Here is a 95,940-nt window from a genome sequence, read left to right as displayed (position 1 = left end):
TTAACACAAGATTCCTTCTTCTATAGAACTTTTTGGCGAATAACAATGAAAAAAGATTTTCATAGCTCCCCGAATAGTGATGTTGAAGAAAATTGATTAAAATCAAATACTTCGGAGGACTTATTTGCTACTGGGATACCGGAAGAAAAGTCGACACTATCAAAGCCGGAAGTTATCAAAACTTTCGATCCCGAAACTAAATTGGTTGTATGGAAGGATCTCTTCGATTGCATTTGTCCAGATCCCACAACTGCCATGTTTCCTGTATCATATAACTCGCAGGAAGACAAAATGGGCGTGCCTTTAAGAATTTGATGACCGCCACATAATAAAACTCTATTCGAAGCTGTAGTGATAGCGGTATGCCCCACCCTAAACTCACTAGTATACCCGACCGTTGAGAATGTATTCAATCCTGAATCATACAGTTCTACTACCTTAGTATTTGAGGCGAATGGTGGAGTAGTTACTTTATAACCTCCGGTTACCAATACATTTCCATTGGCAAGAAGATTCGCCGCATGGAGAGTTCGAGAAACGCTTAAATTCCCTGATCCGGAAAATGTCAATGTACCTGGATCGAAGAGCTCGGAAGTCGCGATTGTTACTTGGCTATCGTCCAATCCCCCGATAATTAATATTTTACCATTGTTTAATTTGGTAGAAGTATGGAGACAACGATTGAAATTTAAATTTCCTACTGGAACGATTGAAAGGTTATTTGGATCGAAGAGCTCAGCACTTTTTAAAATAGAACTGGCTTTTCCGCCTGAAATTAACACTCTTCCATCGTTTAATAAGTCCATACTAAAATCTGATCGGCCTTGTATTAAATTTGGTCCACTTATTATATTATTTGTTAAAGGATCGTAAATTTCAGTTTGGATTAAGGGAGGATCTGCATTCGAAGCCGCGCTTAATGGACTAGGATTTCCGCCGACTATGAAAACTCTTCCATCTAATAGGCGGATAGATTTAAAATTTGAACGGGCAAACTTCATGCTATTTACTTGAATAAATGAATTTTGAATAGGATCAAATTGGAAAATATCATTCAATACATTGTAACCATTTTGACCTCCTAATATCAAAATATTATTCCCGATCGGTACAGAAACGTGGCCGTATCTTCCGTTCTTTTGTTTGCTAATTAATAAAAGAGAAATCAGGCCTAACTCATTATTATCACTATTTCCAGATGGATTACATTGCAGAAAAAGATAGATCCCGATTAAAAGATAAACAAATTTTATAAACATGAACTTATATAATACAAATTTAACACTTACAAGGCTCGACTCAATGCTTAATTACCAAATTCGATATTTATTTGACCGAACACTTTTATAATGAATTATACATCCGTCTACGCCCGTAAATTTTTGTATGCAACTATCTTTGCAACTCCCCCATTTCGAATAACGTATACTCATGTCTGGATATTCTTTTTTACACTTATTAATACATAAATCCAATTTAATATTGCATGCTTTAATTTCTTCCATTTCAGCCCTCGAATTGGATTCATTTGAGTTCCGATATGTTTTCAGATCAGGAGAATGTTTCGTTTCCGAAACGGAGCAAAAATAAAAACTTACAGCTAAGATGATTAAAATGAATATTTTCATCCGCAATTATTCACTGCGAACAATTTCAATTTATGTAATCAATCTTTGCATGATTGTTTTCCTAATAAAATCAACAAGCATGAATCTAATGCCAATTGACTCGCCTCTACCGAATTCTGCGAAGAAGAAATTAAACCAGGGGCACAAACACCTTCAATTAAAACATCCTTCTGCTCTTTGCATGAAGTGAAATCAATTTCTAATTTTTGGCAATTCATACTGAATAAAATTGCCAAAACCAATATTAGACTTTTTTTAGGTTTTATTTTTAATCTCCGAACTCTATTCAAAATGTCACTCTACCCCAGGTGAAAAAACGAAGGGACTCATACAACCAATCTTCTAATAATTACTAAGATATTGTCCTAATATCATTTGATTTTATCAGAATGGTTGAAAACTATTTTAAGAGGTTTAACTATTATTGGACAAGATCTTAGTAATATTTTCAATTCAAGTATCCCAAGTGGCCAATTTTACAATTAATAGTAAATGGTTGGCCGCTATTCACTCCGACCAAAGTAGTCGTGGTCGCACTTTCAATACAATTATCCACATCACTTTCATAATAGTATTCATTATCCTTTAATCCTGAAACCACGACTACCAAAGAAATTATAAAACTATTTGGATTCTTAATATTTACAGCAAGCGGGAGCGTTGCTGACAAAATTTTTCTTTTCGCTTCAGATCCAGTGACACCTTTATATCCTGCAAATGAACAACTTGATAGAACTAAAATAATTAAAACAAAACTAACCTTTTTCATTTTCCTTTCTATTATTGAATTCTCACATATGACACCAATCCTAAAATAGAAACCTTGGATTGATGTGAGCATAACCGACGATCCAGACATTATATGGATATTCTAGAAAATGTATCCCGCACCGAAATACCATAATTGCAGCGAGTCCGTCTTTTCCTGTGTATATTCGTGCTTTTTAATTTCAGAAGATAAGGCTGTCTGGATATCGACCGAACTATTTAACTCATTATATTGTCTGTATTTAGATCTTGATACTATCAATTCGTATCCTAAAAACAATCGGAGCCTATCAAAAAATAAATAGGAAATTTCTGAATTAAAATCAAATCCATGAAATTGGATCACATTATTTCCTTTGGAAATATAAATGTAATTTATATTGATTGTTTCAAAATTGTATTTAGCTTGGCCTTGCGTATAAAAATAATCTAAATTTAATCGAAAGAATAACGAAGAAATTAAATGTAACTCAGATCGAAAGCTAACTTGAGGACCATAAGTATTTATTATATTTGAATAATTTGAAACAGACGCTACATATCTAATATATTCTGGAATGAAATCTGGATATTGTCGCTCCCGTATTATGGATAATTTTCTTATACCCCCTCCAATTCCAAATGTTAATCGACCGTTATTGAATACCTCCTTTGTGATCGCGAATTTATTCTCGACTCTGTACGGATGTATATCGTAAATAAATGCTGTGCCCACTTCGGATTGCTCTGAACCTCGTGGACCAAGCACTCCAGCATATTTGAAGTTTATCTTAAAATACTGGGAATAAACTAAATAATTATAATCGAAGGTGAGTTTACGAGAGTGATTCTTATATATAAATCCTAAACTAGTATATCCAGGATTCTCAAATTTTCTATCTCGGCTCGGCTTATCATAACTGCTTAAATAACCATTGCTTGCAGAGTTTCCTAATGAAGAGTTTGAATCCGATTCTCTCTGCAGTGATTCAGAAGACCAGGTTCCTGAGTTCAATCGAAAATAAGGCTCGAAAGAATGCTTTTTTTGATTTTTGAGATCAGAAGTATCGGCATTCGAATTCTCTAATTTTTGTGAATACGTTCGTGTCGAGAATAGCAGAAAGAATACTATCAAATACATTGAATTATTTTTCATTTTAATTTCCTATTGTTGTTAGTTACGAAAATCTCTTCCCATCTTAAGATCCGCCACCTTGCTGTAATGAACAAGCAAATATCCACAACGATATGAATTGCGCCTGCTTTGTCGCTTCTGCTGAGCTACCTGGGGACGTTGTTTGCGAGCCTGCGCTTCCTGAGGTACCTGTATTATCACCTGAAGTTGTTCCTCCACCATTATTTGAATTTGCAGCATTTTGAACATTCGGATTAAACAAAAATATCGCAGCTGACTGAGATGCCCCACAAGAAGCACCGGCGTCTACATTTTCATCAGGTGAAGGAAACGCTCTTTGGGAAAATTTTTCAAAATTCCAATTTTGTCGACTTTTTGGAATGTACGTCGCTCTTTGAATACCTTTTCCTACTCCACCTACTGTTTTTTCAAGATCCGATTTCTTGTTATCTCGATGAATTTTATTTCCAATACCATAACCTAACATAAAGCCTTGCTCTGGGGTTAGACCGAATTGCGGAGCCGTGATGGCTCCCATAAGACCCCAAGCAAGTGGCGTTGATATACTATTCCCACTAACATCCCTAAAGTTCACAGGATTCCCGTCCACATACATGTATCGATTCATTCCGTTAGGCGAATCCGGCATCACTTGGCTGTCTGCTTGCAAAAATCTTCCGAGAGTTGGTTCGTAATACCTAGCTTTGTAAAAGTAAAGACCGGATTCCTTGTCTTCAACCTGGCCCGTGTATTTGTAACGGAAAATATCGGGACCATAGGAATCGTTTCTGTTGATGGAACCATAAGGTTCGTAAGAAACGTAACTCACTCCAGGTTCTGGTCCAGAAGCTGGGTTTCCGTATCCGTCAGTAATCATATTCACAGAACCCAAATGATCCGGGTGATAGAAAAACATTCCGTTCACAGGAGCTCCCCCGTTAATTCCGCCACCGGATGCACCGGAGTTTCCGTTCTGAATACTCGGAACAGTCGGGTTCACGTTAGCTCCCATCGCCAAAACCCAAGGTGGATCGCCTTGACCACTTCCTCCCGGCAAGATCCCACAACCGGGAAGAGAAGTAATCACAAACATAGCCAAGAGTAATGCTGGAGTAGCCGTTCCTTTCCATGAAAGTTCTTGCAGGAGCGTGTTTCCTCTTAGGAAGTAAGGATACGCGAGATAAAGAACTCCGAGTAAAATCAGAAAGTAAAGTGCGTTGTAGAGTTTTGTGGGAACTCCCTCTTGAAAGTAAGAAGAATATCCGATGAACGAATAGATCTCTTTTCCAAACCGATTCTTCCAGTAGTCTCCACAATCGATGGAAACGTCCTTGCAAAACCGTTTTGTCAGAGTTCCTACAATCAAGGTTGCAACTTGATTCTTCTCGTCTGTCGCTGATTCACTGAGTTGTAGTGTCGCATCTTCTCTCGTCCACTGCGCCACGATCTCTCCTTCTATTCCTTTGACATACACAGTGTGTTTTTCCGGTAATCCAGAAGCTCTTACGATCTCGTAACTGTCTCCGAAAGAATATGTCGTTGTCAAGGCCGCATCCGACACTGCCTTGATTCGATTTCCAGAATAGTCGTAGTTGTAATTGATAGAAGCCGTTCCGCCATTCGGAGTGATCTCGATCAACTTTCCAAAGCTGTCATATCGAAGAACATCACCGTTTCTCGAAATCATGTTCCCGCTTGCATCATACGCATAATTCATTGTTCCCGTGCTTGCGCTTGTCGCCGTCGTCACTGCGTTCGCATGGTTTCCGTCTGAATAGTTCAGTGTGAGATTCCCTTTTTGAAGTAAGTTACCGTTTGCGGAGTAAGAATAATTCTGGGTTCCGTATTTTCCAATCGCAGTTGTGACTCGATCTAAGTTGTCCAACGTGAAATTTTGGGTCCGGTTCGGATTTACTTTGTCTTCAATCTTGGTGATGTTTCTCTTTCCGTCGTAGGTGTATTCCGTATTTCCGATCACACTTCCGTCCGGCTTTTTCGTTACGATTGCGATGGGTTTTCTTTCGATCGGTTCGTAAGCAATTTCCATTGTCACACCGTTTCCCGTTACTCTTCGGATCGATGGATTTCCGTTCGTATCCATATATGGTCCTTGATAACTTACGACACTGTGGCCAATGCTCGTTCCGTCTGCCGAATCCATCGTGATATTTCCAATCGTTCCATTGATCGTATATTGATTGTGAGTTTTCGTTCCATCGGGATATGTTTGAGTCAGTGGTCTACTCAAGGAATCGTAATCCGTTTTGAAAATCGCGATGATGTCATCGACGAACTTTTTCTTTTGAGTGACTTCTCCCCTTTGACTGTAAGAGAATTCTGTTTTCCCCGTTCCGTCGGTAACTTGTGTTACACGTCCTCTGGAAAAGGGAACGCTTCCGTCATCATACACAAACTGAATCGGAGCCTCGGGCCCATTTGTGCTTTGGGTAAGAATTCTTCCCAATCCGTCATATGTAAAACTGATCGTCTTTCCTCTTGCGTCGGTTTGACTCGCGATTCTCCAATTCGAATCATAGGTAAGAGAAATCGTTCCAGAATTTGGATCTTGCGTAGAAACTTTTCTCCCCAGAGAATCGTATCCAAACGTTGTCACGAGTCCTCCCGGATCGGTAATACTCGCAATTCCACCAAACGGAGAATACGAATACTGAGTCGTTCTTCCTTGATTGACTCGGCTTACAACCTGCCCCAGTTCATTTTTTGTCTCGCTCACAGTAGAAGAAAGGCCGTCGGGATACGAAGTCGATTTTGTTTCCATAAAACCGGAACGGGTCACATTGGTTTGAATCGTTCCGTTAGCGCTCGGTTCCAAGATCGTAGTCAAATTCCCATCGGGATCATTGTATTGATATCTTGTCTGTTGCGGAGTCTGAATACTCAAGTACGAATTCGATTGTTGAATCAACTTCCCTTGTGCATAATCAAAGACGCTATCCTGAATCTGATTCACACCGGAAAGAGAAGTATTGCTTACCGAACGAATCGTATTCCCCAACGGATCTTCAAAGGTTTGAGTCGTGCTTGTATTTCCACTGACGGAATCGATGATATTTTTTGTTACCGACTCGTTGTTTGACAAATTGTTTAGATCAAAAAGACCGGTGTTCGAATAAGAAAACGTTTCATTCGGACTGGAGTTTCCAGGATACGTAACACTCAAAATTCTTCCATATGCGTCATACGACATCGAAGTTGTCGCGCCGTTCGGATCGGTTTTGGAAAGTTCCAAACCAAGCTCGGGATCATAGACACAAGTTGAACTGTGACCCAGAGCGTTCGTCTTTGTGATAGGAAAAAGATTCAAGGAAGAATCATAAACGATCGTACTCACTCCGCCGCTCGCGTCCGTAACCGAAGTCACATTCCCAAACGAATCATAACCAAAAGTCGAAGGCAAAGGAGATGCACTCGAAGGAAATTGAGTTTGAGTAAGAATCTTGTCTCCCGAATAAATCAGTTGTGTGTCACTCACCCAGGTTCCGTCTACATTCTTTCTTGATCTTAATACTCTTCCGATTCTCCAAGCCGCCGTATCATGCACATACTGAGTCGTATTTGTAACCGTATGAGAACCTAAAGAATCAGTCTCGCTCGTAACAAATCCGAAGGAATCATAGGTGATCGATTTGGAAGAGGTGGTGACTAAGTTTCCATTTTGATAAACATTCGAGGTAACGGCACCCGCAACCGCAATCTCTGTCCCAAATGGATTTGGAAAACTAAAGGAAGAATTGTTCGAAGAACTCAAGAGATTGTTGAGCGCGTTGTAACTTCTCGTGCTTTGTGGAACCCCAGCCAAACGAAAGTCGTTCTGAAAATAATCCGTAATCGAGTAAAACCCCGTATCCACATCGGTTTCTTTCACGTAAGCAAAACCCAAACCTCTTGCAACTCCTCTTGTGCCGAGAAACATTCGATTGTTTGAATATTGATAATTTGTTCTTTTGACAATCCCTGCGGAAAGCTCCTGGGTCGTTTGAACCGCTAGATAACTGGGAGAAGTGTTGGGAAGATTTGGATAATTCCCGGAACCTGCAACCACAGCTCCCGTATGGAGGTTTGCAAGACCGTATTGAATCAAAGACCTTTGACCACCGGAGTTGTTCGAAACGATTTGGAGCATATCTTCTCCTGAGTTTCGAGCCGCATTGTAACGATAGGTGATTTGTCCGGCTGTTTTGTCCGCCGAAATGTAGGCAACACTGAGATCGGAAATCCCGTCGTTATTCATATCTTGAAGCCAGATTTGATACGAGTCGGAACGTTTGATTCCGGAAGCGTCGTTGAATTCATTAAAGGAAAAACTTCCAAAAGAATACGAAGAATTCAGCGCAAAACTTCCATCCCCTCTGGAAAGATAGGTTTCGTATTGGTTGTTGCTCAAATTCATCAAAACCAAATCCGGAAAACCGTCTCCGTTCACTTCCCCAAAATTAAACTGAATCAATTTAGTAGGATCTCCAGAGTTCAAAGAAGTAGAGATCGGACCGGTGAATCCGTTTCCAGTAAAAAGAGAAACAAAAGCTTGGGTTCCGGAAAAAGTTATCAAGTCCAAATTTCCGTCTCCGTTTGCATCCACAAGAGTACTTTTGTGCGGATCAACCGGACCACTGATCGGAAAGTTTCTCACCTGAGATGTTCCGTTGCTTACATTAAAAGATCGGATTTGAATCGAGTAAGTTGCATTCCCCCCGGTTCCTGCGGCAAGGATCGCGCCGATCTGCGTACTAATCGTCTGACTCTGTTGAGCCAAGGGTCCAATTTCTGCCGCTACGATATTTTGAAGGTCACCCGTAAGACTTGTGGCATTTGCCGGAGTCAAAGTGGTTCCTCCACTCGAACCTTGCAAAGCAAGAACGATCTGAAAACAACCCAAACCGCAATGAGTATCAAAGTAGTCGATCAAATACTGAAACTCGGTCGGGTTGATCGAGGCCGCATTTCCAGACCCAATCAAATTCACGACGTCCTGCGCTCTTTGATTTTGTTGTTGGAGAGTATTCATCTGACCATTCAGTGCATCTCTTTGTCCATTGAGACCAATCAAAACCGAATTGTCATACGACTGAACCAACTGAATGTGATCCGCTTTACCATCCCCCGTCATGTCAATCATCGCATTGATAAAAAAGTCGGAAGAACCTGAGACAGATATCGGATTATCAAAAAAAGTTTTCCGGTTGATATAGATTTGATAAGAACCTCCGGAGAAGTGAACAAAATCAACGAGATCGTCTCCGTTCAAATCTGCAAAATAATCTTTTAACGCTCTGTCATTCGTAACCGGGGTCGGGTTCTGAGGAGAATATTGAAATTGATATTCGTAAGGACTAAAAATCGTCATGTTCCGATTGGCTCCGTCCATACTTACGTTCCCAAATGGAGTCGGAGAAGAAAAAGAATTCCCATTCGAATACACTACCCAAAGGTTTCCGTTGTATTCATAAGCAAAATCCGTTTTGCCGTCTCCGTTCAGATCAACTGCTTGATAGAATGTGTTGTAATAAATGGGAAGACTTGCACTATTCGCAAACGCAGCAGAAGACCCATTGGCTAAAATCAAATTCCCGGAAAGATGAATGTTTCCGCTATTCTGATCGCCGTTTAACGTCGCAAAGTCGCTAACTCCGTCACCGTTTACGTCCATCGACACCCACGCGACGAGTGCAGTATCAATTCCGTTTAGACATCCATTCACACCACCCCAACCTTGGAAGGCCGCGCAGTTTGTCGCCACGTAGTTAAAGAATGCGGGATTGCCGCCCGTACACATAGGAATAATCGCACACAAACAAGAAGCAAGACCTGCGTTACAAGCGTTCCTGTCGGGGACAGGCATCTTCACGATGAATTGCATAGCAAGATTCACGTTGGAATCCAAAAAAGTTGGGTGATACGGTAACTCTTGGTTGAAAAATACGTTGGCGATATCCAATAGAAAGTCCGGAACAAACACAGGAACCGTACCAAGATTCGATCGATTTGTGGTATTGACTCCAACGATAGAAAACTCACCCGCGTGATCGGAATAAGAAAATGTAAGATCATCAAAATTTTCGGCGCCGAAGTTGTTGCTCCCGGAACGTTTGAGAATTTGCAAAATCGAACGACCCGTAACCGGACCGGTTGTATAGTCCAGGTCGTATTTTCTAAAAGAACTTCCTGCAATAAAGACTTCGATCGTATCGAGTCTCCTCTGAGTTCTTACAATCGAACCTTGGGTATAATTAGGAAACTTGTCGTTTCGATTTTCATAAGTGAAAGCGATCGTGCGATCATTGTACGAAATCTGAGAAGGATAATAATCTCCGTTTGAATTGTCCATCGGAGTATAAGTGACGTTGTAACCGTTTCCAAAAGAATCTTCTTCCCGGTTTAATGCCCATTCCCGAATGGAACCGGCAGTTCTTCCAATGGAGCCTATTCTTGAATCCGGAGTTCCACCAAAGGTAAATTTTCTTCCGTCTTTGTCGGTTGCCACCCAAGAACAAGGACCGTCTCCACAGTTTCCTTGAGGAACAAATAAAATCCAGGATTCTTTCCTGGAATGAAAAGCCGAACGATTTCCGCTAACATCGATTAGCTCCCCTGCTAAAGAGGACGAGTAAGAATCGGTTCCGTTATACGAAATTCCAAAAGATGGATTTCTTGATATTGTATGAATGCCTGAAAGATCCCAGCCGACACCCACGACTCCATTTCCACCCCTTGAATTGTAAGCGAGAGCCAGAGAAGGAACCACACCTTTCGTTCCCTGGGGAACTTCAATCGGAATCGATGTGGAGGCAGAACCATCGTGATTTGCTTCGATGACGGGAAGTTTTTGAGGAATCCCCGTTGTAACGGCCGCCGCCATCGTGCTAAAAAAGTTTTGAACCGAACGAATGAGAGAAAAGTTAAGAACAAAAAGGATAACAAAGCTTAAAGTAAAAATGCGAAGTCCGCGTGATTTCATCCAAAAACTCCAGTTCTATTTGTATCAAAGTAACTATTTCACCCAGAATTTCTAAAAACAGAAACGCCTAGATAATGATACTATTTTGACACTTTTAAAAACTTACGACGAACTAGGAAATATTTTTTGAAATTTATACATCCTTAGAAGTTTTTGAATTATAATAAACGTTGTACTAAGGAATAAACAACAATCCTTAGTACAATAAATCTTCTCTGTGATTTATTGTACTAAGAACTTCTGAACTGAAACAAAATCTTAATTTCATTTACAAAAATGATACACTTCCGACTTGCTTAATCGAAGGAAAATTTGGCAAAGGTACAGTGAAAATTAGCAAATACGTTATTGTCTCTTTAATAGTGTTAGCAACTCCCCTTCTCTCTTCCGAGCTTCTTCTCAAATCAGGCGACGCATTCCTCATCGAAGAGATCAACGAAAGCGCGGACAACGTTAGTCTCCGTTGGAAAGGAAGATTGTATAGAATCCCGAAGTCTGAAATCCAAAGAATCGATTACTCAAGGAAAGGCCCCGAGCCTTCGTATCAATATTCGGAATTTCAACTTACCGATGGAAGCTCCGTTCGCGGGATCATCGTAGAAAGGAAAAAAGACAAAATTACTTTTAAAACTGAACTCGGCTTTGTTGAAATCGAGAAAGTTAAAATTCAGAATTCCAATTCTAAGTCTTTAGAAAACGATAACGAAAGTCCGGATTTGCCTGATAAATATCTTTCGGGTCGGGCGGGCGAGAATCAACTCTTTGTGGGCGGTAGTTTTTTTGCTCAGGCAAACCACGGAGCTTGGTTTCATACGAATCCTGCCACCGCAGGAGCGGGACTCTTTTTAGAAAAAGGATTTTTAAACCGACCTCTTTGGTTTTTTGGATTTCTTTCAGAATATGCAATGGCTCCTTCGACGACACAAGGCTCTATCAACCTTTGGAATCAATCCTTCTATCTCGGAAAACAATTCGGATCCTCTGCCCCCTACTTTTTGTTTGGTGGAGGAGTTACCGCAATACAATGGAAAAGTGATTCTAAATCCGTAAATGGAACCGATCCGGAATTGTTAGGCGAAGTTGGATGGGCCTGGGATTTAAACAATGGATCCCGGCTTAGGCTCGGAGTTCGTTCACAGTGCACGATTGAATCCGGTGATTCTCTTTGCAGAACCGGTCTTAGAATCTCTTGGGGTCTTCTTTTATGAACTATTCTTTCAAAATTACTTTTTTCTTTCTCTTTTCCCTTTTCCTGAATTGCCATAATTCTCCTCTTTCCAATATTCACGACTCCGAAACGACAAAGGTTACACTTGCACTCGTGACTCAGCTAGGACCAAAATCGGCAACGATTAGTTGGGAATGTTCGTCTTCTCAACCTGGTTCCGTCGTGTATGGAAGAGGTGGAATTGAATCCGCAAGTATCAGTTTAGAAAATGCAAAGATTCACTCCATGACTCTTCAAAATTTAGAATCGAACACCGATTATATAGCTTCGGTTTTTTGTTCTTCGGATATAAACAATCTGAAAGGGGTTCCGATTGCATTCAAAACTTGGGTAAGTGATTTTCCAAATAGAACCCGAGGACTTTGGGTTGTGGGAGGAATCGGTGCCGATGCTAATCCTGTTTCGCAAATTGATTTTTTTGATCCGGTGACTTCCACTTGGTTTCCAGCGGCGACTTCGATTCCAACTCCTCGCGCGTTTGCAAACGTCGTTTCGCACAAAGAAAAGATCTACGTGATTGGTGGTTTGGAAAAACAAGCCGGGATCTATGTTGCTTCTCGAAAAACAGAAGTTTATGACCCCTATTTAGACCAGTGGAAGACGTTAGCCGACATGCCTACAGCTAACCAAGGAGGAGTCATTGCGTCCGTAGGTGAGGAAATTTTTATCATAGCTGGAACCACAACAACGGACATGACGACTGGAACGGTTTTAAATACAGTTTCCAGATTCTTCCCCGGAATCGGACCAACCGGCGTTTGGCAAAGTTATGTGTCACTCACTGCGATCTTCGCAAGAATCGATATGGCAGGTTGTGGACTCAACGGTTCGATCCTCTTCACCGGCGGAAGATTCAACGCAGACGGTTCGGCACAAGTCACAGCAGACGGATATGTTCCTTCCGTAAATTCAACCACAAGCGCGGGTGAGCCATCGATCAACTTAGCAAGACACGGATCCGGTTCCGCTTGCGTAAAACCCCTAAATTCTGATTCGTTTCCAACGGATCCAGAATGGTTTGCGGTAATCGGTGGTTCCACCGGAACAAGCACCTTGCAACCGGTCGGCTCAATCACGCCTTCCAACAGAACGGACTTTTCTCAAATCGGAACGGGTCTTTTCACCATCGGTCCCATTCTTCCGGTTTCCGTTTATTATCCAGGAACCCAAGCCTCGTATGAAACAAGAAAGTTATTCGTCCTTGGCGGAGCTTCCGCTCTAAACATTCCCACCGATACCGTTTATTCCATCGGTCTTCAAAATCCCATCGCGAGTACATGGACTCTGGATTCTCAGAAAATGCCAAGAGCGCGTTATGCTCACAAAGTCATTCGAATCGACAGGTAAGAAACAATGAAATCGATCTTTCAAATACTTCTCTATTCCCTTCTGTTTCTCATTTTTTCGTTTGGCCTCTTTTCCGAAGAAAATGTTATGGCAGGAAGCCATGAAGACGGTGAACGCCTCCTTGAAGAAAGCCAATACTCAAAAGCTGAAAGTCTCGCAATCTCGCTTCTCACAAACAATCCTTCCGATCCAAAAGCGGAGTTTATCCTAACAAGAGCCTGGATCGGTATCGCAAGTGAAGAAAAGAAACGGGGAAATTACGACCGTGCCAAACAGTTTTTTCAGAAAGCATATCTAAAATGGCCTCTGAATCAAGAGCTGAAATCGGAAATTGAGAATCTCCGAAAAATGCCGAGACAGAGAGACTTTGGACAGACTTCTTTTGGAAAAGGTACTGGATCGAATACTGTAATTCTTTTGGACTCGGAGATTTATCGTTCTGTTCAGGATATCAAAGAAGAATTGAATTCGATTCTTTTGCAAACAAAGGCAACTAACGTAAGTAGCGAAAAAACATTTTCAAATGAGAGAATTTATCAAATTGCATTGATTTTAATCGGGGGCATTTCTCTCTTGAATCTAATCATGAATTTTTTGATTTGGAGAAAGAAATGAATTGGAGAAATTTTCAAAGTGAAATTCCAACGATTAAGCCCGGAGATCAAATATTACTTCGTAGCGTTTCTGGAGAGTTTTTTGTTGGAGAAGTCACTTCTGAAGGCATTTTAAAAAGATCTGGAACAGGTTACAGATATAGCCTCAGGGATTCTACTCTTTCTCATTGGTGCGAAATAGTGGACCCTGGTTTATCGGGCTTCTCTCAAAATCTAAATTAATTCTGCTTCTATACTCAACTGTCTGGCTATTTCGCCAATTTCTCTCTGTAATCGGCGCAATCTGCAAGTGAAAGTTCTTTCGTCATTTCCTTCAATCGAGAATATACGCGCCCTTCTGCTTGATTTTTAAATGTTGATAAGGGAAGATTTGAGGTAAGTATCGTTAATCTTCCTTGTTCGTAACGCGCATCGATCAAGTCATACAATTTTGAATTTGTCCAATCTGTCTCTTTTTGTACGCCAAAATCATCAAGCACCAAAATCGGAATATTTGCAAATTCATCTTCTATTGTTTTTTCTTTTCCATGTATTTCGGATCTCTTTTGGTAGGAGTCTCGAATTATATCAAAGAAATCTCTATTTATTTTGGCATATTTACAATTCTCTTGATATCGAAAGATCATTTCGTTCAATATACTGCAAGCGAGCAATGTCTTTCCAGTCCCTGGATTTCCCCAGAGATATAGACCCTCATTCGGTAATTTGTCATCTTTCCAATTTTTCACCAATTCACATCCCCAATCATGAGCGATCGTAAATTGAATGCCAATACTCGAATCGTGATCCATTTGGTCGAAAGTTCTAAATTTGTATTTAGACGGAATTCCCGACTTATGGAACAAAGTCTCCATTTTTCCGAACTCCATTCGCGCCGTACGACAAACGCATGGAATCATTTTGCTCTGCGAAGAATCAAATACCATCGAAGGTTGTTTCCCGCCACATGGACAATTTTCAGAAATACATCTGCATAGAGTTAAAACACTCGATACCTGCCCGCCCGTTTTTTCTGTTAAGTAAAACCCAACTCCGCCACACTCTAAACAATTGGCGTCGCCCTCTCTTATGGTAACGATTTTCTTCAAAACCATATTCCCCTACCTAAAATATCCCTTTTATCCTGCGAGTTTCATTTTCTTTTGCATATCTTGCTCGAAGTTATCCGACTGCGATAAAAAGACGCCAATAGGTTTATGAATATTTAATATTCTAATTTAGAATACGCTAAGCCGCCGAGTGAAAATGAATTTTGTTATCCATAAAAATAGTCGCTATTACAGACTTTGTTTTATAGAAAAAGTATGTTCGAATATGGTTTTTAAGTTTCTCGGGAATCGGGTCAAAAAACGTAATCTTTTTAAAATCATATTGGATTCGCACGCTTCTAAGAATTTCCAATTCTGGACGATTCAGTTTTAAAGAGGAGTAGTCCAGAAATCCACGAATAGACTCGTCTCTAAAGCTTATATTGTGAAAATACTCGTATTGAATTTCCGGTTCTGACTTTGTTATTTTACCGACTAAATTTTTAACTATTTCTTGTTTCCCTTCTGACTGAGTATGCTCAATATCAGAACGTACGTTTGGCATTTTTATTTCAGGGGTTAAATTCTCCGTTTGATCCTTGCTATCCCCGATTTTCTGGATTTGGACAATCAGTGGAAGTTTTCTTTTTTCTACAAAGTATTTTGTAATCACATTTAAAAGAGATTCTGATACTTCGCTAAAGAGGCTCAAAGTTTTCCCGTTTGAGTTTACTTTTAGCTTGTGTAGAGTTTCCCTACTGCTTTTTGTAAGAACCTCATCTGCATACTTTAAGAATCTTTCCCATTCAACTCCAGTTTCATCAAAAATAGCAGGTACAAAAGTGGGTATAGAAGTCTCTAGGGAAGTACGACTAGGAGGCGGATTGTTGTACGGGGCTGTCCCGTACCCTTGTACGGAGCTTGAGTTCCCATTCGTACTATGCTTATCACCTTGCCTAGCATTATTGTCCTGGGCTTTTCTTTGATTTGCTAACTCCTTATTCCATTCTTTCTCGTTCGTGATTTCATCGTACAATTCATCTGAGATTCTTAGAATTCTATAGTTACCGCGAAAAGCAGTTTGGACTAAGTGTCCGTCTCTTCTTAGTTCGCGAATATACTTAGAAACTGTGGTCTCGGCTAACCGCACGTATTCGCCGAGTTCTTTGTTTTTTGTTATACAGCCGCCATAATTCTTTCTTCCGTTCATATCCAATTGGGCTATCTTCGAAAGAAGGTCTAACTTGCTTCTTGCATACGGCATTTCGTCGATGACTCCAGGGCGAAATTTTCCCTGTTTCCGTTTTTTATTCTCGTCCATTTCCATACTCGATTTTACCGATGCGGACATACTTCGGGCGCGCATGGTAAGTGTATTACCCTACTCTACAGTAAGAAACGGGGACATGGTTTAGGCGTGGAGCCTTTTGGATGGTCCTCGATTCGTTTTCAGACGGCAAAATGTGAGATAAGCCGCGCTTTAGTTATGTCTCCTAAAGCTATTTCAAATTCGGACTAGAATATGGTACTAAACAGTAGTCAAGCAAAATTATGTCACTTAAACTAAAAAAAAGGAAGGAATGCCTGCGAAGTATCTCACCCCTTCGCAGGCTTTTTCTGAAAACGAATCTCGGAAGGAGATTACACAGCGAATATAAACCATGTATTCTTTTTGGGTACTCTTTTTTGAGGCGGTATTGAAAATATTTTACCGGAAATTAAATACAAAGTATTGCGACTCAAATGGGAATGAACATTCCCATTTTCATTAAAAGAGTTTTAAATCATTTTCAAGGTTGGAAATGATTTCATTATGCTTATTGTTTTCTTTTTCAATTTCCTCGACGATAAATCTTTTAATGTAATCTGCTACTGGTTTCTTTAAACCTTTTTTTCCTTTGCCATTCTTTTTGAATAGAAGATATAACTTCTTTGCTTTTGTGTAATTATAATCGAGAGGATTTATTTCTTTTTCAAGTCTGTTCTCAGATTCTGGCTCAGACAGTTCTTTAGTAGCCGCTCTAATATCACTAATTGCTTCCTGGATGGTTTTCGCGTCCTTACCGATAAACTGCTGATATTGATAAATTCTCAAATAATTACTCGCGGCCCGTCTATCGAAGCCTAAATATGCTTTATTTTTTTCGATATAATCAATAAAACCCCCATGTCCAATGGAAACTTTGGCTACATGCAATTGTTCGCCAAATTCTATTGATGCTGAAATTGTCCTTCTGTGGGCATTAAGAAGTGATTTAAAGAAGTCCCTAAGATTTTGGAGTTGTGGATCAATTGACTTAACATCGTTCTTGTCTAAAGAGGTTGTCGGTTGTTCTGACTCCTTATTTTTCTTTAAAGACGCCTTAACTAACTCTTTTCTGCTTAATTTATTTTTTTCTGCCATTGGATACCTCATTGGCTAAAACTAAAAAGCGATCAAACGCAGAATGTTTTTTCGGATTTAAAAATTCACCTAAGTTCGAAGCCGTGTGGACAGTATTATCATTAATATTTGCAAATTTACTTACATTTAATCCATTATGTTCGCAAACTTCAATAAGCTCTTCTATTTTATTCTTAGAGATTCTTGAAGGGACTACTGTGAATTTAATTTTTTTCTTTAAGGCCGCTTCAGTTTCTTTGAAAACTTTAAGCATGTCATCTGTCCCATCAAAGCTCCATGCTCCATATTCTAATGGTGAAATAACGTGATCGGCACAATGGAGCGCCGCCAATAGGACTACATTCACGACGTTGTGAAGATCTAGTAATATGAAATCGTAATCCAATTCTCTGAGTAATTTCTCGAATCTAAACTTTAATCGAGGGTCGTCATAAAATTCTAAATCCACTTTTTTAAGCCTTTCGACAGCAGGGATGAAATCAATTCCTTGCCCTGTTTTGAAAATATAATTTTCAAAACTTTCAGTGTCTGTAAGCATATTAAATGAATTTTTAGAAGCGGCTTCATTTTCGTTTATATTGAAGTGAGAAAACATGAATTTGCTAAGGCTTCTATTGAAATCAAAGTCGATGGCTAAAACTTTGTTTCCGAGATGCGACAAGGTTTGCGCTAAATAAATAGTATTTGTGGTTTTGCCCACACCACCTTTCCCGGAACAAATTGGTATAATTTTCATCAATTAGAAAGAGTAAAAATCGGGTAAAATTGAGAAAGCGCAAAAACAAAAAAATGGAAAAAATTGTGATTATCTGCCATTTTCAAATGGGAACGCGCATTCCCATTTGAAAATATTGAAAGAGCCATAACTAAGAAAAAAAATGGAAATTTTAGGTTTCCGATAAGGGGTGATTATCGAGAAATTCAAGAAGAAGCTAAAATTCAAATTGATTTCCGTTCACATTAAATCTTAAAAAGTGACCTTGAGTAGAATTCGGGAAAGGCTTCAATCCGAGCTTTTACTAGAATAGTAAATTAATATTTAAAGGGTGAAAAAGCTCATTCTGAAGAATAGGTAGATAGTAAATTAAGGGACATAATAAGAAAAACCATTATCATCCAAATCCTCTATTTTCCGATATTTTTCCCTGTGCTACCTACAGGAGGACGATAGGGAGGGGGAATTCCACTTTTTCAAGTTTAGTTTGTCTAATTGAAAATTTTGAATCAAAACAATTGACTAAAAAATAATAACCACTGAATTCTTTTTCAGAACTGCGATATAGATTGAACCTCTAAAATCCTAAAACTTAGGTTTAAATAAATTCGCATTAACGTGTCTGATCCTGGAAACCAAAAGAATAGAATAAAGGTCGAATCGGGTGGGGAATGAAATTTGAGATTGCAAATTTCGACTAGTCCTTAAGAAAATTTGGTTTAGTAAGCCATAAGGAAAATGCTGAATTGACTCTGAAAGCCGATAGAATTTAAGACGGTAAATAAGGTTACTTTGTGAACGACGAAAATTTGAAAAATGAGCTCGTTTTAGTATTACGAAAGATGGTTGGAGCAATCAATAGAGGGGAGCCGTCCGATACAGTTGCCCAAAATACTGCAAAAGAATTATTAACTACTTTTCATCGTCAGAAAGGCGAGTTAGGAAGAAGCGAAGAAATTCTTGAAGAGTCGTCTTCTTCGATTTCGGAAGGTTCGCGGGTAAGGACTCAAGATAAGTCAAAATACCAAAGGACTCTAGCTTCTTAACTAACTTAATTTTTTTGTCTAACTCACTAAATTCATCGGTGATATATTTCTCACCTTCTCCTTCTTTAACCCACTCCCGCCGAACATTAAATTTAGATTCGATCTTGTCCAGTCGGTAGGCCGGAATTATTTGCTCTTCTCTCTTGTAAGCATAAAGTTGCGCCCTTGAAGTTCCAATTTCTTTAGCAAACTGGTCGTGAGTGAGGTCGTTTTCATTTTCGATACTTTCGAGGCGTTCTTTCAGGGTCATAATAAAAAGTATGAATTCCGTATGTTTTTGAGTTTACAGAGTATGGAAACCATACAAAGATAGACAAGTCCTTTAGTCCCGATTGATCGGATAAAGGAAGAAAATTTTTGGAGTCACTCCATGACACCGGGACAAGCAGTCACTTTTCAGACATACCGAGACGCGGCTTGCGCGGACAGCCGAATCATTTCTTGTGCCTTGGGAATAGATCATTCAAAAATTCTCAACGTACTACGCTCCCGCCCTGAATTTAAAAACGTTTGGTTCGAGGGAGAAAGACGGAAAGTTTCCGAATCCAATGCGAGTAACTTGGAATATTGTGAGATGTATGCGATGCTTACGATAAGGCAAGCATATATTTTAGCGGAACAAATTCCTTTGAGTAACAGGACTTTTGATGCAGTAAACAGTTTCCTTGAAGTTCTTAGATTGGAATTAGAAAAACAAGAGAACATAAATCGAAAGCCTGAATATAATCTGGAAAGTAATTTTAATCCCGCCTTTCGGACGGAAATAAAACCAAACAATAAAGAATATGAAAGGTTACTGAAATCGGAAGGAGAGCTCACTCTCCAAGAGGCGTCTGCTATTTTGGCGATTCCGAAGCTCGGAAGAAATAACCTTACAAGGCTCCTTCGGGAACGAGGGATATTTGGAAAAAACAATATTCCAGGAAGATATCATGTGGAAAGGGGAAGATTTCGAATCGTCCAGGTTCCGTATGAAACCACTCTCCACGGTAAACCCGTAAACCGTTATTACAAAGAGACAGTTGTGACTCAGAAAGGGATTAAGTTCCTCTTAAAAGAGCTCGCTCAGAGTAATTTTGAAACTGACGACCAAAGTCAAAATACGCAATACCTTGAGGCCGATCGAGCAGTATAGATTTCGTGAAGTCGAGAGCGAAGAAAATGGAATTATCTACTTTGAAGTATATGATCGATATACCGATGAAGTCGTATTTCAAGACGAGTCATTTGCTTGGTGCGTCGATTGGATCATGGAAAAAGACGTTGGATATGAAAGAGGACTCGAATCCAAGATTCTCAAAAATTAATAAAAAACCTAATTTCTTGAATTTTCATCCAAATCGAAATGCAGGCCAAAATCAAAAAGTATTCGAGTGGGGGAGGTCCGGAAAATGGGAACGGCCATAATTGTAGTTTGTGGGTTTCTTTTGTTTGCGGGAGTAGGGGCGTTAGTAATGCAATTTCTACCCCGGAAGCGAACAGACGAAGCCATTTTGCGAAGCTTAAATAAGATTTATTTCAAAAAATAGAATCTCTCACAAGGAATCAACACTTGGAAAATTTGCTTTCTCTTCCTTCTTCCGCATTGAGTGAAAACATAAGCGCGGATTCTTCCCCTTTAGAAAATCTCCTGACTGAATATCGTTTTTTAAAAAGCCCCCTTTCTCCATCGGTCTACAAATGTTCTTTTGTTCCGGGGCTTATTGTGGAAGTAGGGGAGGCCGTTTTTTTCAAAGAGTGGGACTTACTTTTTTACTTCACGGACTCGCTTGAGATGGTCGGGAAAGTTTTAGCGACTCTCGTGAGGGCTTGGGAGAGGCGGCCTGAATTCAATATACAAAGCCCATTTTCTTGCTTTGAAGTAGTCTCGGAAATGTTTAAAAACGAAAAGGAATTGGAAGTATGATTCTATTTTCCAAAGAACAAAGGATTTTTCACGCCGAACGAACCGAACGAGATTATACAAGAGTAACCAATGTTTGGATAAGGGATTCGAGACTTAGTTGGAAGGCGCGCGGAATTTTGATATTTCTTTTACATCTTCCACCAGATTGGGCGGTAAATAGTGAAGAACTGCAAACTCACGCTTCCGACAAAAAAGACAGCACCATTGCTGGGCTTCGGGAACTCGTACATTTCGGATATGCTGAGCTTGTTCGAGTGAGAGATCCAGAAACGGGAAGAATCAAACAGGTTTGGAACTTTTTTGAGACCTCGAGAAAACCTTTTGTCATGGCGGCTAAGGAAAGTAATAAAAAAACTAAATCTCAAGAAAACGATCAGCCAACCCTTTTTGATTCAATTTCTGGTGGAGTAGAGAATTCACCAGGACTGGATTTTCCGGTCCCGGTGAAACCAGCCCCGGAATCCCCGGAGCTGGAAAGCCCGGCTCCGGTAAAAATGCCTCTACTAAGTACTAAAGACAAAGTACTAATGGACCAATTCCTAAAAAACCAAATACTAAATACTTCTAGAGAGAAGGAAGCACCTGAACGAACGCCGAAAGAAAACCGGAACCGGGAAAACCAAAATCAAAGTTGGAACTTTCCGGTTCTTTGGCTTGAGTCCTTCCAAAAAGTGTATAACGAAGAACACGGCATAGCAATGGGTAAACCGCTTTCAGAACTGAAAAGTCTAGAATGGATATACGATACGACAAACGGAGATTGGAGCCAGGTTCATTTTAAATTACAAATTTTAATGCAACTGAGAAATGAGGATTCTAAATTTTGGGGAAAACAGGCGGTAAGTCCTGAAACTCTCTCTAAATTTTGGTCGCGCCTTTTTCCACAAGGACATACGAGGCGTATCCCAAAAGAGAAAAATCAAAATAAAGAAAAGGTTAGAAAAGAGAGTTTTAAAAAAGGAAATCAAATTTCTAAACCTCAAACCCCTGCTTTTAATACGAATCGCGCACTTCCTAAAAACAGACATGAATGTTTCCTACTTTGGGCTAAAGAGAAAAATCTCCATAGCACATCTATCAAGTTCTATCAAGAGAACTTGGACCCCCAAACCTATACGGGTAACAAAAAGATACTTTATGAAAAATTCTTTAAAGAAATCGCTCCAACTCTATTTAAAGATTTTGAAGATAGGGTGGAGGAGGATGAAAAGAAAGAAGGATCTCATTCCGGGGTGGAAAGTAAAACGACACATGACGTTTTAGTCACCCATTACGAAGCAAAAAACGAAGAATTTCCTTTTCAGGATCAACCTTTCTCTAAAAGCAAAATAGAAAACAGACTCGTTTTAGTGAAATAACAAGGAGGTGTATCATGAACGGAGTTTTGAAAGAAGAGTTTCATATTTACAAGCACTTGCCGCCGACTACTCAAACACCAAGGCTTTGGGGTGCAATCGGGAAGTGGTTTGATGGCCCGGAAGGAGCTAAGATTGCAATATCGACGGCGGCTTTACTGCAAACGTCAGCTCCGGAAGGGGTCGAGTATTCGGTTCAAAGATACGAATACGGAATCCACCGAAAAAATAGACCGAGTAAAACGATGATCTGGCGTAACGGAAGATTGATCGATGCGTAAGTTTCGAGTCAAAATAGAAAGTAGATTATGAAAGAAGGGCTTCGAATCGTTTTTTTGGATCTCGAGACAACGGGTCTGGACGTTTTCCGGGACCGAATTGTTGAAATTGGAATGATAGTCCTTTTTTGGGACGGATGGAACTTTAGAATTTCAAAGATCTTTACTTCACTCGTAAATCCAGAAATGCCGATTCCGCAATCGGCTACAAAAATTCATGGAATTACCAACGCAATGGTCGAAAACGTACCAAGGCTCTCAGATATTCAGGACAAAATAAAAAATACAGTTTCGGACTTACCTTTGAGCGGATATAATATAATCAATTACGATATTCCACTTTTGAAAAACGAATTTGCAAGAATCGGAGATTTGTGTCCATTCCCGTCCTCTGAAATCATAGATCCGTATCGAATTTTTAAAAGGCGAGAACCGGGAAAACACGATTTAAAATCGGCGTTCCGGTTTTATGCGAGTATTGAATCTAGGATAGCCCATCGCGCAATATACGATTGTATTGGAGCGATCCGAGTATTCAAAGGTCAATTCCTTCTATACGATGAATTTAATATAGCCGAAGATCCGTTTCAGGCAATGGTAGAGGCATCATGGGACGTCGCTTAATCATTTCAAGACCTTGGAGGGTCGAAAAACGTGGTAGACCTCGGTTACCGCGAGAATCAAAAGAAAAATTTGCAAGAGGCAACACAAGTGAATTCGATACTCTTGTATGTAAAATAATCGAGCAATTCAGATTATCTCACGTTTCACAAAAATTTCCAAAGGCTCACTGGGAAGAATACGGAATAATAAAAGAAGAACTTCCGAACTTGCAGTTAAGACGTTTGTGGAAGAGATTAGAAACCGAATTCTACTTTGAAGACTTGCTTAAATTTGAAATTCAGTGGAAAAAATATAAAACCTTAAATTCTTAATTTTCCACCTATTCTCCGATACGATAATGATCGGTACATTCTGGTTTTGCGTGAATTCGCAAATCCAAAGAATGGAAGAAAATCTAAGAAACAAGATTTTTGTCGGGGATGCTTTAGAACGTCTTCGAACCCTCCCCTCCGATTATTTCCATACTGTAATTAGCTCCCCACCGTATTTTCGTCTTAGGGATTACGGTCATCCCGGCCAGATCGGACTTGAGGATGCTCCAAAGGAATATATAAAACGAATCGTTGAGGTTTTCCGGGAAGTAAGAAGAGTATTACACCCGGAAGGGACGGCATGGGTAAACCTCGGTGATTCATATAATACAGGTGAAAGAAAGGAAAAGGAAACAAAGAGGGAAGTTTCAAATAGTAAATCCTTACTTCAAACTGCGACTCGTGTTTGTGGTCTGAAAAAGAAAGATCTCATCGGTATTCCTTGGAGAGTAGCCTTTGCTTTACAAGAAGATGGATGGATTTTACGACAAGACATCATTTGGAGTAAGCCAAATCCAATGCCTTCGGCGGTAAAAGACCGATGCACGACTTCCCACGAATATATTTTCCTCTTAACTAAAAGTCCAAAATACTATTACGATACGGATGCAATTTCAGAACCGGCTGTTAGCCTTATTCCAGGGCATCCAAGTTTTCGGCCTCATTTGCTTGAAAACGAAAATCAAAGACGGACCGTTTCCGAGAGTAAGAGAGGTAAAACTTTCCAAGTCATAAAAGAACGAAGAAACAAAAGATCAGTCTGGACTGTTCCGACAGCACCGTCAAAAACTTCGCATACGGCGACTTTCCCACGCGAATTAATCTCAAATTGTATAAAGGCTGGAACCAGTAAAATAGGGGCTTGTCGAGTTTGCGGTAAACAATACAGACAAAAAATGATCTCAGAATGTGATCATCCTTTTGATCCGGTTCCGCCTAGGGTTTTTGATCCGTTTTTTGGATCAGGGACTACAGGCGTTGTCTCTTTAGATTTAGGTTGTGAATACACGGGAATCGAAATCGTTTCGAAGTTTGCAGAAGAGGCGGAGCGTCGAATCGGACTCAGGCTTTTTTAAGGGTCAAAAAACTCTCTTAAAAATTGCTTTACTAAACCTAATAGATTACAAGAAATTTAGTTCGCATGAAAGTATCCTATTCCACCGCTTTTGAAATAAATCAAACCGACATTATCAAACATCCGAACTTGGAATCCAGGGTTGTCCTTGACGAAGAAAAAAATAGTCTCAATGAGTCTATAAAGGAAATAGGAGTCACGGAACCCGTCATTGTAGTAAAGCATCCGACAAAAAACGGGAAATACTGGCTTTTAAACGGAGACCGTCGGTTTTCTGGAAATAAGGAAGCAAAACATCAGACGATCCTTGCTAAAATGGTTACTTCAGACTTAACGGAAGACGTGCGCCGGTATGTGATGTATGCAGTAAACAATACCGGTGTTCCGATGAGTGAGGAATCCACGATTCGAGCAATCATCAAAGAATTTGGTAAAGGACGGATTTTAAAAGAATTCCGAGGGAATATTTCTCCGGAAACAAGAAAAATGCTCGGTCCTCCTTTATCAGAAATCATTTCTAAAACTTTTGGAAGATCGCAAAGACATTGCCAACGATATCTAAAAGAAGCAAAAACTATCCTTTTAGGCGAGGAGACAGCTGAAATTCGACTCAAAGATCTTGATAAGAAGAAACTTACCACCATTCACAAGATCGTAAAACAAGTCCAGAATATAGATACTCAAACAAAAAAGCTGTTAATTGAAAAAAATAAATTAGCAAAACAGTTAAAACCGTTTGGAGGATTAAAACGCGCAATCGAGCTTGATTTAGAAAATCAAAAAAAGAAAAAGAAATTAAACATAAAAAAGTAGACAGTCCTTAATTTTTTCTAAGAATTTTCCTTTCCTGAATGGACTCTTTCAGGGTGTAAAAGTTACGCATAGGGTGTGAAAAGCCCTGCCAATCCTAACTTAAATTTAAACGTGGGACATGAAGATTCACCCATAGTCTCACAAATTCCCTTGGATAGAATTCAGTTTCATCCAAGAAACTCAGAACTTTTTAAAACAAAGTCTGAAGCATACATAAAAAATCTCTCTAAAGACATTGCAAGGTTTGGTTTACACGAACCGATATCAGTGCGCTTTATCGAGGATGAAAACGTTTATCTTTGTTTGTCTGGAGAAAACAGAGTAAAAGCAGTTAAACTTCTTGGTTGGACGTCAGTCTCCGGTTACGTTGTTTCTCCAAAGAACGAACTCTCCTATATGATTTCTCGAAATGTAAGAAGACGACATTTCGGTCATCAAGATAGAATTCTGATTTTGCAAGTGTATTGCCCAGACTTTTTTACAGGTTCTAAAATTACAATTCGAAGACTCGAAACAATTTCAGATGAAACGGGAATTCCAACGTCCACCCTGAAAGCTGATCTAAAAAAGATACGAACTGGAAGCAGTAAAGAGGTAACACTGGAAGAATTAAGGAGTCTATGGGAGAAAAAAAAGATACGCGGACTTAGAGTCAGTATCTCAGACCTTTCGGACGGAAATTTTCTTCTTCAGGTTAATGGAAAGAATCTCAATTATGAATGGAAGGGTAAATTTAAAGACGTGATTCGGGATTCCGCCGACGCGGCTCGGTCAAAGTCTTTTAACAAGAATTTTAAATTTGAGAATTCAGAACTTGCCTCACGAATTCGGGAATTGCGTAAGGATGCACGAATGACTCAGTTTGAACTCGCGCAAGTTTTAGGATATTCACAATCCTATATCGCAGAACTAGAGGGCGGTAAGTGGGAATGTTCGATTTCCTTATTCGAAGAGATTGCAATACTTTGTGAGGAAAGAATGAAATGAATTACAAAGTATCCATTGGAGCTTCCGACCGAATTCTAAAAGGTACGTTTTCAAAAGATGAACATGAAAACAGTATCGATTGTATCGTAACTTCCCCACCGTATTTTCAGAAAAGAATCTATCTTCCAGAAGGTCATCCGTATTCGAAATTAGAAATTGGTCGAGAAGCAAGTCTTTGGGAATATTACTTCCATCTTAGTCGGGTTTTTAGGGAAGCAAAAAGAAGACTAAAGAAATCAGCAACCGTATTTGTAAATATTGGCGATTCATTTAGACACGGATGCGCACTTCGCATACCTTCCGGATTTATCGATATGATGGAAGAAGAAGGATATATTTTTGTTCAAGAGATTGTTTGGGCAAAGTCGATTTCGACGGATGAAGGAAATATAGGTTCTTGCAAACCGGAATCAGTAAACCGAAGATTTACAAATTCTCACGAATACGCACTTCTATTTGTTCTCGATCTCGTGAATTACTATTTCGATTCTCGGTCTGTTTCGGTTCCACTTGGAGGAATTCATCACCCGACACCTACGCTACCAGCTGTATTAAAGTCAATGGGGGCAAACGAACACGGACAATATGAAGGGACGGGACTAAAAGATTATTCAGACCACAAGACCGAAAATCCTTCGGAAATCAAAAAGCGAATTTTAGAAAATAAAATTCGATCCAATGATTTTACAGCAAGACGAAGATCCGTTTGGCAGATACCGACTCCAAATTCAAAAGGAAGACACACAGCCGTCGGACCTGAAAGACTGTTTGAAATCTGTGTTCTTGCAGGATGTCCGAAGGGAGGAATTGTTTTGGATCCGTTTATGGGAGAGGGGACGGTAGGTAAGGTAGCGTTAGAAAACGGTAGAAATTTCTATGGAATCGAACTGAACGAAATTAGTGTTTTGGATGCCGATCTTATACTTTCGAATGTTCTATCTAAATCGAAGGAGGATGTATAAAAGTGTGCTTCAATTCGTGAGTATGATAAAGCTTATTCTGTTATAGTACTACTTTATGGTAGCCAAAAAGAAAGTGACCGCCCGAAAGAAGTCAGTGGGTGGGAAAGATAAGGCTCTACAAAATCGCGCACCGACCAAAGGAAAACTTTCAAAAAAAGACCAACTAAAGATTCGATTTGCTTACTTGCAGGGTTCTTCCAGAGAAGAGATTTGTCGAAAGTATAAAATCGATTACAAACAACTCGACAATCTGATTCAGAGGAACGGTTGGAAGAATGATTTTGAGGAAATAGAAGGAAAAGTGAGGGAAAAAACGGCCCTTTCCATTATTTCAAACGCTTCAACGACTCTTGCCCGTATGAATACCGAAGCGACCGAGCTTCTCGATCTAATCAAAAAACGACTCTATGATCCCGAACTTTCCAACGAGGATCTTTCTTACCTAATCAAATCGAGAAATACCCTACTCCGGGAACTTCTCCGATCCCTGGGTTTACCTGATACTATCCGAAACGAATCCGGATCTCCGGACGAAAAAAGCCAGTTCAATCTTCAAATTATCACCGGCGTAGGAGAACTACCCGGATCGATCGAGAAGCTCATTGGCGGGAAAGCCATAGGTGTCGGCAAGGAAGAAACTTCTCTCATTAGATCCCAAAAAAGCCAAAACGGAGACGATCCAAAGAAGTAAGTATTTTTCTCCGAAACAGTCACTTGCCCTCGATGAAGATTGGGGCAATCATTTTATACAAGAGATATGCTACGACGGTGGTGCTCGTAGTGGTAAAACCTTTCTAATCATAAAAGCAATTATATCCCGTGCCTGGATCTCAGCCGGATCAAGACATTTAATAGCCAGATACAGACTCAATCATCTTCGTATGAGTGTTTGGAGACAGACCCTTCTTCCTTGCCTGAAAGATATGGGTTTTGTTAAGGATCGAGATTATTCAATCAATGAAAGCGACCACGTAATCACTTTTACAAACGGAGCTGAGATTTATGGAGCCGGTCTTGATGATTCCGATCGTGTTGAAAAGATCATGGGGACAGAGTTCAATACCATTTTCTTAAACGAAGCAACTCAAGTTTCCTATCCCACATTTCAAAAAATAAAAACAAGACTTTCGTATGTAAGAGAAGAACTCACAAACAAACTCATAGTCGATTGTAATCCGAGGAATCGGTTTCACTGGATTTACAAATACTTTGTTCTTAGACAAGATCCAGAAACGGGAGAAGCACTCTCAACCAAAAGACAAATTAGAATGTCGCGTCGTCACTGGACGCCACTCGACAACCCTTTTATCACAGATGAATACAAACAAATGCTTTCAGAGCTTACGGGTGTCGAACGTGACCGGTTGTATTTGGGGTTGTGGATAGACGTTGAAGGACTTGTCTATCCGATGTTTGAATCGGCGATTGTTGAGCCATTCAAAATTCCAGACTCCTGGGACTGTGCGGGTGCGGTAGACTTCGGATATACAAATCCGTTTGTATTCCTTTGGCTTTATTTCGACAAAGCAAACGAAACCTGGTATCTGGCGGATGAGCATTATTTCACCGAACATACTGTAAGAAGACACTGCGAACTCATAGGAGATAGAAGAAAACCGAATCTTTGGATAGTAGCCGATCATGACGCAGAAGATCGCGCGACAATGGCGGAATGTGGATACGTTACCTTTGCGGCTGATAAGGACGTCTCTACTGGAATTCAGGCTTTAATCAAACTCCTTGAGTCTACGATAGGGGTTAAACTTAGAATTTTCCGCTCTTGTGTTCATACAATAGAAGAATTTTCAATTTACTCTTGGGAACCGCAAAAGGATGGAAGAAATGCAAAAGAGATTCCAATCAAAAATCACGATCATGCGATGGACGCTCTTCGTTATTGGGCTTTGAAAATCATCGGAGGGAAAAGAGATATAATAACAAGATCATATTCCAAGGTAAAAAAAGAACTAGAAAGTAGACCAAAAACCGTATCAGATATTCGAAATAATAGGTTGGAAAGGTTTGGGATAGACCCAAATAAATTTTCAAAAAGGTAAGTGAGAGAATTTTTTTAGTGCAATAAAAATTGTACTCGCCAATTGTATTTGTCGCGACCGTCCTGCAAATATGAAACCGAGCCAAGAAAATCCATATCCTTTGTATAAAGCTCAGTTGCTTGCTTTGGAAGTGTGTTTGGCTCGATCTACAAGTGAATTGCCGCGTAATTCATTGAATGAATTCAAAAGAAACAAAAAGACTGCTGAATTAGTTCTTTGGTGGTCTATATTTATATCTCATCTACGCAATTTTCTTGAAACTCAAAAAACGAAGTCTCTCAAGGTCTGGCTTTATGTTACCTCGTTTCTTTCGGGCGCGTTACTCGGATTAATCCCAAGACTGGATCTATCCGGATCATCATTCTTTTTTTTAGGGATTTCAGTGGTGATTTTGGTCGGCGTTACTTTGATTCTTTATTTCTTCGAGTTAAACCGGATACAATTTATATTTAGATTGAATACTTTAGAAAGAGAAATCGCACATTTAGGATTTAGGTTACACCCGGAAAGTTATTCGATAAAAGAGTATGAAAAGATAATCTTTGAACTTCTTTTTGACTCGGATCCAAGCCGAATGATTTCTCGTTCCTTGGAATACGCAAGTATGATCCAATTGTACGGATGGGAGTCGCTTCACAAAGTGTCTTTTATTAAACGAATTGTTTTAAAAAAGCCGGAGATGAAAAAAGCTTAATAGACTTTGAAATACGAACAAGAGCCGGACTTGAATTATTTCGTCATTCCGCATTATAAATGGGAGAATTAATACGAAATAGGTAAATGCCGTAAGTTTTGAAAATAGTTATCTAAAACACTTCAATATTATAAAACCTTTGCTATTTTGCAAAAGTCACAGTTTTCTCATCCCTTACATTAAAACTGAAAAATGTAATATTTTCTGAAATAAATAGTGGACACAAGTCAAATAACGTTCAAACGTTTTAAGGAAAATGGATTCGCAATTAAGAATATAGAGAATCGTTTATCAATTCCTTTATTGTTATAATTGTAGAATCCGTTAAAGACATATAGGAACGGATATGATTTTTGACGACTATGACTTTAGCAAACGAGCGCAGATAATTGCAGGGCTAATCAAAGATATAGAAAATCGGAAGGCGGAATTTGCGACCCTATCCAGCGAAAAGAAAGAAGACCTTGTAGAAGATATTTCCGAGCTATTAAACAGGAAAGTTGTCTTTAAGGTCGGGGATAAAGTAAGGTTAATTGAGTCCTTACGAGGTGGATATGAATATCCAAAAGAAGGCGAATATGGAATCATCCAAGAGATATATCGAAAACCAAAAAAGAATTCTGCGGGTCCATTTGGCGGAATGCCTCTTGAAACCGACACAGGTGTAATTCTCGTTTTATCAAGTATAGGAACACCTTTAGAATTTCCTGTAGACTTGAGGCGATTTGAAATCACGAATCGTAACAATAAACCGTCTGTTTTAGAGACTTTTCGAAAAACAATGCGTTTGCGTTTTTTTAAAAAAACCGGCTAACATATATTTGACCGTTACCTCCAAACGGGCTGTATTAAGATTGAAATTGATTAAGCCTGTTTGGAAATTTTTCACTCCCTTAAAAAAAATTAGATAAAATCCTTAAAATCAAATCGATTCTTTTCCCGATACGTCGCGCAAACACGTAGAATTTGGAAAATTCAAAATAAGGAATCGATTCCATGTCTACAAATGAAACTGTCGAAAATGAATTCCCTGAATGTCCGATTGAAAATAAAGAAGAGATAGCCTTTTCCGAAGACGAAATCCCTTCGGAAAATATTTCTGCAATCCCTACCCCGGAAACTCATCCCATTTCCGAGGAAATTGAGCGAACCGAAATAAAACAAACCGACAAGGCAGAAGACGAAGACGTGATTCTTGCAAATTTGGTGCTTGAATTGAATGAGGAAGATAGGCAAAACCTCTTTGACAGTCTTTATTCTTCGGTAGTCAATCAGCAATCCCGAGACACCGTTCTCCATATCCTTTTTTGGAAAGGATTCCGCTTACTCAATGCGTCCGGTTTGATTTCAGGAACTCCGGAGAGCGAAACGGAATTCGCTGAGAAAGTTGGCAAGTTATCGTCTCAGGATAGACAAGTTCTCTTCGATAGTGTTTGCTCCTCAATTGAAAATCAAAGAGGAAGAGATACGGTCCTTCACGTCCTATTCTGGAAGGCCTGTAAGCTCCTAAGGGAAGCCGGGATCGAATAAAAAGAATAAACCTCTCACTTTAAGAGAGGTTTACTTTATGAAACGAGAATCTCCTCTTTCAGAGTATAGAGTCTTACGGGAACTCACCTATGCTTGGCTCTACTATTTTATCTCCTTACAATACGCTCTTTTAGGTGATCCAAAAAAAGGAATCCAGTTCGAAATTCGAAAATCCCTTTGGTCCGATGCGATGGGTGTTCTTCGAAAGAAGTTTTTTGGAGAACTCCTAGTCCGACCTACCTTTTTTCCAAGAACGATCAATGTAACACCGGATCCTTCAAAAGATTATTCAAAACTGCCTCGCCAAACCGGAAGAATCATCTTTCCGGAAGGAGTCATTTCTCGGGACGAATTAGAGGAAGCCGATCAAGGAATCTTTGATTTTTTAGCCCAAGACTGGAACCGCATTTATTTAGAAGAAAGGAACAAAGCTACGATTCTCGGATACATCGCGCAGTATATGATCGGAGAGGGAGAAGACCCTGGCGAACTAAAAGAGATGACAATCCCTGAATTTTCAGAGCGTGCGATCGTCTACAACCTACCCGAACTTGGAGACATCGATGTTCTCATGGAGGAAACGGGATTAACAAGAGAACAAACCTACTCTCTTATCTATGGACAAGCCAAAGGAGCCCAGTGGCTTGCTGTGTATGATAAGAACGGAGAAAGATCGGGAAAGTCATACGAATTAATCACAAAAATGTACAGACGCCAAATTGCGGAAGCACTTGCAAGAAACGCAACTGAAGAAGAAATCAAGTCACTCATGATTTCACCGGATGACACTGAAATAAAGGAAGCACTAGGATTATTCGAAGATGGGATTTCTGACTTAACACAAGCTCGCCGGGAAAGAAAATACGAAAAACTTGTTACCGATCACCTAAACCGGGACATGACCCGATTTGCATATACGGAAGCATCCATCAATTTTAATAACGGTAAACTTCTCATGCTCGCAAATGAGAAACAAGGCGCGGCGTATGTTCAATTTGGTGGCGGTTCTTACTCGTGACCTCTTTCGAATCGAATCCGATCGTTTGTTCCAAGTGTAAGGAGTTTCTCGGACAGATTGCACGGGTCTTTCCATCCTTGGAAAGCCTCCAAGATGAAAAATACATGAAGTCCCGAGGACTCAAATTTTTGGGAGGGGATAAGTTCTCCGGAGATCCAATTACTTCGATCGCAGTTTGGCCTGGTAAAAGTAACGCACTGCTTCACTTGGAAGAATATCAATTTTGTTGTCCAATGCACCCGAACTGTTCCCATGAATATATAGCCGTCAGTGTTGATGATTTTGAAGAAGTGGATTTGAGTGAAATCGATGAGATTTTCAGACAGGGAATAATACGAGATTCTAAAGAACGAATTCGAACCGATGACCGATACGAGGAAAACGTGGAAGCCAATGAGGAAAGAATTAGGCTAGAAAGAAAATTTGGTCCGATACGAAAGGCCGATTTATATTCAATCGGGATCTGGGAGGAACCGACGTGTTGCCACGAACCTGAATCGGATTCGTGGCTCGCTGAATATATCGATTGGAAACTTACAAACACACTTTAACTGGAAAGGTTCGAAAATACATTCCTTGGAATCGCGACTCTAATCGCGGAGGTTACGGTTTTATCACAGGGAAAGACGGAATAGAATATTTCTTTAACGCAAAGTATTCTTTTCTCCCAGAAACGGAAATCAAAGAAGGAAAAGAAGTTAAATTCTCACTTCGTAAAGGTTTCGACAAAAAGCGCGGAGAGTTCGTTTTGCAAGCAACGAAAGTTTCCAAACCATGAGGAAATCCGGCCAAGGTGGAGTAACACCTTTTTCAATCACGACCAAACCGAATATTCTTACTCCACTCACGAATGAAGATCTTTTAGAGAGAAGAGGGGAGTCTGCTCTTTGGTACAGACTTTCGCCTTGCCCTTGTCCGGCGGAAGAAAGAATTCCGGATTGCAAGTTTTGTTTGGAAGGACTGATTCGTACGTTCCAAGAGGACTTACTGATTCAGGAGGAAACGGCTTGGAAAATAGTAGGGAATAAAGTTTTTACTCGCTACGCCCCGATTACGAAAATTGAAAGCGCAGTTCTTTTTTCGAGAGAAACTCAAAAACAGCTCACAGTCAAACGAATACACGAAGAATTCTTTGAAGTCGAGGAAAATCTAAAATACTGGAATTCCGTTCTATTAAAATACAAAGTTTCTTTAGTTGAAGAATTGTATGTGGAAGCGGAGGGAAAAAACGAATACGTTCTTTTCCCAAAAATTCCTTTCGGTGCGATCATTGGAGTCGTCGAGGTTTTTAAAGTTCCGGATTCCGAGAAAGAAGAACCCATTTCAGTAGAATTTAGTGGATATACTCTAAACTCAGTTATTTTTCCAAAAAGAGTAAACGGAAAACACAGACTCAAAGTGCTTTTCTACAATCCGGTAAAGATTGGATACAAAACGTATCGAGTGGATCCGGATTCGAGGAAAATCTTTGATCGTAGTCAGATCACTTTCCAGGAAGGGGAGCTTATGGGAGTTCTTGGAGGTGGTTACAATATGGGAGAAGGTGATATTATCACACTTCTTATTTCAACTCTCAGACATTCTGAATTTATCTCCTATCAAAACAAAGTTTTTGATGTTGTTTCCTATTCTCCAATCGCCTCCGTTGATCGAATTATTTCTAAAGGAAAAAACGGTTTTGTAACTCACAAAGAGGGAGAAGACTTCTTAATCTTTGGAGACTCAAAAATCCAGTGGTTGTCCGATAAACCAAAAAACGGTTACACTATTATTTACGATTATCATCCAACATTTCGAGTCACTGGTTTTATCGAAGGCGGAAGTGGAGAAGATCGGGACAAACCGAAACTTTTCAAAATGAAACCACTCGCAAACTTCAACGGAAGACAGTAATCGGATTTTAGGATGAAAGAAGGAAATAATATGGAATCTAATTTGAGTATCTTTAGTTGGTTATCATCTTCGTTTAGAACGAACTTTTTAACTAAGAAAATAGGCGAGTTTCTTTTCTATTTTGAAAGAACCGATCTTTACAAAGTTCTTTCATACCGCGCTTCCGTTCTACTTCAAACTACAAAACTCCATCTTGTCCTTGTGAAATATTTGTACGGTATGCTTTCCTTGGCTTGGTTCACATGGAAAAACAAAGTCAAATTTAGAACCGAACCAGTCGGGCAAATTATTGTATTACACTACAATGCAGAAACTCACAAGTCGGAAGACTTCGTATCCAAATTAGAGAGAAAAGTAGCAATTCCTTTTAAAACCTTACACGGATATATTCCCGTCATTTTAATATTACCTTTCGGAGCAACAATTCAAGCCGGTAGCTGGGACGGATTTGTTAAATCGCTCGATCGTGACCAAAGAAGAGAGAATCAAGAGGCCCTTTATAGACTCCGAGAGGATTTAAAAATTTAATAAAAAAAAAGTTACGACGAGGCTTTTATCAAATTGGAGATTCTGACCTCAGAGGATATCACACCTGAAATCGCAGAAACGATTTTAGACAAGATTCATCTTTCGATGACGAAAACAAATCCTCATTGGCAAGAATGGGTGATGGGAGAGGAAGAACCCTGGAATGAAGGTGAAATAAACTCACTTTCCAGAAAAGGTCTAATTACAGTTCTTCGTTCGTCTGAAAAAGAACTCTCTCAGGATGCGATGATCGCACTTTCAAAAGAGTTCAAATCTCTTGGAGTTACGTTTCTTGCTTCTTACTTAAAAAACCGCGCTGAAATTGTCGAAGTTTCGAGTCCTGAACAAGAAGAAGCCGAAGGGACTCAAAAATCAAGACTCGAATTACGAACTTCTAACATTTTAAAATCAGAACCAACCCTGTCACAAATAAAGGCGGGTAACTATAAAAAGACTCATGTAAGGATCCAAGGGATCGAGATATCAATCGAAAATCGGAAAGGATCTTACAGGTCTGGGGTTGATGAAAATGGAAAGCATTGGAGAAACCAAATCAAGTTTGATTACGGTTATATCAAAAGAACACAAGGCGCGGATGGGGATCACGTAGACGTATTCATCGGACCCGATCCTGATTCACAAATTGTATTTGTCGTGAATCAAAAAAACAGCGATGGCTCTTTCGACGAACATAAAGTCATGCTCGGTTTTCACGACGAAAAATCTGCAAAACAAGGGTATCTTGTAAACTACAAGAAGGGTTGGAAAGGATTTGGTTCGATTGTTACTTTAACCATTCCCCAATTTAAGGAGTGGCTTTCGACAAAGGCTACGAAAAAGGAATTAAAAAGTCCGAAACTCGAATTCTTAAAATCAAAACTTGCAGAGTTACAAAACCCGAGGGAAGAATTTTCAAGACTATCCCAAAAAGCAAATCAGTTACGGACAATATTAGTGGGCGGCTCCTCTTTCGAGGAAAAGGGTTTCCATTTTATTCAAAAATCAGGAAATGCGGCCGAGTTAATAAAGAAGAAAATTGTAGTTCATGGAAAACACGGGAACTATGTTTCGACGAGGCTTGTAAGACCGGAAGGATATTCGGAAAATGAATTCAGATTAAAACAAGAATCGGCGGCAATTGTTCGTCCAAAAAAATACTCCGATCGCCCAATTTACAAACTTTCTCCCGATGACAAAGATCATGGAAAATTAATCGATCACATAAAGAAAACACTCCTCAGTCAAGGTCTCGATTCAAGAGCAAAAGAGTTTGTGGACCTTGCCTATATCTCCGATACGCGCCAAGATATTTTAGACATTGCATCGGATTTCGTAGATCTTCGAGGGGAACTAAAGGAATCAAAACTATCCGAAGACGAACAAGACTTGTTTAAAACAATGCTTCTTGCGGCTCGCGAACCCCTTGAAAAGTTAATACTCATTTTAAAAGGGAAAAGAGGCCGTCCCGCCGCACAATTAGGAACTAAGAAGGTTTGGAAAGATGGAATCACCCGCGAAAAAACTTCCGATGGTTGGAAACCTGTAAAAAAAGAAAAGCAAGAGAAAGAAGAGGTCATAACTAAGAAAAGACAAATACGGATAACAAAACCTTCTAAAGAAAGAGGTTCGACTCAAAACGGATCACCACCCACAAAACTTCCATTCAATCAAATCCGAACGATTGAACAATACACTGCGAAAAAAGATTTCGATCGAAATCAAATCAATTCTTTAAAACAGAAAATCAAGGACGGAGGTTACGATCCTGGATTTCCTATTATCGTCGATAAGCAGGAGGGTAAATGGACGGTAGTAGCAGGTCACCATAGATACGAAGCCGTAAAAGAACTGATCGAAGAGGGCCAGCTTTCATCCAATTTTGAAATACCGGTTGTTACGAAAGAATTTGCATCCAGTAACGATCGTCTTGCTTCTCAACTCTCCGAAAATCAGAGAAGAAGCGTATTGCCGACTGATGAGGCGAAAGCCTACGGGAAAATGGTAGAGGACGGTTGGGATGCGAAGAAAATTTCTGAAAAATTAGGGATCACGATCGGAGAGGTAAACAAAAGATTGGCTTTAAATAACCTGACTCCGGATCTTTTTACACTCGTTCACAAAAAAGACAGGTCTCTTCCGTTGGGAGTCGCAGAAGTCATTGGACTTTTTGCAAAGGATGTAAACGACAAACCGAATGCGACGATGCAGATCAGGGCTTACAAATGGTTTGTTGAAAACCGATCAAAATATCCCGGTCGTGGACCGTCTGTCGTTCAAAACTATATCAAAGAATTACAGTCCGGTCAGTTTGATAATTTTGATTTTGATTCCGTAGCTACGGATATTCAAAGGGAAGCTCTTCGAACTGTCTCTATGGAAACAGCCGCGACAAACCGTAAAATGCTGGAAGTGATGATGGATTCTTTATCAAAGACCTATCAGCGCGTCCTAGGCGACAACGTAACCTCCCTTTCTCCTCAAACAATTAAAGAGCTCGCGGCATCGATCGCTGTATCGGCAGACAAAGGAGTTGGTTCTACTTCCGTAATCGGAAGATTAAACGTAATTATTCAAGATTTATCCATTATTAAAGATTCTCTTCAATTAAAACTGAAAGAAATTGAGGACGATTCAAGTATGCCGATGATGTTTGCAAAATCTTTTCTTTTGGATATTGACGAGGCAATATTTAAGGCAATCCAAATCAAAGAAGCCTACACTTTAGAGGTATTGAAATAAAATATGGAAGGAAATATTTGAAGAATCAAGAGTCGTTTAGACATCATCCGGAAGTGCTCCAATTTCGAGCCTTGCTAACAGAAGGTCTCTTTTTTCATGCGCTGTCACAGCGATCCTTTGATGAGATCATGACCGCGATTGACAAAGTGTATGTCGATCGAGATTGCCTAGTTCGCTTTTTGCAAAAGCGAGAATTGGTCGGAGATTTTGAAAGAGAAATCCAATTCGGGGATCTGGAATAAGGATTTACCAAGGTTCTTCCAGAATAAATTTATCAAGTTCGTTTTCTTCCTGTAAATAAGGGTCAAAAACCGAATCTGAACTTTCAAAAAATATATCATCTTTGGATTTACGTTCTGCCCATAGAAAAAGTTTATCTAAAACTTCCAAATTTCGGTTTGTATATTGGTTGTCCGGGCCTGAGCCACAGGCTTTACTAAATTTTACAAATGCAAGAAATACGTCGCGAGGTAAACCCTTTTCTATATTACACAAAGCATCTTTATATCCTTTTGGATCTTCTAAAAAGGAAGGTAAAAGATTGTATCTTCGATCGATGTAAAATTGTGTTTTGCTTTTTAGCGCAAAAATAGAGGAGTCAATTCCCATTTTAATTTCCGTTATTTATTTGATTAAAAATAGGGAACTAAGAAATGAAACGCAATTTAAACGTCTTTCAAAAAAAGTTCACTTAGGTTTTCGGAGCCTGAGTCTTGGTTCTTATTTTGTATCTCTTAATTCCAAAAACACATACATAAACGAGAAGTGCCAAAATCGCGAAGACCACCCAACCGGAAACGGTTCCAATTACAGAATAGATCAAGAAAAGTAAGATCAGATCTGTTTCCAAACTTTCTTACCTGGGGAACCTATTGAAGTTTTGGAATATATAAACAAGACAAATACAAATCCAAAGAAACCGGCGTTTAGAGCCATAATAGTTCCGTTACCAGTTCCTTTTTCAAAAGAAAGGGTAAAGAATGGGAATCCGTTAAACCAATGTGACCAATGGTTTCGAATTACAAGCCGCCATCCTTCGCTATCAATCAAAGTCTTTGAAGAAAATCGCGAAGCCTTTATTCTCCACAAAAAGAGGTCTATTCGATTCCGGATTTTAGACTTCATGTTTCTTTTATCCTGTGAGTTGACTTTCCAAAGCCTTAGCTTTTGACAAAAGGTCGGAAACAATTGCCGCGACATTCTCCACAACTTTTTGAATATCCGATTCAACACTGAATTTTCCATACGCGTACTGAGTGAGTTGGTGAAAGATCAATTCCTTGTTACTTTCCGGAAAGGTTTTCGCCATTTCATTCGATTTTACAAGCAAAGCCTTAATCAAAATATTTGCTTCGTTTGCCGCTTCGCTTGGCTCTTTTCCTTTGTTTATACCTAAGCCAGTGAGTTGGCTCAATTGTTGAAAAATAAGTTGTTGGTTCATACTGCTTCCTCCGCAACATCCAGACATTTTCTAATTACCATTTCCCGATAGGACATGATTCCCGTTTTAATTTCGTTTTCAGCCTAACAAAACAATGACATACTGAGCATCGTTCCCCAAAAAATCCATTTAACAATAAGGGACACGTAAGACAGGTTCCCATTCTTTTTTCTGAAAAATCATCATTTTTCTTTTCAGCCATAATTGACTAACTCCAGAATCTTCCGTGAACGGTATATTGAGATACCAAAGTCCAAGTAAAGAATTCATACTTATAAACTTTGTAACGAGTGAACCAATTAGCAATATGACAAGTGTTGCATGTGTTGATACAGCATGTACTCGTACAACACGGTGAAAAAACTGTCCCACCAACCCAGCAAAGTCCGATAACACTGCTCTTTGAATAGCCAGGCGGACAGCGGGGACAATCAAACCAAGGTCCAAGATTAAAACAGCTATTGTTCCCCCCGCATTGACCGCAATCGGTAACGTTTCCACCTTGATCGATATGTGCGTCTACTACGTGCCAAAGGTCTCCGATCGAATAAGAACCTTTTGGAAAAACATCGTAACGGCTCGAACCTAAATTCCCCACCCAGTGACCACCGGCTCCCGAAACAGGAGAAGATGGGCCACTCGGTGGGGTTATGCGAAAGGGAGCCAGGTACCTCCACCATCCTTACTCCAATAAGCAAAGTTTCCTTGCGTCCTTACCTGAAATTTCGTGTTATCGAAACCGGGTGAGGAGGTAGTCCTAATAAAATCTTTCGATTCTAAATGTTGAAATATCCAGTTGATCGCATCGGCGATGGAAGTCCTGTCACCAATGCCTGGATCTAACTGAACTTCCACGCCTATTAAACCCGGATCATATACGGGTAAAATCCGGTTTAAGTTTGTAATTGGTCCGCCTATCCCATTTTTATGAAAAGAAAGAAGACCAATTCTTCCCGTGGTCGGTGTTGGAAGTCCGGGGGAATTTACCCACTGTTCAAAGAGACTTGTTCGGTATGTTTTACGAGTCGGTCTTACCTGTGGTTGAAATCTTTGAGTCGTTGTATTCCAAAGAGGAACAGCAGAAGAATCGGTAAGCGCTTCTTCGAGTTCGATTTCATAAATTCCTTCTAAAGAACCGGGATTTGGAGATACCGTCACAGGCGGAAAAATATAAACCGCGTTGGGTCGAATATACAGACCGGCTCCGACTTGAATCTTTTGATTATCAAGTGTAGAAACAGAAAAACCAATCGCGGTATCCGTGTTTCTTCCGATGGTCGCAAGTATTGCACTTAGAACAGCGGGGATTGCAGAATGTTCTGATTCCGCTCCTGACAATCGATTGAAATCGTTCGCCGTTACTTTTTGAAGTAAACTTTGATAATAAACTTTTACTTCGTTCTCTGTTAAAGGAATTTTAAGTTCGTTAGCCATCTGTTTCTCCTGCAAACGCGGCAACGCCGGCCGCAAGAATTCGATTGAGTTCGGTGAGTTGTAAGTCGGATAAGTGATTTAAGTCATTTGTGAGAACGTAAGAAGCACCTCTGTCCGGGGTGACGATGCTTGAAACTGCTTTGGTATCCGGTCCAGGAAGAATGAGTCCTAAGTCCGTTGCAGAAACGTCGGTTGCAAAACCTAACTCATCACATCGAAGTACTGCAAAATCTGGTTTGGGAAAAATCTCTGCAATTTTTGGAATCGTAGGTTCGTTCGAAAGAACGTATCCGATGATATAACCTACAAATTCGGAATCATCCATTCCCGCAGGTCGTTCTATTCCGAGTAACGCAGACCATTTTTCTAAAAAGTGTTGTTCGGCGCCGGGAAGAACCGCGCTTTTGACTGCGAGGTCTTGAAATCTAAGATGCCACTCTACTGAATTGTAAATTGCTCCGACATTGATGTCGTTTATATTCGAAACGGGACTGAGTTCAGGTCGGGAGGGATCTCCGAACAATTCTTTAAAGATAGGATCGGTTTCATTAAACTGAGGGAGACCATCCAGTAATTTGTTTTCATGTGGCATATTAAGACGGCTCCACACGAGTTACGGTCCCTGAAATGATTCCTCCGGAAGATCCTCCGGTTCTTGGAAGATCAACTGAAGGAACGGAAATATCACTTGGAGTTGGAAGCGGGGAAGGAACCGGATTGGATGCGAGTTTTCCATAAAACTCTGTTATGGTTACTTTGTAAAAATCCGGATGAGCTTTTAGAATTGTTCCTTCGACTTGTTTTAGTAAAACATCAAAGCCGACTGGTAAGGTGTTTAAGTAAAGGGTGAGTTGGTTCTGTGCGATATCTAAGGCTTGTTCGTTTGAAAGTTGAGATCCGTTTTGAATTTGAAGATCGAATTTAACTGTAATTCCGAGAACAGGAATTCTAAAGACTGCAACAAAGGTTCCAGCGGCCGCGTATCCTGGAAAGTTTTCGGGATCGTTTAAATCGCCTTCAATTGTTTTTTGAACAAGATTAAGAAGGCTTTGTGGCGGATTTGAAGTTCCATCCGAGATATAAAGATTGATCCAACCGATTTCAAAAGAACCGGAATACGGATTAACGTTAGTCGTTAATTGGATTCCGGCCACACCGGGAATCGAAGTTGCAGCGGTATAAATTCCAAGAGGAGTAGAGCGACCAAGAGAAACGATAAAGTTGCGAAAACGACGAAGCCTATTTTCTTCACTTTCAATGTTAGTTCCACCGGCGAAATCACTCGGATTCCAGATCCTTGTATTCGGTGGAACTTGAACATTTATAGTACCAAGACCTTCTTGTGTATCAATCGAAAGCCGGGTTATGTTATAATCTTTTCCGGGGTTCTTTGCTCGGATTTCGATTTCAACGGAAGTTTCACCAACAAGAATCGTAACGGGTGCGATTGACTCATAAATTAGACCAAAGAGATCGAGTGTAAAGACTCCGATCGTTACGGGAGTTGTGTGACCTGAATGTTCTATTCGAAGAACTCCGATTGCTTTTAGACCGGGTAGCCTCGTAAAACCAAAGGCGTTATAAACCCCTTCTCTGATAGAGTATTCAAATCCGTTAAGTGTTCTTAAATCCCCTTCTGCAAGAACGGAAGCAATATTCGCTATCCAGGTTGAGATCCTAGATCCGGGACTAAAGTTTGAAAGTCTAGAACCGCTCGCAAGTAAGCTATTTTGTTGAGCTGTCTTGTATTCGAGTGCTGTTTTTGGAATGTAAGGAGCAGGAGAACTCATCCCTAAAAAACGTAACTCGATTTCAAAAATCGGAAATCCGATAGGCTGAAAGAATCTATTATCTTAAACGATGGGAGTAATCGATTCTGTTTCTGGATTTGGCGGAAGCGTTGTAGACGGTGCAAAATCTGCGTTTAATTCAGTTACAGGAGGAGCATTTTCCGGAAGTTTAGCTCCTACATACCAACCTCAGAACGTTTTCTCAATTTCATTCTATGAAAAACAAAACAACAGTTCCTACAACCTGTCGGGTACAAACGTTGATTCAAATGAATACTTCTTTGTAAATGGTCCGCTCCAATACACAGAGAATTTCAAATACCGCGTTGGAATTGAAAAAACTTTTGGTGGTGTGGTTGTCGTTGACTATGGACCTGATAACCATGAAATAAAATTAGAAGGTGAATTTCATATCTATCATTTGGGACTTCCATCGAAACCACGGTCTGCAATTCCAGGTGATACAGGCGCAGGTTTTATTCAATCCGCGTTCTCGGCCGCAAAGAGTTTTGTTTCGAATTCTGTAAGTAGCTATTATGATAAAATCAGAAGTAGTTATCTAAGTTTTGGAGGAGGGGAGTTTAGGTCGGGACTCCAAGAATTCCAAGATTTTATGTTTATCCTTCACTATTCGAGAAGTCTTGATCCGGTTCAATATTCCTCTAACGATCCTCAAGGATCTAAGATTGCAAAACTTTTCAGAGAAAGGCGACTGACTTGGAAGAGTCACGCAATGGTTTTTCGGGACTATGACAGAAACCGAACTGTAGAGGTAGTCGTTCCGTCCAGTGGTTTTACAATCACTCGTTCCGTATCTGACACGAATACTTACAAATATTCTTTGAATCTGGTTGTTGTACGTGAACTTGATTCTTCCATTACAAGCCAACTTATCCGGAGTAACTTTAGTCCCTTTCGAACTATTTCCGGACTCATGAATGAGTTAGAAAATATCATAAATCTTCCCTTACAGTTATCAGGTGCGCTTCTTGGAGTCGCGCGAGGGGTTCAAGTATTTGCTAGTTCTTCTAAGAGACTTCTCTCCTCCTGGGACCGAATGAAGGACCAATTTAATGCTCAAGGGAAATTAGCGAGAAAAACTTTTGAGAATGCAAAGGCTGATCTTGGAATCAAATCAAAGAAACGTGGATTCAATGCGGAAGAAATCTCCCAAAGAATTGATGACGCCTATCGAAAATCAAGATCGAACGAAGCAGATTTTAGACAAAATTTAGAAAAAACATCCTCGGATTGTAGTGCCTTAATTTCTCTCATCGCACAATTTACAATTCCCGTTCAAACGGGAGGATCGTATGAATCTATGTCCCTCCTTCCGAACGCCGATTTGAGTGCTTGGATAGATAATGACGTTTACCAGTTTGCTTTGACGGCAAATCAGATTCTTTTAGAAACACAAAGCGCAATCAACGAAGCGGCTGTTGATAATGAATATTCCATTCATTATGTGTCGTCGGGAGATACCTGGGAGTCGATTGCGGAAAAAAAATTAGGGGACGCGACTCTCGGACAAGCCCTTGCGCTTTATAACGGACAACATGAGACTACCATTCTTGCAAGACGCGCAATTAAAATCCCGTATGGAACTAAGACAAATGTTTTTACGGTTTTGCCGGACAATCCAACGCCAAAGGATTTAGAAATCGGGCTTTTAGGATGCGATATAAAACTCACTGAAAACCGAGGGATTGCGATTTCGCCAACTGGTGATTTAGAAATTGTAGAGGGTGAAGAGGCTCTTGTAAATGAAAAGCTGGATCACATAGATATTGTAATAGGATCGATTCCGGGAAGTCCGGAGATTGGGAATCCGATTGCTTGGGGAGAAACCCCGGATGAGATTTACAGTAAAGGAACTATTAAGGAATTATTACGACAATTCAAGTCCGATCCAAGAGTAAACGATGCTCGTTTTCTTGGAGTATTGCAAGACGGGGACAAGATTCTATTTCGCTTTTATTTGGAATCGATTTCAGGCGGGAGTAATATCATTTCGATATGAGAGGGTCATTTTCGAACGATCCTTTTGATTGGCAGGAAAAACCGCAGTCTCCGGATGCGAGATTGACTCCTCCGATGATCGCGATCGTTACCGAAGTTCTTCCGAGGTTTCGTGCAAATGTTCTGACAACTTTTGGAGAACCGTTTCAAAAGGTCAGGTACTTTGGGCCATTTTTAAAACAAGGAGGGAATGCTCACGGTAGAGCGTTTGGTCTTAAAAAAAATCAGCTTGTATTGCTTGAATTTATAGGAGGTTCTTTTCGTGCTCCTCTCATCACTCAAGTCTTTCCATTTTCTACAAAGGATTCCGACTTATCAAATATTCAGGACTTTTGGAATAAATATTCTTTTATCGATCCCGAATCAGATATCATTGATTTTCACGAGTCGGGTTACGCGGTTCGTCAGACAACGAATAAGATAGAGGTCTACAACGACTCGCAAGAAGTCGTATTGAAACTTGATTTTACATCCAAAAAGGCAACCCTCACGTTTGAAGAGGTGGAGATAAATTCCAAAGTTCAAATAAATGGTGATACGAAAATTGTAGGAAAAACGACTTTAGAGGGTGATTTGGATATCACCGGAAAAATTGAAGCAACAGAAAAGATCATATCCGATGTCGATGTGATCGCGGCGGGAACCTCTTTAAAAGAACACGACCATCTTTATAACCCAGGACCATTGCCTCCCACAAAGACAAGTCCTCCGATATGACCTAATCCTTTACAATTTTCTTTGTGCCGAATCCGCAATCCGATTCTGACAAAGTAGAAAAGATCACAGAGCGTAGAGACATTGGATTTCCACCAAAGTCCTTTGCGATCGAGGTCCATTTACCCGGCTCCTCCAGTAATATCTTCTTTCCAGTGGAACACGTTACAACGATTAAATCTCATCGTTCCATTTCCGCGCAAAGAGGAGGAATCTCTCTAACAATTCCGTACCAAGAATCTTACTTCGTACAACGTAATTCTGAAACTCCGCTTCCTTTGTCTCAAATCAAAGAAGGAGAATTTCTAAGATTCAGAGATATATTTTCGGTCCGGAGTATCGTTTTTATTTATTACGATAATGGATCGGGGAATTCAAAGGAAAGTAGGTTTAACAAGTTAAACGTCGGGAAGGTAAAATCTGCGCCTAGAGAATATTCGGCAGAGGGAAAAAGTTTTGTAAGCGTGACTATTTCACCGATTGAAACCCTTCTTTCCGACACAGATTTTTTTATCGATTATCAAAGAACGGAAGGGACGCCACCCACTCGAACCCAAGAATCTTATGCAGGCGTAATCATGAAAGCGACGAAAGTATTTTTGCAGGGTCAGCTATCTGATTTAATCAAAAACTTTTGGGATGAGTTTTTTTGTTCACTTATGAACGTTTCAAGGTACGCAGATCATCCAGTCCTTTCACCGACTTCACAAACCGATCCAGATTCTATTTTAACGATCCTTCTTCCTAAAAAAGCATACACTGAATTTTTCACATACGAATCACAAGTTTTGTCGAGCTTTTCGATCGGTTCTTATGTTAATTTTTGGGAGATTCTAAGATCGTATGTTTCTGAACCCCTCTATGAATTGTTCGTGGATCCACTTCAATCTTTTCAAATTGACGGATTATATGGGAAAGGAGTTTCTTTGGGAGAGATTGGATCGAATACGATCGAGGAATACGAAGTTGGAAGGAAAGAGGCGAAGGTAGTATTCAGGCCAACTCCGTTTTACATGTTTGGAAAGGATGGGAAATACCGGGATTTAAAAACCTCAAATATCGATGCTTGTTATTATTTGGCATTTGATGATCTAAAAAATTACCGTATCGAGGATTCGGAAGATTCGGTGATCGCCGGAGTTCACGTTATTCAAAATACGTTTCAACAATTTGGAACGGTACTTTCCGAACCGAAATACGAAGACAAACTCCGTTCTATTTTTGGGCCTAAACTACTTCATGTAAAGATGGCGGGACTCGTTTTTAAAGAAGAAAATTTAAACGAAAATAACAAAGAAAACTACAAAGACGAACTCGCTAAAATTCGAGATATGCTCTTTAGTATTTTCTGTAATAAAGAAGAATTAAAAATTGCCAGTGGTTCCTTTGATCTTCCTTTTATCCCTTTACGTCCGGGAATGCCCTTTCGAATTGTTATGGATTCTTCGAAGAATTATCCCATGCCGGAAGATGAAATCAGTGAATTTGGATATATCACAGACGTAATCGATGAATTCTCACCCGGCCAAGCGAAAGCAAATACTAACGTTTCGTTTAAATGGAGTCCTACCTCTTCAAAAGCCTATACTGAGTGAAGAAAAGGAATCCATTTTGATTTCACAGACTTGAAAACCAAACTCCGATAGACTCTATTCTTCTACACTTTCGGACAGAATGTCTTCTATCCGTGAAGTCGTAAAATCCACTTTACTAGTTCTAAAATCGAATGAAAAGCCGGTAGGCTGGCCTTCAACTCACGCAGACGGATCTGTTTGGCGAAAGGTAAAACCTTCCGGTGAAAAGGGAGCTTGGGCTATGATTAATGCTCCCTCGAGATCTCGCGCGTCCAAACTAATTGCAGATACGGTAAAAAATACCGAACACTCTTCAAAAGCCACGATCAAAAATAATGAATCCCCTCCAATCGAAGAAAAGACATTTAACCGAAGTTCTGAAAATAAACAAAAACGAGAAAAACAAATAAGTCCATCAGAGCCAAGTCTATTCGACATTGCTCCTAAAACTGAAAAGAAATTCGTAAACCAAAATTTCAAACCCAGCTACTTCCCGGAATCGATTCGAAGTTTAGAAGACTACATTTTACAGGTAAAAAATTCTCTCATAGATGCGGGACTAAACAACCGTGCTCTTGAGTTCGGGGAACTTGCAGACAGGGAAGGAAATAATCTAAATAGTCTCTTAAACATTTCCTACAAGTTTGTTAGTATCACTTCGGAAAATGTAAATAAAATTATTCGTTCTCTAATCTCGGCAAAAGTCCATGAGTCGAAACGATCACTCTCTGAGGCAATGCTTGGAAATGATAATGCGGCCGGGAAACACGAGGTCGAGAAAACTTCCAATTCAACTCTTACTGCAAACACTTTGTCCGGAGTGGTAAGCCAGTTACAAGATTCGAATTTGACGCTCGTAGAAAGTCAATTTGTAGAGCGCCTGAAAGAGTCGGTAGACAAAAAACAAATCGCTCCTTCCATATCGGTCAAAATCAATGACGCACTTTCAAAACTTGTTCAAAAAGAACCGTCCATCGTTTTAAAAATAATTCGTAATTATATCTCAGATTCCTTACTCAAATATAACGAAAAAAACAAACCAAAACCGATCGAAGATGATTCTCCGGTTAAACGTGCGGTCGTTTCTGCAAAATTTAGAAATCTAGCGGATGCGATGGAAGAATCGATTCGTAACAAGGAAAGCCCTCCAATATCAAAACAAAACCTAACCTATCGCAGAGCAAGAATCGCGGATTCTATGTATGAAGACGCAAAGAAGATGCGAGACATTCAATCTGCTTTACGGGGAATAGCAGAGGAAGTGGGCTTAGGGACTTTCCCTGAAAATCTCAAAAGAATAAAAAGTAAAAAAGACATCGAACAAATTCTCAATGTTTCTAGGTCGCTTGACAATTACAGGATCCAGAGACATACACAAGATCAAAAACCCCTGACTGAAAAATTATCAGTATGGTTTCGAAAACTAGAACCTCGTTTCATTGCAGAAAAAAAAACGGACCGTATCTCAGTTTCAGGTAGTAATAAAATTTACGGTCATAACCTAAATTGGGCATATAAAAACGGACTGATTTCAAAGTCGGAATTAGAAGAAGCAAGTAAGGTTCAAAGGACGTTACCTTCCGGCGAGGCTGAATTTATCGATACTTCGAATCTGGAAGAGGCTGAATCTTTGAAACGCCTCATGGATAAGATTAATAAAATAGAGCAGTGTTTATACGCGCGCCCAGCAAAACCTAATACTAAAAAACCGGTAATCATTGAAGGAAATCCTTATGAGTTATATTTCAAAGGAAATCCCTATCCAAATTACAACGAAAGAGCGTTAGCGGTTTTGAGACTCGGGCTTACCACATTTGAACAAGTCCATGAAGCCGGTCAGTATCTCCGCACACTCATTGCAAAAAACAAGAGCGGTGGATCCGATCCGAAAAAAGCAGAAATTCGAAATCTGGAAAGAGATTTGATTGGAGGTAAAATTCCAGGTTTTTTCCCGACTCCAAAACCCTTGGCTCAAAGGCTTATCATAGAAGCCGATATAAAACCAGGAATGGACGTTCTCGAACCTTCTGCCGGAAAAGGGGATTTAGCCGAAACGATTACGGAAGAAACAGGGATTCACCCGGATACTATCGAACCTGTGTATTCATTAAAGAACATTCTACAAGCAAAAGGATATACAGTAGTCGCAGATGATTTTTTAGATTTTGTAGATAAACGATATGATCGAATTCTTATGAATCCACCCTTTGAGAATGGCAATGATATCCGCCATGTCAAGCACGCGTATTCACTTCTAAAACCGGGTGGTAAACTCGTTGCAATCATGTCCGAAGGTCCATTCTTTCGCCAGGATCATCGATCTCAGGAATTTCGTGAATGGCTTTCTGAAAAAGGAGGAGCTTCTGAAAAGTTACCCGAAGGATCGTTTAAAGGTAAGGATTCTTTCAGACAAACCGGAGTTTCTACTCGATTAGTCACTCTAACAAAACATTCAGACGATATTTTGTATGAAAAAAATATGAATGGGGGGATTTCACGTACCTTCCTCGATAGCTATCAACCGGAATTGAATGTTTCCAATCGTGGAGTTGCGAGTAATTCTAAAGATTGGACTTTAAAATTTCCGATTGATGGAGATAAACTTGGTGATTGGCCTTTGCTCTTTAAAACAAAGACAGAAGCGATCGATCAAGGGAAAAGGTCAAAACGTCTATACCAGAAGTATTTTTCCGAACCTGAAGAATATGAAAAAATCGTAAAACCGGCGGATTCGAATACACTTTCTCAAGCGATGATAGGAAATCAAAATGCTAAAGGAAAACACGATACAAATCCAATTTCTGAATTTAAGGAAAAAATCCTTCCACAAAATCCAAACTTTAAAAAAGATTCATACAAAGAAAAAATTCGTGAGATCGTGAAATTGGCAAAAAAGGAAATCACTCGAGATCACGTTCAACCTTTACTCGACGAAAGAGAGAAAAATAAGGAGTTTAAGGATACTAACGAGAGAATTCCAGGTTCCAAGAAAGAACTCGCCGCCTTATCAAAAATTTTATCCCTTTCCGAAATTGAAAGTCTTGATCCTGTAACCGCAGAACGAGTTGTAAAAAAAGAAAGAGTCTTACCTGCTTTCGATTTTAAGGTTTATAAAGACAGAGGAGAGGAGCCAGGTCTTGTTTATCTTAAATCAAAATTGTATGAGTCAATAGCATCTAAGCCCGTAGATTCAGAATACGCGCGACGGAAGTATGTTCAATTACTGAATAAATTAATAACTCCAATCTTAAACGCCAAAACACTCAATGAGATAGAAGATTATGCGTATTCCTTTTATGAAATATCAACTTACAGTCAATTTGGAAAATTAACTACGGAATTGTCTTCCCTACGCAGAGAAATTTCAGATCCAAATTTTAATTCAAATTCAATCGGAGAAATAAAAAGCAAGTATCTCGATCGAATAGCGTCGATCGTTCCCGGTGCAGAAGTATTGGTTGAAAAAATACTAAGTGGAACTTTAAAAGATATTGGTCCTATTCGGAAGGAAGCAGATGCTTTTGTAAAGAAGTCCGCATTTCAATCGAAGAAGGATCCGGAACTAATCGTTTTTGGAAGTGTATTTGGTGATAAGCTATTCAATATGCTTCACAAAAGATCGGAAGCGGGACTCAATGCTTGGAATCAGGCTGGGTTGTACAATCCTTTGACGGAAGAAGAAGCAACTACTCGTTATGAGAAATTCCAAAAACAATTCGAAATTCGTAACAGAGAATTAATAGCCGACTTCCAAAAAAGGTATCCTACTTTTGAAAAATTCTTTAAAGATAATTATAGAAACGATCCCGAACGTAAAATTCAGGCTGAAAATAAATATAAAGATCTCCTAACTCCAAAATTTCCTCCTTCGAGGGAAAAATGGGCTGAGACTCCAAAAAACAGAGTTCGAGATTCAGATTGGTCGTGGACAGAAAAAAGTAAATCCGACGTTCCAAAAACCATTCAAAACAAAACTCCTCGAAGATCGCCCTTAGATGTAATGATCCGTCAAAATGGTCGGACAATTCATGAAAACGAAATCTCCACGGAAGGACTTACTAAGTTTTGGGGATTCAAATCCGTTCAATTTGGCAATTACATGGACGATGTTTCTTCCAGAGATCATATTACTAGATTCGTTTCCGCTTTAAAAGACTTGGAAGATGCTCTCGAAATAGATATTCATAAAACCGTTGAAAAAAGCGGATTAAGTATGGCTTTCGGAGCTCGTGGGAAACCAGGTCAAACCGCACATTACGAACCCGGTTATAAAATCATTAATATTACAAAAACTAAAGGTGATGGATCTATTGCCCATGAATTTGGTCATTTCTTAGATCATTTTGCTTCTGGATTAGAATATTCGAGAAATCATGAATACTTTATTAGTTCCGGAACAGACGGACCTTTGGCAAAGGAAGCGCGAAAATTATTAGAAGTGATGCAAGTAAATCCAGATGGGAAAAAAACTTCCTTTTATTCAAAGGCAGTTCAAACCGGGGTTAAAGAATTATCAAAGTCTTACGAACTCTTTGCAAGAGCATTTGAATCTTATGTAGATGATAAACTTTCAAATAAGAACATGATTAATAACTATTTAGTTAGCCCAACTTCAGTGGAGGATCTTGGTTCTGTCCCTCCAGATCAATATCAATTAATCATGTTTCCGCAAGGCGAAGAAAGAGTAAGAATCAATTTAGCTTTCGATGAATTTATGAATGACTTAAAAAAAGTGAAACATGTGGAAAAATCCTTCGACTCTAATTCCCCTCGTATTTCATCCATTTTGGAAAATTATCTGACTATCAGCGACATTGTGAAAAAGGCAAAGAAATGAAGGAATAGAACGGGAAATAAGATTCCTCTTCTCCGATTTAGAGAGGTGATTATGAATTAATTCGATGCCAACTTTCCTTGGTCCATTTACTTTTGACGATTTTCCGGAGGATAACCGATTGAAAAAGTTGAACGTGGCAGAAGCCGAAATAGATTTTTCTAACGCGGCCGGCACGATAAACTTAGGAGATATTTTACAGGTTAATTCCATCGTTGTTCAAGTTTTTGTAAGAGTTTTAATCCCTTTTAACGGCTCACCAAACCTAACAGTAGGGGATACTATCCTTTCAGACAAATGGCTCGATCCTGGGGGAACTGATCTGTCCATCCCAGGAATATTCTTAGGATTTGCATTTGATACAATTTCGGCGCTTTCTCAGGCCCGAGTATATTGGAGTCCTAATGGTTGTTCGGTTGGGAAATTGCGGGTTTATCTTTTAGTCTCAGATCCATAAGCATTTATAATTCTGAGATTTATTACGGGAATTTCAGAAAGTACGAACTTGACAATATTAGAAAAACAAGGATTCTTATCACTCGCTTAGGTGCAAATTTTGAATTCAAATAGGGAAATTAAAAAGCTCTTTTATATGGGGTTTCCGATGTATGGTTGGCAGGAAAACGGAGAATGGTTTGTTGCTGGTATTTTTCGTTATATACCATTGCTCTTCCCCGTAAGCGAGGAAGGATGGCTTTTTATTGAGTATAATTGTAGTTATCTGCGAGTTCTTTTTAAGTTTCTACGAGGAGATTTTGTAGCAAAAAAATAGAGAAAATAGTTTCCATGTAGTTCAAGCCTAATACTTACTTCGTACAGATTTCCCCTTCCGATTTTTAGTTTTCCAATACAAGAGTCTCTATGTCAGAGACCCAATTTCTTCATCCTTTCCAAATAATGAAAGCCACTCCGGAGGATCGGACTGGCGCAATAAAGATTCTTGTCAAAGCGTCTTCGGAACGAGAAGACAGACAAGGTGAAGTCATTCTTAAATCTGCCTACGCGGATCCTTCGATGCGTTCGGAGTTTACCTCTCAAGGATATTTCGATTTTAACCATTTAACCGATCATATCGATAAAGAGATTCGAGACCTAAAAAAAGAGGGAAAGCTAACCGGATCTCTCTTAGTCGATTTACAAAAATCGAAAGCAGAAGCGATCATTGGCGCACCCGAACAAATCGGGTTAAAAGAAGATTTTCCGACTCACTACGGAATCAAAGACGACGGACTATATATCCTCGGAAGACTTTTTCCCGGAAACAAATTCGCAGAGGAAATTCGAAAAGGTCTTCAAGCTGGATTCCAAGGTTGGGGAGCTTCCGTTTCCGGATTCGCGAGACCTCAAGACTATCAAGGAAAGACGATTCGCAAAATTCTTCTTCGTAAATGTGCGATCGCGCCACTCCAAGAAGTAATAAATCCAGATACCTCGGTTCAATTGATAAAGGGCGCGATATTTCTTCGAGACATTGAGAAGAGTATTTTAGAAGGAGTATCGGACTCGCTGGAAGATTCGCAGAATTTAGAATCCTTCGAATTAGAACGCCTCTTACGAATCGAACGCAAACTCGACTTCTTAACAAAACTCTTTCAATCGGATCCTCAAGCGCAAGACCGGTTTGTCGAACTCATCATCTCCGATATTTCAGATCGTGTTAGAAATCAAGGAATGGAAATTCGGTCCGCCCTGATTCGCTCGGTTCTCCAAACAGAATACAGCATCGAAGGCGAGGATTTAGAAAATCTCACCGACGCGATATTCCTAAAACTGAGTGGAGAATAATCGATGATACAAGATGCGATCAATCGTCTGAAGGAGCGCGTAAAATCAAAACCCGTAAAAAAATCAGACGGACCAACCGGAGAAGAAGCTCCTGATTTACAAACCTTAGCATCGCAGGTAACTACGTTACTTGATTCGGGAAGTGTGGTTCCTGAAACGGATAAAGTAAAAGAGTGGGCGATTGCTCAAGGGATTTCGGAAGGAGAAGCCGCTTCTTTTGCAGACGATGTGATCGATGCGTATTTCGACGACAATGACGGAAACGAAATCGCAAAATCCGAACTCGGGGAATCCGAAAAGAAGAGTAAAGAAGGTGAAGCAGAAGGAGGAACCGAATCCGAGAAGGATGACAAGAAAGAAGAAAAGGATAAGAAAAAGAAAAAAAGCGAAGAAGAATCCGAGAAAGAAAAGGAAGTCGAAAAAGCTCGCCTTGAATTTATCTCAGAAATTCAAAACGCCTTAGAAGTTCTAAAAAGCGGTCAAGAAACATTAGCGGCCGCAATCGAACATCTCTTAGATACTGCGGAAGATAATTCCCAGCTTTCTAAAGAAGTTCAAACTCTAAAATCCGAAATCGGCGCGCTTGCAAATCGTCCAGCGACCGAGAAAACTCCAGTCACTTCTAAAATTCAAAAAACAAACGATCCCACAAAGGAAGGAGGGCAAGTCACGGGTAAGGACCGAGATCATATCGGGAATCTTATCATCAAAGGAATCGAAGCTGGTCGTTGCCAGTTAGAAGACATCGCGTTTTTCGAGTCTACCTGGAAACTTTCCGACCGCGCTCAAGCATTCATAAACGAATACAAAGAGGTTCAAAAATAAATGACCGGTCCTCACACGCTCGATCAATTGATCGAAATTAAAAAAGCGTTCGAAGCAAACACGGCGTTAAACGGCGCAACTCCCTTTGTGGATATCAACTCTTCGGGTGCCGTTTTGTCTATGCAGTCACTCGACAAAGTGTTTGTAGCAACCGTTTCGACTGACAAAGATTTTAAGTTCTTAAAAGAAGTTCCAAGAAGAACCACAAATCAGGTAATCGTGGAATACAACCGAAATCGTTCTCACGGAGGAGGTTGGTACAATTCTTCTTACATCGGACAGTCCGATGAACCCTCCTTTAGAGATCCGCAACTTGATCGTTTGTATAACGAGATTAACTACATTGCGGAAGGATATTCTTTCAACAAAGTAGTCGATACCGTAAACAACTCACAAGATCCGGAGCTTACTCAGTCCAATGCCGCACTTAGGCGCGGTATGGAAAACCAAATGAGAAAAATTTGGTTTGGAAAAAAAGACTTAAATAAACTCGAACAAGACGGATTTGAAACACAAGTCAAGTCTTTGGGTAAAAATTTCTATACCGATTGCAGAGGTGCGTTACCCGCTGTCGATGAAATGAAATACTATAGTTCTCAAGTGAGAACAAAACAGTTCGGTCAGGTGAACTATGCAAAAATGCACCCGGCAACAAAAGCACTCTACGATCAAAATTATGATAGAGTAGGTGGAGCTATTGTAATTCAAAATAACAATCAGTCTCCTGGTAACACGTCGCTTTCGAATATCGTACATGGTGTCGCGGATTCAAACGCCAAAGACAACATTATTCTTTTTGACGACGATATTTGGCTCGATCGTCATGAATGGGGTGTTCCGATGAGACACGACCAAGTTGGGACTTGGGTGGAAGGGGCAACAAGTGAAACAGATGCACCCGCGACTCCATCGTTTTCGATCGCGTCTTTACCTTCTGTTCCAGGTTCACTTTTTACCGGATCGTATGTAGGAACCTACAAATACAGGGTCTCTGCCGGAGATTTTAGACATTGGTCCAAAGCGTGTAACGAACAAAGTATTGCAATTCCAAACGGAGGAGCCGCTGAACTTACGATCACTCCGGGAACAGGTGGAGTTCCTGAAACCAGGTATGTGATTTTTCGTGAAACGGGACCGAATTCTTCACTCATCCGTTACATGAGAGAGGTAAAGAAGAACACTGCGGGTCCGACTACAATCGTACAAGATTTAAACGAAGATTTGCCCGGAACCACAATCATGGTGATGGGAGATTTTAATTCTAAGTCGGCAAGTGACGATACAAGAACTCTCGTCTTGACTGAACTCTTGGGATATACAAAAACCCTTTTCCCTTACGGAGCGGGTGGAGCTTTACGTTCTCGTCTTGGAATTGTTGAAAACTATAGTGTTCTTCAAATTCTCGCGGAAGACAAGTTCCGGGTCTTTACGAACGTTCCAGTAAGACTCTAAAGATTAAACTCGAATAACATTTGGAAACATTTCAAAGGGGTAGAGTCTTCTACCCCTTTTTTGTATGAACTACGAACAACTATTTGAACAAGGAAAATTCCCAAGAACGCGATTCGTTCTAAATCGAATCGCAAAGGCGACTCAAGAAGCCTGGACGAACAATACACTCGCCGCAAAACCAAGCTGGTGGGGACGAATGGCAATGTCCAATCGACCGGGAGGAGGGGGAGGAATTTTAATCCGTCCTATTCCGGGAGGATTTCAAGTGTATCATCCGAATAAGGGAAAGTATAACTATATGGCGGTCATCGAAAGAGGTAGAGGTCGTTATGATATGCGTCCTTCACTTCTTGGTGGAAGTCGTGCGAGAATGGGTGAGAACGGTCCCTATGTAATCGTTCCGATTACTAAGAATGAAAATGGAACGCCTATAAGCCCAAAAAACAAATCAATCAATTCTGTGATCATTAAAACTGGAACTTTTAAAGAGGAAAACGCTCACGGACAAATGGTAACAAGAAACCGGTACAAATACAGGCAAGATCCTGGAATGACAGGTAAAGGAAACGTATTTGCAAGAGAGCAAAAATACAAAAATGGAACCGTTCAAAGATCCTTTGTAAAGTTCGTTGTGGTAACAGAAAAAAGTCGCGACTTCTTTCAACCGGCGATACCTGCTCAAAAAATTATAGCTGGAATCAAAGAAGATGTGAAATCGGCTTTAAAATCAAAAACTCTAAAACAAGCCGTTGCCTTAGATACCAAAAATCTGATTTTAGAACTACTCAGTAAAAAAAAGAACCGATAATCCGTTTCACTCTATGATCCGGGTGAATGGATACAAGTCTTCGGGAAGAGGAAGCAAGACAACAAGACGGACGCGATCGGGGAGCTATCCTAATCACGTATCCAGCTCCTCCGGAAGATACGGTTGTAGAATATTTTCGTAACTCTTTACCACTCACAGGTCTTGCACTACGAAATATTGATGTTCCAATCGAACACGGTCATCCGCTTTATCAAGAAGGAGTTTCGAATACTGGTCCGAATTCAAAATTTCCGAAAATAGGTATCGAATGTACGACAGATCGAAATACTCAATTTTTAGGATTAAACGAACATCACTTTAAGAATTCAGAGTCCTTTCGAAAATATTTAACCGAGATTTCAGAACTACCTGAAAGCCAACGCCTTTCAACAAAAGCTTTCTTAGATGAATTCAGTCGAAAGAAAAATTTCCAACAACTTCAATACACCGTTGAATCAGAAGTAGTCATTTGCGGGTTTGCGACAGGTAACGCCGGTCGAAACACAAACAAATGGATCTATGACGCATCTCTTGCCTTGACAATGCTCATGGCAAATGATCTTCCCGTCCTTTATCCAGGACTTACCGTTTTTCTACCCGAGGACACAGAACCGAATTTAAGTACAGCCGATTTCTCTGAACCTTTCTGGGGATTTGAAATCAGAGTAAGACTCGTTCAAACAAAATCAATTTTTCGAACTAAGCCCTCATTCCTTTTTCCCGATATTCGCTCCTTCGATGTATTTTTATCGGGAAGCAAAACCCGTCTGGAAGGCCACTTCGGGTTAGAGGACAAACCTTAATGGAAGAAGACGCAAATTTGCAAAGGGGGAAAGTTGATTCGAAAGTTTTAACTAAACCCAAAACAAATCAAACACCCCAAGAGTTTCTTCTCTTAAAAGAAAAAGAACTTGGAAGAACGATTACTCCCCGTTTCCGAGAATTCTTTTTTCGTGAATTAAAAGCAAAAAGTAACAACTCCTTCGATGAAATTTGGAGGGCTGTAAATCATGGGAACTAGGGATGTAGAATTCCTAGGTCGCGGATACATCCAGCCAGGAGCACGCGGAGCTTTTCGAGTTAAAGCTCAAAGTACAGGAATTTCTCCGGATCTAAATACTCTCGTACTCATTGGACCCGCAGATAACGGATATGATGCCGGAGATACGAATCTCGAAACTTCAAAACGAGTTTTAGAATTTAGCGGTGCAGACGAAGCGAAGTCAGTATTCTTTTCTGGCGATTTAGCAGACGCAGTTTCAAATGCTTTCTCTCCTTCCAAAGATTCTCGTTTTACGGCTGGCCCCCAGCTTATCAAAGCTCTGAACATAAACCCGAACGTGTCGGCAAGTGCTCCCGCCTCATCGATCGTTGCTACGGTTACGAATACAGTAAAAGCAATCGTTCCCGGTCCGAGAGGAAATCAAATTCGGTTTCGAGTAACGAACGGGGGAACGATTATTCAAATCGGAGACAGTGACGGAATCGGTACTTCTTCTCCATTAGAATCAAACGAATTACAAATTCAGTATGTAGGCGACGGACAAAACGCAATTCTATCTTTCGACGGTAATACACTCCGTGTAACTCTTTCGGGAACTGCTCCAACTGACGGGTCCGGAAACTTAAACGTTCCAATCAAAGACTATCCAACGCTTGGAGAACTCGTCGGATATGTTTCGAGTCGTGTCGGTTATCAGATCACTCTTCTTTCGCAACCCGACCGGAAAACTTCAACCCTAGACTATCTTTCTTTAACCGATGCCGTGGATGTAAAAGCGGTTCCGGTCACGATGAAGTCACTTCTTTTCCAGCAAGAAAGATTCTTTTTAGGAAACGGACTTGCTCAGGTTGTCGCAACTCCAGAAAGAAAACCACTCGCAGACATGGCGTCCTTCACCTATCTAAACGGTGGTTCTACAGGGATTGCAACCGCACAAGACTATATCGATGCTATCGATTATGTTTTTGATACGGAAGTTTCCAAAGGCTTTTACGTCAACGTCTGCACTTCAATCCAATCAGTTGTTCTCTATCTTGCGGATAAAATTGCATTTGGAAATTCTCCGGACGGGGCTGATGAAAGATTTGGTGGGGCAGGCTTAGACTTAACGAAATCAGTCGATGCAAGAATCGACGATATCAAAGCCACCAATTCCGAATACATGGTTTTGGGCTTTTCTCCGATCACTCGTTACGCGGCTGATAAGATAACCTTAAAAACGTATCCGGGTTGGATGCTTGCCGTTTTGCATAACGCAATCAAAGCATCCGGTAACGTACGTGAAACTGCAACCTACAAAGACCTTAATATCGTAGACGCGCCCGAAAAACTTTCTAAAACACAAATCAAAAAAATTCTAAGAGCGGGTGGACTCATCGTCACTCGAAAGCCAAACAACGGGGCTTTCAAGATCGAAATGGGTCTGACCTCATATCAGGCTCAAAACCTGATTAAAAACCAAGCGTCTACCGTTTGTACGGCCCTTGCTCTCGTAAAAGATTTCAGAGAGTGGCTTGACGTTACATTTATTGGCGAAGTCCCGACAGACCCCGACGCACTTGGAACTAATCTTACAGACGCGGACATTCGTACCGCAGTTACACAACGTTTTCGTAATGTATATATTACGCAATACGGATGGCTTACACGAAACATCTATACAGGCGAACCGGCTTTCGACGAGAAGTTCGATATTCGTCGTGACGGTGACGCCGTGTATTTCGTCTTCCCTGACGGCAAAATCGTAACTCCCGTAAATTACATGTTCTTTCTAGTCAATTTGGACGTTGTTCGCGGAACGAACAACGGAGGTTAATAGATGGCTAAGAGCGCACGACCGAACCCGGCAGTTCTCACAGGTAACGACGCAATCGTTAAAATAAACGGTCAAGCTGTCGGTTTTATGAAATCGTTACGAGTGAACGTAAACAATAACGTTGAAAGAATTCAAGCACTCGGATACAGAAAACCCAGAGGATTAAAGTCTCTTGCTTGGCAAGGAACAGCGTCAGGTGAGTTTCATATCCTTAGAACGCCGGTCGAAGGAGTCGTCGTGATTGATACTCATAGCGATGAACACGCGGATGATCTCTATGATATTTTAGTCATAGACAAAACTTCCGGAAAACGAGTTGGTCTTCTCACGGGAGCCGTAAACACGGACGGTTTCGGGTTAAACAACAATGAATTCTCCGGAAGAGAAATCGAATTTGAACTTATGGATTGGGAACCTATGGAAGCATTCAATTGAATGTATTATGAATGGTTCCATAGATTGGGATCAAAAAGCTTCAGAGATGGCAAATCCCGAAAAGAAAACAGAGTAATATCAAATCCCAATCAGAAATTGGACCAGGTTCTATTCTTCCTGTATTTTCACCACCGGTATCTGTCGGAGGAGGTGGCGGGGGAGTCACAGGAGGACTTTTTGGAAGGTGCCAACCTAAACTTTTGATTTTAGAGGAAACGTGATAACCCCAAACAGTGAATCCAATCGCATTTGGATGGACAATGTCTCCCATGAGTGAGTCATTTACAACCCAAGGTTCTAATGTCGATGGGTTCACAAAAGCTTCCCAAAGACGAAGATATTCCAATGTTAATCCTTGAGCTTGAAAATAAGGTTTCCTTCTTGTCTGAATTTCCGGATATGCACTTTCTTGAATTCCCATAAGAAAAGAAGGAAAAGTTCCCATTGCGGAGAAATTTCCAGCTATCCAACAATAGTAAGCTGGCATAGGTCCATTTGAGGGAACATTCGATCCAAAACAAGTCCCGCTTTGGGATGGATTCAATAGATATCCAGCTCCTCCGATTGCAATTCCGCTCATTAAATCAGAAAGGGCTGTAATTCCTCCATAAGTGATCATCGCGTTACTTAATATCGGTTTCATATTATTCAGTTCATTTTTAAAGGTGACTTGATCAGAAATCCCAAAACCTTGAAGAATCGCTTGGTATTTGAAATTCAATCCTTCAAAAGAAAAAACATTATCCTTTGGCAAACCTCTTTGGGCGGACCATGCTATAGCTGGATAATTTCCGATGATTAACACATTCTTTCTTACTTGATAAAGCCTTGTGATTGCTCTTTCAATATTGTTCAAAGCTCGATTTACATATTCTTGAGAATGCCAGGGCATCAAAACTAACATGAGGAAATTATTCAAATAGTCATTTCCTCCAATTTCAAAGGCAACATTTGGAGCAATTATATGGTTAGTGTTTGTTAAGCAAGTTTTCAAATATTCTAATAACCCGGCTGAATTATCTCCACCATGTCCTAAGTTTTGAATGTTCCAAGAAGAATCAGTTCCTAAATAAAAATCCAAACTAGATGCACCGTAAAATAGTCCCAATGAAAATTTCTTTCCAGGATAATCACCATTGGTCAAACCCGGAAAATAATAGATTGCAGCATCGTATCCTTTTGGAAGAGCGTTTGCAAAATCGATTCGACTATCACCAAAGAACGTTACCGTTGTCTTGGAGTAATAAAGAGGGTTTGAAGGATCGGGAGACGCCTGAGTAGGGTTTGAATATTTATTGATAGTTTTACAATCTGTTAGATCTGGAATCCCAGAAAACGGCTGAGCCGTTAGGGCATTACTTAAAAGAATAAATGAGCTTACAAAAATTAGTAAAATGTTCTTTCTCAAGGTAAAACCTCAAAAGTAAAATTTTGGCAAGGATTAGAGGGAGAGCTGAATGAAACCGTATTTATATTAATTATCGTAGTGCCATTTGTGAATGAAGGAATATTGCAAGTTTGAGTTCCTCCTGATATAAACGTAGAATAGTTACCTAGATCACAATTAACAATTGAATTAGAAGCATTTAATATGGGATTCTGGCAATTATAGATTGATAATTTCAATGCGCACGATGGATAATCAGCTGAAACAGAAAATCTATATTTAAAGCCGCTTGAATTTATAGAATATCTATATTGGTAACTATTGGCAATATTCGTATTTATTGTTACGGGATTGCTAAGAGCCAATTGCGTTGAAAGATTTATATTTGAACATTCAGGATAATAAAAATCCGGAGTTCGCAAAATGGAAATAGCATAGGCAAGTCCAGCATTTCGCCTTCCCTCGCTCGAATTACTATCATCACATGAAAATAACCCTGAAAAAAGAAATAAAATAATCAATAACTTCATCATCTTACTATGTTTATGTTTAACCATTTTTAAAGACCCCTTTTCGCAATTTCGTCGATCGCCGCTTTTCTAAGAGAAACTAGCCAGGCCAGATTTTTTTCTAAGATTTGTTTTTCCTGGTCTGGAAGCTCAGTTATATAATCCTGAAGATAAGAATAAGCAAAGATACCAATGAAAGAATTTGATCTTAAATTAGTGAGTTGTAAAGTCGAAAGTTTTGGAACATCAGTTAAGGCACTCCCATAGTAAGAATTCATTTGGTTCAGTTTTGATTCATATCTTGCCTGTTGTTCTTCCGGTGTAAGAGTTTTGGGAGGAAGAGGAGTCCCATTTTTCCAGGCTTGAGCCTCTGCGTCGATCTCCGAAGGAGAAAGAACAACGTATTTATTCAGTGAAGAAAAATCGGACGTCGTCTTTTGAAGAGCTTCCGGAGTTAAAAGTTCTTGAGATTCTAAATTCTTTTCCAATTCTAATGTCGCATGAATTTCTTCATCACTTGGGAGATATTTTGCATTTGGATCGTAAGAATTTGAATTCGAGGGAGAATTCTGATTCGAAGAATCTGGATTTCGAATCCCTAAGAGAAGAGGGGTTAATTTTTGAGTGAGTTGTTTTTTACGTAGCCGAGGGTCTGGTGCTGTAAAGTCCCCGCAATTCATTTGAAAGAGAAATAACGTAAAGAGAAAACTAGCCGACTTAGTAGAAATGCGCATTCTGTCCCTAAATTTCAAAAATATATCCCAAAGTTGGGTTTTGTGCGCTTTATGTCAAATTAATTGTCTTCAGAAAGTAACCATATTTTTTTTGTATCAAATGCGAAAAAATAACAACTCTTAAATCTATAAATTTCTCTGCGAATTTGATAGGGTCTATTTCATATTGCTTTATAATTTGATCGGCTCTTGTTTAGAATTCCCTTTTGCCGAATGCACTTTGAAATCCATATCTAATCTATTCTCTTTTATTTCTGATCAAAGTAATCTTCTCCGATATCGAAATAATTTACATCATCTGTGAATGAGAATTCTGGAACCTAATAAGAGAGTTACTTTAAACGTTAAATATGAAGGTGACTCTTACAAATTCGAAGCAGATATCGCAGACCCAAGCACCGAACTCGACATTGAAATCGCGGTTGCCAAAAGATTAAATGGCGCGTCCCTTGAATCGATTCCGAATACAACTTACGGATATATTTACGCAATTGCTACATTAAACCACGTCATCAAAGAAATCCCCGAAAATTTTCCCATTCCAGATATACAAACCTTTGAGCAGATAAGAGACAAAGAGTTTGTGATCAGACTCTTTAAAGAATATGAGAAAAAGGAAAACTGGTTTAAATCAGAGTTAAAAAAAAATAGGGACGCTCGACGCACTGAACGACGAAGAGAATCTTCTCGACCTCTTTCTTATGAACCAGATGAAAATACTTCCGAAAGGAGTCACACATCTGGGAAATCTGTTTCTCGAACAAAAGAGATTCATCCTCGAAGCCACAGCCAGACTCGACATTCCGAAACTTCTCATGAGAGCGAAACTGAAGTCTCAGAAACGCCAAGTACTGAAGATGAAACCGATGGAATTCCTAGAGAATATAAGCCCGACAATGGCCAGTATCCTGGAGGCAGAGGCCGGGTATTCACAAGACATGCTAAGGAGTGAAGGAGAATTAAAGCGTAAAGAACTCTTAGAAAGAATCGAAAACGAATTAAAATTCTATGGCTGAAGAATCTTTAAATATAAAAGTCAAGGCAACGCCTGACTTTAAAGCAGTAGAAAAAGAATACGACCGAATTGCTAAAAAGGGAAAGAAAGGAATTCCTGTATCCGGTCGCGGAAAAGTTCCGGAGAAAAAAGGATCATCAAGTGGGAGCGGAAGCGGTGGTGGAAGTTCCGAAAAAAAGAAACTCGAGGCCGCGTCCCGATACGCCGGTGGAAGTGCAATGGCTTCGAAAGTCGGAGCTGATGGATCCGACTTAGATGAAACTCAAAGCGGAGGGTTCTTTAATACCTTTGATAAGAAAATTTCAGCCGCTCGCGATCTATTTCGAAAAAAGAAAAAGAAGAAAGATGGTGAGGAAGAAGAATCATCCGCGAGTTCAAGCGGTATAGGTCTCACCTCCGCAAAACAAATTCAACTTCAAAAAGCAGAAATCAAAATCCAACATGCAAATTTTGATAAAGGCGGTCTTTCCGGACTTCCGGGATCCGGAGGAGGGGGAGGATCAGGAGGCGACGGCGGATCCGTTAGAGGAAATAATTTTTCACTGATGGGAGCCGCGATTCCGATCGCTGGAGCCGCTTTTGCAATTGCGGGAGGAGTTTTAAAAACAATATCTGCAATTGGAGAACAATATCACGCTGCTATGCAAAGCCAAGCTTCTACGATCGGTGCAACTGGCGGTTATGTTGGAGGTGGTGGAGGATACTTCGCAAACTCAGAGCTCGCACAAGCAAATGTAGTAAGGGGTCGAGTGACGGGTGAAAACATATACGGAAAAGGAAATCAGATTGATGAAACGACAATGCAATTTGCCGCTTCACAAGGGAAAGGAATTGCAGAGGTAGTTAAAGAGTTAGAAACAATTCGAAAAGATTCCAAAAATGCAGACGTCGGTTTTCTTCGTGGTGGAGCTTCGGCATCCGGGTTTCAAGGTTTAAGACAATCTGAATATATCTCAAAACTCGCGAACATTTCTGAAAATTTAAGAGGAAAAGGATATTCAGGAGATATAAGCGACTACGCTAAATTTTCAGCCGGTATGCAAAGAACAGACGGAATCAATATGGATCCGTCGAGAAGAATGGCTCTTTCAGAACAACTTTCCGATCAAGGAAGAAGCGGTGCGTTTGGCGGTGGAGTGTTTGGTTCTCTTTCTATGGCGGAAGCCTTAAAAACCAACGGAGGAGACGTGATAAAAGCAATCAAAGAATCCGAATTAAATCCTGGAAAATATATGTCTTCTGCAATGGGGGGAATGGATGCTACAACACGCGGTCTTTTAAATAAAATGCAAGGAGGAAGTTTTTCTGAAATGGCTGGAATGAAATTTGGATACAACGATATCAAGTCTGATAACTCAAATATTGAGGCGGGCTATAACAAAGGACTAAGCCTCGACAACGCAAAAAAAGAAACCTTTGCCACCGACGTAGGCGCCCAAGCCGCACAAATCGGATATGATATGAATAAAGCGATGATAGATTTATTCAATGAAAACAAAGGTGCTATGAAAAGTCTTGCATCGACCGTTTCAAATATTGAAAAGTCTGTAATACCCGTTATCTCCGGACAAATTACCTCACTCGTTGGAACGATAGAAAAACTTGCAAAGGGTGATTTCGGTGGTGCGCTCGGGGACATGATGGGTGGTCTTGGAAAACTTGCGACACTTGCAAACCCCGCCGGTCTTTTAGTCCGATCGAAATAACAAATCTAAATTCCGATATTTCATTCCAACGCAAAATACCGGAATGGAAATACACCGTTTTCTTTTTCAATTATTCAATCGAACAGGCGTAGCAATCGAAAGAGAGGTGGAAGAATTCGCTCAAGAGTTCCAAGTCCAACAACCTCAAAAACTTACCAAAGCCTTTAAACAATCCGATAACCTTGTAACGATCCCGATTCCAACGGGGATTCAATTTAAGTATGTTCTGATTCTTGGAACCTATCTCGCCGATGATACAGCGATCGGGGTAAAAAAAGACGATCCTGCACCGATTGTAGTTCGTATCAATGGATCCGCGACAGATCACCCACTTCCTCAAGGGTTTATGGCTTGGACTGGAGGTCTTTCTTCTTTGAGAGTCGCAACTACCTACGACACGAATCAAGTCTTAGTAGAAGTTTACTTGGGATAGATGAATCCTGTATTTGATTTCTTACTAAGGGGAATTGGCGCGCAAGTTCGAATCGGAAAGGGTGGTCCTCAAATAAAAGGATCATCTTCCGGTTTGGATATACGTCTTCCAGACGATTCTGATTTCGGAACGCTTCGAGTCGCCCAGCCACAGTCCGGAAATGATGCAGTCAATTTGGATTGGATCAAAGAACAAGTTCTTTCCAACTGGAACTTACCCGTTCAATCCTTGTCAGAACTTAGAGCTATTCCCGCTTTCGATCGTAAAGATAAACAAATTCGAGAAGTTGAAGACGAACTTGCATTCTACCAATTCGATTCCGAATCAACTGCCACAGTTCCCGATCCGCAAGATGTAACCAGAAGTATCGTTCCTAATGATATAGTTCTTCCGAATCCAGGGCGGTGGTTAAAAACTACAGCAAGGGTCCAACAACATTCACAACTTTTAGGGTTAGCGTCTTCAGACGATCACCCTCAGTATCAATTAAGGACTGAAAAAAACTCGGTAAATGGTTTTCCTGGTCTTTCCAATGATTCTGGAAATCCTGGAATTCAAATCATTTCAAATGGTTCGATCATAAGTGTGATTCGTTCTCTTGCGACTGCAGCCAAAACTTTTTTTCTTCCTGATAAAAATGGAACGCTTGCTTTGGATGATCCATTCATCGGAGCAACGGATACGGTTAACGGTCTGAAAGGACTTGTTCCTTCTCCTCTCATTCTTGACAGAGAGAAATTTTTGTCAGGTGACGGGACATGGAAAACTAATTTCGGATCTTTAAAAAACTCCCCTCTGCAAAATAGCGCATACACCGCGTCAAAATATGAACGAATTTTGTGTGACGTCTCCGGGGGAGGGATTTCAATCACACTTCCTCTCAATCCCGATGACAACACAGTAATTGGATTTTTAGATGTTTCGAATGTAGCTGGAACAAATCCGATAACGGTTTTAAGAAACGGTCAATTGATAGAAGATCAAACCGAAGATTGGCAGTTGGATTTAGACGGAGGGTATTGGGAGCTCGCGTATTCATCTCAAAGGGGAAGCTGGTATTTTCTTTCCCTTCCCGCATACAACAACGTATCACCTTCCACCGGCTTTATCTCAGATAATCCTCTCTTTACTGAAACTTCACTCGCTCCTTCTGCAAGAGCCGTAAAACAATACGCGGATACTCAAGACTTGACAGTTCTTCAAAATGTTGCGTTAGTCGGCACAATACAGGTAGGTTCAGGAAATGCGGTTGTCGGCACACTCATAAAGAACTCTTGGTTTGAGGGAATGACGAATGCGGCAGGTCTTTGCAGTGTTGCGACAGGATTAGGAAATAGTATTCTTACCGTGATTGCTTTTATAAGCGACGGAAGTGGGAAATGGTTTTCTGCTTCGACTTCCGTCGGTTCAAACACAATTTACTATGACGATTCCGGCAATATATCGATTCAGTTTAGTGGAAATGGACTTTTTCAAACGCGCTCTGTAAGATTCAAGGTTGAGCACAAATGAAATCTTTTAAAAACGATTATTTAAAAGATAACGCATTGAGAGCCTACGCGGACAATCTAGTTTCTGCCGAAGCAAGTGCGAGAATCGATGCTTTTTCAAATTTACAAACATCTTTAAATTCGAAAATAAATACCTCATCAAAAGGGATTCCAAACGGGGTCGCAACTCTTGATACGAACGGCCTTTTAACAGGAAGTCAACGTCCGCCGGTCGTCGCAAGCGGAAACGTTTATATCTTTCGACCCGGTGAGACGTCACCCTCTGGAAACGTATATAACGATTGGGCAACTATGATTGTCGCAGCTCAAAGTAAGCAGGGATTAAAATACATTCAATTTGATGATTCTCTTCAAGGAATTGTAATTCCCGTTGATAACGTAAACTTTTTAGAATTTATACTTCTTCCAAGATACAAAAAAGGGACCTATATCGATGTGACTTTTTCTTCCGGATTTTTACTCAGCACTTGGCCGATCGAGATAAGAGGTTTAAATCTTAAATTCTCATCCCACTTTAACGATAATTCCGGAACAAACGCATTTACTATGATCGATGCGAGTATCCAGTACAGTGGAACGTCTTCAAACGGAGTCGATTTTTTTACGGGTTCTTTAACGATCTTTATGCGAAATTCCCAAATCGTCGGACCTGGAAATTCATTATTCTCTCTTGCGAACCGCACACTTCAAATTCTTGCCGTATCTGGTCTTTGCAACGTTGATCCAAACCTCATCAAAAGTAATGCTTCAGGAAATCTAAACGTTACAAATTACGGATCAACCAATCCTTCAATTGGTAACGTAGTGCAACCTCAATCCTCATTTTTAGGAACTCGAACAGATATCGACTTTGAACATACTTTAGAAAGAACGATTCTTTCTAAAGGGCAATTGATAACCAGGAATGGTTCGGGAAACTTCGTTGCTTTTCCAGTCGGTGCCGACAACGAATTAATTGCTTTCGATTCAAGCACTGCTACAGGTTTAAAATCCATTCCTCAGCCGGGAGCTTTGAATACTCCCGGAATGAAAACGATCACAGACTATGTAAGACAATCGTCTCCAATCACATCTCTTCTTCCTGTAGGAAATAAAACGATCGATTGTTCTACGGCAAACCTCTTTAGAATTACGGGGGGTACCGCGACTATTACGATTTCAAATTTAACCGAAAACGAAGTTGTGAACGTAGTCTTTGAATCTACGGGTTCTGCATATACGATAACTTGGTCGGGAGGGACGTTTCTGTGGCCAGGTGCATCCGTCCCAACTCCGACTTCTACCGCTTCTCGAAAAGATATCTATACATTCATAAAAATCAACGGCGTTATTTTTGGATCCGCTGTTCTTAGTATGGGTTAAAACGAATGTTTCTTCCATTTGGTTTTTTTAAAAATCAAGTTCCAAAACCGACTTTAGATCCAGCTTATCCTACAGGAGGAGTTGGGAACTATATCAAAGCAATGGTTCAATCCGGTAACACGATCTTTGTAGGCGGACTTTTTACATCAATTGGAGGACAAACTCGAAATCGTATAGCCGCAATCGATGCAACGACCGGCACCGTCCTTTCTTGGTATCCGACTGGAGGAGCAAATTCCGATATCTATGGATTGGCATTAAGCGGTAACACTCTTTATGTTGCAGGCTCGTTTACAAACATTGGCGGATCTACGCGTAACGGAATCGCCGCGTTAGACGCAACGACGGGAGCAGTCTTGTCTTGGTATCCGACAGGTGGACTAGGTGGAAGTCCGTTTGGAAAGTGTTTAGTTCTTTCAGGGTCCACTCTTTACATTGGGGGAGGATTTACTTCTATTGGAGGCGTCGCGCGAACAAATATCGGTGCAGTTGATGCAAATACAGGAGCAACTCTTTCTTGGTATCCTTCGGGTGGAGTAAATTTTAACTTAAACGTTTTGTACCTAAATAGTGGAGTATTATATATAGGAGGAGGATTTACATCTGTCGGAGGTCAATCTCGCGTGCTTTTGGCCGCTCTTGATCCAACGACTGCGAGTGTTCTTTCTTGGAATCCAACAAATGGAGGAGGGAACAACTACGTTGATACTATCGTAAGAAATGGCAATACAGTGTACGTTGGAGGTTCGTTCTCCTCTTTAAACAGCACTCTTCGGTTTGGTATCGCCGCGATCGATGCGACAACTGGATCTTTACTTTCATGGTTGCCTGATTTAAACGGAGGTCAGCTCACTGGACTTGCGTTAAACGGAACTTCATTGTATCTGGTCGGAAACTTTTCAACTGTAAACGGAGCCGCAAGAAGCCGAATTGCATCTGTGAGTACCGTAACTGCTGGAACTCTTTCTTGGTATCCTACCGGGGGAGCTGACGCGACAGTCGATACATCCTACGCTTTGGATGGAAATACTTTGTGGATTGCGGGCGGTTTTAGTAACGTTGGTGGACAATCTCGCTTGAGAATCGCAAAGTTAAATCTTTCATAATGAAAGTATATTTTAAAATACTAAATCCTTGTCCGGTTCAAAATCTTCTTCCTCGTCGAAATTATAATTCGAATCATCGGGATTTTCCTCGTCCTGTTCTCCGTTTTCTTCATATCCCATTTCAGAATAATCATTTCCTTGCATCGCGCCCATTGCATTTTGCTGGATTTGCATCATATTTTGTTGAAAAATTGGATTTAATATAATTGCACCCGCCATTTTGTAATCTTCTACCGGGACACCGTAAAGATCGGCAAGTGTCTCCCCGATTGTCGGGTCATCTTGTGCAATTCGAATTTCATCCACAAGTTTCCAGTTTGAAACTTCGTCTTTTTGTTTTTGAACTTTATCCTTTTCATCTTCCGGATCTTTTCCACTAAATTCACAAACTATCCCGCCGAAATCATCTTCGCGGAAATTTTTGAGTTTTGTAAAAGCAGATTCGAAGTAGGTAAGAAGACTGAGTTTTGCGCGAGTCATACTGTGTTTACTTTTTTCAGTCTGATTAGCTTCTGATAATGATTGTGAACCGATGAGCCTGAGTCCGAGTTCTGCTTGGTCCATTCCATGCCCCATAAGAACGAGTGAAACACACCACTGCATTAGATCCTTAAATACCATTTCATTTGGAATATTGAGTGGAGTCCATTTTACCTCACCCGCAGAAGTTCCGAGGATCGGGATTCGATGAGAATCATCAAGACCTGAGATCATCTCTTGCCATTGAAGTTGAAGAGATTCTAACGCTTCTTGGCTTATATCACCTTGGAACGATAGATAACCGTAAGGATGTTGTCGTGAAAATGTATCTCGATTGAATTTGAGTGAATTGATGACACCGACTAGATCGAGCATACACGCTTCTAATGGTGAGAATCCAAATCCTCTCATGGATACGTCTGAAAGATGATTTTTGTGGAGCCAGAGAATTTCGTTCGCTCCGAACGTTTCGACTACATTGTCATCGATGATTTGGACATACGCGACAGAACGATCTCCCCTGTAACCTTTTGCAGGATCAACTGGAAATATGGACGCGGGATCCAAATATCTGATTTCGATTAATTTTCCGAAGGGATTAAAAATTAAAAAGAATGCAATTGAATCGATAGTGAGAGTATCTCTCGTCATCATCTCAAAAACGGAACCTAAGTGATCGCGGTTCGCCCAACCGGGTGTCAAATCACCCATTTTATCAAACCACTTTCCGCATCGTTTCATCTGTGCGGTGATTTCAGCCGTGATTTCTTCGTCCTCGTCTTCCATTCGAAACCAAAGACCGGATTTGGAACTGATTCGTGCAAACTTACTCAAGTCTTCAACACGAACCGTATGGATTGCTGAGATTAAAGATGTACCGTAGCTGGCACTTCGAAGATGGGGAATAGGAATTCTCCACGTCGGTCGCAACTGTATCCCGTCTCGAATTTGTTGCATCTGATCAAAACTATATACGGGATTACGACCAGCGACTTCCGGAGTATTTACTTGCCCAAACCAGGACTTTGCTAAGTGTAAAAGGCGTTCATTGATCTTTTCAGTTTTAAGTCCGACCTCTTTGGAACGTTCGAGTCTTAATCTTTTTTCTAAATTCTTTTCGTAATCGTTTCCGCGCGGCCGGCCTTTTCCCTGTTTTACCATTGGCCTTGAGTTTATGAAGAAATGGATTATCGGATTATTTTTTCCGATTTTTTCCGGCGGGAAAAATAGGTTTCGTCGCAAATCGCTATCGGCTAAGAGTACAAATATCTTTTTCCGATATTGATTTACTGATTAATATAAGAAGTATGAGTCGAAAATCGATTACCCTGCAAGACATAGGGCGTATTCAATATCAAAATCAATTCACCGTTCCAGGTTCAGAAATCCTAAATGATCCCGGAAGACTTTACTACATTACTAATATACACTCATTAGGCGGATGGACAATTTCCGCAAAAGGGAATAACGCCGACCAAAAACTCACGAATTATTCTCGCTCCGGAAATGGAGACTTCCAATTTTTCCTTCCGCTCTGTGTATCCGAAGCTTCTTTTTCAGGAGTGACCGAGGTTTCCGGTTTTTGGGTGAACGCGTCACCAATGTCTCATTGAAATGATTTCAAGTACGAACTTAGTTAAGAAAAAGGTTCTCGTACACGGTAAGGGAGGCGATTATATGGCCTTCCGAAATACGAAAACCGGAAGTGATGTTTTAACTCCCAGAGAAAAGAAAGTTGAAGTTGCAAAACATCAAAGAAGTCGAATCCAACATACTTCCGTTCATAACGAAAAAGAACAAGCTCTCATAAAAGAAATGACGGAACGTCACAAGGCATTTGAAACCGAAGCGCGAGAACAAAGAAAAACGTATGGTGCTGGTCCTAAACTTCCAAAGCCCGGTATGATTATGAGGGTTTACGCAAAAGGAAAAGCAAATGTCGGAGGGATGCTTGCAAAAGTGAAACAAGTAGCGGACGACGGAAAAACTGTAATATGCGAACTAACCTCCGGAAAAACATATTCGCTTCCGATCGATCATCTTGAATTCGCTAAGTCGCAGTTCTTTTCCGATTAATACAATAACTCCTATATTTGATGAGTGAATTTCAAAACAGTCAGTTACTCTAACATTCTAAAAAATCGCAATCGAGAGTTCCGATGAGTTTCGGATTCGATGGCGACTTAAACACACAAGCCGAGGACTACGAATACCACGATCTGTCCGCGCGAATTTATCCTGAGTTTCAAACAAGCGTTCAGTCTCTACCTAGTTGGGGAACATTAATCCATCCGGACGAACTTCGCCGAATCATGTTTTTCGGAAACGAACCTCTTATGACAACTCGCGGAACTCAACTAGAAGATTTCCAATTAAAAAATTGGGTCGATCAAACAGTGCGCGCTTTTGCAAACGAAATTGATTGGGATATATATCCGAGACTTTGGAGAAGCAGACCTCTACCCGGACAGAATGGAAGATATGATTTAGAACCGCGAATCGGAAAAATCGAAGACTTTGCAGAATGGGATGATGTTTACGATTATGATTCTTCTAAGGGAACGAACTTTTTTCTAAAACTAAGAAGGAAGAATCTTTGTCGTCTTCACAGGTGGGTTCTTACTTACCCCTTTAATGGATCTACCTTTATTGATCTAACTCACAAAGCTACAATCCAATACAAAACTGGAATACTTCGTGCAGTCTATACAAGAGCGCCTTGGGGAAATATGCCTATGCCTACGATGGGAATTCAAGCCTGGCGTGGGATGACGGGTTCAAACGGAACCTTACCGGGTGCGTATCAAGTGGATTATACTTCCGGTTACGATCATGCTTCGCGCGTTCCAAGAGACTTAAAAGATCAAATTCTCAAATACTTCGCGATATGCCTTCTTTCTTCCTATGGGGAAGGGATCATCGGCGGGGTTGCCAACTATTCAACTTCAGTCGGGGTTATTAGCGAGAGTATAGGGACAACCATGTCGGCGGAAAACGCTTTCTACGGTGCAAGAATCAAACAATTCAGTAATGAGCTAAAAGATTGGTGGAAAACCGGGAAGCTCAGATATACGGGAATTAGTTTTGGTGCGCTCGGATAAATGGGAGAAATTAATAAATTGCCGGAAGTAGAAGACAAGGACATGCAAAATTATTTGGGTCTCATCGGAACAATCGCTATGATTTTGACTCAAATCCTAAGATGGGTTCTAAAAAAGTTCAAAGAGAAAAGAAAACTAAGTAGTTTAAAAAATCAAGAACCGTATCCCGTTACGAGTCCATATTTCAGATCGATCAGAGAAGTCACAAGGCTTGATATTTTTTTAGATCGAAAGCTTGCTACAAAGACATCTGACACATTGTACCAAGATCTCATTTCTCTTTATACAAAAGCAAAAGAGAACGGTTTAGAATCTATTAAGATTGAATTTGCCCACTACGGCTCGATCAGCGCGGCCGGCAGTTCTGCTTTACACAAATTCACGGACTACGTTTCCGAGTTTAACGGAATTCGGTTGGTGATAAAGTTTCCGACGGATTCTCCGGACGCTGTAAAACTATATTTAGATTTGCAAAGACACAGAGCAGGGTCCAACTCAGGTCGAATCGAACTTTACTTAAATGATTATACCGAATATGTAAAGAATCACTAACTCTAAGATCTTCTCCGATATACATTTCTCGAAAATGATCGGGAAATGGAATACGAACATTTTATCCCCGCTTTAATCGAAGAAACAAAACACCGCTATCAGTCAACTGAGGAAAGAAAGAATTGGCCGCGATTAGATTTCGAAAACAATCACGTCTTAATCGGTGTTCGAGGGATTTCAATAGAGAACAACCAAGTCTTTTTGAACGACGATCGTTTCGACAAGTTCAATGACGTTCTTTTCAATATTCTTCCCGGCGGGAATTCCTGGGGGAGTCGAGTCGTTACGATGGATCCCGGTAAGGTTTCCAAAGAAACACTTCTCAAATACGGCGTTACCGAAGGAGAAGCGAGAGTAGAAGAGGGGATGTATTTGGTTAAAATCGGTCTTCATCACGGACACATTGCTTTTAATCAAGCCTCTCAATTTTCTTTCCGGCGAGATGCTAACGGCGATCATGTTTGGAACAACTTAGATCCCCTCTTCAAAGGTTATATCGGAATCAATATTCACGCGCAAGGTATGGAGAAGGATTACGTTGGCGTAAGTTCCCTTGGGTGTACGGTAACTCGTGCTTATTGGAATCACCCCGAATGGTTATCTCTTATCTCCGTCTTTCAAGGAGCCGAACTAAAAGCCCGTCAGACGGACCCAAAATTCCCTGGTTTTTGTTATGCACTATTTAATCAAGATTCAATAAAGAATATCTTAGATTCTAATGCGTGAACTACTAATTCCGATTTTTAGGATCATGTTACTTTTTATGAATGAATCAGCCACTAAAAGCCAAAGAAGTTTTAAACTTACAGCCAGACTCGCAAGAAGCTCGTGAATTAGAATCAAAACTAAACCATTCTATTATAGTAAACAAAAACGTATTTAGAAGAAGTAACCAAGCCTTTTGGCTCGGTCTATTCTTCGTTCTGGTCGGCCTTTATATTCTCTATACAACTCCGGAACAAAAAATATCCGAAGGTTACGGGGGAGTCAGTGTTCACGGACTTTTTCTTACTTCCGGAATCGTTCTCATGTCTTGGTTTAAAACCGGTGAAATTCTAAAAGCCGTCGGTGAGTTTATCTCAAAAGCGAGGAGAGGGAATCCATGAAGTTGGTTCTCATTTTACTCATTCTCGCCTTTTTCTTTACAGGTTGTTTTTCTCCTCCGTTAGAACCGGTGTTTGATTTCAAAAAGGAAACTCGAAACTTGAAAGAGAATCAAACAAGTCGGAAAAAGACTTCGGATCCATCGGAACTAGAACAGATTTGTATCGACAACGAATCCGGTCGAGCGCGAGCACTTGACGCCTATTTAAAGATGAAAGAAGTCTCTGAATATTGGAAGAAGGTTGCCGAAGGCAGAAAATCGGACGCCGAATTCGGGCGCTCTATTAAGAATTGGATTACTGTTTTTTTGATAGGGGGAGCTGTCTCTTTATTTGCCGGAATTTTTTTATACGTCTCCGGAATCGGATCTAAGGCAATAGGCGGAATTTCTAAAATCCTCTCTATTTTCCCTCCTAAGAGTTCTCCTACAGAGTAATCATTTCTCTCCTTTCTAACTCACTCGCGCTGACCTCGAAAGGGGTCTTTTTTTATTGATTGCCTATCTAGTTTCTCTAATATTTGATAAGTAATCATTCTCAAATCAATATAATTTTTTAAGAAGGGACATTCAATTGATGGAAAGCGAAGATAAATTTGAATATGAGGAAATAGAGAGTTTCTTAGTTAGTTATAAAGAAGAAGCCAAAGTCCTTTATAACTCCAAAGAAAAGTTTGAACTAAAAGTGGGAACCGATGGTATTACAGTTACACTATTAACTCCATTTTTTCTTAGTCGCATCGACATTTCATCAGATAATTTAGGTTTGGATAAAATAAGTATTGTCGGTAAAGACTTATTCGATAATCACTCGAAACTATTTAGATTATCAGAAAATGAATCTGCTGAAAATTTATATTCTGTTCCAATTAACACCATCGTTTCTGAGATTTTTTTATCGTACAATACTGGCTGGTTTACGTCGGAAAAGTTGAAAATCAATGGAATGAGATTTCATGGTATTCCATTGAGCAAAATAGAAGAAAATCTAGAGCCGCTCAGCAAAATTAAAACTTTTAAAGAAGAAACAGAAAAGAAAATAATAGAAGAAAAACAAATCTTCGAAGCCGAAAAGCTTAAGATAGAGAATGAGCTTAACGGACTAAATGCCTCTATTGGAGAAAATGTTTTCCAGCTCGAATCAAATAAAAATAATATTAGAACCTCAGAAGAAACATTAATTAAGTTGCAGAATGATATAGTCGTTTACGAAACGCAACTACAAGAAAGGTCCGAATCAGCTTCAAAATTAAACAGTGAAATATTATCCAGAACTATCGAGTTCAGCGACCTCGAATCTAAAAATAGAAATCTTGATGGGGAAAACAAAAAGCTTAGCGATGAAATTGTAGAAAAGCAATCCACAATTCGAATACTAAAAAATGAGTCTGCTTTGTATAGCAATGAGTACGCTTCATTTTCAATCCAAGGAAACCAGTATATTTTGGCGTATGGGGCCCTTTCTTTAATTCCAATGTCATTAATGGTATTGATTACTATAAATCTTTATAACAGCACTCTTTCATTATTAGAGATAATAGGGTTACTGAGTTTAGGGAAAGTGTCCGATATAATTATACTAAAGATGCCATCCGTATTACTATCATCAGGTATAATAACCGCAAGTTATTATATTCTGAAATTGTTAATCTTAAAAATTATGGATATTCAGGCTGAAAAAATGTCTCTTTCTAAAATGTCAATTTTAGCCCAAGATGTTGTAAACTTAAGTTCGGCTGAATACAGCCTAACTCCAGAGCAAATATTTGAAGCCAATATATATCTAAGAATGGATTTATTAAAGAACTACATGACGAAAGAAATAGATAGAAATTACAAATTTGCATTAAGGGATCAAGAGCTTTTAGATAATGCTATTAATGATTCAATAGGTAAAAAATTATTCGGCTTTTTCAAGAAGACAAAGAGTGAATCTAATTGATAGTTATAAAATATTTTAATAATATACCGTCTAAAGTTTCTCCCAGAACCGGATTCAATAAAATCTACGATTCTTATTCATGATCGAATTGGGTTTTCGGCCCTTTTGTAGGCGCTTTAATTAACCTTTTACGAATCACCATTTTTTTGAAAATCAATTTGAAATTCATATTTGGCTTCGATATCGTTGTTTAAATCCCAGTAGTTCCAACTAGCCCCTTGATATTGGCGAAATCTTTTCAATAGGTCTTGAAAATTCGAAGGAGTTATGAACTGGTCTTCACATACATCAAAGAATGGTAGAATAAATATTATTGCGATTGAGCCAAAATGGAGTTCGACAAAAACTCTAGGCCAGAGTTTTTTATCGGCCGTTTCTTTTCGGATATAAAGAGTTAGCTGTGCATTTTTAAAGTGAATACCCGTATTAATACATATAGCTATGTGTGGCAGAGTAGCCGTAGCTTGATTTCCATTTATCCAATCGATTGTTGTCGATAAGTCCGGCAAAAACTTAGCAGGAATTAATCCTATAGCAAACTTGGCTAATGCTCGGTATAAATTCATATATTTTATGGGCCTGAACGATTGCAATGAAACTGTCTCAGGTGGAGCCTTTCCCTCAATTTCACCGATTTCATTTTGTTGAATCGTAATGGAGATGGTGCCTGTTTCAGTTGAAACCCGCGCATCACGATATTTCCAAGTTTCAAAATTTTCCTTCCCACGTATTCTATAGAAAAGTCTGAAGAACGCAAAAAATTCCAAGAAATCTTTCTCAATCCCTGGTCCAAATCTATTTATATTGCATTCATCACATTCTTCATTATTAAATGCATATTTATTTCCAATACCTTCTGGAATTAAATGTGCCTCGGAATTAAAAGTAACTCCTGTAGAGGTTGTGCCATTACAAAAACGACAAATACGTTTCGCTCTATCAAACTCGCCGTACCTAAATTTTCTACCGATATTAGCTACAATAATTTCGAAATTTTCTATAGTGTGGCCAATTAAGGATTGAACCCGTTGAACTTCTTCGTTAACAAACTCAACCGTTTCTTCCTGGTTTAGTTTTGGATGGGAATTCATAACTTTTAATTTAATATTATAAGTAATAAGCTGCTCTAAACTTGGAGTAAATGGTAATATATAAAAATGTGTACCCGATGGTATGCGTTTAAGAAAAGCTACAACTCTATTTAAACTTGGATTTGTCTCAGCAAATTGAGAAACTTCCTTCCGCAGTCTATTGAGAAGCTCTGTCGACATAGTTTGCAAATAATTGAAAGAAAGGAAGTTGAAAGAATCGATCTCTGAATCATCCAAAGCTAAAAAAAAACGCTTTGTAAATAATGGAATATTTGGATTATTCTCATCCTCAAAACCGAATGATATCCGATCCTTCTCGCTTAAGATTGTGAATTCCAGATAGAATACCCATTTATTTTTAGTTTTCCAAACAAAGTCTACACGCTTAGCATTTGCCAATTAAAAATATTACGAATTAATTATAAACCATATCTATCGAGCATTGATCCTTTTACGAATTCCACACCCTTCTTTTTAAATATCAATTCTACTGTATTCTTTTGAGCCTCTAATTCTTTTGCAAACCTTTCTATAATCTTATTATTTTCACTTAAGTATTGCGTATCCCATTGATTTAACCTTTCCTCTGTTAAAATATCCTTAGGATAATTATCAAGAGTTGCAATTAAAGCAAGCACGCTTATATTTGTGGTGCTTAACGACTGAGCGAGATCGTCAACGGCCGCCTTTGCCTTTTTAACCTTTTCAAAGAATTCTTCTTTCATCTTCATTCTCCTATTTTAATTTTCTTTTACATCTATAAGTATAGTAATTAATTTGCATATTTTCATTTATAGAATCCATGAAATTTAAACTTAAAATCATATTATTTAATTCAGCAAAATCGATAAAGAGTGAATTTGAGATCACTGAAAGATGCAACAGGCTACTTCCAGTAACTCTAATCTATGATTTAATTATTTTCCATATCTCCTCAATGACTTTATACACGTGAGTGCCAGGATTTCCCGGCCAACGCGCGCTAACCTTATCTTTATCCAATTCTTTCGATCTCCCTACGGCATCAATAATAGAACCTTTAAAGTGTTCAATTTCTAAATTCGATTTATTATACGAACCACCCATTTTCGCTTTAAGCATCGATTCAATGTCTTTACTATTTACTGTTTGCTTAATCGCTTCGAAATGGAGATAAAGCCAAACTTCAAAGCAGGGATTACTGACTGCCAAAGATGTATTTTTTATTTTTAGCGCCTCGCCGCAAACTTCTGAAATTTGCTCATTTGGCCATCGATCTACATCAATCATCAACCAAAGTTGATCGTTCGCTTCTAATTTATAGGAATCTTTGTATTTACGTAGCCTTTCTAAGATATGCTTTGGTGCGGAATTGCCATCCTTAGTCTCTAATACAATGACTTGTAATCTTGAACTATGAAATATTTCGGAATTAAAATATTGCTTTTCAGTCTTTTGGCCTTCGCATGCGATTATAATCAAACTCGCATCCCTAAGAGGTAGCATCTCTCTCTTTAAAGGTCTTTTTTTTCTAGAAGTTAAAGCCATAATTAAGTTGTTAGAATGTATTTTTTATAATTGGAACAGCACCAAATCTGCCATTTAGATATCCATTTTCAAAATTCAATCCTTCGCTAACATTATATTCGGATAAACTAGATAAATGACTTGCTCCTGCTTTGTCCTTTTCCATAAATAATATTTCATCTCTACGCAGTAAGCTGCGATCAAGTAAATTAGTGTCATGCGATGTTACGATAAATTGATCAGTAGCTTTTTTTTCAGAGACTCTTTCGAGACACGACTGAATAAAAAGCCTTGATAAATGAGTGTGAAGACTCCTATCAAGTTCGTCAATGATGACCACCCTTGACTCATCTCCCATATCCACAAACATAGGAGCTAAATCCATTAACCTTTGAGTTCCATCAGATTCTTCCTTAATGTCGAAAAGAACTGCTTTCCCGTCTGTCCGAGTATGCTCAGTTTTTAATCGGAGGAACGTAAGGGAGCTGTCTTTTTCGTTCTTTGATATTGCCGCTTTTGTATCGGGCGTACCAATGGATATATACTGCGATGATTTTGAATTTACATCTTCCATAATTTTTAACTTAAATTGTGCTGGATATCCAGATAGGTGCTTATCAGGATCAAATACTTCGGCTTCACATTGAATCTTATTAATTCCAGTATCAGCGACTTGCAGAAATTTAGATAGATACTCTATAAATTTTTTATCTTTAAAAGCCCGAAAGGCTAAAGATCGATATTGCGAATCCGGACCAATGATTATTAATTTCTCGCGCATCCATTCAATAACAGGCTTAAATAATTTGATATTTTTATCATTTCCTTCTGTTAGAAATAGTTGATTTGGTCGCGTTCCCTTTGCTACATATTTAATAAAATCAGCACTTTCAACGTCAGAGATTAGCCGTTGACCCGGCTCAACAATTGCATCATCTTCTTTTGTAATTCTTTCAAAAATTTTTGACTCTTGCGATGTGTAATATCCAAATAACCACTCTTCTAAGATTATTTTAGAATTTAACAAAAATCCGTAGGTATATACTACGTTATTGTGTTTGAATATTATCTCAAATTTTGTTGCACCTTTTTCGGTAATTGGATCAAGTTTGTGCGGAGTAATTTGAATATTTTGATCAGCAGGGGTTCCTTGTAAGATAATTTTTCTGAGGAATCGAAAAGCTCTGACTAAGTTTGTTTTACCGCTTGCATTAGCTCCATAGATGACTATTAAGGGAAGTGCTTCTGTAGATTTTCCCACAACATCTTTAATAATATGCTCCTTCATTGATCGGCTTTTGGCAGGAATCATTGAGAGCACCACATCGTCTTTAAAAGAACTAAAATTATTGACTGTAAATTGTAATAACATAAAATTTAGACAATTTTATACCATATCGCGCATTAAATTGCAAGCAATTATTTATATCACTATTTAATTCGTCTTTAATGCGCTTTTTGCTCTTTTCTGTATTTTAAGAGACATAATAGTCATTATCGGAAGTGACCTGTTTCCATTAATCGGATTAGGAAGGAGAAAAGAAGGCTTCCCCCTTCCTATATTCTTATAAAATTGAAGCTAAGAACCGCGCTCCGCACGAAGAACAAAGTCTTCTTCCGAAACTCAAATAAGCTTCAGCAAAAGCCTTTTTTCCTTTCTCAAATTCTCCTGGAAGTAAAGTAACCCTTTTACCAAAGTAAATCCGTTCACAAACTGAGCAAAAATCAGTCGGAAGATATTTACCGTAAGCGTCTTTGGTCACTCTAACGAAATGGATTTCTTTGTTCGTCGGATTTTGATATAATCCAAACTCTTGTGAAAAATCATCGCGAAGGGTTTGGATTATCCCTATGTTTTTATATGCCATAGATTGGCCTCCTTAAATTTAGCGAGGAGTGCCGCAGTTAGAATCTTCGATTGACAGATTTGTCAATCCGGCCTATTGTTTAATTGTTCAATTTTTAATAAACAAAATCGGCTCCAGCTCCTAACTGTGGCACAAACACTCTTAAAAGCGGAACCGTCTTTCCAGGACGGACCCGCTTTCTGTTTTTTAGTGTTGTTTGAAACCGGAAAACAATCTATGAAAAAAATGCCGAGTTCGATATAAGCCGCAGGGATGAATAAAGCGCGAATTTTAAAAGTAGCGAAAACAGTCAAGCACCTAACGTTCCAATATAGAAAATAATTTCAAGTCTGCAAATGTAAAAAACTAAACCTACACACAGCGAGCTTCAAAAAACAATCCTCCCTTTGTTATTGAGCATACTTGTACAAGCGTGATAAACGAAGTTAGGCGCCGTAATTATTTTTTAAAGAATCTTACTAGATCTCCAATCTGGACTTCTTCAAAAGGAAGCTTAGTTCTTCTGATTTCAGTCTCTTCGCTTTCTCCCGGAAAAAAAAGATTGGAATAAGAATTACTGCGTTTTCTGATAGTTGTTGGGGTTTCCTCTACTTCTATACTTTCAACAGTAGAAATTCGTGTTTGAGTGTGTATTACCTTCCCCTTCCCACGAACTACTTCTAATCGTTCAATGATTTCCTTAGAATCAGGATCCTTAATTTCTTTCCCCAGTCCGTAGATTAAAACACGATCGCCATTTTTAATACCGTCATCACTACCAACATTTAGGATGACTTGAAATGGACTGTTGATATCGACAACCTTTATTATCTTTTCAGACATTTCCAGCACCTTCTGATAAATATTTTTCTGTTACTTTACTTGATACAAATAGAGCCTTCTTTCGAGACTCCTCTTCGAAGTACTTTTCTATTTTTTTCATTTCACTATCTCCCAAAGCAATGCAAAGAGCGAATGAAGCATTCGTATCAACGATCTTAAGAAGAGAGATAGGTTGAATCGCTCCAGAACTACGGCAAAATAAAGTAACTATTTGATCAACTGAGAACGATAAAGGGTTTTGAATTTGAATCAATCTATTCCCTTTAAAAATTCCCTCTCCTTGAATAAGCCTTTCAACTGATATACCCTCTTCATTTGACAAACGGTAAAATTTATAAGTGATAAGGATAAGCCTATATAAAAGATTTACAAGAGTAAGAACGATAATGAAAAACAATGTTCTTTCTAAAGGCCATGAAGTTATTTCTTTATGGGAAATAATTAATGAAATCACAGACATAGCATTAACTGTAAGGACAAAAGGATTCCATTTGTCAAAAAATAAATCTTTAATAAATTTTAGTAGCATTGACTGTTTGAATGGAAATTTTATATTTAGAAACGTAAGCTTTCTTGCTAACCAAAGGATTTTCTATTTATTTAGATTTCTACACATTTTTAATTATGGCGCCTAACTTAATTTTACCGTTATTCGCATATTCACTACTTTTTCAAAAGATTAACGAATGCAAATTATATCTAAATTCAGAAATTCCTTCTTTTATTTTTGAATGGCTGCTTCCGGGAATGTAAATTCTGTCGCATCCAGATTATGTCTCATTTGAGAGTGAATCTTTTTTAAAAATGAATTTCAAATCGAAAACGAATTAAGAAAGAAAGTCACAGTTATGCCCGGTGGACTTTCGTCTTCCAAGATTGTAATAGATAACAATATAAATCTTATTTTCCGTATTTTTTTTCAAGATTAACTATTGAATTTTGAACCAATTTAAATAAATCGCCATTAGTTTTCTTACTATCCCAAAAACTCTTTGCGGCAATTATAGCGTCTTTACTAGGCAATACAAAAGAATCATAAACATTCAAATTATCAGCCAAAGTTAATTTAATCTCCCAAATTTCTTTCTCGATTTCGAATACACTTACGCCTGGAATTCCTGGAAAAGTAAATCTATTTGTTCTAAAATCCTCAATTATTCCCATTGAGACAGCAGCTGCTAATTCATTCGTCGTTACATACTATTTGATATAAACACTATCCCGACCCCTCGACAACTTTGTTGACTCATCAAGTCTGCTATCTAAATATATAGTCAATTAAAATTGACTCCACTGAAATACTTATTTAAAATAAAGTCGAGTAATCACGCATAACGAAAGTGACGGAGAAATGGATTAAACTTTACTCGTTGTAGCTATACACAGGCGTTTCGTATTTTTAGATTTTCCAATAAATGATTCTATTACCTATATAATCAATGGGCTGTATTAATTTAAATAAATAACCATATTTTAACCCGAAGATTTGCTGGTATATAGGTTTATAAATATTCCTATTAAAATCGAAACTAAGACAGTAACAACAAGGTAAAACAAAATAACTCCTGCTTTTTTAATATAGTATTTCACAAATACAATACTCATTTGACTCCTGTATAAATATTCTGCAATAGCCAGCTTCAAATCAACGATTGATATAATCGAGAAAGTTAAATAGAAAAGTTCAGGAATAGCGAGCATCGAATTTTCTTGAATTTCATTATAATTCAAATTAATGAACCCGCCAAAGAACCTTATACAATAATCTTTAGTTGCATAAATTGTTATTAAATTCGTAAATATTATTATTAATGAATGTATTATATAAATATATTTTTGTTTTTCTGTGAAATCATTATTTGAATTGTTAGAATAATGCCTATAAAGATTTTTATATTTACTTATTTCTTTTTTGTCGCGTTCTCTTTTTTTATTAATTTCTGAATTTGATTTAATACTTACTTGAAGTTCTTTTTCTAATTGTTTGCTTCTTTGTTTTTCCTTTATCAATGTATTTGCGTCTGCTTGCAATTTTCTTTTGTTCTGATCGACTAAATCCTGTACTAAAATTAATAAAGATTTATTTTTTTGGTTATCGTCTTCTTGTTGCTCAATTTTATTAATTTTATAAATCATGTATTGATTCGAAAATATATCACCAATAAAAGAAGCTTCAATAGGATTTGTAGATATATAATTTTCGATCGTACTATAGACGGAAACCATCGATTCGTATGAAATATATTTAGAGCTTTGGAATGCCGAAAGACTTAAATCAATCGAAGCATCTCCTATTTTATTTGGATTCCTGATCCAAAGAGTATTCGTAAGGAGCTCTTCGGAAATAACCTCTGGAATACTATTTTGATGAAAATTGTAGTTAGTTCTAAATATAGATTTATCACAAGAAAGTAGTATATACTTCGAGATGGAAAAATTATACACTTTTCCATCTCGTTTATTGTTTATAAATTTTACAATTTTGGAATCAAGTTCGACTTTTTTCTTTAGGTTCTTTAAAAAATGCTCTTCTTTTTTTTCTGATCCCGTATATAGAAATTCTTCATCAGTCATGTAATTTGGTTTATTATTCTTTGACTTTTTTAATCGAGAATTATATAAACTATCATAAAAATCACCTTCAGCTGTGATATTTTTAAGTGAATCGGCTGATAAAATGGTTATACTCAAGGATTTAATACTTTCGTCTAAATTTTGTATTAGTTTTTGTAGGTTCGTAATAGTTTTAATCTTTCTATAATATCCTCCTTGGACCCCGTCTAGACGATTCGCATCGTCTTCATTCATCTTTTCTGGAATATAGGAATTCATAAGTGCTATTTGTAGATTTTCTAATACAGATCTAACTTCTTCAATTATTTCCTTGAAAGTGCATAATTCATAACCTTCTTTTTTTAGAATAAAATATAATTCCAAAGAGGCTTCATTAAAAAATGGATTTTGCAACTCTAAAAGGCGAAAAATAAAATTCGAATCGAAGATTACTGACATTTGACTTCCCTTATCCTTAGCCGAGGAAATCTGATTTATATCAGTAATTTTACTTAATAGATAACCATAATATAATTTTTTAAATATATCAAACAACGAATTGCTATACGCTTTTATATGAAGGATAAAATCGGATATACTAACAAACCTCATGTCCGTTATTACAGACTTGTCATATTCACTTAGCAAATTAACTTGATCAATGCTATATGTTATAAATTCATTTAGTCTTTCAAATATTTCATCATCATTACTACTTTCTAAGTGAGAAAATTTTTTGTATTCCGAAACAAACATTCGATTATCTCTACCGCAGACTTCAAAGAGATTTTTATATTCGGTTATATTTTTTGATGCATCCAGCACTTGAATTTTATTATAATTTTCGAATTGTTTTATTATTCCATATTTTGCTAATTTTTTTAGTAACGTTGTAAGTGTATTTATAGGAAAATTAATAAAATAATGCCTTTCAATGAAAGCCCGCAATCCTTTGATATCAATGTATTCCTTTCCAATATTAAAAATCCCATATTCGACGAACGGGAGAAATGCTTCTAATAAATCCTTCTTTTGATCGTGAAAGGTAGTAAGTACTGAATAACTTATTAAAGGGAGTGTTGATTTTTCATTTTTCTTCATTCTACTGTCTCTCTATTTTTTATTGATTTTATAAAATAAAGCATCGCTCAACGATTGCCTTCTTTTCGATTCAAATATTTTAGAAGTCTATTTTGCTCCAAAGGGACCTCGGACTGAAAGCCTTCAAATCGCATTGTTTGTTTCTGAACTGAATCTTTAACGATTGACTTTCCATATAAATCTAATATTTCAGGCCTTGTAATTTCCATGCCAGGGCAAAGAACATCCATACTCAATTCATGATTATCATATTCGAAATTAGGAATACTGCTCTGGAAAAAATGATACCTTAAAAATATTCGAATAATTAAAAATGGAATCGTCCTATCTTGAATGTCCTTTCTCTGAAAAACTTCAATCATAACATCATCAGTCGCGTTCTTTATATAGTAAGAGTAAACCCGAGGAATGAATACGCCGCCATTTTTTTCCAAACTTGGATCCATTAGAAATCTGCGGGTAGATTCAATTTTTGTTAAAAAGTCTTGGCGTAAAAGCGAAAAACCAATTTTAACAAGACATTTGAAAACAGCATATGGAACGTACGGCGGTCTTACAGTGGTGAACTCAATTAATTTCTTCTCAAGATCAATTTCTACATTTTTTCCAGAAGTATCGATCCCAACTAACATTTTTTTATGACCGTCTTCCCTAACAAATAGCTTTTTATCATTTTGATGAAATGTTGGAATTCCATTTTTTCCCTTCGTACCCGTTAATGTCCTCTCTATCCCTAAATAATTTGCAAAATGATTTTCTAAGTTTTGGTCGAAGTATTCATTGCACCGATCACATTCAGATTTAGAATGATAAAGTCTATTTCCAAGAAATTCAGGAATTGGATGAGCTATTTTTTTAAACGTTGTCTTTGGTATTTCTAAATTACAATATCTGCATACACCTTTTATTTCGTGAATGACGAATTTAGGTTTTTCATTTATTATCCCCCCTGGAATCCAATACCCCAACAATGGGCTATATTTTTCCGTAAATTCGCGTGAATTTTCCATATAATTATTTTCTCAAGTATAGAAATTAAATCTTCTAAATCGCGGATCTCTGTATTAGAAATATATCTAATTTGTATATAGAAAAAGTTCATGACTTTTGCGAATATTGCGCTTTTTCTTACTTCCGATAATATGTAATTCTGTCGCTGAGCGTCCACTACCCTCTTGAGAGTATCCATTCATTCTTTACGCATCAGGCTCCATAAACGAGCTAAACTTTTCTATTTCTAAATTTTAAAACTAACCTGTAAGAATGCGTTATAAATATAATCTACATATTCTTGTCCGCCGTAAACTCGAAGTCTCAAATTGTTTGATAAATCATTTGAAGGATCAAATGATCGAATATCCTTCAATTTAGGCTTTGCCACAGCTCCTAAAATCCCCGCCCCCCAGGATATTACGATTTGATCTGAAATAGAATAGTTTAAAACGACTTCTAATTCCTTTCCGATATAAGTCGATTTTGTTTCATTATCTATATCGTTGTACCCCAAAAAGCTACGGGGATCACGATATCCGTTTCGAAGCACCAAGTCGCCGAATAAGTAAAAGTAGTTAAATTTCCCAGAAAGATAAAAATCATAAAATGCAGGAGTTCGAAATCGCAAAGATACCTGAGGTCCGTAAGAATGAGATCCTAAATACAAGAAAAAGGAATCCCTTTGATTCAAACTTAAATTCGAATTTATATATCGTAAGCCGCCACCAATTCCAACTTTATCGCTGTAGACATTCCAAATCAAATTAAGCTCTGAATCGAATCGATAATAACTACCAATACTATAATCTTTTACATAGCAGTCGTCGTTCGAACAATATAACGTGCTTTTGCTTAAGTTCGATTTTTTCAATTCGAAGAAATTTGTTTCTATGTAAGAATTGATTTTGGGTAAGAAGAACTTTAATCCAAAATAAATACTTGTAGTGCGCTTGTTGCGACTACCAATGTAGAAAGCATATTTTTCCTCAAACCAATTTGATTCGAGTGGATCGATTGCGAACGATTGTCTTCGAAGAATTAATTCATATTTCGGTTCAAATTTTGGTTTTTGATTTTCAGTCTTTATTTGTTCTTCTTCGGCAATCAAGATACTGCTAAATAGAAAGCACCCGGCTATGAAACATTTGAATTTATTTTTCATTAATTCCTTTTAATTCTTATTTCGAAATTGAGTCCTGCCTTTTACTTCCCACAAAACTAAGACAAAATTCTACTCCCTCGCCATTCAAATTTAAAAAATGACATCCCTCTTTCAAGGAATATTTAGGTACAATCTCAATGGGTTTTATAGAAAAATATAATTTAGGAATTTATTTTGCAGTATTATTAAAGGATTCTGATATTCTTTTTATCCGTTATGTGTAGTAGATTCGCTCAATCCAATCGCTGGTCCAAGGCGAAAGCCTTCCAATTCGCAAAGGATATAAATGAAAGCAGAAGTCGTTTCAATATCGTATATACGGAAGGCGCCCTTATTATTCTAAAACCTGGCACCGACTACACTGTTGAGAATGCGATGTTTTGGTTGGTTGCCCCTTGGTCGAAGAGCCTAAAGGATTCTTTTCAGTATGCGACCGGCAACGCGAAATCAGAAACCATATTCGAGCTTAAATCTTTTAAGGAGCCTATCTTAAGTTCCAGGTGTATTATCCCTTGTGATGCTGTATTTGAATCCATCGGACAAAGTGGATCGAAACAGCCCTACGCGCTTAGATTAAATGATGACGAACCATTCGGAATGGCTGGGATTTACTCTCGTTGGAAAAATCCGGAAACCGGCGAACGGATCCAAACCTTTTCGATCATCACAGTTCCCTCTAACGAGCTTTTTACCAAATATCACCCAAAACAAAGAATGCCTGTAATTCTTCCTCCGGAGAATTACGAAGCCTGGCTTGATTCAAAATTAAATACTAAGCTTCAGATCTCTCCATTTTTTCAAATTTATCCTTCGGATTTAATGCACGCCTACCCTGTTTCAAAATTATTATTGTCTCCTAAGAAGAAATTAGAGGGCGAGGAATGCCTGAAAGAAATTTCCCTGGAAGAAAAAAGAGATACGCTTTTCTAAAAAGGCTTGATCCGAAATTATAAATACATATATTTGTATAGCATACAAATATATGCTTCTTTTAGAAAATTTAAAGCTCAATAGGACGATTCCACTTCTTCGAACGCCGTTACATGCTGGTTTTCCAAGTCCAGCCGACGATTACTTACGAAAGAAACTCGATCCGCGCGATATACTCGAATTAAACCCTCTTTCAACATTCTATATGCTAATCGCAGGTCACTCCTGGGAAGAGTTTAATATCCACGATCGCGATATCGTTGTCATCGATCGTTCGATACCACCTTCCTCCGGAAAACTGGCTATTGTAACGCATGAAGGGAGCTTCGCTTTGAGGATGTTAGGTAAGATCGACGGACAACTTTGTTTTCTAACACAAGACTCAACGGGAATGATTCTTTCCATCGAACCGAGTTCCGAATTTCAAATTTGGGGAATTATAACCTTTGTCATTCACAGGTATTAAAAGAGAACGGATCTTCGCATTAGTGGATGTGAACAATTTCTATGTTTCTTGTGAACGGGTTTTTCGTCCGGATTTAGAAAAGATTTCTCTCGTCGTACTTTCGAATAACGACGGGTGTGCGGTATCTAGGAGTGAAGAAGCCAAAGCTTTAGGAATCACAATGGGAATGCCTATATTCAAAGCGACGGAGTTACTGAAGACCGGCCGCTTGGTTACTCTTTCAAGCAATTATTCGCTTTATGGAGAGATGAGTTTTCGGTTTCGAGGAGTGCTTGAACTACTCTGCCCGGAAGTGGAGCAATACTCGATCGATGAATGTTTTTTGGAACTCACTGGATTCATCAAGGAAGAGAATTCCGTCGCGTTCGGACACAAGATCAAAGAAACAATTCAAAGGACGTTAGGACTTCCAGTATGCGTTGGAATTGGTCCAACCAAAACTCTTGCAAAAGTCGCAAACAAAATCGCTAAATCAAATTTAGAAAGCCAAGGGGTCTTTAGAATTGAACCCGAAAAGCGCGAATCCATTTTATCAAAAATTCGACCTTCCGACGTTTGGGGGATCGGACCGGCCTACGCAAGTTTTTTGGAAGATTGCAATATAAAGACCGCACTGGAGCTCTCAAGGCTCCCCGACGACTGGATTCGAAAACAAATGACTGTGGTTGGCCTTCGGCTCGTTTACGAACTGCGTGGAACCGTTTGCTATGGTATGGAACATTCCCCTCCTCCGAAAAAAGAAATCGTCGTCGGTCGGGCATACGGAGACTACGTTTCCGATTTACAAAGCGTGATCGAAGCAACTACTACTTATCTCTCTCGCGCGGTGGAGAAACTCTGGAAAGAAGGCAGATACGCACAAGCCTTATCCGTTTTTATTCGAACGGACCCGTTTCAAAAAGAAGATATTCAATATGAAGAAACTATTTATATGAAAATTCCTTTCGCCACACGGGATCTTTTTGAACTCCAAGCCTATTGTATAGCCGGAGTGAAAACAATTTTCAAAGAAGGCTACAGATACAAAAAGAGCGGAGTGATGCTTTCTGAATTAACCAACGAAAACAAACGTCAACAGGATTTGTTTTATAGAGGCAACGCCGATTGTGCTACCGAAGCTGTTATGGAGATAAACTCTAAATTCTATTCAGGAAAAATCAGAACCGCAGTTACCGGATTCGGATTCCGGAACTGGAGAATGCGGCGGGACTTTCAGTCAAAAAGCCCGCTTCATAACTGGGATGAGATCCCGGTTGTGAAGGTCTAATTAAAAGTAGTAGAAGCCTTTATTTTATACGATTTTGATAGATTCCCGCTACCATTTCGGCGCGTTCAAATTTTTCTAAATCAGTTCGCATTGCAAGTTCGTGGTTTTTAGAAGTTACGTTTAAAACGACATTCGCCTTACTAATCAAGAGCTTCATATAATATTCATTTGGATCCAAAATTCTAAACAAGACCAAGAAAAAAGAAGAAGATAAACGAGTTAATATCGGAATTGGATTCCCCTCTAAAATATTCTCGCGTATGCTAAAGGCGTCGTAATGTAAAATTGCAATAGTCCAAAAGGCCGAAGCAATAATTATTCCAAAGGCAGATTTCGATGCTAAGAAGTAGCCGATCAATGGCAAAATATAAACAAAAACCAATGAAACGGTAAGAGAAATGATGATACCAGAAAATAATAAAAAAGCTTTCACTCTTTCGTCTCCTCGACTTTTAAAGATCGAAAAGAATGCTTTAAAACAGGAGATGAGAATGTAAAAGCAACAATAACCGATGATTAGATGATAATTCCAGGTAGGGGTATAAGAAAAAACCTCTGGCTCCCGAATCTTGACTACGTTACAACTCAAAATCACAATTGAGAAATATAATAAAAGTATAAAATTAGAAGTATATTCAAATTTTCTAAATATGCTACTCCGTCTAATCTCTAATAAAGAAGAAACTACCTCATGCAATAAGTAAGGAGCGAAGATAATCGGCAACAAAGTCCAATTGATAAGAATATTTCGATATTCAAGCCCAAACGATCCTCTTTGTCCAAGAAAAAGCATCCATAATGAAAGAGAAATTGTCAGGTAGAAAAAGTAATTTCGAACCAGACCTTTCGGCGCAAAAATTCGAACATACAATCCCAGCGAGAAAGCAAATATCCCGATACCAGTGCTAATCAAAACGACAAATTCTCCTCAAAAATATGTTAGTTATATTAATTTTGAGGCAATTTTCTGTAAACACTCTTTTCCAATTTCCACTACTTCAAACCAAGACATTTCGCCATTAAGATAGAACCCCGGAAAATACATGGGGCCTGTATATCTCAGAGATTCAATCGCTCCCTCTCGGAAGTAAATCCTTTCGATACCGGATAACTTAGGATTATACATTCCATATACCATATCATAACCTTTCATCACACAATATCTAGCCGTTTCAATGAAAGTTAACTTTGCGGCCTTACCACCTTTCGCATTTTTTACGAAAGCTACCGAATTCCAATCCGCAACATTCTCTTCAATAACACCGTATCGTTTTGGTGGAAATTCATTTCCTTTAATAAAGGCGACTTCGAGCGGAATAAAATTCCAGGGAAATTTTTCGGTTACTCTCATCGCGGCGAGCAATCCCTCTTTTTCTTCAACGTAGAACCAAGTAGACCAAAGATCATAGTTTACGTTTTTCCAAGGTGAATCGGTATAACCCGCATCTAAGTATATTTTAGAAACAAAGTCTTTGATTTTTTGGAGGATATCCGGAGATTCCAGGCCGATGATTTTTTTAACTGCAAGCCTTTCTAATACTTGTGACATAATGAGAATTATGTCACATTTGACCAAAAACTCAAATAGATAATTTCTTACTTTGTTTTCAAAAAAAAATTAGCTGGCTCACTTAGGATCTAATTTTTCCGCTAACGCCTTGATCGCGGATAAGTTCCGGTCGGAAAGTTTTAATAAAACTTCTATTAAATCTCCTAAACCTGACTTTTTACGAATACTTCGAAGTAATTTTAGATCTTCTTCAAAATTTTGATCAAAACTCTCATTTGGAAGGAGCATATCTCCTTTTCCGTCAATTACCCACTCTTGCGAAACTCCAAACATAGTTCTTAATTGAGTCAGAAACCTAGTAGTAATCGCGTTCTCGCCGTTCTGTAGTCGAGTAATCGTGCTTTCTGAAACCCCGAATTTCAAAGAAAGCTCCTTTTGATTTAGCTTTTTTGCCGTTTTTAGGTGGTTAAAAACAATTTTAAGGCGTTTTAATACTTCTGGATCTGTCATTTTCTTGTATATGGCAATTTTTTAATTTGACGAATTGTATAATACAATTCATACTTCAACTGATTCTATCCCGAAAAAACTATATGGAATTAGCAATGACCCCTTTGAAAGAGCAAGAATTTAACGAAATTTTAAAACTGTCGCGTTCCGCTTCGTGGCTCTTACCAAAGAAGAATTTATCGATGCTGGCCAACCTTAGTTTAGTTGGGGATTTTCCATTTCAAGGAAGATTGTGAAGTATTGGTCCGTTAAGCGTCCATAGCACGGAATATGAAAGCTAGTCCGAATAATATGCAGAAAACGATAAGAACAAAATTTTTAGATATTAAGGTTTTCGCAAATGACTAGGTACAAACTCGAATCTTTAAAACTTAGCATGAAGCTCTTAGATATAAAGAATTCCGACGGAAAACCCCGAAGCGATGCGGAGACTATTGATCTCCTTCTTACAAGGTGCGCTCTCCAGGAATATTATTTAGAAGAACGGAATTTGCTAAAACGTTACCATGATTGGTTGGATGACCAAGGTCTTGAGGAATGGGCGTATGATTGAGTGTTTCTCAAAGACCAATGCCTGAGAACGATTCAAAATCAGAAACTGGATCAGAATCCGATTCTATCCGAAAACTTTCAAAAGATGAATTAATAGAAGCATGTATGAAAATCGCAAGGATGAAAAAGCCGATTGCTGAGATCGCGCGTATTTTAAAGCCGCTCGGGATCCCCTACTACACTGTTTTTCATGTATTTATGGGTAAATCTAACCATCCCCGTGTTTTAGAGATTCTTACAAAACTCGGGATTCAGCATGGAAGAAAACCAATCCGTGAACCCCGAGAAAAGAAAATTAAGAATGAATAAAGTTTCTTTATTCAGATATTTTAAACAGAGGATGAGTGAACTTAGCTTTCTTATTCCTTTATTTTATTTGAGCCATTATTTGATTGGATTTATGGAGGGGAAAATGAGCGGGCAATTCTTGAATTTAAAAGCTGTTGAACTAAATGAAAATGATTTAGATGAACACGAGAAATTATTTGGTCTTGACCTAAGCCCCGTAGATCGTAAAGCGATTCTAAAATATTCAGGCTACCGGACAGCTTTGAGATTTGTGAGAAGTCGAAATACAATCTCCGCCTCTTCTATTGACTTGGATTCCTATTTTTCAAACGGGGAGAGGTAAGTTTTAAAAGATCTATCTTGACAGGCGTAGTTTTCATTCTTTTCAAACCTTTAATTCGAGGATCAATATCTCTACCTTTTTCAATAAGAGATGTTTTCACTTTCTGATCGATTCATAAAATATCAAACAATCCGTCGATTCTCTCAGCTTAGAAACGCAAGAATCCCGACAACTTCCTCTAAATACATGATTTGGCCTTTGATTTGTTGGGAATCGTTGATTACAATCTGAAAAACAAGTATCCAATTCTTTATAACACAATCTCTGTCTTTCATTTTCTTTACTTGTAATTTCTGCGCTGGACAGTTTTTCCAAATCTAATCTTTTCGGAATCGAATTATACCGAGTCTCTCTACAAAAAAAAGACAGACTAATAAGTAGCACTATAACAAGATTCTGCTTTAATTCACGAGCAGTCTTCACAGTCAATTCCCATCAATAAACTATTGAAGTTGGATTTGAATATCCGCTGGAGCCGAAGTAGTGCTGTCAGGGTATTGAAAAAGCAATGTGATCGGACCGGAAGCGGTTGGAGAAGACCAACTGATTTGATTTGCGTTGACTTGATTAAAAGTAAGAGGGATATCCTTGAATGAAGTCGGAAAACATGAGTCGCTTCCCGGAACGGCCAACGGGACAAAACTACCAAGATTCGTAGTAGTCGACGTGAGCGTTATTTGTTGATTCGGAACGTAATTTTCGATTTTTACAATCGCTATGGAAGTTGCCCCTTCGAAATCAAATGGCATAGGTTTAATTATCGTGCTTGCTATGACTGGAGTTTTACATATTGCCTTTGAATCCAAAGAAACCGAAATATCTGTTGGAATAACTTTAGGACTAAATTTTGAGGAGCTGATCACCATTAAATTTCCAGTTAAAGGAGTAACGGTCGTATTTATGTTAGCCCCCCGAGCCAAGAAGTATCGATATGAAGACACAAAATTAAAATAGTTTTGAGGAACATCACAGGGACTATTTGCTTTATAGAAAAGTGGCGAGTATTTAGTCGGGTCCGAGGTTGTCATTTTTAGATTTATCCTTCGCCCGAATTCTAAATTTTCTACATAAGCCAAGCCGCCGACATACGGGGTGGTTAATATCGAAAAAGAAATAAACTTTAACGGCAAATCGGACGTCGTTATTTTTGGTGTTGCACAACCTGCGACGTAATTCGACGTAAAAAGCAAGGCCAACAGAGAAGTGTTATCGTCTCTGTCATTTGATTTACAATTTTGCAGAGTAACACAACTCAGAATAAAGAATAATATCAGCCTTTTTTTAATTTTCATAAATTCCTTTTTATCGTCAAGAGATTCATTTTTTATCTTAGAATTCAATTCCGCCTATTTTCATTGCAAATAGACTTGTGCATCATTTGGAAAACCATTTCCTTCAATAAAGACTGACAAGGTATATGAACCATCTATTTGAATTGGATATGAATAGCAATTCCCGGTCAAAGCATTCGTTCCGAGCACATTATTAACCTTCGGATTATTTGTTATACCAACGCTACAATTGTTATCTTTTCTTATTACGAAGGTAGCGGATTGATAAAAGTTCACATTCGAATTTGAACATAACACTAATTGATTCGTCGTCTTTACATTCGGCATAAAAACTATTGCACCTGAATAATTAACTCCAGCACTCACATAAGACACAAAGTTTAGATTCTGTGGCTTAGAACTTATGGTCACATATTTTCCGCATGGCCCCTGCTGGGTCGTAACTAAGACATACCCAATTAAAGACAAGATAACTGAGTGGTCTTCTTCTACTGAATTACCGAGCGATTTAATGCATCCTATTTGAAGTGATAGCGTAATTATTATTAGAATAAATAATAATTTTTTAGAAAAATTATTATTTTTCTTAGATTCGTTCTGATCCCCTATTAAACTCATAATTTTTGTATCGTTCATAGCTACTTACCTTGATCGGCTCCTTTGCATAATTGATTTCACGAGGATGATGGGCAATACGTGAATCACTTTCTTGCTTAATGCAACCTACCGGAATTGTAGTAAATTGGTTGAATACAGTTTTCCTTATGCTGTAACACACAGTAATCTCTGCATTTTGGACCACGAAAATCTCGTCTTTTGGGGTAATCCTCATTACATTTACTAAGGCATTTATCTAATTTCTTATTGCAAGCTTTGACCATTTCTCTAATTTCAATTTCCGTGCTTCCGTTATTTTTTTCTTCTTCGGCGGAATAGAGAAAAATAAAAGAAATGAATACTATAATTAGGTAACTATAATATTTGATATTTAACATAGCCGGTTTCTTGGTAGTGATTGCAGTTGGTTCGTAAGCAATTTTCCCCGTGACATTCGCTATTCGGGTGTTTCCGCTACGCGGACCTTGCTCTCAGCTCCGGTCCTTAACACAAGATTCCTTCTTCTATAGAACTTTTTGGCGAATAACAATGAAAAAAGATTTTCATAGCTCCCCGAATAG

95 protein-coding genes and 1 pseudogene are annotated in these 95,940 nt (G+C 39.0%); 59 read left to right on the top strand and 37 right to left on the bottom strand.

Annotation, left to right across the window (positions count from 1 at the left end; genetic code table 11):
* Positions 1-59: 59 nt before the first annotated feature.
* From JWG45_RS17620 to JWG45_RS17605, 4 genes are all read right to left on the bottom strand, one after another.
* A complete protein-coding gene (locus tag JWG45_RS17620) occupies positions 60-1,259 on the bottom strand; it encodes a Kelch repeat-containing protein (protein WP_205280934.1) in 1,200 nt (399 codons plus the stop codon).
* Positions 1,260-2,076: 817 nt separating this feature from the next.
* On the bottom strand, positions 2,077-2,397 hold the full coding sequence (locus tag JWG45_RS17615) for a TIGR04452 family lipoprotein (RefSeq protein WP_205280933.1): 321 nt from the start codon (positions 2,395-2,397) through the stop codon (positions 2,077-2,079).
* A gap of 102 nt (positions 2,398-2,499) precedes the next feature.
* Complete coding sequence (locus JWG45_RS17610) at positions 2,500-3,531, bottom strand: LA_2444/LA_4059 family outer membrane protein (RefSeq protein ID WP_205280932.1); 1,032 nt, start codon at positions 3,529-3,531, stop codon at positions 2,500-2,502.
* 43 nt (positions 3,532-3,574) lie between these two features.
* Positions 3,575-10,486, bottom strand: a complete 6,912-nt coding sequence (locus JWG45_RS17605) for an RHS repeat-associated core domain-containing protein (protein WP_205280931.1) — start codon at positions 10,484-10,486, stop codon at positions 3,575-3,577.
* A 326-nt stretch (positions 10,487-10,812) separates the two neighbouring features.
* Here JWG45_RS17605 and JWG45_RS17600 point away from each other — a divergent pair, with 326 nt between their 5' ends.
* The 4 genes from JWG45_RS17600 to JWG45_RS17585 all read left to right on the top strand — a co-directional run bounded on the left by JWG45_RS17600 (position 10,813) and on the right by JWG45_RS17585 (position 13,897).
* A complete protein-coding gene (locus tag JWG45_RS17600) occupies positions 10,813-11,694 on the top strand; it encodes an LA_3334 family protein (protein ID WP_205280930.1) in 882 nt (293 codons plus the stop codon).
* Positions 11,691-13,061 carry a Kelch repeat-containing protein gene (locus JWG45_RS17595; RefSeq protein ID WP_205280929.1) on the top strand — a complete coding sequence of 457 codons (1,371 nt, stop codon included), beginning with the start codon at positions 11,691-11,693 and terminating at the stop codon, positions 13,059-13,061. The genes JWG45_RS17600 and JWG45_RS17595 overlap by 4 nt, the downstream gene beginning before the upstream one ends.
* 87 nt (positions 13,062-13,148) lie before the next feature.
* Positions 13,149-13,676, top strand: a complete 528-nt coding sequence (locus JWG45_RS17590; protein WP_232380754.1) for a Tom20 family protein — start codon at positions 13,149-13,151, stop codon at positions 13,674-13,676.
* Entirely contained in the window at positions 13,673-13,897 is a 225-nt protein-coding gene (locus JWG45_RS17585; RefSeq protein WP_205280927.1) for a hypothetical protein, read from the top strand. Before JWG45_RS17590 ends, JWG45_RS17585 begins: the two co-directional genes overlap by 4 nt.
* Positions 13,898-13,923: 26 nt before the next feature.
* Here the strand turns inward: JWG45_RS17585 and zapE are convergent, their stop codons facing one another.
* The 5 genes from zapE to JWG45_RS17560 form a co-directional block, all read right to left on the bottom strand.
* Positions 13,924-14,769, bottom strand: a complete 846-nt coding sequence (gene zapE, locus JWG45_RS17580) for an AFG1/ZapE family ATPase (protein ID WP_205280926.1) — start codon at positions 14,767-14,769, stop codon at positions 13,924-13,926.
* Between the two features lie 133 nt (positions 14,770-14,902).
* Positions 14,903-16,054 carry a hypothetical protein gene (locus tag JWG45_RS17575; RefSeq protein WP_232380753.1) on the bottom strand — a complete coding sequence of 384 codons (1,152 nt, stop codon included), beginning with the start codon at positions 16,052-16,054 and terminating at the stop codon, positions 14,903-14,905.
* A gap of 417 nt (positions 16,055-16,471) precedes the next feature.
* Positions 16,472-17,107 carry a hypothetical protein gene (locus JWG45_RS17570; protein ID WP_205280925.1) on the bottom strand — a complete coding sequence of 212 codons (636 nt, stop codon included), beginning with the start codon at positions 17,105-17,107 and terminating at the stop codon, positions 16,472-16,474.
* Positions 17,091-17,843, bottom strand: coding sequence for a ParA family protein (locus JWG45_RS17565; protein ID WP_205280940.1), 753 nt, complete (start codon positions 17,841-17,843; stop codon positions 17,091-17,093). Before JWG45_RS17565 ends, JWG45_RS17570 begins: the two co-directional genes overlap by 17 nt.
* An 891-nt stretch (positions 17,844-18,734) precedes the next feature.
* The gene (locus tag JWG45_RS17560; protein WP_205280924.1) at positions 18,735-19,118 is read right to left on the bottom strand and encodes a helix-turn-helix domain-containing protein; all 384 of its coding nucleotides are present in this window, start codon (positions 19,116-19,118) and stop codon (positions 18,735-18,737) included.
* 120 nt (positions 19,119-19,238) lie between these two features.
* Here JWG45_RS17560 and JWG45_RS17555 point away from each other — a divergent pair, with 120 nt between their 5' ends.
* The 22 genes from JWG45_RS17555 to JWG45_RS22310 all read left to right on the top strand — a co-directional run bounded on the left by JWG45_RS17555 (position 19,239) and on the right by JWG45_RS22310 (position 37,880).
* A complete protein-coding gene (locus tag JWG45_RS17555) occupies positions 19,239-20,003 on the top strand; it encodes a phage antirepressor KilAC domain-containing protein (RefSeq protein ID WP_205280923.1) in 765 nt (254 codons plus the stop codon).
* Positions 19,981-20,175, top strand: coding sequence for a hypothetical protein (locus JWG45_RS17550; RefSeq protein WP_232380752.1), 195 nt, complete (start codon positions 19,981-19,983; stop codon positions 20,173-20,175). The genes JWG45_RS17555 and JWG45_RS17550 overlap by 23 nt, the downstream gene beginning before the upstream one ends.
* Before the next feature lie 245 nt (positions 20,176-20,420).
* The gene (locus JWG45_RS17545) at positions 20,421-20,774 is read left to right on the top strand and encodes a hypothetical protein (RefSeq protein ID WP_205280922.1); all 354 of its coding nucleotides are present in this window, start codon (positions 20,421-20,423) and stop codon (positions 20,772-20,774) included.
* Positions 20,771-22,132, top strand: a complete 1,362-nt coding sequence (locus JWG45_RS17540) for a hypothetical protein (protein ID WP_205280921.1) — start codon at positions 20,771-20,773, stop codon at positions 22,130-22,132. Before JWG45_RS17545 ends, JWG45_RS17540 begins: the two co-directional genes overlap by 4 nt.
* Positions 22,133-22,146: 14 nt before the next feature.
* Entirely contained in the window at positions 22,147-22,410 is a 264-nt protein-coding gene (locus JWG45_RS17535; protein ID WP_205280920.1) for a hypothetical protein, read from the top strand.
* Between the two features lie 27 nt (positions 22,411-22,437).
* Positions 22,438-23,031, top strand: a complete 594-nt coding sequence (locus tag JWG45_RS17530; RefSeq protein WP_205280919.1) for a 3'-5' exonuclease — start codon at positions 22,438-22,440, stop codon at positions 23,029-23,031.
* Positions 23,016-23,342, top strand: coding sequence for a hypothetical protein (locus JWG45_RS17525; protein WP_205280918.1), 327 nt, complete (start codon positions 23,016-23,018; stop codon positions 23,340-23,342). The genes JWG45_RS17530 and JWG45_RS17525 overlap by 16 nt, the downstream gene beginning before the upstream one ends.
* A 71-nt stretch (positions 23,343-23,413) precedes the next feature.
* A complete protein-coding gene (locus JWG45_RS17520; RefSeq protein WP_205280917.1) occupies positions 23,414-24,418 on the top strand; it encodes a DNA-methyltransferase in 1,005 nt (334 codons plus the stop codon).
* 65 nt (positions 24,419-24,483) lie between these two features.
* Positions 24,484-25,230, top strand: a complete 747-nt coding sequence (locus JWG45_RS17515) for a ParB N-terminal domain-containing protein (protein ID WP_205280916.1) — start codon at positions 24,484-24,486, stop codon at positions 25,228-25,230.
* A 111-nt stretch (positions 25,231-25,341) separates the two neighbouring features.
* The gene (locus JWG45_RS17510) at positions 25,342-26,217 is read left to right on the top strand and encodes a helix-turn-helix domain-containing protein (RefSeq protein ID WP_205280938.1); all 876 of its coding nucleotides are present in this window, start codon (positions 25,342-25,344) and stop codon (positions 26,215-26,217) included.
* Positions 26,214-27,179: a DNA-methyltransferase gene (locus JWG45_RS17505; protein WP_205280915.1), complete on the top strand. Its 966-nt coding sequence runs from the start codon at positions 26,214-26,216 to the stop codon at positions 27,177-27,179. The genes JWG45_RS17510 and JWG45_RS17505 overlap by 4 nt, the downstream gene beginning before the upstream one ends.
* A 55-nt stretch (positions 27,180-27,234) precedes the next feature.
* Complete coding sequence (locus JWG45_RS17500; RefSeq protein ID WP_205280914.1) at positions 27,235-27,870, top strand: hypothetical protein; 636 nt, start codon at positions 27,235-27,237, stop codon at positions 27,868-27,870.
* Positions 27,857-29,236, top strand: coding sequence for a PBSX family phage terminase large subunit (locus tag JWG45_RS17495; RefSeq protein WP_332476729.1), 1,380 nt, complete (start codon positions 27,857-27,859; stop codon positions 29,234-29,236). Before JWG45_RS17500 ends, JWG45_RS17495 begins: the two co-directional genes overlap by 14 nt.
* Before the next feature lie 1,040 nt (positions 29,237-30,276).
* The gene (locus JWG45_RS17490; RefSeq protein WP_205280912.1) at positions 30,277-30,744 is read left to right on the top strand and encodes a hypothetical protein; all 468 of its coding nucleotides are present in this window, start codon (positions 30,277-30,279) and stop codon (positions 30,742-30,744) included.
* A 182-nt stretch (positions 30,745-30,926) separates the two neighbouring features.
* On the top strand, positions 30,927-31,460 hold the full coding sequence (locus tag JWG45_RS17485) for a hypothetical protein (protein WP_232380751.1): 534 nt from the start codon (positions 30,927-30,929) through the stop codon (positions 31,458-31,460).
* A gap of 37 nt (positions 31,461-31,497) precedes the next feature.
* Positions 31,498-32,478 carry a hypothetical protein gene (locus JWG45_RS17480; RefSeq protein ID WP_205280911.1) on the top strand — a complete coding sequence of 327 codons (981 nt, stop codon included), beginning with the start codon at positions 31,498-31,500 and terminating at the stop codon, positions 32,476-32,478.
* Entirely contained in the window at positions 32,475-33,029 is a 555-nt protein-coding gene (locus JWG45_RS17475) for a hypothetical protein (RefSeq protein ID WP_205280910.1), read from the top strand. Before JWG45_RS17480 ends, JWG45_RS17475 begins: the two co-directional genes overlap by 4 nt.
* Positions 33,005-33,256 carry a cold shock domain-containing protein gene (locus JWG45_RS22315; RefSeq protein ID WP_232380750.1) on the top strand — a complete coding sequence of 84 codons (252 nt, stop codon included), beginning with the start codon at positions 33,005-33,007 and terminating at the stop codon, positions 33,254-33,256. Before JWG45_RS17475 ends, JWG45_RS22315 begins: the two co-directional genes overlap by 25 nt.
* Positions 33,253-34,371, top strand: coding sequence for a hypothetical protein (locus JWG45_RS17470; RefSeq protein WP_205280909.1), 1,119 nt, complete (start codon positions 33,253-33,255; stop codon positions 34,369-34,371). Before JWG45_RS22315 ends, JWG45_RS17470 begins: the two co-directional genes overlap by 4 nt.
* Before the next feature lie 30 nt (positions 34,372-34,401).
* Positions 34,402-34,899: a hypothetical protein gene (locus tag JWG45_RS17465; protein ID WP_232380749.1), complete on the top strand. Its 498-nt coding sequence runs from the start codon at positions 34,402-34,404 to the stop codon at positions 34,897-34,899.
* Positions 34,900-34,932: 33 nt separating this feature from the next.
* Entirely contained in the window at positions 34,933-37,638 is a 2,706-nt protein-coding gene (locus JWG45_RS17460; RefSeq protein WP_205280907.1) for a ParB N-terminal domain-containing protein, read from the top strand.
* Positions 37,639-37,655: 17 nt separating this feature from the next.
* A complete protein-coding gene (locus JWG45_RS22310; protein WP_232380748.1) occupies positions 37,656-37,880 on the top strand; it encodes a hypothetical protein in 225 nt (74 codons plus the stop codon).
* Positions 37,881-37,884: 4 nt separating this feature from the next.
* On the opposite strand, the gene JWG45_RS17455 is transcribed toward JWG45_RS22310, so the two are convergent.
* From JWG45_RS17455 to JWG45_RS17430, 7 genes are all read right to left on the bottom strand, one after another.
* On the bottom strand, positions 37,885-38,247 hold the full coding sequence (locus JWG45_RS17455) for a hypothetical protein (RefSeq protein WP_205280906.1): 363 nt from the start codon (positions 38,245-38,247) through the stop codon (positions 37,885-37,887).
* 523 nt (positions 38,248-38,770) lie between these two features.
* The gene (locus tag JWG45_RS17450; RefSeq protein ID WP_205280905.1) at positions 38,771-39,079 is read right to left on the bottom strand and encodes a hypothetical protein; all 309 of its coding nucleotides are present in this window, start codon (positions 39,077-39,079) and stop codon (positions 38,771-38,773) included.
* A 34-nt stretch (positions 39,080-39,113) separates the two neighbouring features.
* Positions 39,114-39,281, bottom strand: coding sequence for a DUF6171 family protein (locus JWG45_RS22305; protein ID WP_332476728.1), 168 nt, complete (start codon positions 39,279-39,281; stop codon positions 39,114-39,116).
* Complete coding sequence (locus JWG45_RS17445; protein WP_205280904.1) at positions 39,209-39,580, bottom strand: hypothetical protein; 372 nt, start codon at positions 39,578-39,580, stop codon at positions 39,209-39,211. Before JWG45_RS17445 ends, JWG45_RS22305 begins: the two co-directional genes overlap by 73 nt.
* A gap of 147 nt (positions 39,581-39,727) precedes the next feature.
* The gene (locus tag JWG45_RS17440) at positions 39,728-40,513 is read right to left on the bottom strand and encodes a hypothetical protein (RefSeq protein WP_205280903.1); all 786 of its coding nucleotides are present in this window, start codon (positions 40,511-40,513) and stop codon (positions 39,728-39,730) included.
* Entirely contained in the window at positions 40,506-41,105 is a 600-nt protein-coding gene (locus JWG45_RS17435) for a hypothetical protein (protein ID WP_205280902.1), read from the bottom strand. The genes JWG45_RS17440 and JWG45_RS17435 overlap by 8 nt, the downstream gene beginning before the upstream one ends.
* 1 nt (position 41,106) lies before the next feature.
* A complete protein-coding gene (locus tag JWG45_RS17430) occupies positions 41,107-42,303 on the bottom strand; it encodes a baseplate J/gp47 family protein (RefSeq protein WP_205280901.1) in 1,197 nt (398 codons plus the stop codon).
* A 70-nt stretch (positions 42,304-42,373) separates the two neighbouring features.
* On the opposite strand from JWG45_RS17430, the gene JWG45_RS17425 reads away from it, so the two are divergent.
* Genes JWG45_RS17425 through JWG45_RS17415 form a run of 3 tightly spaced genes read left to right on the top strand, consistent with a single transcriptional unit; the run spans position 42,374 to position 46,631 of the window.
* Positions 42,374-44,323 (top strand): hypothetical protein, encoded by a 1,950-nt coding sequence (locus tag JWG45_RS17425; protein WP_205280900.1) that lies wholly within the window; start codon positions 42,374-42,376, stop codon positions 44,321-44,323.
* Complete coding sequence (locus tag JWG45_RS17420) at positions 44,320-45,039, top strand: baseplate assembly protein (RefSeq protein ID WP_205280899.1); 720 nt, start codon at positions 44,320-44,322, stop codon at positions 45,037-45,039. The genes JWG45_RS17425 and JWG45_RS17420 overlap by 4 nt, the downstream gene beginning before the upstream one ends.
* A 23-nt stretch (positions 45,040-45,062) precedes the next feature.
* Positions 45,063-46,631: a hypothetical protein gene (locus tag JWG45_RS17415; protein ID WP_205280898.1), complete on the top strand. Its 1,569-nt coding sequence runs from the start codon at positions 45,063-45,065 to the stop codon at positions 46,629-46,631.
* A 159-nt stretch (positions 46,632-46,790) separates the two neighbouring features.
* Here the strand turns inward: JWG45_RS17415 and JWG45_RS22300 are convergent, their stop codons facing one another.
* A complete protein-coding gene (locus JWG45_RS22300; protein WP_232380747.1) occupies positions 46,791-47,090 on the bottom strand; it encodes a hypothetical protein in 300 nt (99 codons plus the stop codon).
* A 718-nt stretch (positions 47,091-47,808) separates the two neighbouring features.
* On the opposite strand from JWG45_RS22300, the gene JWG45_RS17410 reads away from it, so the two are divergent.
* The 10 genes from JWG45_RS17410 to JWG45_RS17365 all read left to right on the top strand — a co-directional run bounded on the left by JWG45_RS17410 (position 47,809) and on the right by JWG45_RS17365 (position 59,568).
* On the top strand, positions 47,809-51,447 hold the full coding sequence (locus JWG45_RS17410) for an LPD1 domain-containing protein (protein WP_232380746.1): 3,639 nt from the start codon (positions 47,809-47,811) through the stop codon (positions 51,445-51,447).
* 118 nt (positions 51,448-51,565) lie between these two features.
* On the top strand, positions 51,566-51,901 hold the full coding sequence (locus JWG45_RS17405; protein WP_232380745.1) for a hypothetical protein: 336 nt from the start codon (positions 51,566-51,568) through the stop codon (positions 51,899-51,901).
* A gap of 99 nt (positions 51,902-52,000) precedes the next feature.
* Positions 52,001-52,216, top strand: a complete 216-nt coding sequence (locus tag JWG45_RS17400) for a hypothetical protein (protein WP_205280895.1) — start codon at positions 52,001-52,003, stop codon at positions 52,214-52,216.
* Positions 52,217-52,305: 89 nt separating this feature from the next.
* Positions 52,306-53,229 carry a hypothetical protein gene (locus JWG45_RS17395; RefSeq protein ID WP_205280894.1) on the top strand — a complete coding sequence of 308 codons (924 nt, stop codon included), beginning with the start codon at positions 52,306-52,308 and terminating at the stop codon, positions 53,227-53,229.
* A 3-nt stretch (positions 53,230-53,232) separates the two neighbouring features.
* Complete coding sequence (locus JWG45_RS17390) at positions 53,233-54,054, top strand: hypothetical protein (protein ID WP_205280893.1); 822 nt, start codon at positions 53,233-53,235, stop codon at positions 54,052-54,054.
* On the top strand, positions 54,055-55,506 hold the full coding sequence (locus JWG45_RS17385) for a capsid protein (RefSeq protein ID WP_205280892.1): 1,452 nt from the start codon (positions 54,055-54,057) through the stop codon (positions 55,504-55,506).
* 64 nt (positions 55,507-55,570) lie between these two features.
* The gene (locus JWG45_RS17380; protein WP_205280891.1) at positions 55,571-56,314 is read left to right on the top strand and encodes a hypothetical protein; all 744 of its coding nucleotides are present in this window, start codon (positions 55,571-55,573) and stop codon (positions 56,312-56,314) included.
* 26 nt (positions 56,315-56,340) lie between these two features.
* Positions 56,341-57,117 (top strand): hypothetical protein, encoded by a 777-nt coding sequence (locus JWG45_RS17375; protein ID WP_205280890.1) that lies wholly within the window; start codon positions 56,341-56,343, stop codon positions 57,115-57,117.
* 207 nt (positions 57,118-57,324) lie between these two features.
* Positions 57,325-59,133: a hypothetical protein gene (locus JWG45_RS17370; RefSeq protein WP_205280889.1), complete on the top strand. Its 1,809-nt coding sequence runs from the start codon at positions 57,325-57,327 to the stop codon at positions 59,131-59,133.
* 3 nt (positions 59,134-59,136) lie between these two features.
* Positions 59,137-59,568, top strand: a complete 432-nt coding sequence (locus JWG45_RS17365; RefSeq protein ID WP_205280888.1) for a hypothetical protein — start codon at positions 59,137-59,139, stop codon at positions 59,566-59,568.
* Positions 59,569-59,608: 40 nt separating this feature from the next.
* Here JWG45_RS17365 and JWG45_RS22290 read toward each other — a convergent pair whose 3' ends face one another.
* A complete protein-coding gene (locus JWG45_RS22290) occupies positions 59,609-60,976 on the bottom strand; it encodes an LIC10707 family hydrolase (protein WP_232380743.1) in 1,368 nt (455 codons plus the stop codon).
* 538 nt (positions 60,977-61,514) lie between these two features.
* Positions 61,515-62,198: a hypothetical protein gene (locus tag JWG45_RS17350; protein ID WP_205280887.1), complete on the bottom strand. Its 684-nt coding sequence runs from the start codon at positions 62,196-62,198 to the stop codon at positions 61,515-61,517.
* 304 nt (positions 62,199-62,502) lie between these two features.
* On the opposite strand from JWG45_RS17350, the gene JWG45_RS17345 reads away from it, so the two are divergent.
* From JWG45_RS17345 to JWG45_RS17320, 6 genes are read left to right on the top strand one after another with little or no spacing between them, the layout of a single operon-like run.
* Positions 62,503-63,150 (top strand): hypothetical protein, encoded by a 648-nt coding sequence (locus tag JWG45_RS17345; RefSeq protein ID WP_205280886.1) that lies wholly within the window; start codon positions 62,503-62,505, stop codon positions 63,148-63,150.
* A gap of 56 nt (positions 63,151-63,206) precedes the next feature.
* Entirely contained in the window at positions 63,207-64,919 is a 1,713-nt protein-coding gene (locus JWG45_RS17340; protein WP_205280885.1) for a hypothetical protein, read from the top strand.
* A 43-nt stretch (positions 64,920-64,962) separates the two neighbouring features.
* Complete coding sequence (locus tag JWG45_RS17335; protein WP_205280884.1) at positions 64,963-65,352, top strand: hypothetical protein; 390 nt, start codon at positions 64,963-64,965, stop codon at positions 65,350-65,352.
* Complete coding sequence (locus JWG45_RS17330) at positions 65,353-66,864, top strand: hypothetical protein (protein WP_205280883.1); 1,512 nt, start codon at positions 65,353-65,355, stop codon at positions 66,862-66,864.
* Complete coding sequence (locus JWG45_RS17325; protein ID WP_205280882.1) at positions 66,861-68,225, top strand: hypothetical protein; 1,365 nt, start codon at positions 66,861-66,863, stop codon at positions 68,223-68,225. Before JWG45_RS17330 ends, JWG45_RS17325 begins: the two co-directional genes overlap by 4 nt.
* A gap of 5 nt (positions 68,226-68,230) precedes the next feature.
* The gene (locus JWG45_RS17320) at positions 68,231-69,331 is read left to right on the top strand and encodes a PQQ-binding-like beta-propeller repeat protein (RefSeq protein WP_205280881.1); all 1,101 of its coding nucleotides are present in this window, start codon (positions 68,231-68,233) and stop codon (positions 69,329-69,331) included.
* A 12-nt stretch (positions 69,332-69,343) separates the two neighbouring features.
* Here the strand turns inward: JWG45_RS17320 and JWG45_RS17315 are convergent, their stop codons facing one another.
* Positions 69,344-70,972: a phage portal family protein gene (locus JWG45_RS17315; RefSeq protein ID WP_205280880.1), complete on the bottom strand. Its 1,629-nt coding sequence runs from the start codon at positions 70,970-70,972 to the stop codon at positions 69,344-69,346.
* A 146-nt stretch (positions 70,973-71,118) separates the two neighbouring features.
* Between JWG45_RS17315 and JWG45_RS17310 the strand changes: the two genes are divergently transcribed.
* From JWG45_RS17310 to JWG45_RS17275, 8 genes are all read left to right on the top strand, one after another.
* A complete protein-coding gene (locus JWG45_RS17310) occupies positions 71,119-71,424 on the top strand; it encodes a hypothetical protein (protein ID WP_205280879.1) in 306 nt (101 codons plus the stop codon).
* 1 nt (position 71,425) lies between these two features.
* Complete coding sequence (locus JWG45_RS17305) at positions 71,426-71,887, top strand: hypothetical protein (RefSeq protein WP_205280878.1); 462 nt, start codon at positions 71,426-71,428, stop codon at positions 71,885-71,887.
* 83 nt (positions 71,888-71,970) lie between these two features.
* On the top strand, positions 71,971-72,912 hold the full coding sequence (locus JWG45_RS17300; RefSeq protein WP_205280877.1) for a hypothetical protein: 942 nt from the start codon (positions 71,971-71,973) through the stop codon (positions 72,910-72,912).
* Positions 72,913-73,464: a hypothetical protein gene (locus JWG45_RS17295; RefSeq protein ID WP_205280876.1), complete on the top strand. Its 552-nt coding sequence runs from the start codon at positions 72,913-72,915 to the stop codon at positions 73,462-73,464.
* A gap of 45 nt (positions 73,465-73,509) precedes the next feature.
* Positions 73,510-74,190: a hypothetical protein gene (locus tag JWG45_RS17290; protein ID WP_205280875.1), complete on the top strand. Its 681-nt coding sequence runs from the start codon at positions 73,510-73,512 to the stop codon at positions 74,188-74,190.
* A 41-nt stretch (positions 74,191-74,231) separates the two neighbouring features.
* The gene (locus JWG45_RS17285; protein ID WP_205280874.1) at positions 74,232-74,570 is read left to right on the top strand and encodes a hypothetical protein; all 339 of its coding nucleotides are present in this window, start codon (positions 74,232-74,234) and stop codon (positions 74,568-74,570) included.
* A complete protein-coding gene (locus tag JWG45_RS17280; RefSeq protein ID WP_205280873.1) occupies positions 74,567-75,004 on the top strand; it encodes a hypothetical protein in 438 nt (145 codons plus the stop codon). Before JWG45_RS17285 ends, JWG45_RS17280 begins: the two co-directional genes overlap by 4 nt.
* Before the next feature lie 139 nt (positions 75,005-75,143).
* On the top strand, positions 75,144-76,508 hold the full coding sequence (locus tag JWG45_RS17275) for a hypothetical protein (RefSeq protein ID WP_205280872.1): 1,365 nt from the start codon (positions 75,144-75,146) through the stop codon (positions 76,506-76,508).
* A 128-nt stretch (positions 76,509-76,636) separates the two neighbouring features.
* On the opposite strand, the gene JWG45_RS17270 is transcribed toward JWG45_RS17275, so the two are convergent.
* The 11 genes from JWG45_RS17270 to JWG45_RS17220 all read right to left on the bottom strand — a co-directional run bounded on the left by JWG45_RS17270 (position 76,637) and on the right by JWG45_RS17220 (position 87,604).
* On the bottom strand, positions 76,637-77,998 hold the full coding sequence (locus tag JWG45_RS17270) for an HNH endonuclease (protein WP_205280871.1): 1,362 nt from the start codon (positions 77,996-77,998) through the stop codon (positions 76,637-76,639).
* Positions 77,999-78,018: 20 nt separating this feature from the next.
* Positions 78,019-78,324 carry a hypothetical protein gene (locus JWG45_RS17265; protein WP_205280870.1) on the bottom strand — a complete coding sequence of 102 codons (306 nt, stop codon included), beginning with the start codon at positions 78,322-78,324 and terminating at the stop codon, positions 78,019-78,021.
* A 181-nt stretch (positions 78,325-78,505) separates the two neighbouring features.
* The gene (locus tag JWG45_RS17260) at positions 78,506-79,126 is read right to left on the bottom strand and encodes an RloB family protein (protein ID WP_205280869.1); all 621 of its coding nucleotides are present in this window, start codon (positions 79,124-79,126) and stop codon (positions 78,506-78,508) included.
* A 10-nt stretch (positions 79,127-79,136) separates the two neighbouring features.
* Positions 79,137-80,417, bottom strand: a complete 1,281-nt coding sequence (locus JWG45_RS17255) for an AAA family ATPase (RefSeq protein ID WP_232380742.1) — start codon at positions 80,415-80,417, stop codon at positions 79,137-79,139.
* Between the two features lie 253 nt (positions 80,418-80,670).
* Complete coding sequence (locus JWG45_RS17250) at positions 80,671-80,973, bottom strand: hypothetical protein (RefSeq protein ID WP_205280867.1); 303 nt, start codon at positions 80,971-80,973, stop codon at positions 80,671-80,673.
* Between the two features lie 438 nt (positions 80,974-81,411).
* Positions 81,412-81,795 (bottom strand): hypothetical protein, encoded by a 384-nt coding sequence (locus tag JWG45_RS17245; protein ID WP_205280866.1) that lies wholly within the window; start codon positions 81,793-81,795, stop codon positions 81,412-81,414.
* Positions 81,788-82,324, bottom strand: a complete 537-nt coding sequence (locus tag JWG45_RS17240) for a hypothetical protein (protein WP_205280865.1) — start codon at positions 82,322-82,324, stop codon at positions 81,788-81,790. The genes JWG45_RS17245 and JWG45_RS17240 overlap by 8 nt, the downstream gene beginning before the upstream one ends.
* A 371-nt stretch (positions 82,325-82,695) precedes the next feature.
* Positions 82,696-82,959, bottom strand: coding sequence for a hypothetical protein (locus JWG45_RS17235; RefSeq protein ID WP_205280864.1), 264 nt, complete (start codon positions 82,957-82,959; stop codon positions 82,696-82,698).
* Positions 82,960-83,268: 309 nt separating this feature from the next.
* Positions 83,269-85,449 carry a hypothetical protein gene (locus JWG45_RS17230; protein WP_205280863.1) on the bottom strand — a complete coding sequence of 727 codons (2,181 nt, stop codon included), beginning with the start codon at positions 85,447-85,449 and terminating at the stop codon, positions 83,269-83,271.
* A gap of 47 nt (positions 85,450-85,496) precedes the next feature.
* Positions 85,497-86,459 (bottom strand): HNH endonuclease, encoded by a 963-nt coding sequence (locus JWG45_RS17225; protein ID WP_205280862.1) that lies wholly within the window; start codon positions 86,457-86,459, stop codon positions 85,497-85,499.
* 227 nt (positions 86,460-86,686) lie between these two features.
* The gene (locus tag JWG45_RS17220; protein ID WP_205280861.1) at positions 86,687-87,604 is read right to left on the bottom strand and encodes a hypothetical protein; all 918 of its coding nucleotides are present in this window, start codon (positions 87,602-87,604) and stop codon (positions 86,687-86,689) included.
* 216 nt (positions 87,605-87,820) lie between these two features.
* Between JWG45_RS17220 and JWG45_RS17215 the strand changes: the two genes are divergently transcribed.
* The 3 genes from JWG45_RS17215 to JWG45_RS17205 are packed head-to-tail and all read left to right on the top strand — an operon-like array spanning position 87,821 to position 90,267.
* Complete coding sequence (locus tag JWG45_RS17215) at positions 87,821-88,534, top strand: SOS response-associated peptidase (RefSeq protein ID WP_205277152.1); 714 nt, start codon at positions 87,821-87,823, stop codon at positions 88,532-88,534.
* Positions 88,535-88,586: 52 nt separating this feature from the next.
* On the top strand, positions 88,587-89,000 hold the full coding sequence (locus tag JWG45_RS17210) for a LexA family protein (RefSeq protein ID WP_205280860.1): 414 nt from the start codon (positions 88,587-88,589) through the stop codon (positions 88,998-89,000).
* Positions 89,001-89,022: 22 nt separating this feature from the next.
* The gene (locus tag JWG45_RS17205) at positions 89,023-90,267 is read left to right on the top strand and encodes a Y-family DNA polymerase (RefSeq protein ID WP_332476725.1); all 1,245 of its coding nucleotides are present in this window, start codon (positions 89,023-89,025) and stop codon (positions 90,265-90,267) included.
* 19 nt (positions 90,268-90,286) lie between these two features.
* Here the strand turns inward: JWG45_RS17205 and JWG45_RS17200 are convergent, their stop codons facing one another.
* The 4 genes and pseudogenes from JWG45_RS17200 to JWG45_RS22280 form a co-directional block, all read right to left on the bottom strand.
* Positions 90,287-91,180, bottom strand: a complete 894-nt coding sequence (locus tag JWG45_RS17200; RefSeq protein WP_205280858.1) for an LIC10906 family membrane protein — start codon at positions 91,178-91,180, stop codon at positions 90,287-90,289.
* A gap of 30 nt (positions 91,181-91,210) precedes the next feature.
* The gene (locus tag JWG45_RS17195) at positions 91,211-91,816 is read right to left on the bottom strand and encodes an LBL_2463 family protein (protein ID WP_205280857.1); all 606 of its coding nucleotides are present in this window, start codon (positions 91,814-91,816) and stop codon (positions 91,211-91,213) included.
* Between the two features lie 78 nt (positions 91,817-91,894).
* Complete coding sequence (locus JWG45_RS22285; protein WP_232380755.1) at positions 91,895-92,065, bottom strand: hypothetical protein; 171 nt, start codon at positions 92,063-92,065, stop codon at positions 91,895-91,897.
* A gap of 42 nt (positions 92,066-92,107) precedes the next feature.
* Positions 92,108-92,287, bottom strand: a pseudogene (locus JWG45_RS22280) (helix-turn-helix domain-containing protein); the annotation flags it as partial.
* 83 nt (positions 92,288-92,370) lie between these two features.
* Between JWG45_RS22280 and JWG45_RS17185 the strand changes: the two are divergent.
* The 3 genes from JWG45_RS17185 to JWG45_RS17175 all read left to right on the top strand — a co-directional run bounded on the left by JWG45_RS17185 (position 92,371) and on the right by JWG45_RS17175 (position 93,470).
* Positions 92,371-92,523 (top strand): hypothetical protein, encoded by a 153-nt coding sequence (locus JWG45_RS17185; RefSeq protein WP_205280855.1) that lies wholly within the window; start codon positions 92,371-92,373, stop codon positions 92,521-92,523.
* Between the two features lie 313 nt (positions 92,524-92,836).
* Positions 92,837-93,148 (top strand): hypothetical protein, encoded by a 312-nt coding sequence (locus JWG45_RS17180; protein ID WP_205280854.1) that lies wholly within the window; start codon positions 92,837-92,839, stop codon positions 93,146-93,148.
* On the top strand, positions 93,141-93,470 hold the full coding sequence (locus tag JWG45_RS17175) for an LIMLP_19325 family protein (protein ID WP_205280853.1): 330 nt from the start codon (positions 93,141-93,143) through the stop codon (positions 93,468-93,470). Before JWG45_RS17180 ends, JWG45_RS17175 begins: the two co-directional genes overlap by 8 nt.
* Positions 93,471-93,913: 443 nt before the next feature.
* On the opposite strand, the gene JWG45_RS17170 is transcribed toward JWG45_RS17175, so the two are convergent.
* Together JWG45_RS17170 and JWG45_RS17165 are read right to left on the bottom strand one after the other, a co-directional pair.
* Positions 93,914-94,810 carry a hypothetical protein gene (locus JWG45_RS17170; protein ID WP_205280852.1) on the bottom strand — a complete coding sequence of 299 codons (897 nt, stop codon included), beginning with the start codon at positions 94,808-94,810 and terminating at the stop codon, positions 93,914-93,916.
* A 12-nt stretch (positions 94,811-94,822) separates the two neighbouring features.
* Positions 94,823-95,398, bottom strand: a complete 576-nt coding sequence (locus JWG45_RS17165) for a hypothetical protein (protein WP_232380741.1) — start codon at positions 95,396-95,398, stop codon at positions 94,823-94,825.
* Between the last annotated feature and the right edge of the window lie 542 nt (positions 95,399-95,940).

Source organism: Leptospira ainlahdjerensis (assembly GCF_016919175.1).
In the GTDB taxonomy this organism is placed as follows: domain Bacteria; phylum Spirochaetota; class Leptospiria; order Leptospirales; family Leptospiraceae; genus Leptospira; species Leptospira ainlahdjerensis.
Note: the sequence above shows the minus strand (reverse complement) of the source record. Positions and strands in the feature narration are given on the sequence as shown.

What these genes read in the sequence shown, in the direction of transcription:
- JWG45_RS17620 (WP_205280934.1), bottom strand. Translation starts at nt 1,259, where the DNA reads ATGTTTATAAAATTTGTTTATCTTTTAATCGGGATCTATCTTTTTCTG.
- JWG45_RS17615 (WP_205280933.1), bottom strand. Translation starts at nt 2,397, where the DNA reads ATGAAAAAGGTTAGTTTTGTTTTAATTATTTTAGTTCTATCAAGTTGT.
- JWG45_RS17610 (WP_205280932.1), bottom strand. Translation starts at nt 3,531, where the DNA reads ATGAAAAATAATTCAATGTATTTGATAGTATTCTTTCTGCTATTCTCG.
- JWG45_RS17605 (WP_205280931.1), bottom strand. Translation starts at nt 10,486, where the DNA reads ATGAAATCACGCGGACTTCGCATTTTTACTTTAAGCTTTGTTATCCTT.
- JWG45_RS17595 (WP_205280929.1), top strand. Translation starts at nt 11,691, where the DNA reads ATGAACTATTCTTTCAAAATTACTTTTTTCTTTCTCTTTTCCCTTTTC.
- JWG45_RS17590 (WP_232380754.1), top strand. Translation starts at nt 13,149, where the DNA reads ATGGCAGGAAGCCATGAAGACGGTGAACGCCTCCTTGAAGAAAGCCAA.
- JWG45_RS17585 (WP_205280927.1), top strand. Translation starts at nt 13,673, where the DNA reads ATGAATTGGAGAAATTTTCAAAGTGAAATTCCAACGATTAAGCCCGGA.
- zapE (WP_205280926.1), bottom strand. Translation starts at nt 14,769, where the DNA reads ATGGTTTTGAAGAAAATCGTTACCATAAGAGAGGGCGACGCCAATTGT.
- JWG45_RS17575 (WP_232380753.1), bottom strand. Translation starts at nt 16,054, where the DNA reads ATGTCCGCATCGGTAAAATCGAGTATGGAAATGGACGAGAATAAAAAA.
- JWG45_RS17570 (WP_205280925.1), bottom strand. Translation starts at nt 17,107, where the DNA reads ATGGCAGAAAAAAATAAATTAAGCAGAAAAGAGTTAGTTAAGGCGTCT.
- JWG45_RS17565 (WP_205280940.1), bottom strand. Translation starts at nt 17,843, where the DNA reads ATGAAAATTATACCAATTTGTTCCGGGAAAGGTGGTGTGGGCAAAACC.
- JWG45_RS17560 (WP_205280924.1), bottom strand. Translation starts at nt 19,118, where the DNA reads ATGACCCTGAAAGAACGCCTCGAAAGTATCGAAAATGAAAACGACCTC.
- JWG45_RS17555 (WP_205280923.1), top strand. Translation starts at nt 19,239, where the DNA reads ATGACACCGGGACAAGCAGTCACTTTTCAGACATACCGAGACGCGGCT.
- JWG45_RS17540 (WP_205280921.1), top strand. Translation starts at nt 20,771, where the DNA reads ATGATTCTATTTTCCAAAGAACAAAGGATTTTTCACGCCGAACGAACC.
- JWG45_RS17535 (WP_205280920.1), top strand. Translation starts at nt 22,147, where the DNA reads ATGAACGGAGTTTTGAAAGAAGAGTTTCATATTTACAAGCACTTGCCG.
- JWG45_RS17530 (WP_205280919.1), top strand. Translation starts at nt 22,438, where the DNA reads ATGAAAGAAGGGCTTCGAATCGTTTTTTTGGATCTCGAGACAACGGGT.
- JWG45_RS17525 (WP_205280918.1), top strand. Translation starts at nt 23,016, where the DNA reads ATGGGACGTCGCTTAATCATTTCAAGACCTTGGAGGGTCGAAAAACGT.
- JWG45_RS17520 (WP_205280917.1), top strand. Translation starts at nt 23,414, where the DNA reads ATGGAAGAAAATCTAAGAAACAAGATTTTTGTCGGGGATGCTTTAGAA.
- JWG45_RS17515 (WP_205280916.1), top strand. Translation starts at nt 24,484, where the DNA reads ATGAAAGTATCCTATTCCACCGCTTTTGAAATAAATCAAACCGACATT.
- JWG45_RS17505 (WP_205280915.1), top strand. Translation starts at nt 26,214, where the DNA reads ATGAATTACAAAGTATCCATTGGAGCTTCCGACCGAATTCTAAAAGGT.
- JWG45_RS17500 (WP_205280914.1), top strand. Translation starts at nt 27,235, where the DNA reads ATGGTAGCCAAAAAGAAAGTGACCGCCCGAAAGAAGTCAGTGGGTGGG.
- JWG45_RS17490 (WP_205280912.1), top strand. Translation starts at nt 30,277, where the DNA reads ATGATTTTTGACGACTATGACTTTAGCAAACGAGCGCAGATAATTGCA.
- JWG45_RS17485 (WP_232380751.1), top strand. Translation starts at nt 30,927, where the DNA reads ATGTCTACAAATGAAACTGTCGAAAATGAATTCCCTGAATGTCCGATT.
- JWG45_RS17480 (WP_205280911.1), top strand. Translation starts at nt 31,498, where the DNA reads ATGAAACGAGAATCTCCTCTTTCAGAGTATAGAGTCTTACGGGAACTC.
- JWG45_RS17470 (WP_205280909.1), top strand. Translation starts at nt 33,253, where the DNA reads ATGAGGAAATCCGGCCAAGGTGGAGTAACACCTTTTTCAATCACGACC.
- JWG45_RS17465 (WP_232380749.1), top strand. Translation starts at nt 34,402, where the DNA reads ATGGAATCTAATTTGAGTATCTTTAGTTGGTTATCATCTTCGTTTAGA.
- JWG45_RS17455 (WP_205280906.1), bottom strand. Translation starts at nt 38,247, where the DNA reads ATGGGAATTGACTCCTCTATTTTTGCGCTAAAAAGCAAAACACAATTT.
- JWG45_RS17450 (WP_205280905.1), bottom strand. Translation starts at nt 39,079, where the DNA reads ATGAACCAACAACTTATTTTTCAACAATTGAGCCAACTCACTGGCTTA.
- JWG45_RS22305 (WP_332476728.1), bottom strand. Translation starts at nt 39,281, where the DNA reads ATGGCTGAAAAGAAAAATGATGATTTTTCAGAAAAAAGAATGGGAACC.
- JWG45_RS17440 (WP_205280903.1), bottom strand. Translation starts at nt 40,513, where the DNA reads ATGGCTAACGAACTTAAAATTCCTTTAACAGAGAACGAAGTAAAAGTT.
- JWG45_RS17435 (WP_205280902.1), bottom strand. Translation starts at nt 41,105, where the DNA reads ATGCCACATGAAAACAAATTACTGGATGGTCTCCCTCAGTTTAATGAA.
- JWG45_RS17430 (WP_205280901.1), bottom strand. Translation starts at nt 42,303, where the DNA reads ATGAGTTCTCCTGCTCCTTACATTCCAAAAACAGCACTCGAATACAAG.
- JWG45_RS17425 (WP_205280900.1), top strand. Translation starts at nt 42,374, where the DNA reads ATGGGAGTAATCGATTCTGTTTCTGGATTTGGCGGAAGCGTTGTAGAC.
- JWG45_RS17420 (WP_205280899.1), top strand. Translation starts at nt 44,320, where the DNA reads ATGAGAGGGTCATTTTCGAACGATCCTTTTGATTGGCAGGAAAAACCG.
- JWG45_RS17410 (WP_232380746.1), top strand. Translation starts at nt 47,809, where the DNA reads ATGTATGAAGACGCAAAGAAGATGCGAGACATTCAATCTGCTTTACGG.
- JWG45_RS17395 (WP_205280894.1), top strand. Translation starts at nt 52,306, where the DNA reads ATGTCAGAGACCCAATTTCTTCATCCTTTCCAAATAATGAAAGCCACT.
- JWG45_RS17390 (WP_205280893.1), top strand. Translation starts at nt 53,233, where the DNA reads ATGATACAAGATGCGATCAATCGTCTGAAGGAGCGCGTAAAATCAAAA.
- JWG45_RS17385 (WP_205280892.1), top strand. Translation starts at nt 54,055, where the DNA reads ATGACCGGTCCTCACACGCTCGATCAATTGATCGAAATTAAAAAAGCG.
- JWG45_RS17380 (WP_205280891.1), top strand. Translation starts at nt 55,571, where the DNA reads ATGAACTACGAACAACTATTTGAACAAGGAAAATTCCCAAGAACGCGA.
- JWG45_RS17375 (WP_205280890.1), top strand. Translation starts at nt 56,341, where the DNA reads ATGGATACAAGTCTTCGGGAAGAGGAAGCAAGACAACAAGACGGACGC.
- JWG45_RS17370 (WP_205280889.1), top strand. Translation starts at nt 57,325, where the DNA reads ATGGGAACTAGGGATGTAGAATTCCTAGGTCGCGGATACATCCAGCCA.
- JWG45_RS17365 (WP_205280888.1), top strand. Translation starts at nt 59,137, where the DNA reads ATGGCTAAGAGCGCACGACCGAACCCGGCAGTTCTCACAGGTAACGAC.
- JWG45_RS17350 (WP_205280887.1), bottom strand. Translation starts at nt 62,198, where the DNA reads ATGCGCATTTCTACTAAGTCGGCTAGTTTTCTCTTTACGTTATTTCTC.
- JWG45_RS17345 (WP_205280886.1), top strand. Translation starts at nt 62,503, where the DNA reads ATGAGAATTCTGGAACCTAATAAGAGAGTTACTTTAAACGTTAAATAT.
- JWG45_RS17340 (WP_205280885.1), top strand. Translation starts at nt 63,207, where the DNA reads ATGGCTGAAGAATCTTTAAATATAAAAGTCAAGGCAACGCCTGACTTT.
- JWG45_RS17335 (WP_205280884.1), top strand. Translation starts at nt 64,963, where the DNA reads ATGGAAATACACCGTTTTCTTTTTCAATTATTCAATCGAACAGGCGTA.
- JWG45_RS17330 (WP_205280883.1), top strand. Translation starts at nt 65,353, where the DNA reads ATGAATCCTGTATTTGATTTCTTACTAAGGGGAATTGGCGCGCAAGTT.
- JWG45_RS17325 (WP_205280882.1), top strand. Translation starts at nt 66,861, where the DNA reads ATGAAATCTTTTAAAAACGATTATTTAAAAGATAACGCATTGAGAGCC.
- JWG45_RS17320 (WP_205280881.1), top strand. Translation starts at nt 68,231, where the DNA reads ATGTTTCTTCCATTTGGTTTTTTTAAAAATCAAGTTCCAAAACCGACT.
- JWG45_RS17315 (WP_205280880.1), bottom strand. Translation starts at nt 70,972, where the DNA reads ATGGTAAAACAGGGAAAAGGCCGGCCGCGCGGAAACGATTACGAAAAG.
- JWG45_RS17310 (WP_205280879.1), top strand. Translation starts at nt 71,119, where the DNA reads ATGAGTCGAAAATCGATTACCCTGCAAGACATAGGGCGTATTCAATAT.
- JWG45_RS17305 (WP_205280878.1), top strand. Translation starts at nt 71,426, where the DNA reads ATGATTTCAAGTACGAACTTAGTTAAGAAAAAGGTTCTCGTACACGGT.
- JWG45_RS17300 (WP_205280877.1), top strand. Translation starts at nt 71,971, where the DNA reads ATGAGTTTCGGATTCGATGGCGACTTAAACACACAAGCCGAGGACTAC.
- JWG45_RS17295 (WP_205280876.1), top strand. Translation starts at nt 72,913, where the DNA reads ATGGGAGAAATTAATAAATTGCCGGAAGTAGAAGACAAGGACATGCAA.
- JWG45_RS17290 (WP_205280875.1), top strand. Translation starts at nt 73,510, where the DNA reads ATGGAATACGAACATTTTATCCCCGCTTTAATCGAAGAAACAAAACAC.
- JWG45_RS17285 (WP_205280874.1), top strand. Translation starts at nt 74,232, where the DNA reads ATGAATCAGCCACTAAAAGCCAAAGAAGTTTTAAACTTACAGCCAGAC.
- JWG45_RS17280 (WP_205280873.1), top strand. Translation starts at nt 74,567, where the DNA reads ATGAAGTTGGTTCTCATTTTACTCATTCTCGCCTTTTTCTTTACAGGT.
- JWG45_RS17275 (WP_205280872.1), top strand. Translation starts at nt 75,144, where the DNA reads ATGGAAAGCGAAGATAAATTTGAATATGAGGAAATAGAGAGTTTCTTA.
- JWG45_RS17265 (WP_205280870.1), bottom strand. Translation starts at nt 78,324, where the DNA reads ATGAAAGAAGAATTCTTTGAAAAGGTTAAAAAGGCAAAGGCGGCCGTT.
- JWG45_RS17260 (WP_205280869.1), bottom strand. Translation starts at nt 79,126, where the DNA reads ATGGCTTTAACTTCTAGAAAAAAAAGACCTTTAAAGAGAGAGATGCTA.
- JWG45_RS17255 (WP_232380742.1), bottom strand. Translation starts at nt 80,417, where the DNA reads ATGATTCCTGCCAAAAGCCGATCAATGAAGGAGCATATTATTAAAGAT.
- JWG45_RS17250 (WP_205280867.1), bottom strand. Translation starts at nt 80,973, where the DNA reads ATGGCATATAAAAACATAGGGATAATCCAAACCCTTCGCGATGATTTT.
- JWG45_RS17245 (WP_205280866.1), bottom strand. Translation starts at nt 81,795, where the DNA reads ATGTCTGAAAAGATAATAAAGGTTGTCGATATCAACAGTCCATTTCAA.
- JWG45_RS17240 (WP_205280865.1), bottom strand. Translation starts at nt 82,324, where the DNA reads ATGCTACTAAAATTTATTAAAGATTTATTTTTTGACAAATGGAATCCT.
- JWG45_RS17235 (WP_205280864.1), bottom strand. Translation starts at nt 82,959, where the DNA reads ATGGGAATAATTGAGGATTTTAGAACAAATAGATTTACTTTTCCAGGA.
- JWG45_RS17230 (WP_205280863.1), bottom strand. Translation starts at nt 85,449, where the DNA reads ATGAAGAAAAATGAAAAATCAACACTCCCTTTAATAAGTTATTCAGTA.
- JWG45_RS17225 (WP_205280862.1), bottom strand. Translation starts at nt 86,459, where the DNA reads ATGGAAAATTCACGCGAATTTACGGAAAAATATAGCCCATTGTTGGGG.
- JWG45_RS17220 (WP_205280861.1), bottom strand. Translation starts at nt 87,604, where the DNA reads ATGAAAAATAAATTCAAATGTTTCATAGCCGGGTGCTTTCTATTTAGC.
- JWG45_RS17215 (WP_205277152.1), top strand. Translation starts at nt 87,821, where the DNA reads ATGTGTAGTAGATTCGCTCAATCCAATCGCTGGTCCAAGGCGAAAGCC.
- JWG45_RS17210 (WP_205280860.1), top strand. Translation starts at nt 88,587, where the DNA reads ATGCTTCTTTTAGAAAATTTAAAGCTCAATAGGACGATTCCACTTCTT.
- JWG45_RS17195 (WP_205280857.1), bottom strand. Translation starts at nt 91,816, where the DNA reads ATGTCACAAGTATTAGAAAGGCTTGCAGTTAAAAAAATCATCGGCCTG.
- JWG45_RS22285 (WP_232380755.1), bottom strand. Translation starts at nt 92,065, where the DNA reads ATGCTCCTTCCAAATGAGAGTTTTGATCAAAATTTTGAAGAAGATCTA.
- JWG45_RS17185 (WP_205280855.1), top strand. Translation starts at nt 92,371, where the DNA reads ATGGAATTAGCAATGACCCCTTTGAAAGAGCAAGAATTTAACGAAATT.
- JWG45_RS17175 (WP_205280853.1), top strand. Translation starts at nt 93,141, where the DNA reads ATGAATAAAGTTTCTTTATTCAGATATTTTAAACAGAGGATGAGTGAA.
- JWG45_RS17165 (WP_232380741.1), bottom strand. Translation starts at nt 95,398, where the DNA reads ATGAACGATACAAAAATTATGAGTTTAATAGGGGATCAGAACGAATCT.